Raw genomic sequence first — 91,794 nt, 5'->3', positions numbered from 1 at the left:
GAAGTTCGGCGGCCTCTACGCGTTCTCGAACAACACGGACTTCACGCTGAACCGTGCTTACAGCGCGGGCGCAAGCTACGACTTTGGCCCGTTCACATGGACGGGCCTTTTTTCGACCAGGTACCCCCGCACCGATGCAAAGCTGCTACCACGGGCCTGAATACTTGCGGAGCAAGTCACATGCGTGTTGAAGTTTTGGCGGTGGTGCAGACCAAGGACGCAGGCGAAGAGCAGCGTAGTCAGCACGCAGGCCGCTGTGGGCCGGACACCAACACGCGAGAAGGTGTCAGCCTCGCATAGCGCCAAGACTTTTAACTGTTAGTCCCCGGTTGCGAAAAGCGGGCGTGCGCTTTCCGCATGTTCTTTCGAAGCGTGTCGCGTGACGGACTTCTCTTTATAAGATTCGCGTCAATGGTCGCGACTGCATCAACTGCGTAAATAAGACAAGTGACCACCCTGACTAGCGCGTATTTCAACTGGTTGCTACCCTAAAGTTCAACCCCCGTTACCCTAGAGGCCGAAACTCGCCAGCGCGCCTCCGCTCAAGACTCCGGCGATAATCGTTACGCGCGCACATCGAATCGGCCCGCCATCGCCCCTCATTTGATGGGCTTTACCCTAAAAAATAGAAAATTGCTTCCCCCACAGGCATCTTAATTTTAAGCATTAACTTACCTAGACTGTAGTCACTGGTTACGAGCAGGGTTGTTCGTAGCAGCAAACCGAAACGTCGAGGTAAATCATCATGAAGACCCTTATTCAAGCAGTTGCTATCACGGTAGCGCTTGTCGCTCCTATCACGTCCTTTGCTCAGTCGAATGCGCCGAAAACCCGCGCTGAGGTGCGCGCCGAACTGGTCCAGCTCGAAAAGGCCGGATATAACCCGGGCGCCAGCAATGACTCAACCTATCCGGCTCAAATTCAGGCTGCCGAAGCGCGCGTAGCCGAACAGAACGGAAAGACCGCGGCGGCAGAAGTTCGCGTCGCTGACACCAGCGGTGTCGGCGGAACGGCCACGGGCTCGTCTGCATCTGGCGTCAGTTGCTCGACTTCGTCCTGTGACGGCATGAAGCCGATCTATTTCGGTCAATAAATTATTCAGCCCACTTGCTGCGAATTGCCCGCGTAAGGCAGAGCAACGCCTCTCGAACGTGCCGCCCGCTCCGGGCTAACCGGCGAGAAGCTGTTTTGATGACGCTACGGCAACCTCAAAGCTGCTCCCGAGACCAGCATCTTCGTCCTGGCCATCGTTGGTTTTGGAAATTTCCGGAGACCAAAATCTTACCTGAACGACTTAGTGTGACAGAGCCCTACATAAGGGGAGGGCCTCCCGTTTGCATTGCGCTGTGCTCCGGCTTACGCACGGTGCGCGTTTCTATATTCCTCCGCCAGGCGCAGGCAGAGTGCGCCGAGTGCCTGCAGGTGCCCAGCCTGTTCAGGACTGTCTATTCCGCGGACCCGAGAACATCATCCAACATCGGCGCGAGCAATCTCAGTCACGCGAAGGAACAGTAATCCAATAGCATTTTTGGTCTCCGCAAAAGGGCCGGTGTTCCGTTAGGCGAGTACAGAGAGTAGTTTGCCATCCTGACGTCTTTTCCGTGGCGGACCTTTGATGCGAACTTTTATGCCGCGCCCACGTCAGAAGCAAGGTCCGATCGAAACCGAAGTGCTCGCCATTCGAATGCTTGCACTGGCGTGCCTGTTCCACCTTCCCGTTGAACAGAGGACCCAGCACATCGAGCTCAAGCGATTGGTCGCGACTCCTGCTTAAGGTCGGCTGGTCCCACGCTACGTCGTCCATCGCCGGTCGGACGAACTACCGAAACGGCATGTGGTCGGGAATCCGTTCCAGCAGCGTTCGCCTGCCTCGAATCGAGTGCCGCACATGCAACAATCGCGCTCGAACGAGCTTCTCTGGCACGATCTCTGGTCGGTCGCTACTGGCAGCGTACTCTTAGATCCTTTCGTACGGCGCCGGCATAAGCACATATTGTTAGCTCTGAGTTTCACTCGGGGGGGAACACACGCCAGGTGCCGTCATCGTGCCGGAAGAAAAAAAGCGCAACCGGGCCTTCCGGTTGCCGTGCCTCGACACATACATATCGGCTCCGTCTGAGGCCTGTGCGACCGAATCGGGTTATCCGAATCGGCGTCGCCGAAGTTGGTGTCAGCCATTTTTCAACCAGCGAACGCAAGGATTTTTCTGCAGTGTTCATCGCTCGTTCCCGTTGGTTCGGCCGTGCCGTGTTGTATTCGTCACGACGCATTTTCAGTCATCAGGAGTGTGATTATTTTGCGAGATTGATACTGGTTACAATCCAAAGAAGTAACGGTGGCGACCCGTGCGACTTAGCCGGTGAATTTCTAACGCGGGACGCAGTGCCCTGACGGCGTCCCGTGAGTACTGGACGCCGGTGCACTCTGAAAGTCCGCTCGCTGAAAAAGCGAGCGGGGAGCCTGGAGAAGCAGCGGCTTGCTTCAAAAGTTTGACGCCGGTGGCAAACGCCCAAAACGCTGATACTTTCTACTTCTCCACGGCGTCGACGGCTACAACGGCCTGACGGGTCCGCCTGATCGAGGCTGAAGACGCAGCGCTGACATTGCTCTCGGCAATCTGCACCGCCTGCTTCGTAGCTTTTTTCGCAGCTTCATACGTGGTGTTGGCCGTCTCGCTGGTCGTCTTGACTATTGCCTTCCATGCCGCCACGGCGGCTTCGCTTCCTGCCGGTCCGTTCTTCGCGAGGCTATCGATGAACGCTTGCGCGTCGTGCTGTTGCTGCTTGAACTGAGCTTCAGCGGTTGTCGCGAATTCGGTCTGGACGCTGGACACGACTTCGTAGACATGGCGGCAGTACGACTGCACTTTCTTTGCGGCCGCTTGCCCCAGGTTTGCCTGCAGCGCCAACAACTCCTGCGGCTCTTTGGCCGAAAACGCCTTGGCCAGGATTTCCTGACTTTCGACAAGAGTCGATTTGACCGCTTGCACATTCAGATCGGCGAGCTTTTCGGTGCCATCGAGGGCTTTGCTCAGGAGACCAACCGTCGTTTCGAGACCAGTTTTCTGAGCGGCTATCAGTTGTTCAGGCACAAGACTGCTCATTGATAACTCCTTGGGGGTGAGGTGACGAAACTCCGAGCGACAGCCCACGAGAATCCCGCGCAATGGCCACGGTATGAGTTGGTGCGACGCAGCATAATCCATGCTAAGGATGCGTATGGGGATGTCAATCGTTTGTCTGATGCTAGCGATGCGTCGCGTGCGCTTGCGACGTTGAACGCCTTTCTAGCGTTGAGCTACAGGGGTTATGTAGGTAAAAACCCTACTGAAATGGTTCGAGTCCGGGTATCCGTCCGAACCGTTTTATTCGGATTTGTGCGGCGCCCACAAAAACAGTAGCTAGGCTGCCAAAGCCGTTTCGCCGCGATTGAACTTGATGCCCAATGACGCTGCCGTTGGTGCGCCAACGTGAGTCCGCCAGCCGGAAAACATCAGCTAAATTAGTTGCTGGAAGGCCGCAGGACGCGTTGCGAGTTGCTCGGACGTTGATGCAGATCCTGCGATGAACCATCCTGTGCCGCCATCGCAATTTCAAACGAGGTCAGCCAGTGCATGAAACGTTATCGACGCCTTTTGGGAGAGACCATTCAGGGACATTCGAGTGGACTCTCCCATTCACCCGGGCGGCCTCTGACGACTTCAATTCGCCTGCGCTTTCGCCACAGTTGCCGACTGCGAGAACGGAAGTAGGGGATTATCGTCGTGCAGCGATTCCCTACGAATTATTTTTCGTTTGACACCAATGCGCTGACGGAGGAATAGTGACATGACCAGAGTACACGCTATGTGTTATCGCATAGGTTGATGAGAGTGTTGGACCTGGCGTCACGAGCCGGTCATGTTGGACGCGTAGCTTCATCCGACGCCACGAATGAGACTGTGCTGAATTGCATAGAAATATAGTCTGAGAGACATCAATCAAGATGAGCCGACATACCGAGCATATCGATCACCTCGAATGTAGCGTCGGGGACAACCGACTCAAACGGGCCCTTGCCGCACGCCTAGATAGAGCATTTAAGCGCACCGGCGTCAGTTCAGACCAGGCGGCGAAGTGGTTAGGCATGCGTAAAAACGAAGTGCAGTATTGGCGACGCGGAATCACCGTTCCGCCGCTAAACGCTTGTACGCGTCTTGCCGCCGTTTTCAATCTTGACATTCACTGGCTTTGCACGGGCCAATCCCAGGTCGCCCAGACCGCCTTCTTGAGAATTGCGGCCTAAGGAGTCGGCACCCTCAGTGACTCCAGATACTTCTTGAGGCTCGCATCGCGGTCGGCATCGCGGCCGCGACGACGCGCCTATGGGCGATTCGACGACCATCTGCGAAGCGGGCTCCGCAAAGAACGGGTATTCATATGAGGGCGGTTAAACGTGAACAGTTATCAGACGAAACCTTGGGGGGGCGTCAAGCTACTTATGGCATTTTCAAGGCGTTGTCGGTCACATAGGAGGAGGGCTAATGGCGTACCGCCCGGAGATGTATCGACTTGCGCCCGTTCCCCACGGTCACGGTGAACTTACTCACGGAAAGTTAGCGCGCGTCAAATGACGGAAGCTGCGTGAATGCAAATCGACCCGCGCGCCAAGGAAGGTGTCGCTTTGAGCAGCCATCGCGTCTGACCAGTAACGATCCCTCCGATCTGTTGTCCTCCGTTGGTTGGCACCTAATAGACGAATGCGACGAAGAGGACTACTTGTGGAATTGCGTTGGCTATACCGAGGGAATGATATCTGCAACTAGGGGAACAGCGCGACGTTTTTTTTCACACAACGAATCGTTCTCACCATTAAAGAATGGTGCGAGACGACGACTCCGACCAATCAGCCAACAGAGATGGCTCGACATTCGCGAGTGGGACCCGCCACGGTGAAAATATTTTGTACCTTCACTGGCAAGAATTTGGTTCACTAACCGTTACGGAAATTGAGAGCAGAAGATGGAAAAGCGAATTGCGTATGTGACTGGCGGTATGGGTGGAATTGGAACGCTGATATGTCAGCGTCTCTATAAGGATGGGTTCGCGGTCGTGGCCGGATGCGGGCCCAACTCGCCGCGACGGGATAGGTGGTTGGCTGAGCAGGCCGAGCTTGGCTTTTCCTTTACCGCCTCGGAGGGCAATGTCGGGGACTGGGAGTCGACGGAGGCCGCTTTCGCGAAGGTGAAGAAGGAAGTGGGTGAGATTGACGTGCTGGTGAACAATGCCGGTATTACGCGGGACGGCGTCTTTCGCAAGATGTCGCGGGAGAACTGGAACGCTGTCATTGATACGAATTTGACGAGCCTGTTCAACGTGACCAAACAGGTCATCGAGGGGATGGTCGGCAAGGAGTGGGGCCGAATCATCAACATCTCGTCCGTGAACGGACAGAAAGGGCAGTTCGGTCAAACCAACTACTCGACTGCCAAGGCGGGTATTCACGGCTTCACGATGTCGCTTGCTCAGGAAGTGGCGACAAAGGGCATCACGGTGAATACGGTTTCACCCGGGTACGTCGGAACCGATATGGTTCGTGCCGTACGTCCCGAAGTATTGGATGCAATCGTCCAGAGCATTCCTGTGCGTCGGCTAGGCGAGGCGTCAGAGATTGCCTCGATTGTCTCGTGGCTTGCGAGTGACGAAGCGGGCTTCGCTACAGGTGCAGATTTTTCGCTGAACGGTGGTTTGCACATGGGCTAAGAATTGGCCCGGAGCGAGAAGGGCACGGCCGAAAGGTCACGGCTCTAGCGTCCACCGTAAGGCGCTAGAGCATTGGACCAAAATCCTGAAGAGCGCCACAGACTTCGCCAGAGCCGGGCCGAGCCGGTGTGCGATGCACTTGACGGATGGATCGTGGCGCAGCGCAAGCTGGTTTCGGAAGGTTCGGCGATTGCGACAGCACTGGTCTACAACCTTAAAACGGTGGAAGGCGCTCACGCGCTATCTCGAAGATGGGCACGTGCCCGTAGACAACAACGTCGAGAACCAGATACGTCCGTGGGCCATCGGCAGAGCCAACTGGCTGTTGGCCGGCCCGCTGCGAGCAGGCCAACGCGCCGCAGCCATTGTGAGCCTGTTACGGTCAGCGCAACTCCATGGGCATGAACCGCACGCCTACTTGAAGGACCTTCTCACGCGACTGCCGACGCACAGGGCCTGTGACATCGCGGCATAGCTAACACATCGCTGGCAACCAAAGGTGATCGCCGGCTAGCGGAGTCCCATCCGTGATCGCCAAAGCGACGTCGGTCGGAACGGACTTATTATCGGCCGGTGCCTTCTTGACCGCAGGACGCTTAACCGCTGTCTCAGTAACCTTCTTGGCGGCAGTCAGTCTGCTTGCGCAAGTGCAGCGGCGAGGATCATCTCGTCGCAATTGACTGGACGAAGTCGACCTCGCGAACTCGGCTTAAAGACCGCGTCCCCTCTATAGATGCGCTGGCCAGTCAATGCACAGTAGCCGCAGTTGCGGGCCGCTGCCCGGCTCCAAACCTGGTCGACGTAATGACACATCGTGGGATCGCACCACGATATCAGTACGCTCGCATTATTTTGCAGTTCGATCGACGTAATCTTGCTGCTGTAGGTCGCATCCGACATGGTCTTTTGAGGCGTGCTCGGCTTCCATGTCTGCTGGACTGCGCGTACGCCGCGTCTGCTGCCTGCACGCCAGGAACCGCCGCCGGCGATAAAGTCGTCACTGGAGAGACGCGACAAAAGCGAGACTACTTGGCTCCACGGGTTGAGCTGTTCCATGTCGGCATGCCTCTCAAATGAGAAACGCTAACGAATAGAGCGGAAGGGGTTGTCCACATCGCACTCTGCTAACCTCTTCACTGTTTCGTTGACGAAGAGGACATGGCTAAACCGATACTCGATGACGAAGCGCGGCCACTGGTCCACCTGTCAGTGCCACCGACCAAACCTCGTCGCCCCGCTACCCTATATGCAAACGGTTAGACGATCGCGCATTGCTGATCGGCGTGCCGTTCGCGCTGCAGTCTTGCATCCCCTGGAAGACAGTGCCCGAAGTAGATCGGTTGTGTCTCAGGTGTGGGCTGCAGGCGTTGAGTGCGCGACTTGCAAGAAGCCAGAGTCGGAGATCGGTTGCAGGAAGCGCTCAGGCTCAGAGCTACGTCCTGCGGCCCGCGTCGACTGGCTATGCGTCGTCGTTGACTTCTCCTCCATCTGTGCTGTGGGATCGGGCCAGAAAGAGGACCCAGTCCCGCCGGTCGTGCTCAACCGGATTCAAAACATTATCTCGTCAAAGGTGCAAAACGCATGCCGTTCGCCGTAATCCCGACCGGAGCCGACCGTTATGTCGTTACGCAACCGCTGTCCTACTCCGTACCGACGATTCGTCGCAAACGTGGGGAATCGCTGACAACGCTGGCAATCGTGCAGGTCGACCATGACTACGACCACGACAACCGCGATCGACCGCTGCGTGCCGCGGATGTCGCAATCTAGATTGCCTGTCAGGGTGAGCCGCACGGCAGCAGTGACATCGGGAAAACTTCATAAGTCGTTGAGCGCGCAATCGCCTGGCTGCATAACATCGGGCTCCTGCGCGTTCGATTTGAACGCTCCGCGTTTATCCACTATGCGTTCACGAAAGTCCTCCAACTGTATCATCTGCTGTAGGTAACTTTAACTTTCACAGTGCTCGCACCTTCACTTGGTCGCCGCAGAAGTTGACCTCAGCAGAAGCGGGCGACTCCCACGAAGGTCTTCTGGACCTAGGAACGCGTCGCAGATGTTTGACTGGTGGAGCATATTTACAATTAATTTAGTTATCCTTCAATAGATCGTGCGTGACATCTTGTTCAACACCTAGATGAGGACCTGAAGGTGCTGTTTGTGTGGCTGATCGCATTTAAACTATGTTGCGCTGAGATCTCCGGACTTCGATTTTTAGGAAGTACTGCGCTTACCCGCACTCTTCTATGCCTGCCTTCACTCCCACATATTCTTGCCGAGGAAGGTAAAGGTTCGGTCCCATGCCTTCTCCGCCCAGACGGGGTCGAATTGCGTACGGGATATGCGCTCATGTCCGACGGCCGTTTCATTGCAGAATCCGTGATGCGCGAGGTATCGATAGACGTGCACATCTACGCCGGCGCAGCGCGACTTCGCTTCCAGTTCATTCGCCGTCTCGATGGGAAAGAAGGCGTCCTGAATCGCCCAGTGGCCGATAACCGGTGCGTGAATTTCCGTTGCGTCAACGTACTCGAGCGGCGGGAAACTAGATGACACCCGCAGGCAGCATAGGATGGTGGCACAGGGCAAGCGGTGTCAGTGCGCCGCCCATGCAATAGCCCATCAAGGCTGTCCGGTGGCGAGCGGTTCACCCGTGAGGTAATGCTCCACGGTTTGCACACGGTGATCAAAACGGCGTGGAGCAATGGCGCTGAGGCAGATCGGGCATTGGGACTACCTGAAGGACACTTAAATTGTGTGCTAAGGGGCAGTAGTCCGCTGAGTCTCCAGGTTCTGATCGCAATAAGTTCACACGTCCGCGCTCAACCTGTCAGTATTCTGCGCGGCCAACTGCAGGCTGCTAGTATGACGATCGAGGCAATCGTTCTCGAAGATAGCGCCGGCGGCGAGCCACAAAGAGCAAGGCTGAAATCGAGAAACTCCTGCCTGCAACACTCGCTGAGACACCGGACATAACGTCTACGGCTCTTGCCGGGAAGCTGGGCGTGAATGTGAGAAGGTTGACCCAGTTGTTTCCGGAATTGGTGTTTGAGCTGCGTGAAAGGCGCCTTTGCCTGGTTCGACGGCGCAGACGGCTGCGGCTTCTAAGGATTGGGCGCAATCTGCGTGCGCTCAAAGCGCGATTTGAACACGACGGGCTCGTGTTCAATCGGAGCAATCTGTTCGAGCACGGCAAGACCATGTTATATAGAGGGGGGCAGAGGAGCGACTGTTTCTCTGGGTAAAGGAAAGAACGCCCGTTTGAAGTCGTTGCGTCTGTAACCGGCGGCAAAGCGATAGATGACCTTGTTCACAAAGTTAAGCGATAGATGACTTTTCCAGGAATAAAGCGATAGCTGATTTTATGCGTCAACTTATGCTTTATTTGTCATAGGTGTCGAATAAAGCAAAAGCTGATGAAAATTAAATTAGAAGTTGAACGGCGAGTGGGGCGTGGTCGAAACAAACGAAGTCGGTAGTTAAAGCGAAATATAGATATTTTTCGCAGCGTTAAATCGAAACATGAAATCGCTCGCGAAATTACGTAGGTTATTGATTTTTAATAGATTGTTGGGTGATAAAATCGGCTGATAAAGTGGAAGTTGAGCATTTTCTTGCAGTAACGCGTGCCTGTCAGACGTCGTGTGGATAGTTAAGAGTAATGTGACTTGTCGGACGGCCAGCCGGTGCCCGATGCTCGGCTTCGAAAAGGCGCTCCAGCAAGCAGATTTCGGGACCGGCGCCACAATTTGGCCGAAGTAGCGTCATGCGATCTTGTCAGGAAAGTGACGCCGCGCGGACGTTGCTCATCGACCGACTGTTACCGTCCAGAAGTGAGTGGCGCGTCGTCGGCCACAGCGGTCGTTGATCCCTCAAGGTGTCAGCGGCTGGTATGGGTTCGTCAGCTGACCATGGTCGACCGGCCCGGGCGAACGGTAGCTTTGACTGTCGCCGAGCGGCAGTGCTACCCCTTGCAGCCGTTCGGACTTGCCGGGAGCGGCCACTCGGCTTTGCCGAAGGCCGCAGATTGTTGCCCGATTTCGATAGCAGGACCTGTGCCGAACGTCGTTCAATTTTTCGGGATGTTTATTCTGTGCGATCGATGCCAAGGTCTATTAGAACCTTGTTGCGACCGGACACGTATAGCCTCTTGCCTTTGCGGGGGTAATCACAAACGTCTTGCTCCAATCTCTGACCGGCGACGATAAAGACCAGAGGGTTGTCGCCAGTGTTCGTCAGAGTGTGGGCGGCGCCTTCGCGGGCGAACCCCATGAAATCCCCCGATGCGACTTCATACACCTCGTCGTCAATGGTTGCTTCGCCGATCCCTGAAAGGATGTAGATACATTCTTCTTCATAGAGATGCCGATGATATTCGGTCGACTCGTGCCCGGGCATGAGCGTTACCAAATGAAAGCCGAATTGCGTGATCCCCGTGATGTCTCCAAGCGAATTTTTGAAGCGAATGGCCCTCTCATTTAACGAATGGACAGAACGTTGGGGCGCCATTGCGTCGATATCGGCAGACTTCAGCAACCCGCGTGGTTTTTTCGACATTGTTCTTATGTTCACTTCAAAAATGTTTATTGCGGATCACGTTGAACCTGCTGATTTGCGATACGGATCGGCTTGATTCGCCCGCGTTGGTCCACGCGGGCGACCGTCAAACCAGGAAACGGTTGACCTCTTTCTCCCGCCAGATGATGCCCGCGCCGGGCGCGTCTCCGAAATGCGCATCGCCGTCCTTGAAGTGCAGAACTGGCTCGACGATCGGGCCGGCGAGATCCATGCGTTCGAGCAAGTGGCACGTCGGGCTGACCGCCAGCAGATGCGCGCTGAATTCCTGAAAGATGTGACTGGACATCGGCAGGCCATGTTGCTCGGCCAGAGCGCTTGCCCGCAGCCATCCGCTCACGCCGCCGATCTTCATCAAGTCGGGCATGCACAGATCGCAGGCGCGTGCCGCGATCGCCTTGTTCATTTCCTCGGGACCGAACCAGTTTTCGCCTAGCTGAACGGGAATCTGCAATGCTTCGCGTATGGTCGAATGTCCCACGTAGTCGTGCTGCAGCGTCGGCTCCTCGATCCACGCGATGCCTTCCTGTTCGAGCGCCTTTCCGCGCCGCACCGCGTCGGGCACCGTCAGGCCCTGGTTGTAGTCGACCATGATCTGAACCGCGTCGCCGACTACCTCGCGTATGGACCGGACGACATTGAGGTCGTGCTCAAGCGTTTGATAGCCGATCTTTGTCTTGATCGCCTTGAAGCCGGACGCGACTGCGTCGCTCGCCCGCTTCAGGGCGAGCTCGACGCCGTCCATGCTGTGGCTGTCGTACGCGGCAAGCGGCCGTGCCGTGCCGCCAAGCAGCTCGACGAGCGGCAGCCCGTGCAATTTGGCCTGGGCGTCCCATACGGCCATGTCGATGCCCGCGGTCGCCATGCGGATGATGCCGGTATAGCCGATCAGACGGAATCGGGACTGCATCAGCTGGTCGATCGCGTATGGCGCGAGCGGCATGTCTTTGACGACCGCCGCGAGCTCCTCGACCATCTGCCGAACTGGCTTGAGCGCGAGCGGCGTGTAGGTGAATAGGTAGGATGTGCCGGTGACGTTCGCATTCGTCTGCAAGTCGATCAGCACGAGCGGCGACGTGGCCACCGTGCCGACTGCGGTCTTGACCGGATATTGCAGTGGAACGTTGACGGCCCGCGCGCGCAGGCCGGTGATGCGGATGTCAGTCATGGTGCCTCGAAAAGTTGAGTGAGCGGCGACGGCGCAGGCGCTTCGCCATCTGCGTTCGGCCTGTGCGGCCAGAGAAAGTCCGGTGACAGTTGGCCGATGTCGGGACACCCGATCTGCGCGAGCGTGGTGTCGATCTCACTCTTAAGCATCGACAGCACGGCTTCGACGCCGCGCTCGCCGTTGGCGGCGAGGCCATACAGCGTCGCGCGGCCGAGCAGCACCGCTTTCGCGCCCATCGCGATCGCCTTCACGACGTCGGCGCCGCGGCGAATGCCGCTGTCGATCAGCACGGGCGCCGCGATCCGCGACGCGGTCGCACCGAGCGCTTCGAACGGCGCGACCGCGCTATCGAGCTGGCGGCCGCCGTGGTTCGACAGGATGACGCCGTCCGCGCCCAGCGCGATGCAGCGCTCCGCGTCGTCGGCACGGCTGATGCCTTTTACGAGCAGCCGGTGCGGCCAAAGATTGCGCAGCCATTGCAATCCTTCCCACGAAAAGCTTGCGTCCATCTGCCTGCTCATCAGCGCGGCCTGAAGCTCGGTATCCTTAGCATCGATGCTCACGAAGTTCTCGAGCTGTGGCATCCCGTGCCGCACGAGGTCGAGCGACCAGCGAGGGTGCAGTAGGCCGTCTAGCAGTGTGCGCGGGCTGTACCGCATCGGCATTCCGAAGCCGTTGCGCAGGTCGCGCTCACGTTTGCCATTGACGCCGACGTCGGTGGTCAGAATCAGCGTCGTGTAGCCGGCGCTCAGCGCGCGCTTCACCAGCGATTCCGCAAGCTTGCGGTGGAGGACGTAGAGCTGGAACCAGATCTCGCCGGTCGCGGCCCTGCCGACGGCTTCGATCGACGTGGTCGATGCGGTAGACAGCGTGAACGGAATGCCGAACTTTCCGGCCGCGCGCGCGAGCGCCAGGTCGCCGTCCGGCCACAGGATGCCGTTGAGGCCGGTTGGCGCGATGACGAGTGGCGCCGACAGCGGTTTGCCGAACAGAGACATCCGGATATCGCGCCGGCTGACGTCGACGAGACGGCGAGGTTGAAACTTCACATCGTCGAAAACGCGGCGGTTGTGGTGCAGACCGATTTCGTCCTCCGCGCCGCCATCCAGATAGTCGAAGACGATTCGCGGAAGACGCTTTCGTGCAAGTGCGCGGAACTCCGCGACATTGACGGGGTGCTTCATCTCTGTCTCCTTGCGCATGCGCTCAAGCGCGCGTCTCGACTTCGATGAGGAACGGCTTGTTGCTGCCAAGTGCCTGCTCGAGCGCCGCCTTCAACGACGCGCCTGAATTCGCATGCAGCGCATCGACGCCATAGCCACGCGCGAGTGCGCAAAAGTCGAGACCCGGCACGTCGAGGCCCGGGACGTCTTCGACCTGCAGGACGCCAGCGAACCAGCGCAATGCGCCGTATGTGCCGTTCTTCATGATGATGAAGATCGCGGGAATTTCGTACTGCGCGGCGCTCCAGAGCGCCTGGATGCCGTAATTCGCCGACCCGTCGCCGATCACGCCGATGACCCGCCGTTCTGGCTTCGCGAGCTGGATGCCAACGGCCGCGGGCAGTGCAAACCCGAGTCCGCCGGCGGCGGCGAAGTAATAGCTGCCGGGCTCGGTCATGCGCAGCCGCTGCCACAGGAGGTTCGTCGTCGACGTCGATTCGTTCACGTAGATCGCGTCGCGCGGCGCGATGGCGTCGAGGATATCGAACACACGCTCGGGCGCGAGCGGGCCGGGCAATTCCGGCGCGGAATCGGGACGCGATAGTGTGTTGGGCATCGGCCGCGCGCTCGGCGCCACGGCTTCGCTCAATGCCTGCAGCGTGGCGGCGATGTCGGCGATGATGGCATCGCCCATCGGCGCGCGCGTCGCTTCGTTGATGTCGCACGTGATCGAAATCAGCCGGGCGCCCTTGGGCAGATAGTCGCCGGGCTCGTACTGGTGATAGCGGAACACGGGCGCGCCGACAACCAGAATCAGGTCATGGCCGTCGAGTAACCTGCTGATGCCGGCGATGCTCGCGGGGAGCAGTCCGCGGAAGCACGGATGGGTCGTTGGAAACGCGCAGCGCGGCGCCGACGGCGCCATCCACACCGGCATCGCAAGCTTCTCGGCGAGCGCAACGCCAAAGCTGTTCGCATTGGCGGCATCGACGTCGGGCCCGACGACGAGCACCGGGTTTTCGGCCTGCTGGAGCGCGTGCGCGAGCGACGCCAGCGTTTGAGCGGACGGCAGTCCGGCCAGTTCGACGCGGCGACGGGCGAGATGCTCGACGCCGCGTCCGGCTTCCTGCTGCCAGTCGTCGTACGGTACGGACAGATAGACGGGCCCGGCTGCGGGCGTCGCCGCCGTGTGAATCGCGCGGCTGAGCGCAAGCGGAACCTCATGTGCGCTGGCGGGCTCGCTGCTCCACTTGACGAGCGGGCGCGGGAGATTGGTCGCGTCGGTATTGGTCAGCAACGCTTCGACGCCGATCATCGAACGCACCTGCTGCCCGGCCGTGACGACGAGCGGCGTATGTGAGTTCCACGCGTTCGCGAGTGCGCCCATCGCGTTCCCGGTGCCGGCGGCGGAGTGCAGATTCACGAGTGTGGGTCGGCCGGTCGCCTGCGCGAAACCGTCGGCCATGCCGACAACAGTGCCCTCATGAAGGCCGAGGATGTACCGGAAATCGGCCGGAAAATTCTTCAGGAACGGCAGTTCGTTCGAACCTGGATTGCCGAAGAGGGTGGTCAAGCCTTGCTCGCGAAGAATGTCGTGGCATGCCTGGTGAACAGTCATCATTGCAAATCTCCTAGTCAACGTGCTCATCCTAGGAGTCGGTGAAAAATAAATCCAATCACCATTTTTTTGTTGTAAAAATAGATGTTGTCTATATTTTGATGCCGGCATGACGACCGACCTGAACCTGATCCGAACCTTCGTGGCCATCTACGAGACGCGTAGCGTGAGCGCCGCGGCGAAGCGGCTGAACATTACGCAGCCGTCCGTGAGTTACTCGCTGAACCGGTTGCGCGACCTGCTGCAAGATCCGCTGTTTACGCGTACGCGTGGTGGCATGGTGCCGACATTCAACGCGACGCAACTGTTCGATGCGTTCAAGCGCGCGCTCGACGACATACATGCGGCTATCGTGGCGACACGGCAGTTCGACCCGCGGCAATCGAGCCGCAGTTTCCGTCTCGCGTTATCGGACCTGGGCGAGCTGCAGTTCTTGCCTTCGCTCGTTCGCGAATTGCAGGCGAGTGCGCCGTCGGTCGGATTGGAGATCGTTCAACTCGACAGCGAGCGCATCGCCGGATGGCTGCAAACCGGCAGCGTCGATGCGGCAGTCGGAAACCTGCGGTCCGTCGGGGGGCAGACGCGCAAAAGGGCGCTGTTCACCGAAAGCTATTCATGCCTGCTCAGCGCGTCGCACCCGTCGATCTGCGACGCGCTGCCGCTAGACGACTACGTGTCGGCCAATCACGTGGTCGTTGCGCCGTTTACCGGTCACCACCTCGTCGAGGACGTACTGTCGGAGATGGGGCTGACGCGGCGGATTACGCTGCGCGTGCCGCACTTCACGAGCCTGGTGGCGGTGATCGAGTCGACCGATCTGCTGCTGACGCTGCCGACCCGCATCGCGCGCGCGTTCGCAAGCGACGGCAGGATGCGCGTCTTGCCACTACCGTTTCCGACGCCTACCTTCGAGGTCAATCTGTACTGGTATCCGCACATGGAAGACTCGGCCGCCCAGCAATGGTTTTGCGACACGGTCGCGCGTACATTGAGCCGTGTCTGAGCTAGTCCCTTTGCAACATCGACCCCAGAAGTCTCGCCAGAGCGGGTTCGGACAGCATCTTCTCGCCTGCGTCCGGCAGCGACGAAATCACCTTGGCGGATTGTTCGATATGCGAGCGCGCAGCCTCGCGTGCAGCAGCGGTGTCGTGGCTCGCAATGGCGTCGACCAGATGTTGACGATGTTTGGCCATGCGTTTCGTGATCTTTCGCCAGGTCTCGTATGAGTCGCCAGTGAGTTCTCTTGCGAAGCCGATCTGAACACTGGCGAGAAATCTGCAAAGCACGGCAAGCAGTACATTGCCCGACGCTTTGGCGAGCGTATCGATAAACAGTCGCAGACCTTCCGCCACCGCTTCGGAATCTGTTCCTTCGTTGATCTGACGGAGTGCCTCGCGCATCGCCTGAAGGTCCTCCTCGGTGGCTCGCCTGGCGGCGAGTTCCGCGGCATAGCCGTTCAGCGCACCCATCACGCCCAACACTTCCGCAATGCCGACGCGTTCGAGTTGCATCATCGAAAGAAGCGATACGCCGATGAGCTGGTCGGCGTCAGCCGTCACATACGCGCCGCTGCCATGCCGTACTTCGACCAGCTGCGCCGTCGTCAAGCCGCGAATGGCTTCCCGGATCGTCGGGCCGCTCACGCCATAACCTTCCGCGAGCTGCTTTTCGGTTGGCAGCTTCGTGCCGCGGGTGAGTTCGCCGTCGAGAATCCGGCTTCGCAAGTCTTCGAGAATCTGTTCGGCGGCATTGCCGCGGGCAAGTCGACGTGTTGGCTGCCAGGAGGGTTCAGTTGGTGTTTGCATGGGTGCTTTCCTTTTTTGCTGGACCTGCGTCTGGCAGTACTATACTCTACAAGTCACCTTGTGACTTTGTTAATGTTGGTGTGGACGAACAATGAGCGACCCTGTCACCCAGAACGAACTGCAATCCATCGAGCGGCTTTTCAGCGATTTCGCCTGGTTTGCCGACCGGTGCGACGCCGAAGCGCTGGCGAACCTGTTTGTGCCGGGCGGCGTGTTGTCCGTGGGCGGCCGCGAGTCGGCGGGCAGCGACAACATTGCTGCCGACTGCAGCAAACGCTTTGCCGTGTCCGATCGCAAAACCCGCCACATGTGGTCGAATCTGCGTGTGGAGATGCCGACCGCCGACACTGCGAGAACCACGGCTATCCAGTTGACATTCGAAACCTCCGGCGATGATACGCCGGCCCGCTTGCGCGTGAATGATGTTATCGACGAACTGCGCAAGGGCGCGTCCGGCGAATGGCGGTTTGTCAGCCGCCACATTCGTTGTGAAATGGCGCTGGAGTTGCAGCACCAATAGCCGGCCGACACGAGAAGCAGTCTGGCCGGCCGGGCCGCTTTATCCGACATCCGCCTTCAACCCCGCACGGGCGATACCCGCCACTGCGCAGACTTCATCTTTCTCCGGGTGATCGCCGCTGACTCCCACCGCGCCGATCACATGCCCGTCAGAATCGCGAATCAGCACACCCCCGGCAACCGGAACGATCCGCCCCGCGGAGATGTCCGTTAGCGCGGCGAAGAACACTGGAGCCGCTTCGGCGCGCTGCGCGAGAGCGCGGCTGCCGATCCCCATGCCGAGCGCGCCCCACGCTTTGGCCTGGGCGATTTGCGGTCGGAGGATGCCGCTGTTGTCTTCCCGTTTGAAAGCGACCAGATGACCTCCAGCATCGAGCACGGCAACGGACAGCGGCGCGCAAGCGGATTCGCGCGCCGTGGCGAGCGCAGCATCGACAATCGTGGTGGCGTGATTCAGCGACAGGGTTTCCATGAATCTTCTCCTTGTTGAAACATGTGGATCAGTGGGGGAATGCCTCGCGACCGGATGCGCGTTTGAGCGGTCCTCGCGTGACGGAGTGTGAGAGCGTGTCCTCATGAACGCCGTCGTGCGGCTGCAGGTTCCTCTTGCGCCGTTGTATCAGTTGTCCCAGCACCAGTACGGCCAGTGCGGCGCCCACCGAGGTTGCACCGGCGATCGCAAAGAGAATCGCCGGCGCGACACCGGCGCCGAGTAACACGCCGCCCATGACGGGTCCGGCAATCGCCCCGGTGCGGCCGATACCCATTGCCCAGCCGATGCCAGTAGCGCGCAGGCCGGTTTCATAGAACACCGCGCACAGGGCCACCGTACACATCTGCGCGCCGATGCTGAAAGCACCGGCGACAAAGCTCGTCAGATACAAAAGCCCAGGCGACCATCCGACGAGGCCGATTGCCGAGATGGCCATGGCCCCGGCAAGATAGGCGCAACCGATGACGCGCGTCGGCCCGAAGCGGTCGGCGAGACGACCGAGCATGATGCATCCGGCGACCGCGCCGAGATTGAGCATCGCGACGGCCAGCACGGCCTTACCGATGTCCAGCCCATTCGTGCGCGCGACAACCGGGATCCAGTTGATCAGGAAGTACGTCAACAGCAGGCTCAGGAAGAACGCGATCCATAGCAGGAACGTCGCGGTAGCGTTTCCTTGCGTGAAGAGGCTGGACACGGGTGAATGAGGCATTGCCGCGCGATAGTCCGATCCGCCGTTCCACCGCGACTCGGCATCCAGCCGCCGCAGAATCCGCGCGATGGCGGCATGGTCGTTTTGCAGCGCGAGGTAGCGCACCGATTCCGGCACCAGCAAGATGAACACAGGGAGAATGATCAGCGGCAGCATGCCGCCCGCGATGAACACGCTCTTCCACCCGAACGCCGGAATCAGCAGGGCCGAACCGCCGCCGCCCAGCACGGCACCGAGTGGAAAACCGCAGAACATTGCGCCTACCAGTGTGCTTCTGAGCCGCTTGGGTGCATATTCCGAGGTCAGTGAAATGAAACTCGGCAGCGCGCCGCCGAGGCCTATGCCTGTGATGAACCGCAATATCGAAAGCGCCGCGGTGGAATGAGCGAACGGAGTGAGCAGGGAGGCGACGGAAAAGACGAGCACGGCGCATGACAAGGTGACCTTACGTCCGAAGCGATCACCGGCCGCGCCGAATGCCAGCGCCCCGAGCAATCCACCGAGCAGTCCCGCGCCAAACACGGGACCGAACGCTGATGGCGCCGCGCCCCAGGCGGCCATGATTTCAGGCGCTACAAATGCGATCGCCTGGGTGTCGAATCCGTCCACCATCGCCACCAGTCCGCACAGTAGAAAAATGATGATCTGCAGACCCGTCACCCGCCCTTCGTCGATGATGGATTCGAGATCCAGTTTGCCTGTCGGTTGCATGTATTACTCCATAAACGGACGACGTTCGGTCGTGGACATCAGAAGCGGAAGTTCAGATTGGCGAATACTTTGTATCCCTTCGGAATCGTGGCGCGATTCGGCCCAGGATTGCCGCCCGACGCGCTGGCGCTCACGTCTTTGGTCGCCCAGAGATTCAGCACGACCGGCCCGAAGTCGTAGCCGACCAGGCCGCCCACCGCGAAAAGGTTGTAGCTGCTCACATTGATCGCGTTGTGATAGAACGCGCTCGACGTATCGTTGGTCACCTGGCCGACATACGACGTGACCGGACCGACCCGCCATTTCCCGAAGGCTTTCGTGGCGACGAAATCCGCGTGAAGAATATCGCCGGTGCGGTATTCGGTTTTCGTATTCGGCGTGTTCATCTCAAGCGAGAAATTGGCCGTCAGATTCCACCCGTCTTTCAGATATGAGAATGCGAGCAGGGGCTGTACGATCCACCAGGGCGCGCCCGGATCACCGAGCCCGTTGGGCCCGGAGATGGTGCCGTCCGGAACGGTGACGCCAATACCGGTCTTCACGAAGAGCCCGGTATTGCCCAGTGCCCAGCTCAATTGCACAGGCGCGATGAAAGTGTTGCGCACGCCACCGCTTTGCACGTTCAATGGAGCACCGGCGTCGGCCATTGTGAACGGCTGCACAATCAGGGCTTCGTAGCGGGCGCCGAAAAAGGTCCAGTCAGGCGTCCAGAGGACGCCCGTAACCGCTGACGCCACGCGGATCGGCGTCGCACCGCTGGGATCGCCAGGACCGTAACGGTGTGCCTGGGCTGTATAGACCTCGTTGAAGCTGTAGAAGCCGGGCGCGGGCGTGGCGGCGGTCATGCCCAGAACCACTCCGGGTGGCATCGACCAGCCAGGGTAGCCGGCTTCGTAGGCGTGCGCTGACTTGCCGCCCATCATGGCGGCCCCTGCGAGCGCAACGCACCAGGCATATTGACGTGATTGCATGAATGTCTCCTCCTTATCGGCCTGCTTCTTATCGAGCGGCTTCTTGTCTCGCGCCGACTTGCCGTGCGGCGGGCGCGATGTCGGTATCGCAGGCCCGACCCGGCGCCGGCATCGCGGCTGACGCGAGCCTCGTGCCCCTGAATGGCTGTGTTAGCGGATCTGCTCGCGCTGCGTGGCGTCGATCATGCAACCGCACAACAGACACGGTTCGTTCGAACGATTGCTCCACGCGTGATTGGTGCCGCGGATCACGACGGTGTCGCCTGGCTGCATCAGTACTTCGTCGACGTCCGTCACCAGGTAGATCTCACCCTTGATGCAGGTGAGGCAGTCGAGGGTGTCGGTGCGGTGCATGCTCGGGTGGCGAGCCAGGTCTTCCGCGCTCGGCTGATGTTTCTGCTGCACCTCGAGGTTCAGCTTCCTGAGTTGTTCGACGTGATGTGCCTTATCCGCGGTGTCGGGCGGAATCTCGAGCGCGCGAAACAGCAGGCCGCCAGGGAAAGGCTCACGTGTTGTCACCTCGTTTGCGCGGTCCCATTCAATGCTGTTGTCCACCGGGACCTCGCGCGCGCTCCACAGCGTTGCGCGATAGAAAATCCCCGGGTTGTGCTGGACATTGGTGGCTTCGTCCAGCAGCACGGCTGATTTGCCGTCCGCATTCGGACCTACGACATAACGCTTCCAGTTCCATTTGGTCATTCAGGTTCTCCTTGATCGGGTCTGTGCCGGGATCCAACCGGCGGTGCTGGTATCAGTCGGGAAAGGCGCTGACCGGCGCAGGCGGCCGTTTGAAAGCCGACCCTTCAATGCCGGCATTGAGCGAGGCGACGGTCTGCTCGCAGAAGCGCCGGAACCCAAGCGTGTCGAGGCCGAGGCAGAAAATTCGCACCCCGTCGTCGAGCGACTTGCGGCAGGCGGCGGGCGAAGGATCGAGAACCGGTCCGCCGATCACCGCGACACCATGCTTTTGCGCCGACCGCAGCACTGTCCGGTAGGCCTCCTGGACGCGCGGGCTTTTCATCATCAACGTGCCTTCGTTCATCGCGTAGGCAAGATCGCCCGCGCCGAAGACGATGATCTTCACTGCGTCGAGCGCGCAGATTTCGTCGATGTTCGCCACCGCCTCCGGATGCTCGATCATTGGAATAAGCGCGACCTCCGCGTTGTTCCAGGCGGTGTACTCGTCGAAGTTCCTGAACGCGTAACGGGCCGCGCGAGTTGCCGGGCAAATGCCGCGTTCGCCGATCGGAGGGAAAAAGGCGAACTTCGCGGCCTCCTTGACGTCTTCCGCCGAGCGAACCATCGGCAAAAAGATGCCCACGGCGCCTGCCTCGAGGGCACGACGAATGCCGGTTTCGTCGGAACGGTCCGGCACGCGCACGAAGGGCGCGAGGCCCGCGCGCTCGGCAATGCGCACGCTGTTTTCCAGCGCGCGCACGTCATTGCCCGAGTGCTCGCCGTCGATCATGACGAAGTCGAATCCGCTCAGGCCCATCACTTCGATAAGCGCCGGATCGCCCGTAAAACACTGCATGCCGAGCGGGATCTCATTGCGCTCCAGCATTTCCAACAGACGGTTTCGCATGAACATCGGATATCTCCTGCGTAATTTGAAGGTGCAAATGGTCCGAAGGTGTTTTCTATAAATACCAAGTCACCAGGTGACTATATCACTCCGGAACAGGACTTAAGCGACGGATGGGGTAAACGATGAATTGCGGAGGACGATGCGATTCCTGGTGTCGTCCGACCAGCGACGTGCGAGAAGCCAACACGGTCGTGCGATTTCTTTGCAAAAAAACCGACCTCACCCAGCGCTAGAATCTGCTCGATTAACGCGCTGGCTTCGCTCGGGCGGCCTTGCGGTTAGAGCGCCGTGGGGCGCGCACATTGTTTTTTGCGTCGGGAGGGGGCTTCGCTGGAGGGGTAGGTGAAATGTCGTTTCTAGCGGCATGCGTCGTCGGACGAAAAATATGCTGGACAACAAAATTAGTTCTTGACGTTCGGAATAAGTCGGCGCCCGATGGGTTCACTCCATTGAAGCTTGTGCCAACACGAAAAGGAGGGACACCCTTATGCCAGTCTCGATCCGTTTGTCTGTCCCAGTGGTACTGAGGGCAGCCGTCGCACTTGCCATGTCTGGAGTTGGAATACTCCCGTCGTTCGCCGCCGGACCGCAGGCCGCGAGCTCAGACGAGGCGCCGTTTCTTCAAGAGAATGACGCCGCGATGACGAAGATGATGGCCGACATGTCGATCAGGCCGACGGGCGATGTTGACCGGGATTTCGTCGCGATGATGGTGCCTCACCACCAGGGCGCCATTGAGATGGCACAGGCCGAATTGCGCTATGGACGCAACGAGCAATTACGCCGTATCGCGCAGGAAATCGTCGTCGAGCAGCAGCAGGAGATTGTTGCGATGCACCTCGCGCTTGGTCAGCCCCTGCCGCCGTCGACACCCGCACCAGACCAGCAAGAGCCTGCTTCCTCATCCGCGGGGGACGCACACGCGATGTCCCACCACGGCATGCAGATGAACATGCTGAACCACACGCAAAAGGAGCCGCAATGAAACACACGTCCCTTCTTACTTCGGCGCTGACCATGGCAGCACTGACCGCAGCCCAGTTCGCATGGGCTGGACAGGCCCCTGGTTTGTCGTCCGACCCGGATATTCCGGTCAGCCACCATGACCGCGTCTATGCCGCCGAGCAATTCTCGAACACCGTCTCCGTTATCGATCCGGCGGACAACAGGGTGGTCGGGGTGATTCGTCTGGGAGACCCGTCGCCAGGCAACTTCAGCCCGTTGTACAAAGGCCAGTTGCTCGTGCACGGCATGGGGTATTCGCCCGATCACCGCACCATTGCTGTGGTGTCCATCGGCTCGAACTCGGTGTCCTTCATCGATACGCAGACGAATGCGGTCAAGCACGTCACATACGTTGGCCGCTCGCCTCACGAAGCTTTCTTTACGCCTGACGGCAAGGAGGTTTGGGTGACTGTGCGCGGCGAAAACTATGTGGCCGTGCTTGACGGTACAACGTATGAAGAAAAAACCCGGATCACCGTGCCGGCCGGCCCGGGCATGCAGATTTTCTCGCCAGACGGGAAGTATGGCTACGTGTGTTCATCGTTCAACCCCGAAACGGAGGTCATCTCGGTTGCTGACCACAAGATTGTCGGCACGGTGAAGCAGGCAAGCCCATTCTGCCCGGACATCGCTGCGACCCCGGATGGCAAGCAGATATGGTTTACGCTCAAGGATGTGGGCAAGACCCAGGTGTTCGACGCGCGGCCGCCATTCGGGATTCTCAAGACGCTCGACACAGGTCCAATTACGAATCATGTGAACATCGTGCACAACGCCAACGGCACGTTCGCGTACGTGACCGTCGGAGGGCTGAACCAGGTCAAGGTGTTCCGAAACGATGACTTCTCGCAGGTTTCGACGATTTCTGTCGGCAACCTGCCGCATGGGCTATGGCCGTCCGGTGACGGCAGCCGTATCTACGTCGGCCTCGAAAATGCCGATGCGATGACCGCCATCGATACGCTGACGAACAGGGTAATCGCGACCGTGCCCATCGGCCAGGCGCCGCAGGCTGTCACCTATGTACCGAATGCGGTCCCGGAAGGAGACGGCACGCAAAATACGCAGCCGCTCGGTCTCGCCGGGCAGAGTACGCACCTGGTCCTGGTTCCCGTGGGCTCGGGCAAGTCGGTGGACGTCGCTAGCGCACCCACGACTGTCGCATTGTTCGACCAGGGTCTCGTGCAGGTCCTTCAGGCGGCCGTCACTGGCCTGCAGCCAAAGCAAGCGTATGTGCTGGGCCTCGCAGACAACTCTGACGGCACCGGCAACATAGAAGCGCTGGCGAACTTCATGACCAATCCAGCCGGCTCCGCAATTGTGAATGCGCTCGGCCAGATCCGCCAGTTGGTCACGCCCGGCGTGGGCACCGCGGGCGACAGGCACCGCTACCTCGTGATTGCGCCGCAAGTTTCAGGCAAGCCGGGAGCCCCGGTACAGGTCCAGGCGCTGCTCGCGTCGTAGGTCAATCTCGCTGCGTGCGTCACCGGCCCAGGCGGAGTTCGGTGACAGTTGAGTTTTGCCCCAGCGTGTCGGTTGCTGAATGGCAGCGCACTTCCGGGTTTGGCCAAACGACGACCGTATAGAACGGTCGCTGTGGCCATGTGTCACCTCCAGTTGTTTTAGGTACGAAGGTGACGAGCAGCAGGCATGCCAATGGGTCTCTGACTGCGATGCAATTGAGGTCCGGTTGATTTACGTGGTCTTCGTGGCTTCATCGGATCGACGGGTATCATTTCCTCTGGTGGCCCGAAACGACCCGCGGGTACCTAAGCCCCCGCAATCCGCCAAACAGGCCGCCGAATACCCGTCGCTTCGCCCAATTGATTTCCACGTCCCGCGCTACACTGTGTTTCCACAGACGAAACAGACTCGAATGTGACCGCCATTTCGTCGAAGTCGCGGGCAAAGCCGGGGCCGTCCGAGGCCGCAGCCCTTTCGGTTACCCCATTCTGACGGATGTCAATATGATTCCACTCGGTGCAGCATCCACGCTACTCAGCGGCGTGAGCAGCGTCATCCGTTCCGGGCTGTCGACGCTGACGGGCCAAAGCTCCGCAAGTGAATCAAGCCAGTCGAGTTTTGCGGCACACCTCAAGACCGCAACGTCACAAAGCAGTCTTGGAAAAAGCGAGCATCACCATCACCATCACGCATCTGGCGCACGCAGCGCGATAAACGCATTGACAAATTCTTCGCCATCGCCGTTACAAGGCACGCCTGGTGCCGGTATGAGACCGGGTGTCGCAACCGGCTCCGTCATCAATATCAGTGCCTAAACGGGCACCGAAGGCCGACTGGGTGACGCATTGCCAAAAAAGCGTTGTCCTTAAACGAGCCGCGCAAAAATCGTCGCCTCCTGGTAACTCGTTCAATGAATCGAGTCCCGGATGCTGATGAGACTATGCGAGTCCATCCAGTCGTACGATCCACTGCTGTGGGCCCACGCCCAGTTCCTTGCCGCTTCACGTTTTTTGCCGACCGCCTGTGCAACCTCTTCGGAGGACGAACTTTCGTCATACTTGTCGTTCGTGCGTTCAACGCGGCCGATGTTTCTTGAGTTGGATGAGTCGTAGTTCATTGCGATTCCTGATTGAGATTGCTGTCAACGCGCATCAATCCTGCTCCACCAGCTCGTCGTGCATCGACGCTGCGAGAAGCTCGGCGAAGCGCTCAAGCGCCGCGACTGAGCCGTGCACTGTGCGGTACTCCTGACGTCCAATCTTCGCGTCAAGAACCACCGTCATTCCCGATTTCCGAGCCAGGTCAAGGATGTTCATCTACTGCTCCACATCGTTGAATCATGTGATTCAGTTAGTACTCTGATGCGCGTGAACGGTTTTTCCACACAATCCATTCTAAGTACTATGCGCTGGACATCAACGCAGCCACGGTGAATTCACAGTTTTCAAAACGACAACAATAGAGACCGCAGCCGGATGCGGCGAGGTCCCATCCGCATTCCGAGCCGTTGGGTCGTGCGCGACCGAGAAAAAGATCTGCAGCAGGCGGTGACTGGCGATCAGAAGCGCCAATAAATCGGGTGGCGGTTCTACTCTTCTCCTGGAAGCGGCCGTTGAACCGGGGCTTGCTCGAACGGCCGGAGAGGGGTCGCTTTGCGACGGTGCCTCTGATGTGCCCTGCCGGCCTGCAGGGCAGGGTACCTGGCTGTAGCCAAGGAAGAATCTAATCTTCGGGGACAGCCTGGGTCCAACAGGGACACGTATCAGACGCAACCAGAAAATGCCTTGGCGTGATCCGGCACATAGCCGAGCGCGGCGCTGATCGCTTCGGCTTCCTTGCGCAAGGCTGTCGCAATCGGACCGTCAATCGAGGAGTCGAACCCACCCGTTGCCCCCAGCGCAGTAAGCGACGCGCAAAGGTGCCCGTTGGCATCGAAAAGCGGCGCGGCGACTGCGCTTATTCCCTTCAGATTCGTATCTTTGACCGTGGCGCAGCCCATTGCGCGAACCTCGCGTTGCAGCTGTCCTATCGGATCGGTTGGATCGAGTAGCGCGCGCAAGTCGGCGGGGGCGCGCGCGAGTTCTTCTTTCGCCAGTTTTCGAACTCGCGACTCATCGAGTAAGGCGAGAAAGAGTCGCCCTGTCGCGGACCAGAGTAACGACATGACCGAGCCCGCGCGCACATTCACCGTGACAGGTAACCCCGGCTCCTCAAAGCGAATGATCGTCGGTCCGTGATTGCCCATTACGGCAATGAAGCACGTCACTTCCAGGCTCTCGCGTAAGCGCACCAACGACGGTTCGGACAAGCGAATGGGGTCCGCCACGCGCATTGCTGCAAGACCGATGGAAATGCACTGGGGTCCCAGGCAGTACTGCTGCGTTGCCGCGTCCTGAGTAACGAAAGACTCTTCCATCAGGCTTGCCAGGTAGCGATGGACTTTCGCCGGATTCTCGTGCAGATGGGCGGCGAGAGCGGTCAGCGTCGCACGTCCCCCAAGGGCGGCCAGCTCCTTTAGTACGAGCATCCCGATGGACGCAGACTGCACGCGTTGCCGGCGGTCCCGCGCAGCGCGGTCACCCGCCTGCTTTTGAGAATTATTTTCCATTTCGTCATCTTAGCCGATCGGGAGCGGCAGCCGGTATGGCAAGGTTTACCCGGATCACGTGATTACGCATTGCGTATTATAGTTACGCAAATGACATCACATCTGGAGAAGAGCATGGCCGCAGTCGCACCTGATCTCGGTGTATCGAAGTGTCCTTTCCATGGCGCGGCGCCCGACGCCGCGCTTTCCCCCAGCGGTTGCCCGGTGAGCGCACGCGCCGCTGCGTTCGATCCGTTTGAGGACGGTTATCAGCAGGACCCGCCCGAATACGTGCGCTGGGCCCGTGAGCAGGAGCCGGTTTTCTACAGCCCAAAGCTCGGCTATTGGGTCGTCACGCGCTACGACGACATCAAGGCGATCTTTCGCGACAACATCACCTTCAGCCCGTCGATCGCGCTCGAGAAAATCACGCCGACCGGCCCCGAAGCGAACGCGGTGCTGGAGTCGTATGGCTACGCGATGAACCGCACGCTTGTGAACGAAGACGAGCCAGCGCACATGCCGCGCCGTCGTGCGTTGATGGATCCGTTCACACCGGAGGCGCTTAAGCACCATGAACCGATGGTGCGCGAGCTCGCGCGCGAGTACGTAGATCGGTTCATCAACGACGGCCGCGCCGACCTTGTCGACCAGATGCTGTGGGAAGTCCCGCTCACGGTTGCGCTGCATTTTCTTGGCGTGCCCGAAGAGGACATGGACACGTTGCGCGAATATTCGATCGCACATACGGTGAACACGTGGGGCCGCCCGAGGCCGGAGGAGCAGGTCGAGGTCGCGCATGCGGTCGGCAAGTTCTGGCAGTTCGCGGGCAAGGTGCTAGACAAGATGCGCGAAGACCCGTCCGGCCCGGGCTGGATGCAGTACGGCATCCGCAAGCAGAAGGAACTGCCCGACGTGGTGACGGATTCCTATCTGCACTCGATGATGATGGCGGGCATCGTCGCCGCGCATGAGACGACGGCCAACGCGACCGCCAATGCGATGAAACTGCTCTTGCAGCACCCGCAGGCATGGCGCGACATCTGCGAGGACCCGAGCCTCATTCCCAACGCGGTCGAGGAATGTCTGCGTCACAACGGATCGGTCGCCGCGTGGCGCCGGCTTGCGACGAAAGACGTCACCATCGGCGGCATCGACATCCCGGCGGGCTCGAAGCTGCTCATCGTGACTTCGTCGGCCAATCATGATGAGCACCAGTTCGCGGATGCCGACCTCTTCGATATCCGCCGCGAGAACGCCAGCGGTCAGCTCACCTTCGGTTATGGCTCGCATCAGTGTATGGGCAAGAACCTTGCGCGCATGGAGATGCAGGTCTTTCTCGACGAGTTCACACGCCGGCTGCCACACATGCGGCTTGCCGAACAGCGCTTCACGTACGTGCCGAACACGTCGTTTCGCGGGCCGGAGCATCTCTATGTGGAATGGGATCCTGCGCGGAATCCGGAGCGCCACGATCCATCCGTGCTGAAGCCGTGCGCAACGGTGCGGATCGGTGAGCCATCGTCGCATGCGGTGAGCCGGGCGGTGATCGTCGACAGCTTGTCGGCGTGCGCGGATCGTATCGTGCGTGTACGGCTCGTCTCCCCAGATGGCAAGCCATTGCCGCGCTGGGCGCCGGGTTCGCATATCGATGTCATCTGCGGCGACACCGGACTCTCGCGCCAGTATTCGCTTTGCGGCGATCCGCGGGATCGCAGTGCCTTCGAGATCGCGGTGCTGCGAGAGCCGGAGAGCCGCGGCGGATCGGCCTGGATCCATGCCAACGTCAAGGCAGGCGATGTACTGAAGATTCGCGGCCCGCGCAATCACTTCCATTTCGCTGCCGATGCGCGCAGGGCGATCTTCATCGCGGGTGGCATTGGCATCACGCCGATCAGCGCGATGGTGCGAGAAGCAAAGGATCGGGGTATCGACTACGCGATTCATTACAGCGGGCGGCGTCGCGCATCAATGGCGATGCTCGACGAGCTGGCCGCGTTGCACGGCGAACGCCTCCATGTGCACGTATTGGAAGAAGGCGCACTCAACGATTTCACGTCACTCTTCGCGCAACCGGACGAGCACACGCACATTTATGCATGCGGCCCGGCGGGGATGCTCGAAGCGGTGGAGGTGAGCTGCGCGCATTGGCCGGAAGACGCGCTGCGCGTAGAGCGTTTCGTATCGACGAAGACCACCCTCGACCCGTCGAAGGAACATGCGTTCGAGATCGAACTGAAAGACTCCGGCCTTGTGATTCCGGTCGCCGCGGACCAGACGGTGCTCGCGGCGCTGCAGCAGGCAAACATCGACGTACAGAGCGACTGCCGGGAAGGCCTGTGCGGGTCGTGTGAGGTACGGGTGCTGGCAGGCAAAGTGGACCATCGCGACATGGTGCTCACGCGCGCCGAGCGCGAAGCGCACAACCGCATGATGACCTGCTGTTCGCGCTCGTGCGGCGGTGAACGGCTCGTGCTCGAACTGTAAACACGCAGCCGGTTTAAGACCGCCGGCGCATACGGGCGAGTCCCACGATCTGGAAATCTCAGTTCCGGGGGAACGTTCACAACTATTGGTAAGGATGCCGTAATGTATAAACTGATGAAATGGGCCGATCAACTGCTTCCCGGCGCGAAGACGATTCCGGAGGTACCCGCGCAACACTCGATGGTTTATATCGCGTCGGGCTCGGCTCTCGTCAATGGCGTGGAACTAGCGGCGGGCAAGGCCTGCTATGCCGAGGAAATCCTGACCGTCGAAGCGGGCAACGTGGGTGCGGAATTGTGGCGATGGGGACTGGTTCACGACGACGGCGGCCTCGGGCTGTTGAGCGGTACGGGTGTGTTGTCCAGACTGCGAATGGCACGGCGCGTAAAAATGTTCGAGATGATGCCTACCTCGAAGTGGCTATTCCGACTCGATTGCATCGTCGGGTTCGAAGGAACAACCGGACTGCACTCCCATCCCGGTTCGGGAATTCGCTGCTTGATCGAAGGCGATCTTCGGACCGAATCGGAAAAAGGGGAGAACACAGTCAACACCAGACGAGGGGATGTCTGGTACGAGGAAGGTGCCTATCCGCTTGTTTCGACGGTGCGGGACGGGGCGAACACCACCTTTCTGCGCGGAATGATTCTTCCTCCGGAGTATTTGATCTACGGCGAGACGGCGACATGGATTGAGGGGGCCAAGGCCAAGTATGCCGAGTGGAAGCCGTTGGAGCAGCGGGTCGTCAGTCTGCGATAGGGGCATTGAAAATGAACACTATCCAACACGTCGGCTTCATCGGCCTCGGGCGTATGGGCCAGGCGATCGTGCCGCGGCTTCTGGGTGCCGGTTTCAGCGTCACGGTATGGAGCCGTACCGCCTCGCGGTGTGAGCCCGTCATTTCGGCGGGCGCCACGCTTGCGGAAACCCCCGAAGCGCTCGTACGCACCAGCGATCTCGTGTTCACCATGCTTCATGATGACGCAAGCGTGCTCGACCTCTATGCGCGCCTCGCACTGGTGGCAGACGGCCGTCGATTTCTCGAAATGAGCACGGTGCGGCCAAGCACGCACCGCCAGGTAGCGGGCATCGTCGCGCGACATGGGGGCGTTTATACCGACGCGCCTGTTATTGGAACCGTCGGGCCCGCTCGGGCCGGCCAGTTGGTCAGTATGCTTGGTGCGCCGGCGAGTGACGAGCCGTTACTGGGACCGGTTCTCAAGGCCTTCTCCCGCAAACAGTGGTGGCTGGGATCGGTAGGGTTGGGCGCGGCGATGAAGTTGTCGCTGAACCTGATTCTTTGTAGCTACTGGCAACTGCTTGGCGAGAGCCTGGCGTTGGCCGAGCGTAGTGGCCTGCCGCGCGAACTCATGCTCGAGGCAGTGATCGACAGCCCGGCCGCCCTTGCCATGTTGCCGGCCAAAAAAGAGGTCGTCCTGGGCGGGAATTCGACCGCAGCATTCGACGTGGCCGGCCTCTACAAGGACATGCACGCGATTGCTGCCGAAGCTGCAGCCCTTGACGTGCCGATTCCCGCGATGCAGGCGGCCATGGCTCAGGTCATGCAGGCAATAGGCCAAGGCTACGCCTCGCGAGATGTCGCGTCCTTGACGCCTTACTTCATCGAGGCGGTGAACGCCGCTGAGCAGCAGCCCAAATCTGAATCTTCGCGGAAGGCATCATGATCACTGACCACGAGCCCACATTTACGCACCTCGGCCATTCCACAGCCGAAGACTGGCGCGCCCTGATGGCGCATTACAACGATCACGTCTCCCGATTGCCCGATCGGATCATGGCGCACATGCGGTTGATGGCGGGCGACTTCGGCGGCTTTCCCGTGGACCGCCTTACCCACTCGCTGCAGACCGCTACGCTCGCCTATCGCGATGGGCGTGATGAAGAATACGTTGTCTGCGCTTTGCTGCACGACCTGGGTGACCTTCTGGGATCCTTCAATCACCCTGACTTTGCAGCGGTCGTTCTTCAGCCGTTCGTGTCCGAGGCGAACCATTGGATGGTCAAATACCACGGAATTTTCCAGGGATACTACTTCTTCCATCATTTGGGCCTGGACAAGAACATGCGCGACGAGCATCGTGACAGTCCGTACTTCAAGCAGACCGCCGAGTTTTGCGCGCTCTACGACGGTGCAGCCTTCAATCCCGATCTGGAGTGCATGCCGCTGGAGGCGTTCGAACCTATGCTGCGCCGGGTCTTCGCGAAGCCAAAAAACTCCGGCGTGTACGCAAGGATGCAGCCGAGCGGTCAGTGATCCGAAGTCGTGCGAGGCTTGAACGCGGGGGCGCCTTTCAGGCTGCGTGCACAGTCCATATAGGCACGGACTGCGCCGCTCGTCTCGTCGGCTCGACTGAGTCGGACGAGTTCTGCGAAATTGGAGACGCCGGAGAGGGGCCGCATGCTCAATCCGGGCATCGCCATCCTGGAGAGCACAGCGGGAATCATCGCGACTCCCAGTCCGGCAGCCACCATTGCGAACAGAGCGTTCGTGCTTGATGCGCTTTCGATGATGCGAACATCGTCACCCAGGATCGCGCGCACCAGCGCCACGGATCCCTCCCCATCTTTCTCGGTCACGGGGAGGATGATTTGCTCGGCTTGCAGGTCTCGCGCCGAGACACGCCGTTTCGAAGCGAGCGGATGGTCGTCCGCCATCGCGACGGCGAGTGGCCAGCGCCCCACGCGCTCTGCACGAAATCGCGAATCACTAGCCAGCAAGACGCTCGGACTATAGGTGACGTCCAATTCGCCGTTGAGCAATGCTTCGGCCAGTTGTTGCGGCGCGACTTCGTCCAGATGCACTTCCACTTCCGGGTAAAGCTGACGAAAGCGCCGCAAGTCGTCTATCAGTTCGCCGCCGTAGACGGCGGATCCAACAAAGCCGATTCGCACACTGCCGATTTCGCCCTTCAGCGAACGCTGGACGTCCGAACGCACCCGGTCGGCTTGCGCGAGCAGACGCCGCGCATCCGCAAGCAAAATGCTGCCGGCCTCGGTCAGTACCACGCGCCTGCTGGTGCGCTGGAAAAGCGGCCCGCCGAGTTCCTCCTCCAGCGAACGAATCTGCATGCTCAACGCAGGCTGCACGATGTGGAGGCGTTCTGCCGCGCGTCCGAAATGCTCTTCTTCTGCGACGGCAACGAAATAGCGTAGATGGCGAAGGTCCATGTTAACTCTCACGATCAGATTATCTGATCAATCTGTCAATTCAATCTATTTTACATCCATCTTCAAACAAGCGAACCTCTCGCTCGACAACTCAGTGAATTTCGATAAACGGGCCGAAACCAGGCCGCGCTTCGTTACGCTCGTCTTCTTGGGGTTCGTATCGCCTGAGACGGACGGCGTGTTGAATAAGTGAAAGACAATGGCAACTCCCAATACGACATCGCAGACCGATTTCGACAATGCCGAAATCGCCAGCGATTTTCTTCGCCTCGTTTCCCGAGCCAATGCCGTGCTGGCAAACTCGATCTCGCGGCGCGCGATGCAAGCGCTCAATGTCACGGCAGTGCAAGGGCGTTTGCTGTTTCTGGTCGATCGGTATGGGCTTTCGCATGCCGGCGAAATTGCGCGCGAATGTAATGTCGACCCAACCGCGATTACACGCCTGATCGAACGTCTCGTCAGAAACGGCGTCCTCACACGAGCACGTTGTGTGCTGGACCGGCGCATGATTCGACTCGTCCTGACGCCGCAAGGCCAAGCCGTAGCTGACCAGATGCCGGCGATATTCACGGATGTCTACAACGAAGTGCTGGCCGACTTCAGCCCGGATGAGCATGCCTTCTTCAAGGCGATGTTGCGTCGCCTTCTTGCTTCGTGAGGCATCGTCAGGGCCCGGTTGCGCGTTGAACCGCTTCTCGCAGCAGCTACATTCTTCTGTCATGCAATTTCCTGACCTCAATCTTCTCTTTGCCCTTGACGTGCTGCTCGAAGAGGGATCCGTCGTGGCCGCCGCGCGCCGCATGAACCTGAGCGCGCCGGCCATGAGTCGCACCCTGGCGCGCATTCGCGAGACAATCGGCGACCCCATTTTCGTCAAGGTCGGGCGCAAGATGGTCCCCACACCGCGCGCGCTGACGTTGCGAGAACAGGTCCATCAGTCGGTGCAGAGTGCACGCCGGCTGCTAGAGCCTGAGCATGAAGTCGATCTGCCGACTCTCAAACGAGATTTCAATCTGCACGCGAACGATGTCTTCATCAGCGCGTTCGGTCAGGCCCTGATGGAGCGGCTTTGTGCCGAGGCGCCGCACGTGCTGCTGCGCTTTTCTCCAGAGCAGGACAGGGAGGACACGGTGCTGGAGGACGGCAAGGTCGACCTGTACATCAGCGCTATGCGTCCGATGGGTACGGACGTTCACGTCCAGTCTCTATTCACGACGAAATTCGTGGGGATGGCGAGGGAAGCGCACCCCATCTTCGATCACGAGATCACGCCGGAACGCTTTGCACGATACGAACAGATCAGCGTATCGCGGCGTGGGCGCCCGAACGGCCCGATCGATGTGGCCTTGCAGCGGTTGGGCTTATCACGGCGAGTGTCCCTCGTGGCTCCGACGTTCCATTCCGGCGTTTTCATGCTCGGAAGTTCGGACTTGATCGTGACCGTACCCGAGCACGTTGCGTGGGCGGTACGGCGGATGAGTCTGCGAGCACGGTCGTTCGAGCTGCCGCTGGCGCTCGAGACGGTGGTCGTTGTCCAGGCGTGGCATCCGCGATTTCAGAGCGATAGTGCGCATCAGTGGCTTCGACGCATCATTCGCGAACTGTGCGCCGGTCACGTGAACGGCGCGTCCGGCGTTATGTTGCCTGCGCAATGAGTGCGTTTGGCGCACGGCAGTAGTGCAAAGATTTCAATTTTCGTATTGATCCGCCGTACCTAGACTTGCCGCATTGATATGTGGTCTGCAGAAGGGGAACGGTGAAGTCTATGCTCATGCCGATCGACGCCATTGTGGCGTCCATGCTGTGGCGGGTCGTAACGTGGCGGCGGACATGAACAATGTCGCGCTTGCGCTCCGGCAAACCGAGTCTCCTTCGAAAGCTCCCGCCAGTGCCGCTTCGCCTCCGGCGTTTAGTGCGCGAATTCTCGTCGGCATGGGCGGCATTCTCCTCGCAGTTGTGATCGCGCAGATCAACGACCACGTGACCGAAATCGCGATGGGCGATATCCGCGGCGCCATGGGGATCAGCCATGACGACGCCTCCTGGCTATCCACGCTTTATCAGGTTACCCAGGTGTCGGCAATGATGTTTGCTCCCTGGTGCGCGACGACATTCTCCCTCAGGCGCTTCACGATCGGTGTGGTGGCGGTGTTTGCCGTGCTGGGGCTCGTCTTTCCGTTTGCCTTCTCCACCAGCGCGCTTTACGTATTGCGCGTGCTGCAGGGCTTCGCCGGTGGTTGCCTTCCGCCCATGCTGATGACGGTCGCGCTACGTTTCCTGCCCCCGGGGATCAAGCTGTATGGGCTTGGCGCCTACGCGTTGACCGCTACGTTCGCCCCGAATCTCGGCACGCCGCTCGCCGCGTTGTGGACTGAATACGTTGACTGGCGATTCCTGTTCTGGGAGATAGCGCCGCTCGGCTTGCTTTCCATTCTGATGGTCGCCTGGGGGCTTCCGCAGGACCCTCTGCGTCTCGAGCGCTGCAGGCAGTTTGACTGGCGCGGGGTGTTACTCGGATTTCCTGCGCTCGGAATGCTCGTCGCCGCGTTGGGGCAGGGCACGCGACTGGGCTGGACGGACTCGCCCCTGATCTGCATGTTACTCATTGGTGCCGCGATCATGCTCGTGCTGTTTCTGGTGAACGAATGGTTCCATCCGTTGCCGTTCTTGAAGATCCAGTTGCTGGCGCGGATGAACCTGACCCACGCTCTGATCACACTCGGCGGTGTCCTGCTCATATTCGTCGCGGTTGCGAGCGTTCCCGCAGCCTATCTTGCCGAAGTGAAGGGTTATCGCCCCTTGCAGAACACACCCCTTTCATTGTGCGTGGCGTTGCCCCAACTGCTGGCGCTGCCTTTGGTCGCCGCCTTGTGCAACATTCGCGCGATTGACTGCCGCTGGATTCTGGCCACGGGCATCGGTCTGATCGTGTTGACGTGCGGGGTCGGCAGCTACCTCACGTCGGACTGGGTGCGTGACAACTTCTACGTATTGCAGATCATTCAGATCTTCGCGCAACCGATGGCGGTCATTCCGCTTCTCATGCTGGCCACCAACGGAATGGCGCCGGCCGATGGGCCGTTCGCCTCCGCGTGGTTCAACACGATCAAGGGGCTCGCTTCGGTTGTGGGCACAGGCGTGACCGAAGGATTTTTCGCCATGCGTGAACATTTTCATTCGAACGTGCTCGTTGACCAGCTAGGTAACCGGCCGCAGGCGCTGGCCATGGCAAACGACGGGTTTGCCCGGGCGACAGGATTACCTCACCACGCTTTTCTGCCGCTTCTCGACGAGCGGATACGGGAGCAGGCGATGGTCCTCGCTTCGGCCGATGTCCTTCGGCTGATGGCGCTCGTTGCCGTAGCGCTGATTGTGCTGATCCCGGTGATCGCCCCGCGTGTTTATCCGCCCCGTGCCGCCGCCAGCAACCCGACCCGATAACGTCTCGTTTTAGCCATGTCTGAATCCATTCAAAGAAGAAAGCTGTATATCGTTGCCGCCGCCGTCCTGATCTTGATTGTGGTGTCGGGAGTGGTCGCAAGATTTGTCCTTTCGTCGTCATCGCAGACGACCGATGATGCCTATGTGACCGCCGATTTCACCGTGGTTTCGCCGCGCGTGGCCGGCCAGGTCACGGTCCTCTCGGTCGATGACAATCAGGTTGTCCGCCAGGGCCAGTTGCTCGCCCAGATCGACGACCGGGACTACAAGGCGGCGGTCGCTTCCGCGGAGGCGAATGTCGCAATGGCGAAAGCAGCCATCGACAATGCGTCGGCGAGTCTGGTCCAGCAGCAGTCCGTCATCGAACAGGCGAATGCCGCGCTGACCGCGGCCCGCGCGAACTATACCTTTGCCCGGGCTGACTACAACCGCTACACGGACCTGGCGAGTCACGGCGCGGGAAGCGTCCAGAACGCGCAGCAGGCACAATCGCGCATCGATACCGCGCAGGCGGACGTTTCGCGCAACGAAGCCACAGTGAAGGCCGCTCGCCAGCAGATCGCGGTTCTACAGTCCGACCGGGAGCGAGCACAAGCGGCCCTCGAACACGCACTAGCGGGACTGGACACCGCCCGTCTGAACCTGCAGTGGACACGTATCGTGGCGCCGGTCGACGGCATGGTCGGCCAACGCTCGGTGCGTCTCGGGGCCTATGTCACAGCGGGAACGCCACTGCTTGCGGTGGTCCCGCTGCAGCAAGCCTTCGTTATCGCCAATTTCCAGGAAACACAGCTAACTTCGGTGCGTCGCGGAGAGGCGACCGATATTCACGTGGATTCCCTTCCAGGCGTTGTGCTGCACGGAACGGTGGACACCCTGGCGCCGGCCACCGGCGTAACTTTTGCCGCGATCGCACCCGACAACGCGACTGGCAACTTCACCAAGGTGGTCCAGCGCATTCCGGTGAAGATCGTATTGCGTCCCGGGCAGCCTGCATTGCGGAGACTTCGCGTGGGCATGTCGGTAGAGGCGACCATTCACGTGGGAGGCTTGCGTGTGGACGAAGGCGGGGAGGGCGTCGCACGATGAGCACGCTCAGGGCCCGAATCGCCGCGGGGGCGCTTTTGACGGCACTTGCCGGGTGCACCGTCGGTCCGGATTATCATGAGTCAAAGGCCGTGCTGCCAGCACAGTGGACCGACCACGCGACCCAGGCGCTCCCGGTCAATCGCAGCCGCACTGTACCGGACGATGTCGACGCGCGCTGGTGGACAGCGTTCTCGGACGCGCAGCTTTCCTCACTCGTCGAGCGCGTAGCGGGCGCGAACCTCGACGTCAAGGTCGCCACGCAAAGGCTCATGCAGGCGAGGGCGGCCCGTGGCATGACCGGTGCCGACGCACTGCCCGCGCTGCAGGGCTCGGCGTCGTATCAGCACGCGCGTTCGAGCCAGAATGGGCTTGTGGACATCTCCGGGTTGAACGGCAGGAGTGACTATAACGTCTGGCAGCCGGGAATCGACGCTTCATGGGAGCTTGATGTTTGGGGACGCGTGCGCCGCGAGATCGAATCGGCTGACGCGTCGGTACAGGCAAGTGCTGACCTCCGTCGTGGCGTTCTGCTGTCGGCGTTGGCCGAAACGGCGTCCGATTACATCCAGCTGCGGGGGGTGCAGGCACAACAGGCCATCATCCGCCAAAACCTCGAAATCGCACGCGAGAGCCTGGCGCTGACGCAGATTCGCATCGCGGACGGGGTGGCAACGCACCTCGAAGCCGCACAGGCTGCGGCGCAGGTCAGTGAAATTGAGGCACGCCTGCCGGTGCTGGAAAACCAGCGTGTCCATCTGGTCAACGTGCTGAGCTTCCTGCTTGGCGAACCGCCGCGAACGTTGGAGAGCGAACTTGATGCCATGCATCCCATTCCTCCTGTGCCGCCTCGCGTGCCCGTCGGACTCCCTTCACAGCTGGCAGAGCGTCGTCCGGATATCAGGGAGGCGGAAGCGCGCTTGCACGCGGCAACAGCCGATATCGGCGTGGCGGTCGGAGACTTCTACCCACGGATCACGCTCTCGGCGAACCTGAGCCTTCAGGCCATGCATTTCGATGGTCTCGACGAGTGGAGTTCGCGCATGTTCGGTGTGGGTCCGGCGCTGACCGTGCCGATTTTCGAGGGCGGCCGGCTGAAAGGACAACTCGAGCTGCGCAAGGCACAACAGCGCGAGGCAATGATCGAATACCAGCGTGCTGTGCTCAACGCCTGGCACGAGGTTGACAACGCGATGAGCGATTACGGCACACGCCAGGCCAGGCAGGAGAAGCTCGACACCGCCGTAGTACAGGATCAGGTGGCTCTTGAGAACGTTCGTCGGCAATACGTTGCGGGCGCCACGGACTTCCTGAACGTCCTCGCGGTCCAGCGGGATCTGTTAGATACCCAGCAGGCGAAAGTCGTCACCAACACAGAAGTTTCACTCGCGCTTGTTGGCCTTTTCAAGGCACTGGGTGGCGGGTGGGAGACCTCCTTCCCGGTGCCATCTTCGGTGAAGCGCGACAACCCCTCAGACTACTCGAAGGCAGCGGCTTACGCGCCTTGAGCATGACCGTCCTGGCGGCAGCGCCGCCTGAGGAAACGCCACGTTGACCTCTTCTGCGAACGTGCTGCTATTGCACGTTCGCAGAAACCGCTTTGGGATAAGTCGATTCCCACCCGCCGCCAACTGCCTTGTAAAGAGCGACCCGCGTCGTGGCGATGCAGGTGACGTTATCGCTCAGATCCTGTTCGATACGATCAAATTAACTGATCGATCTGTCAATTCAATCTATTTTACTTCCACCTGCGAACAGGCGATCCTGTCGCTGTAAAACGCATGACGGTGAAAGCGGGCTCGCCCTTCGGGCGACCCTTACAAATAGGCTAAACATGAACGTTCTTTGCAGCTTGCGCGATGGCGCGCCGCGATGCCGGTGGCGCGCTTTCCGGCGTGTCGTGCTTTGCGGTTGCACGGTTGCCGCGACGCTAATGACCGCGGGTTGCGCCGTGGGGCCGGACTACCGCAAGCCGACGATCGATATCCCCATAGGCTTCAAGGAGGGCGTCGATTGGCAACGGGCACAGGCTGATCCACAGGCAACGCTCTCGAGCACGTGGTGGCGCGAGTATCACGACGATACGCTGACGCATCTGGTGGAAGAGGCGTTCAAGGCCAATCAATCGATCGCGCAAGCGGAGGCGGCGTACCGGTTGGCGCAAGCCACCGTGGCCGCCAATACCGCGGGTCTCTTTCCGACGATCTCGGCCGGCATCTCGGGGTCGCGTGCGGGAGCGGGTTCTGGCGCAGGCGCGGCAAATGGCAGTGCTTTGAATTCCGGAGTGCACAACACCGTCACTGCGGACGTCACCGCGAGCTGGGAGCTCGATCTATGGGGGCAAATCCGCCGCGAGATCGAATCGAGCAAGGCGAGTGCGCAGGCTAGCGACGCGCAATTGGCCGGGCAGCGTCTGTCGATTGCCGCAAGTGTCGTGAACGATTACTTCGAACTTCGCCGGGCGGACGTCGATATCGACTTGCTCGAGCAACAACAGCGGATCGATGCCGGCATTCTGGATATGACGCGGGCGAGTTACGCACAAGGCGAGTCGTCGAACGACAGCGTGCTGGCCGCGCAGGACAACCTGGAAATCGTGATCGCCGATCTTCAGACGACGAAGATCTCGCGCGAGCAGTATGAGCACGCGATCGCGGTCCTGACCGGCGTGCCGCCGGGCAAGTTTTCGGTCGCGCCTGAACCTCACTATGCCTTCGTCGCCCCAGCCGTTCCGCTTTCATTGCCTTCGCAATTGCTCGAACGGCGCTATGACGTTGTGAGCGCCGAGCGCACGGCGGCATCGGCGAACGCGAAGATCGGCGTGGCCAAGGCGGCGTTCTTCCCGAACCTGACGCTGTCGGCACAAGGCGGATTCCAGCATAGCTCGCTCGCCAATCTCTTCTCTGTGCCAAACCGCTTCTGGACGCTCGGTCCCGAACTGGCGGGGACGATTTTCGACGGAGGCGCCCGGACGGCGGCCGTGAACGAAGCTCACGCGTCGTACGACGAAGCGGTGGCGGCGTATCGCCAGGCGGTGCTGTCCGCATTCGGGAGCGTCGAGGACAGCCTGTCCTCTTGGAACCATCTTGCACAACAGGAACATGCGTTCGCGGATATCTATCAGCGCAACAAGCGGCTGTTCGAGAGCGAGCAGGCGCAGGTGCAGTTCGGCACCGCAAGCCAACAAAGTCTCTTGACCCAGCAACTTACGTTGCTGCTGGCGCAACAGAACCTCGCGGACACGCAGGCGTCGCTGACGTTGAGCAGCGTGACGCTGATCAAAAACCTGGGCGGAGGATGGGGATGGGATGAAGCAAAGGAGGCTCCTGCTGACGTCGCCACTTCTTCCGGGAGCAGCCGCTGACAGCATGCCCGGCAAGCTTGCGCGCTGTTCCCGTTTCTCGATCTTGCTCACACGGTTTCGATAATGTCACTACTTCTACGCTCACGCCTATCCATTGTTTCCATCGGCCTTCTCTCGTTGTTCGGCTGCGGCAAAAACGATCCACCGCCGGCGCCGCCAGCGCCGCAGGTCGGCGTCATGGAAGCCGAACCCAGCAACGTACCGCTGAATCACAGCTTCGTCGGACGCTTGTCGGCCTATTACAGCGCTAATGTCACAGCGCGGGTTTCGGGCGTGCTGACGAAGCGCCTCTACACGGAGGGCAGTGAAGTCAAGGCAGGACAAACGCTGTTCCAGATTGATCCCACCTACTACCAGACGGTGCTCGACAACGATCTTGCCACGCTCGCCCAGGACCAGGCGACCTTCGTCAACGATCGCACCACGGCCGAGCGTTTTCACAAGCTGTTGCCGATCGGCTCCGTATCGCAACAAACGGTCGACGATGCCGACGCGGCTGAACGCAGTGCCGCTGCCAAGGTCAAGGCAGACGAAGCCGCCGTCGAAGGCGCGCGTGTGAATCTCGGCTATACGAAGGTGACTTCGCCCATTACCGGTATTGCCGGTCAGCAACAGGTGACTGGCGGCGCCGTTGTCGGGACCGGCACGACCGATGCGGGTTCCGGTGGGACATTGCTTGCCACGGTCGAGCAGGTCGATTCGCTCTATGTGAACTTCACGATCAGCGCCGCCGATCTGATCACGCTGAAGCAGGCCCAGAGCAAAGGTGATGTCGCGCTCGCCGCGCAAAACAAGACCACCGTCCAGGTCATGCTGCCCAATGGCACGCCATACGACCAGCTCGGCACGCTGGATTTCACTGATGTTTCCGTGAACTCGACTACCGGTGCGGTCAGCCTGCGCGCGCAGATACCCAACCCGCAGCATCAACTGCTGCCGGGAATGTACGTATCGCTCAATGTTGACCTTGGCCAGCGTAACGATGTGTACCTGGTGCCCCAGCAAGCCATACAGCGCGACACGGTCGGTTCCTACGCGATGGTGGTGGGCGCCGATGGCAAAGTGGTCCGCAAGGATGTCGATACCAGCGATAGCTACCGTAGCGACTGGATTGTGACCGGGGGGCTGGCGCCCGGCGATCGAGTGATCGTCGCAGGTGTGCAGGGCGTACGTGAGGGGATGCTCGCCAAAACTACACCCTGGCGAGGTACCGACCAAGACACGAGGTTGTCACACGCCGGCCCGGCGCCGTCACAGGTCGGTCATCGTGCCGACAGTAAATCGTAGGGGGATCTCATGTCACGTTTCTTTATCGATCGGCCTGTCTTTGCCTGGGTGATTCCCATTCTGATCTGTTTGTTCGGTGCGATCTCGCTGCAGCACCTCGGGGTTGATTCTTATCCGGACATTGCTCCACCCCAGGTGACCGTGACGGCGACCTATCCGGGCGCAAGTGCCTCGACGATGGAATCAACGGTTACGCAGGTGATCGAGCAGCAGCTGACCGGCATTGATAACCTGCTGTACTTCAGTTCGGCATCCAATGGCAACGGGACGGCCACCATCACGCTGACCTTTGCGCCTGGAACCAACGCGGACATTGCACAAGTGCAGGTACAGAACAAGGTGGCGCTCGCGCAACCGCTACTGCCGTCCGAGGTGACGCAGGAGGGCATCGTCGTGGCGAAGGCGAGTCCCGACATTCTGATGGCCGTCAGCTTGCAATCGAGCAACCCTGCCGTCGATACGGCGCGCTTGAGCGACATCATTGCCTCGCGGATACAGCCCGTCGTTGGCCGTATCAGCGGCGTGGGCAATACTTTCATGCTGGGCTCGGAATACGCTTTGCGGATCTGGCTCAATCCCGACAAGCTGCAAGGCTATGGTCTCTCGACGTCGCAAGTGATGAGCGCCGTCCAGGCTCAGAACGCCGAGTTCGCCACCGGTTCGGTCGGCGCGGATCCTGCGGTCAATGGCCAGGTCTTTACGGCAACGGTATCGGGCGACAGGCTGTTTTCCTCGCAGCAGCAGTTTCGCGACATCATCCTGCGGACGAATACTGATGGCAGCGTGGTTCGCCTGAGCGATGTCGCGCGCATCAGCTTCGGGGCGCAAAGCTACGGCACCTCCGCCTCATACAACGGCAAGGCTGCGGGCAGTCTCGCCGTCTACCTGCTGCCCGGCGCGAATGCGCTCGACGTGGCTAAGGCCGTCAAAGCCGAAATGGCGACACTGTCTCGCGATTTCCCTCCCGGCGTCACATGGACCGTGCCGTACGATACGACGCCGTTTATTACGGCCTCGATCACCGACGTCGTACATACGCTCGTCGAGTCGATCATTGTCGTGTTCTTCGTGATGCTGCTCTTCCTGCAGAATGTCCGGGCCACCATCATTCCGACGCTCGTCATTCCGGTCGCGTTGCTCGGCACGTTTATCGGCCTGGCGGCGATGCACTTCTCGCTGAATCAGCTCAACCTGTTCGGGATGGTTCTCGCCATCGGCATCGTGGTGGACGACGCGATCGTCGTGATCGAGAACGTCGAGCGCCTCATGCGTGAGGAAGGTCTCAGTCCGAGAGCGGCCGCGCGTAAGGCCATGGGCCAGATCTCGGGGGCGATCGTCGCGATTACGGTGGTGCTCGCTGCGGTGTTCGTACCGTCCGCGCTGCAGCCGGGCGCGACCGGCATGATCTATTCACAGTTCGCGTTGACCATCGCCGTATCGATGGTGTTCTCGGCGTTCCTCGCGTTGTCCTTCACGCCATCGCTGTGTGCTGCGTTCCTCAAGCCTTCGCATCATGCAAGCTCGAACGTCGTCTTTCAATGGTTCAACCGCGGGTTCGACCGGTTCGGCGCCTTATACGTGGGCAGCGTCGGCCGGATTGTCCGACGCACGCCGCGCTGGATGATTCTGTTCGTCACCCTTTCCGCATTAGCCGGCGTTCTTTACACGCGCCTGCCGACGGCGTTCGTCCCCGATGAGGACCAGGGCTTCATGCTGGCGGTTGTCAATCTGCCTTCTGGCGCGACGCTGTCGCGTACCCAGGAGGTCATGGACGAAATCGGCGGCAGGCTCAAGAAGAGCCCGATCGGCAAGGATATCGATGGCGTCCTGGCATTCCAGGGCTTCAGCTTCGTCGGCCAAAGCGAAAACGTCGGCATGGCGTACATCAAGCTCACCGATTGGAGCAAACGTTCGCAAAGCGCGATGCAGTTGATCCCGCAGGCCAACAAGATAGTGCACGGCATCGACGGCGCGAGGATCTTCATCGTCAATCTGCCCACCATACGTGGACTGAGCCAGTTTGCCGGCGTCGATATGTACCTGCAGGCGCGCAACGGCCAATCGAGGGCCGAGCTCACGCAGGCGGAGGGCAAGTTGCTGGCGGAGGCGGGCCAAAACCCGAAGCTTTTTGGCACTCGGCCCAACTCGCTCCCGGAGGCACCACAGCTTCAGCTGGCCGTGGACCGGGTTCAGGCGCAATCGATGGGGCTGTCGTTGCCTGATGTCTATAACAGCATTCAAATGGATCTGGCGCCCGTCTACGTGAATGAATTCACGTACGACGGACGTGTCAAGCGCGTTTTCCTCCAGGCTGATGCGCCGTTCCGGATGGGGCTCGACGCCCTGGGGCACATCTACACTCCGAGCGGCGTGACGGGCACGTCGTCTGGTTCCAGCGGCGGCGCTGCCGGCGTGAGCGGTGCGGGAACATCGCCGAGCGGTGCGTTGAGACCTGTCAATCCATCGGTGAGCAACAGCGCCATCAGTCCGTACAACATGGTGCCGCTCTCGAGTGTGGTGAAGGCAAAGTGGGATGTCGGCCCACAGGCGCTCTCGCGCTACAACGGCTATTCGGCAGTCGAGATCGTGGGCATGCCGGCGCCAGGATACTCCACCGGCGAGGCGATGCGGATCCTCGACAACATGGTCGGCAACTCGCTGCCGGCAGGCTTTGCCTCGGATTGGACCGGGCAGTCCTACCAGGAAATCCTGGCGGGGAATTCGGCGATGGCGTTGATGGCGTTGTCGATTGTGGTGGTGTTTCTTTGTCTGGCGGCGCTTTACGAAAGCTGGTCCATCCCCGTTGCGGTGCTGTTGACCGTGCCGCTGGGCCTTCTCGGAATGTCGGTGTTCTGCCATCTGTTCAAGGTGCCCAACGATATCTACTTCAAGATCGGCATGGTCACGGTGATCGGGCTTGCCGCAAAGAACGCGATTCTGATCATCGAGTTCGCCATCGACGGCCAGGCGCAGGGCATGACGCTTTTCGAGGCGGTCACGGATGCGGCGAAGCAGCGTTTCAGGCCCATTCTGATGACGTCGATGGCTTTCATCGTCGGCGTGGTGCCACTTGTCCTGTCCAGTGGCGCGGGTGCCGCGTCCCGTCATGAGATCGGCACGGGCGTGATCGGTGGCATGTTGTTTGCCACGTTCTTCGGTCTCCTGCTGATTCCGATGTTCTACGTGACGGTGCGGCGCCTGCTCGGCGACAAGCTCGATGAAGTGACGCGTAAGTTGCGTCATGTCGAGAGCGCCGATACGGTAGCCGATTCCTGATGACGGTCGGCAATGAAGCGCACCAGGAGAGAAGCGCTGGAAACGCGAGCGCAAATATTGAAGGCTGCAGAACAGGTCTTCGTCGAGCGTGGCGTGTCGCGCGCCTCTCTCGCTGAAATTGCAGGTATGGCAGGCGTCACCCGTGGCGCCGTCTACTGGCACTTCAAGGACAAGATGGCGTTGCTCGAAACCTTGTTCGAGGATGCTTCGCTGGCGGACGACCCGTTTGTCATGTCATGGTCCGAGGGGGAGCGCGATCCGCTCGGGCACCTGGAAAGAAAGCTGGCCGGGCTTCTGGCCACGGTGCTATCGGCCGGTCCCTCGCGGAGCCTTTACTCGATCATGCTGATGCACTGCGAGATGTCCACTGAAACCGAATGGATCTGGAGTCGCTTGCATGCCATCTGGCGCTGCGCCGAGCACCAGATGGCACGCGCCCTGAGGGCAGCCATCGCTCACAACCAGCTGAGTGCCGAGCTGGACCCATACCTCGCGGCAACGTTTATTCACTCGACCGTGACAGGGTTGATCATCAGAAGTCTGCGCGAACCGCCGCTGGCCGCAACTAAAGCCGTCGCGAGGCTGATTGCTTCGCAAATTCTGTCGGGGATTAAAGGCTCCGCAAGGTGACATCCGGGTAGCCGGCTAGTGCGGTGGCGCTGACCACATTATTTTCACCCGCAATGAAAGGCAGGGGTGCGGGAGCTTGCAGTGGGCGCAAGCCGGCCCCTCAGAACAGGAGTTGTACTCATGACCGATGTACAGACGAAGGAGGACATTCAGGCGCAAGCCACTCGCGCGCCTCGTTCCCGCAAGAACAAGATCGTGGTTGCGGCGATAGCGGGTGGCCTTCTGGCTGCCGGGGGCATCGCGTACTCCCTGCTGGGCGGCAACGACGTTTCGACTGACGATGCCTACACTGACGGGCGGGCGATCACCGTCGCACCCCACGTAGCTGGCTATGTCGCTGCGCTCAACGTGACCGATAATCAGTTCGTCCGTCAAGGACAGGTCCTCCTCCACGTTCAATGCACCGACTACATCGCGGCGCGCGCTCATGCGCAAGGCGATCTCGAATCGACTGAAGGGCAGCTGGCTTCAGCACAATCGGAGCTGGAGCTCGCGAAGATCAATTATCCTGCGCGGTTCGTTCAAGCGCAGGCAGCACTTGCCACGCGGCGCGCCAACCTTTTCAAGGCACAGTCGGAATTCCTTCGTCAGCACGAAATCCCCAATGAGGCCACAACATCGCATGACGTCGACTACGCTACCGCTGACCGGAACGCGGCTGAATCGCAAGTCGAAGAGGCCCTCGCACAGAAGCGCATCGCCGAACCGGTCGACCTGAACATTGCTGACACCGAGGCACACGTCAAACAGCTTCAAGGTGAAGTCAAGCGAGGTCAGGCCGATCTCGAACGGGCAAACCTCAATATCGACTGGTGTGACATCCGGGCGCCGCAAGACGGATGGGTGACCAAACGGGAAGTGGAGAAAGGGGACTACGTTCAGGTGGGACAGCAACTATTCTCCATTGTCAGTTCCGAGGTCTGGGTTACGGCGAACTTCAAGGAAAACGAACTTACGCACATGCGTCCCGGGCAGCACGTATCGATTGCCGTCGATGCATATCCGAATCTGAAGCTGAAAGGGCATCTCGATAGCATTCAGCTCGGTTCAGGCGGCAGGTTTACCGCTTTCCCAGCCGAAAACGCCACGGGCAATTTCGTCAAGATCGTTCAGCGGGTCCCCGTCAAGATTGTGATCGACTCGGGCATGGATCCAAACCGGCCCCTTCCTCTCAATCTCTCGGTCGTGCCGACGGTGGAGTTGCGATGAGCACGGTCGTACAAGCCCAGGCCGTGACCTGGAAGCCGCGGGCCAACCCATGGTTGATCGCGGTTGTCGTGACGATTGCCGCGTTCATGGAAATCCTCGATACGACGATCGTCAATGTCGCCTTGCCTCATATCGCGGGCAGTCTGTCGATTAGTTCCGACGACGCAACCTGGGCGCTTACGTCGTACCTGGTCGCCAACGGCATCGTGCTCACCATCTCAGGATGGTTAGGAACAGTGTTCGGAAGAAAGCGATACTTCCTCATTTGTATCGCGATGTTCACGGTTTGCTCGCTGCTATGCGGCCTTGCGCAGAGCTTGCCGCAACTGATTGTGTTCCGGCTGCTGCAAGGCTTTTTCGGGGGCGGCTTGCAACCGAATCAGCAAGCGATTTTGCTGGACTCGTTCGAGCCCGAAAAACGCGGGGCAGCCTTTGCGATTACGGCGATTGCAACCATTGTGGCTCCCGTGCTTGGTCCTGTCCTTGGCGGGTATATCACGGACCACGCCTCGTGGCGTTGGATCTTCTTCATCAACATTCCGGTAGGCGCATTCGCCTGCTTTGCAGTTGGCGCCCTCGTGGAAGACCCACCGTGGGCAATCAGGCAGCGGCGATCAGTCGATTACGTCGGTTTGTCGTTGATTGCGCTCGGCCTTGGCTGTCTGCAGATCATGATGGACCGCGGCGAAGACGAGGGATGGTTCGGGTCTCCACTCATCTTTCGATTGGCACTCCTTTCGGGTATTGGTATCTCAGGCGCCGTCATCTGGTTGTCGAGCGTAAAGAAACCCGTCGTCGATCTGCGCGTGTTCAAGGATCGAAACTTCGCAATCAGTTCGATCCTGATCATCGGCATGAGCGTCATCCTGTATGGGACGTCGGTGCTCATACCGCAATTTGCCCAACAGACGATCGGGTACACCGCAACCTGGGCCGGGCTTGTCCTCGCGCCCGGAGGCGTGGCGATCTTGCTGCTGATCCCCCCGGTCGGTCGCCTGATGAAGGTGGTTCAACTGCGCCATGTCATTGCGATCGGTTTTGGCGTCATGATGCTCGGGCTTTGTTATAGCAATACGCTGACACCTTCCATCGATTTCCGCACATTGGCGATCATGCGTTGTGTTCAGAGCGCTGCACTTGGATTCCTGTTCGTCCCAATCAGTATGATGTCTTATCACAGTATGCCGAAATCGTTGAGTGCGGACGCAGCGGCACTGTTCGTGATGCTGCGCAACGTGTTCGGTTCAATAGGTATTTCAGCCTGCACCGCGCTCGTCTCGGAACGCATGCAGGCTCGCCAGGCCCATCTATCGACATGGTTGACACCCTTCAATAAGTCATTCAACGAACTCGTCGCCCGGAACGAGGCGGCACTCCGCTCTCTTGGCTGGGCCGCAAACACCTTGCATGACGAAGCGGTCTCGCTTGTGTTCAACAACCTCAAGCTCCAGTCTGCCGTGCTGGCGTATGCCGACGTTTTTATCTATGGCGCTGCCCTTGCTGCCGCGATGATTCCGCTAGCGATGCTGCTGTCGCCCGTCAAAGATAGCGGCAAGAAGTCCATGCCGATGCATTGATGGCATGTTCTATTATCGAGAATCGACATCATGAATTTACGTAAAGTTCAAATAGTCGCGGCGGTCATGTTGCTCGCCGGATGCACAGTCGGCCCCGACTTTACGCGGCCGGAAGCTAAGCTTCCGACGAACTGGTGCTCTTCGGCGTGTGAGCCGACCAGGTGGGAACCGAGTCGCGTGACATCGGAGCCGGTCACTTCGGCCTGGTGGACCTCGTTCAACGATCCTGAATTGGTGAAACTGGAGGACGCTGTTGCTAACGCTAACCTCGATCTCAAGGCCGCATCGCTCAGGCTTGCCGAAAGCCGCGCGACGCGCACCGTCACGGCAGCGGACCGGTATCCATCCGTTGAGGGCAATGCTGGCGTAACCCGCGAGCGTACGAGTGCCAATGGCGTATTGAGTTCCGCGGGCACGCTGGCTCACGCGCCCAATGCGGCGACGGCCGCAAACGGGAGCGGCGTGGCGGTGACGCCCAATCGAAGTAGCGATGCGTCGCCCTTTAACGTCTTTCAGGCCGGTTTTGACTCGTCGTGGGAACTGGACCTCTGGGGCCGGGTGCGCCGCGAGGTCGAGGCTGCCGACGCCTCCGTCGATATTCAGGCAGATGCACGTCGCGACCTGTTGCTGTCGACCCTGGCCGAAGTTGCGCGCGACTACATCCGGCTACGCGGCATTCAATCCGACTATGCCATTACGTTCGAGAACCTGAACGCCGCCAAAGACATTGAAAGGGTCACACGCGAGCGGAATGCTCACGGACTCGCGACCGAGTTGGATATCGCTCAAGCAGGGTCCGAAGTATGGAGAGAGGCCGCTCTTGTCCCTCAACTGAAACAGCAGGAGGAAGAGACCATCAATCGCCTTGGCTTCCTGCTTGGCGAAGCCCCTGGTGCGCTGCGAGCTGAGCTTGAATCCAACAAGTCGGTGCCGCCAACGCCGCCGGTGGTCCCCACCGGCATCCCGTCCGAACTGGCGCGACGCCGGCCGGACATTCGAGAGGCGGAGGCAGCCCTGCACCAGGCAACGGCGAAGGTTGGTGTCGCACAGGCTGACTTCTATCCGACCATCACACTCTCCGGCAGCGCGAGCCTGCAGGCATTGCAATTCAGTCAACTGGGAGATTGGGCCTCCCATCAGTTTGCAATTGGTCCATCGATCAATTTGCCGATCTTCGAGGGAGGGCGATTGAAGGGTGCGCTGAACCTTCGCAAACTTCAGCAGCAGGAAGCGGCAGTCAATTATCAGAGTGTCGTGCTCTCGGCCTGGCACGAAGTTGATAATGCGTTAACCGCGTATTCGTCGCAGCAGCTCCGTCGCAACGAACTGGAAGCAGCCGTCAGGGACGATAAAAGGGTACTCCGGCTGGCTCAGGCCCAATACGTAGCCGGTACAGGCTCATTTCTTCGGGTGCTCGATGCGCAGCGGAGCCTCCTTGCGGGGCAACAGGATTTGAGTGACAACGTCACCGATATCTCCACGACGCTGGTCGCTCTATACAAGGCACTTGGCGGCGGGTGGGAATCGACATATCCCGAAGCGGTTTCTGTGGATATGACGCCGTCTGCTACCGAAACTGCAGCCGCAGTCTCCGGCGATCGGACAAGTGCTGTCCCCCCAAACGATCGCTAGCAGAACCAGTCGTAAGCGAGCATCTCGGTGAATCCGTGAGTGGCCGTTGTATCCTGCGAAAGCTGCCGTCGGGGCGGGGCGATTCGCAGGTCGGCTTTGGGGTCGAAAGTACCCAACCGGTAAATGTGTAAGCGGCCGTTCGCAGCAACTGATTGGCGAATGGCTGGTCAGTCGCCCATAACGGCCACCTCGACACCGGCGAGCGAACGTCGGCAATGGCCGAGCAGCCGACAAACGCTTCCGAGGGCTCTCGCACCTGCATTTTCCGCCAAACGCCCACTCAACGTGATAAGGAGCGGGCTATCCGAACAAGCAGAAGCTGATCCTCTCCGGATTTCACGAGGCTTCGCTTGCCCTTCGCAAAGCCTACAACTACGCGTTCCCGGACAAGAAGCACGTGCACATTCATTCGAGCTACGACGCCAGGCTGGCAGAACGTGTCGCTGGCTCTCACGCGTAGCGCGAAGAGCGACGTTGCCTGGGCGGAATGCGCCCCGCTCTTCGTGTATAAAGGAGGAAGCCTGTACTACGGGAGCCCGCCGTGCCCGAAACCCCGCCGTCAACCACGAACTCAACCGCTGAAGGTCCGAACCCGTCCTTGTCGCGAATCATCAAGCCGTGGGCCATCGGCGGCGCAATCGTGCTGTTGCTCGGCATTTTGCTGCTGATCTTCAACCCGTTCCACAAGAGCCCGGATGAACGGGCGCTGAGCGAACTGGGATTCATCAAAGGCACCTGCAACGACAGCGACGCGTCGACAGCCACGCCCGACTCGGAATGCTTGGCGTTGCGGGCGAAACCGACAATGACGGCATCTCAGGTCGCGGCCGCTTTGCCACATCTAAAGAATTCCGACCGCAAGATCGAACTGAATCTGGGAGGCACCCAGATCGATAACCTCGATTCGCTGAAGGGACTGGACGATCTGGAATCGCTTGACCTGACGGACACGCCCGTCTGGAACATCGACGCCCTGAAGGAAATGCACTCGCTGAAAAGGCTCGTGCTCCATCGCACCGAAGTCGAAAACATCGCCGCGCTAAAAGGGCTGCCCGGTCTGCAATCGCTGAACCTCTGGGATACCCGCGTCTCGAATCTCGACGCGCTCAAGAACCTGCGCGATCTGCGAGAACTCGACCTGCGGGATACACAGGTTCGCGATCTCAATCCGCTCGAAGATTTGCCTCATCTGGAAACGCTCAAACTCGGGGGCGCGAGGAACGTCCGGAATGTCGACGCGCTCAGCCAGCTCGCCTCCTTGCAGACGCTCGATCTCAACGAAACCCAGGTCGACAGCATCAGTGAGTTGAAAAAGCTCCGCGGTCTGCAAGCGCTCTATCTAGCGAACACGCCGCTGCGAGACATCGACGCACTAAAAGGAATGTCTTCGCTCAGGACGCTCGTGCTGGACGGCTCGAAGGTCGATGATATCGACGCGGCGCAGGGCATGCTCCAGCTGAACACGCTGGTGCTCGCTCGCACGCAAGTGACGAACATCGATGCATTGAAGGGGCTCACCCGTCTGCAAAGGCTCAATCTCGCCGACACCCGGGTCGAGAACGTCGAGGCGCTGACAGACCTGAAAAGCCTGCGAATGCTCAATCTCTTTCGCACCAGGGTTCGAAACATCGATCCACTGCGAGGTTCGACCGGTTTGCAGGAACTCTACCTTGCGAACACCCCTGTCGAAGACGTCGACGCGCTGAAAGGGCTCACTGGCCTGCGAGAGCTCGTTCTGTATGGCACCCAGGCCAGGAACGTCGACGATCTCAAAGCGGCGCTTCCAAAAACGCGAATCGTGTGGTGATCATTCGACATTATTTCAACAGGTGCGCCAGGTCAAACAGCAGCGTCCCAGATTTTGATAGTCCTTATCCGACGGCACGCGACAACTGACGTGCGCTTGCAGCGAGATTGAATCTCAAGCTCACGGCAGCGCAGTAGCTTCTAGGGAAACCGGTTTTGCGTGCGCGAGGCTGACCCGTTTCATACGGGTTCGCGGGTAGCGTATTGCGCGGCGATCGGCATCGAGGTATTGCGCTCCCGGGCAACGCATGAAGCGGATCATAGGAAGCAGGTGACGGCCAGTCATGGGAAGCGGTCTGTTATAAAACGATGCGCGCGCATGTGGGCGGGACGGCTATTGCCGAAAAGGGGGCGGCCGCGGATCCAGCAGGCGCCGTTTGTGGTCAGGGCTACGTTACCGCTGTTCACGCCCAAAAAGTCGCTCTGATCCTTGCGGCGATAACGCGGGTTATCTCGGCATTGATGAGTCATCAAATGCATTCCTAACAATGGCCTGTCAGGAGAGGGGGCGGTAGCGGTGGGTGGCTCCAAAGGCGCGAACCTGCGGGCCGTGATCGTTGGAAGCCCTCGGTCGAAACGAATGCGGCCGCTGCACGCACGGGACTGCAGAAGTTGTGCAACGGAAGCGAATTTGGTGTGGCCTATCGATGCGGCCGACTTCAAATGAAGGCCCGGATAGTCAGAGCTATCATACCGCTTCATTTGCGGATACAACGGCGTGCAGGGTGTACATCACCGCTCACGCAACTAAATTTGTGTCTAAATTTCAACTAATTTTGTCACTACCCGAGCACGTTGCCATCCGGTGCGCCGTTACATGGTCGCGCCGAATGAACAGGTCCTCGACCTTGCACATGGCGACCGTTCTGCGGGCCGTCACCGTTCATTGAGCTACAACTTTTGTTGAAACCGCGCGTCGAGTTACACCTTTAGTTGTCGACGTCGACGCGAGAGTTACAACATTAATTGAAATCGGATGCAACCTCTGTGCCTTGCTGGTCAGGGGTCTCCGGAGGATTTCGAGCCACGCGTCGATAGTTACAACATTAGTTGTGCGAGCGGATGCGTCGCCGGACTGGCGGCCAGCATGACGTCGCGGTACGCGACGGGCGATCTGGGCGCGAGGCCAGACGTGACCGGAGTTGCGGGCGCGCGGGCACGAGCAGCAGAATGTCGCTGAGCAGACCGAGGTGTGGTCGATGGTCGCGGCCGGCCGATCCTCGGGGAAGCCCAGCCCTCCGGCGCAGAACCTAGGCCGTTGACCTTTCGCGGTCAGCGTCCCTGACCTTGCATGTGCCATTTCATCAGGCGGTTCAACAGGCGCGCGCCGAGACGACAGGAGAAGACGGGCCGGCAACGGTGTGGACCGGGGGCGTGAAATCCGTCCAGTTGCGTGCCGATTGCGCGGAGGCGCGCCGATCGGGTAGGGTGTCGGCATCATCATTCACTCAACGAGGAAAAAACAATGAACAAGCAGGAACTGGTGGATGCAGTCGCCGCGAAGACCGGAGAAAGCAAGGCCGCGACGGGTGAGACGGTTGACGCGGTGATCGCGGCAATCACTGGCGAGGTGACGAAGGGAAAGACGGTGCAACTGATCGGCTTCGGCTCGTTTTCGACCGGTGCGCGTGCCGCGCGCGTCGGTCGCAACCCGGCCACCGGCGCCGAGATCCAGATCCCTGCGGCGAAGACCGTCAAGTTCACGGCGGGCAAGGCATTCAAGGATGCGGTGAATGGCGGCTGAGACCAGGCACAAGCCGTCGGCCGGGTTCCTCCCGGCCGTACTCAGTCGGCCACGTCGCCCCTACCGCTGGCGGGCGACAAGGAGGGGACGTGATTGCGCATAGAGCCTGGACCTGCGCAAGTCGGCCTGGTAGCATCGGTGGCGAGATGCCGCGATGTACCGCGGCCCCTGCGATTCGCTGCATGTCTCTATAGACAGCCGTATGGAAAAGAAACGATTGCGGATCAGGCGGGCAGCCTTGTGTCCACCCATCGGTGCGCTGTTGCGCTACCGGACGCGCATCGTGCGCGTTGTCGCGGAAGCGCGTGGACAGCGCGCGATGATCGAGTCTCTCGATACTGCGGGCAGATCCTTTGTCAGCACTGTGAAGTGGAACAGCCTGTGCGAGCTCGGCGCCCAGCTGTTCTAGTTCGGCACTTTCTCCGGTCGGTCGCGCTGGCAACCTCAGGCTGGTTTTGACAACCTGAACTTCCAGCTTCATTCCACGACCGATGCCGCCCTGACGCAAGTAACGCATCACGTCGGTGTGGATGCGGATTTATGCCTTTTCTATACTGGCGCGCATATCAGTCGAGGTAACAGTATGCGGCGTGTGATCGTCCGGCGATCGTCAGTTCACGGCAAGGGTGTGTTCGCAGCGAGGCCGCTTGCAGCCGGCGAGCGCGTTCTTGAGTACAAAGGCGAAATCACTTCGTGGCGAAATGCGGTGCGTCGTCACCAGCGTGAAGGCGTCGAAGGACATACGTTTCTTTTCGGAATGTCGGATGGCCGCGTGATCGACGACAGCCGCGGCGGCAACAGCGCGCGCTGGCTCAATCACGCGTGCGCGCCCAACTGCGAGACCATTGAAGACGATGGCCGCATTTTCATCCACACGCTCCGGTCGATCGGAACCGGTGAAGAACTGTTCACTGAATATCTGCTCGCCACTGACGATCCGCTGGATGAAGACGTCCGGGCGCAGTACGCATGCCGGTGCGCCACGGCGGACTGTCGTCACTCGATGCTGGCGGACGCTGCGTGAACAGGGTGGCGGAGGAGGTAGTGGGCAGCATCGCTATCCCGAAAGGCGGCGAGGGCTCGAAGCGGGGGAATGATGGATTTGTCCGGATCGGTGTGCACGTGGTTTTTCATCTCGATTGCTTCCTCCACCGCGATTTCGATGTCGAACCGCAGGTCGCACACCTCCATGCGACGAACGGCTCATTGGCGCCGAAGTGGCATCAGGTCGAGAGATTCGGACGAAGCAACGATGCGAACTTATCTGCGAGGGCCGGCTTTGAGCGGTGCGGCCAGATGGCACTCAGCTCGAAGAACGGGAGCGCGGCGCCATCGCGGACCTCGCACAGTTTGACGCCAGCAAACTGAATGGCCTGCACGGACTGCGGCAACAAGGACGCGCCGCAGCCGGCGGCGACGCAGGCTAGCACCGTGAGCGAGCGGTTTGCGTGCTGGACGACGTTCGCTTCGCATCCTGCCTTCCTGAAGGCGCTCAGGATCCCCGCTCGAATCACGGGAAGCTGATCGTGCGGAAACCAGACGAGCCCCAGGTCGGCGAGCTCGCGCAGACTCACCTTGCCGTCTTCCGAAACCGGATGTGCGAGCGGCATCACCGCGAGCATCCGCTCCCGGGCGATCAGCTTCTCGCGCATCTTGCCTCCCACAGCCACCGGCGTATGGAGCAGGCCCAGATCGATGCTCCCCTCCTCGAGTGCGGCGGCCTGCTCGGCGTTGCTCATTTCTTTCAACACCAGCTCGACGCCGGGCACCTGGGCCCGCAGCTCTGCCATCGACCTCGGCAACACGTCGAACAACGCCGTGGAAGCGAACCCAACCGTCAGCCTGCCGCCGAGCTTGGCACCAATGTCCCGGGCCCGCTTTTCTGCGGCGTCGATACGCGAAACGCCGAGGCGAATGTCGTCCACGATCGCCGCGCCAGCGGTGGTCAGCGCGGCGCCACGCCGCGTGCGCTCGAATAGTTTGACGCCGAGTTCGCGCTCCATGCGGGTAATCGCCTGGCTCAGGGCCGGCTGAGCAATGCCCAGCGCCTGAGCGGCGCCCGTCACGCTTCCCGCGTCCGCGACCGCCAGGAAGTACTTGAGGTTTCGCGCAGATTCCATATTGTCGCGTTATGAATAAAGATCGTTTCCATAGTACCCGCGATCATCCACGCATCCTAGACTCCCGGAAACGATCGACATATCAAGGCGAAATACGCCCGACAAGGAGACAGACTATGCGCTGGTACGAGGAAATCTCCCGAGCGGAGAAGCGAGCGCTGTGGAGTTGTTTCGCTGGCTGGGGACTGGACGGCATCGATACGCAGTTCTTTAGCCTCGTCATTCCGACGCTCCTGGCCACTTGGGGCATCGGCAAGGGCCAGGCCGGTTTGATCGGCGGCGCCACGCTGGTCGCGGGCGCGCTTGGGGGACTGTTGGCAGGCGCACTTTCCGACCGGATAGGGCGTGTCCGCACCCTGCAGATTACGGTCATCTGGTTCTCGCTCTTTACGTTTCTGAGCGCTTTTGCGCAGAACTTCGAACAGCTCCTCGTACTGAAAGCCCTGCAAGGTCTGGGTTTCGGCGGTGAATGGACGGCTGGCGCCGTGCTGCTGAGCGAGACTATCAATGCCAGGCATCGTGGAAAAGCCATGGGCATCGTGCAAAGCGCGTGGGGATTTGGCTGGGCGGGAGCCGTCATCCTTTATACGGTCGTCTTCTCATGGGTTTCTCCCGAATGGGCGTGGCGCGTACTGTTTGCTGCCGGAGTGCTGCCAGCGCTGCTCGTCATCTATCTGCGCCGCAACGTCGAGGAGCCGGCACGAGACCGGAGTCATGCAAATGGCATCGGCGACAAGCAGGGTTCCGTCCGCACCGCAGCGGGCATCTTTCATCCATCCATCATTCGCACGACAGTCGTCGGTGCCTTGATTGGACTAGGTGCCCATGGCGGCTACCACGCAATCACGACCTGGTTGCCGACCTACCTCAAGACTGAGCGCCATCTGTCCGTGCTTGATACCGGCGGCTACCTCGCGGTCGTCATCGTTGCGTTCATTCTCGGCTGCTTCCTGAGCGCCTGGCTTCAGGATCGGATAGGCCGTCGCCGCAACGTCATTCTGTTCGCGATCTGTTGCGCCGTGACCGTCAACATGTACGTCTTTTTGCCGATCGGCGACACGGCCATGCTCATCCTGAGCTTTCCGCTCGGATTCTTCGCCGCCGGGATTCCTGCAACGCTTGGCGCGCTCTTCAACGAGCTGTACCCCCAAGCGATCCGGGGGACGGGTGTCGGATTCTGCTACAACTTCGGGCGCATCGTTTCCGCAACTTTCCCTGTGCTGATTGGGCACATGAGCAACTCCATGCCACTCGGCGCGGCGCTCGGTATCGACGCGGGAATCGCGTATGGCTTGGTCGTGCTCGCCGCCTTGCTGCTGCCCGGGTCGACCAGAAAACGCACTACCGGACCTGCGGTCGTCGTCTCCGAAACGCCGGTGCCGTCGTCAAAGTAACGTGTATTCAACAGACGGAAAACCAGAACCCATGAGCACTCTCGACCTCAGTACGACCGATGCGGCAATACACGCTGCCGACGCAGGGGCAGGCGTGCGCGAGTGGCTTCGTGACCCAACGCCTCGTGTTACAGCTGTCGATTCCCATGCGCACGTGTTCGTGCGAGGGTTGCCACTCGCGCCGCAGCGGCGCCACGCACCGGACTACGATGCAGCGCTGGATACATACGTTAGGCATCTCGCCGGGAATGATGTGTCACACGCGGTTCTCGTGCAACCCAGTTTTCTCGGAACCGACAACTCGTTCTTTGCGGCGATATGTCGAAAGTATCCGCAACGATTTCGCGGCGTCGCAGTAGTCGCCCCAGCCGTGTCAGACGAAGAGCTGGAGTCACTTGCCGATGCTGGCGTAGTCGGCATGAGGCTGAACCTTCTGGGGCTGCCGCTTCCAGACCTTCGACGCGGCGATTGGCGGCGTCTTCTCGCGCGCGCCAATAGTCTGCGATGGCACGTCGAGGTGCACCGTGAGGCGAGAGATTTGCCCGTGGTCGTCAGCGAACTGCTCGCGCAGCGATGCACGGTGGTCGTCGATCACTTCGGCAGGCCCAATGCGGAAGCCGGGGTATCGGATCCTGGGTTCAGATATCTGCTCTCGATTGCCGATACCGGCAAGGTGTGGGTGAAGCTGTCGGCCGCTTATCGAAGCTCGCGGGGCGACGGCGGGCTTGACCTTGGAGAGGAGCTTACCCCCCTGCTGCTGGAGGCTTTCAGTGCCGAGCGCCTCGTCTGGGGCAGCGATTGGCCGCATACCGAGCATCAGGACTTAATTGACTATGCAGCGTCGATTCGCGCGCTAGCGACCTGGGTTCCGGAGGAGTCGACCCGACTGGCGATTCTCAGCCGGTCAGCCAGAGAGTTGTTTCGTTTCGGTTAACGCGGCATGCGCCGTCAACCGATTCACTACCGATTGAGGACGGCCCTATGAACTCCACTACCGCTTCTCGGCGATTGGCATTTCGCCAACAGATCGACGCGCGCACCGACGTCGCTGCCGTGCACGGTATCGACCACGCCATCGAGTGCGGTCATCGCTTCCTGGAGGCAGGAGCCGACATTCTGTTCATCGAGGCGATGGAAGCGATATCGGATGTCGAGCGATTGCCTGCTCTCTTCAAGGCGCCGGTGCTGATCAACATTGTCATCGGTGGGAAGACCCCGGTTCAGAGCCGCGAAAGACTGGAGCGGCTCGGGTACGGCCTGGTGCTCTATGCGAATGCTGCGCTGCAGGGCGCCGTGCACGGCATGCAGCAGGCGCTCGGCCAATTGCAACCGGAGGGCCAGCTCGACGAGGATCCGACGATTGTCGCTCTCTTCGGCGAGCGCCAGCGGCTCGTCAAGAAGCTAATGTACGACGAGCTCGATGCACGATACAAGGACGCCGATTGACCGCGACGAATACCCACTCCCAAAAAACGAACGACGTAGGAGACATCGATATGGCAAGGATTCCCGATCACGTTTTGCAACAAGGCCCGGCGATCGCCGGTTCAGAGGCAGAGGAGAAACGCACCGAGGCAGTGCGCCTGCGCTCATTGATCGGCGCGCTCATGGGCAACCTGATCGAGTGGTACGACTTTCTCGCTTACAGCGTATTCTCCATCTATTTCGCTTCGTCGTTCTTTCCGAGTGACAACGCCACAGTGCAGCTGATGAACACTGCCGCAATTGCTGCGGTGGGGTATGTTGCCCGACCTCTTGGAAGCTGGTTGATCGGATTCTATGCGGACCGCCTGGGTCGCAAGCTGGCTCTAACGTGGTCGGTTGCAGGGATGTGTTTCGGGTCGCTGATTGTCGCTGTAGCTCCGGGGTATCAAACCATCGGCGTATTTGCCCCTGCGCTGCTTATTGCAGCACGACTTCTCCAAGGTCTAAGCATGGGAGGTGAATACGGTACGAGCGCAACCTATCTGAGCGAGGTGGCGCCTGCCAATCGACGCGGGTTCTATCTCGGCTTTCTGCAGGTCAGCGTCGTCGCTGGACAGCTTCTCGCCCTAGGCCTTATGTTGCTCATGCAACGACTGCTTTTCACTGCGGATCAGATCGAGCGATGGGGGTGGCGCATTCCATTCGTCATCGGCGGTCTTCTCGCACTTTTCGCCATGTACATGAGGCGTCATGTCAGCGAAACACAGGCCTTCCGGGACGGCCGCCGGGGATCGTCACCGCCCGTGGTTCGTCAGCTGATTCAGCATTGGCGCAACATTCTGCTCGCGATCGGCATCACGGTAGGTGGGACGGTTGCCTTCTACACGTTCACCGTCTACATGCAGAAGTTCCTGGTCAACTCCGCCGGGTTGAGCAAGGAGAACTCGACGCTCATCACCACTGGCGCGCTGCTTTTGTACCTGCCGCTGCAACCGTTGTTCGGTCTGGTGTCGGACTTGATCGGGCGTCGACCCGTTCTGATCTTTTTCGGTTTGAGCTGCACGCTGTTCCCGGTTCCGCTTTTTGAGGCTCTCAGCCGCACGAAAAGCACGGTGATGATGTTCATGCTTTGTTTCGCGGGGCTGCTCATGTTGAGCGGTTTCACTTCCATCCACATGCTGGTGAAGACGGAACTTTTTCCGGCGCGGATCAGGGCACTTGCGGTTGGGCTCCCCTACGCGCTGACGACCGCGATCCTCGGTGGCACGACGGAACTTGTCGCGTTGCGGTTCAAGGCATCAGGCCACGAGTCGTATTTCTTCTGGTACGTCACAATCTGGGCCGCCATTTCCCTGCTCGTCTATCTACGGATGCCTGAAACCCATGTCAGGCGAGCGGGGGCGAGTCCGGCGCGCCGTGCTTCGTCGAACCAGGGCGATTCCTGAAGCTGCCGCGCAAAAAAATGGCTGGCGTGAGTGGGTCGAACGTTTTCACCGGGATGCGCCGCGTTCAAACGGCTGTGAAAGCATCCAGGTGCATGCCGCCCGACGTGTTCGCCGCTCGGCGACGTGATGACGGGCAGGGCAGCAACAGCAGTCACGTCGACATGCCGGACTTGCCATTTTTCTTCGGAACGATGCTGTTGCCCGAAGCGGAACGCTCCTTGCGTGCGGCGCCTCGTTGCGCTGTGCCGGCATGTCCACCACGCCCGGATTCCATCACGTCCTTGAGGTAGTGCTCTACCACGTGCTGGAACTCCAGCATCGCCGCGTGATGGTCAACCACGCTCTCATCGTGGCTCAGCGTGACGGCAGCTTTCATAAGGTGCTGGACGACGACGGCCCGGAACAAAGCTTCTTCCACGGAGAGTCGCGGCGCGAGGGCAGCCAGCACGGATGCGATTCCTTTGCGCAATCTTTCGCGCACTCCGGTGGCGCCGGGCAATACGACATCAAGAGCGTCGACCAGCCCCACGAAAGCGGGGTGCGTCGTGCGAAACGCCACGAATAACGTCGTCAGCCGGCCCGCAACGACCGATACGTCAAGAAAGGGCACCTTCTCGCTCAGCTGGCCGAACGCGGCCTCAAGCTCGTTCACGTACTGCTCGATTAGCGTAACTGCGACCTGCTCTTTCGTTGGAAAGAACTGGTAAAGCGAACCGATCGACGCCCCCGCGCGCGCGGCGATCGCTGTCATCGTCGTTGCTTCGTACCCTTTTTCGGCGAATTCCGCACTTGCGGCTTCCAGTAACGACGCCACCCGCGCATGTCCGCGGGCGCGGCGCGGCGCCTTCGCTTCGCCCGTATTCGGCGTTGACTTTTGTGAGGCCATTCTCATATACTGTTTGTGAGCACCCCCTCACAATACACCAGCGGCTCGCCGCTTTCAACGGAAGACCATCATGTTGCAAAAACTTGACCCCAAGACTACCGCTCTCGTTCTGATCGATCTTCAGGAGGGCATTCTCGGATTCGGGAAAGCGCCTCGCCCAGCCGCAGCCGTGCTGGCTACCTCGGCAACGCTCGCAAAGCGCTTCCGGGAAGTGGACGCGCCGGTCGTCCTGGTCCGGGTGGGCTGGAGCGCCGACTTCGGCGATGCACTGAAGCAGCCCGTCGATCAGCCCATCGTGCTTCCCCCCGGCGGACTGCCCTCGAACTGGTGGGACTTTCCCGCCGAACTGGCGGTGGAGGAGCGCGACATCAAGATCACGAAACGCCAATGGAGCGCTTTCTACGGTACCGAGCTCGACCTGCAATTGCGGCGTCGCGGCATCGAAACCATTGTGCTCGGCGGGATTTCGACGAACATCGGCGTCGAGTCGACGGCTCGCGCCGCGCACGAGCACGGGTACTCGCTGGTGCTCGTCGAGGACGCAATGAGCTGCGGCGCGCCCGAGCATCACCATGCGTCGCTGAATTTCGTCTTCCCGAGGCTCGGTCTCGTGCGGCAATCCGAGGACGTACTCGAGGCGCTCGCAGGCTGATGACGCGACGCCCGATGGACAAGCACAGCGTGGCCGGAGAGCAACTATGAGCAGCGAACGTCTCTCCATGGTTTCGTCGCTCTCGCGCCGCGTCGAAACCGTGATTGATGGTCGGGCGTTGGGTCGCGCCATGTTTGCGCTCGTCCCGCTGCTCGTGCTCGCACTCGTATCAGGCAGACCCGGGTGGCTCGCCGCTGCAATCGTGCCGGTCGCGATGCTCATCGCACTCGACCACTCGCAGCTTGCGCCGCTCGGCGTCTTCGCGCACGCTTTGGCGATAAGCGCGGGCTTCGTGATCCTGACGGCGTCGCTCGCGCACCCACTGCTCTTTGTCGTAGCCACAGTCCTGTTGGGCATGGGATCCGTGCTGGTGACCGCGGGCGGCAGTGCCTTGCGCTCGCTCGGCAACTTCACGTTTATTCCCTCGCTGTATCTTGCCTGCGAAAGTGGGGAAGGGGTCACGCGGCAGGCGCTTATCAACCGGAGCGTTGAGATTCTGCCGTTCCTGTTGATAGCGGCGTTGCCGATCCTGCTCGTTGCGTCAGTCGAGCACTTCCGCTCGCGTGAAGCTGGCCAGCCGACTCTTGCGCATTTCGCAAAGTGGACTCGCCTCTCCCCAAACAGCGAGCGCAACGCATATATCGAGTTGGTGATCACCGTCGCGCTCGCGGTCGCTTGTGCTGCCGTACTTGTCGAATGGCGACACGTCGACAATGGTCAGTGGATGATCTGGTCGGCCGCCAGCGTCGTTACCGGAAATGCGGCAAGCGCCCGGCAGAAGTTTCGCAACCGGCTGACCGGGGCCGTCATCGGCGTGTCCTTCGGCGTGGTCGTCGGATTGATGATCCCTCATGCGTTGTTTATGCGTGTGTTAGTTGTGTTCGCCGCAATGCTGACGCTCATTTGCATTCGTCCGTACACGCTCGCATTCGGGGTCCGGTGCGCCTGTGCGGCAATCGCGTTTGTGTTGGCGGGAAAACCGTGGATTTTTGGAGGCGAGCGCCTGCTGAACGTGGCAGTCGGTAGCGCCATTGGGCTGCTGTGTGCGCTCACGGCAGCCGCCATTGCGGCGCACATGAAAGACACGTGCCGCTCGACGTGTGACTCCCCATGATCCCGGCAAAACCGAGCGGGACTGCGCAGTCGCCTCTGATTAAGGGCGCACGAGGATATTCGCAGATTCGGTGTTTTGGATAATTGTACCGGCGAATTTCGCTGGCTGAGGAAGCGCGACATGTCGAGAGTGCTTACGATCGAAGACGATGAAATTACCGCTAGCGATATCGCAGTTGAGTTGCGGAAACGCGGTTTCAGCGTCGATTGGGTCAACAACGGACGCGAAGGAATTGCGCGGGCAATGAGCGATGAGTACGACATCATCACGCTCGACCGCATGCTGCCCGGCGTGGACGGCCTGACCATTGTGACTGCCATGCGCAGCGTGGGCGTGCACACACCTGTGCTGATGCTCAGCGCGCTAGGCGACGTTGATGAACGCATTCGCGGCTTGCGTGCGGGTGGCGATGATTACCTGACGAAACCGTTCGACCTGGCCGAAATGGCGGCTCGTCTGGAGGTGCTGCTGCGTCGGCAGCAGGCGCCGGCAGGTCAGACGGAGACGACGCTGCGCGTTGGTGCTCTCGAGCTCGACCTCATCGCCCGCAAGGTGAGGCGCGGCAACGAGGAAATTGCGCTGTTGCAGACCGAGTACCGCGTGCTGGAGTTCATGATGCGGCATGCGGGCAGAACGATCACGCGCACGATGTTGTTCGAGGCAGTATGGGGTTACCACTTCGATCCGGGTTCGAAGCTCATCGATGTTCATATCGGACGCTTGCGCAAAAAGATCGATCCGCTCGACGCGACACCGTTGATTCGGACTGTTCGTGGTGTCGGCTTCGTCCTGAGCGCGAATTGAGAGAGATCACTTCGCTAGCGCAAACCGTCGCGTTTGCGCGACACTGGCACTCGACGTCCGTGCGGCTGCTGCTTCTCCATGCGGCTATCTTTTCGCTGTCGGTCATGGTGTTGCTTGGACTGATCGGCTGGGCCGTCACGGGCAACATGGAGCGCGAGACGGACGCCATCATGTACTGGCAATTGGTCTACTTCGACTCCGTGGCGGACAGCGACTTAAGCGCGGTCGTACGCATGCGGGTCGAACGCGAGCGCATGCACACCAACTACTACGGCCTCTTTACGTCGGACCACCGTTATCTCGCAGGCGACGTGATGGCGCTACCGCCGCAGTTGCCGGGCGATGGCAGTTCGATGACCATTCGCCGGTCACTCAAGGTTGCCGGAGCGGAGCATCCCCCCGTCGTGCGCGTGAAGGTGGAGCGGCGCGCGGACGGCAGTATCCTCGTAGTCGCGCGGGACATTAGCCAGGAGTTGGAGATCCGCAATACGATCATCAACGCACTCATCGCCGGCGGATTGCTCTGTCTTGGCGCGGGACTGGCGGGGGCGCTCGGATTGAGCGTGCGTCAGATGCGCCGCGTTGCGCAGATCCGCCGTGTGACCCAACGCATTTCGCAAGGCGATCTTGCCGAGCGCCTGCCGATTGGCGGGCGCGACGAGGTGGACATGCTCGCACATCTCGTCAATCACATGCTAGGAGAAGTCGAGCGTTTGATGAACGAGGTTAAAAGAGCATGCGACGGTATCGCTCACGACTTGCGAACGCCGCTCACCCACGTTTGCACGCTGCTCGCACGCATCGAGGAACATGCAGGCCGCTTAGATGACGAACTGCTGGCAAAGCTTGTCATCCAGGCGCGGGGGGAGACGGACGCGCTGCTCGAGCGGTTTCGCGCCATGCTTCGCATTTCGGAGATCGGGTCCATGAAACGGCAGGGCGGATTCGGCGAAGTCCGGCTCGAAGAGCTTGTCCGGGAGGTGGGGGAACTGTACGAGCCGCTCGCGGACGATGGCTCGACGGCACTGTCAGTTGAGGTGACGCCGGTTGAGCCAATACGCGGTGACCGCGCGCTGCTTTTCGAGATGCTCACGAACGTGGTGAGCAATGCCGTCAAGTTCACCCCTCCGGGTGGCGCGATCCGCATCGCGCTCACGAGCGTGCCTGGCGGGGCGCGGATCGAGGTGGTCGACAACGGGCCCGGCATCCCCGAGGATGAGCGCCAGGCTGTGCTTCAGCCTTTTTACAGGGCAAAGAACGCCAGTCAGGTCGTCGGCTCGGGGCTGGGCCTGAGCATCGTTTCCGCAGTCCTTCGCGTCCACGACTTTTCAATGCGAACAACCGATGCGAAACCTGGTACACGAGTGACAATCGACTGTTGGCCGAAAGCGCTGGCGTGACGAGAAGACGTGGACATTTTCGGAATTTGCCCCCTTTATGCGCATATTGTTCATACCCTGTCGGCATCCCCATTCAGCGTGGCTCTTCAAGGCGCTTGAGGAGAGCGTGCATAGCCTGCAGCGTGCCGAGGATTTGCCAGACGGCATCCTGCTGGCGGCGCAGGAAGTGTTCGACGCCATCGTTGCCACGGCACTCGATCCTCAGAGTCACGGCGCACTGATCGCCGGACTGAGCGCCTTGGCGAGGGCAGCTGGCCCAGCGGCGGTCGTCACGATACTCCGTCAATCGGCGCCGGCCGAGCGTGTTCGCATTCTCCACGCCGGTGCGGCGGCCTGCTTCTGCCTGCCATTGTCGTTCATCGAGTTGCACGAGCGGCTGCATGCACTACATCGTTCAAGCGAAGCGCGACTCGTGCAGTCGCAGATCGCACAGCACAGACTGAAGCTGGATCTGGTCTCACATGCGCTCATTGCGGGCGAAGAGCGTCTCGCGGTGACTCGACGTGAATGTCTCGTTCTCGAGTGCTTGATTCGCCACCTCAATTCGCCCGTCCCGCGTGATCAGTTGATTCGTTATGCGTGGTCGGATACCGAGTATGTCGGCCCTTCGATCGTCAATCTTGCCGTTACTCGATTGCGCCAAAAGCTCGAACTTCGTCTGCCGTGGGTGCATATTGAAACCATGAAGCGTTATGGCTATCAGCTAACCATGAGCACGGAGCGCCAGTCGGCGGCATAGCCGCGTCAAACGGTTGATGCGTAGCCGGCGGGCACGTCTTAATACCGGGCAGCGCCGTTACCGCTCGACTTCTGAAATACCGGGCGCAGTAGTCAGCGGGGCCGCCACATCCACTGGATGCGTTGTTGCCGGATGTTGCGCATGCAGCGAGCAACGAGCAAGCCGAAACGGCGGACACCGCGCAGATAGCCGCCCGCTCAATCTTGATGACCCTCGCGCCCATCTCCGCGAGCCGAGCGGTGCACAGCGGCGCAGCCAGCACCTGTTCGATGGAAACAACCAGAAGCCCATCCAGCGGTCTCGGCGATGACGCGCCGTTCGCAAACCCATTCATTTCGATGCCTCCCTTTGAGGATTACCAAATCGCAATGACCTGGCAATCCCGATTGCGAGTGTTGAGGCGTCGTATGCGTGGCACCGGCATAAGCGGCACGTCCGGCATTTCCGGGGATGCGCCGCGACTGCTCAACTGCCAAAGTAGGGGACGCAGTAGGTCGGCGGGCCGACACATCCATCGGCCGGTTTTGTGCCAGGCGTTGCACACGCCGCGAGCAGCAAGCCCGTTGAAACTGCCGTCGCGACGTAAATCGCAATGCGTTTTAGCCAATTACGTTGCTTCATGGGATTTAGATACCTTATGGATGCGCATAGATGGTCGAGTTGAGGGTGGCTAGCTGGCCGTCACGCTCCGCTTTCACCAGTTCGTTATAGACCTGAGCACGCGTCTTTGATAAGGTTGCCTGGCTATGCGGGGCGACCCATTGGTCGGCATCGTTCGACGCGATTTGCGGGCTGCCATTCGTAGTCTGTGCAGGCGATGGTGTCTGCGCGAAGGCTGAAACGCAGGTCGAGCCGGCAACGAGGGCGAGAGCGAAAAATAGGTGTTTCATTTCAATTAACCTCACACGATAAAAAAGCAAAGATGTCGAAATAAGTATGACTGAATAAATTAGGATATCGGCTGCTTATAAGTATGCGCAAGCCAAGGTATCGGAACTGCTATAAAACGGTAAAAGAAAATTTAATGAATTGCCGCAGCGCGGATCGGCGAAATTTCCCCGGCAGTAGGACGCCGTATCCGTGCTCGCACACAACGAGCGTTTCTACGGGGACGTGTTCACAACGCGGCTCGGCACATTCCACCCGCCGCCCAGCGCCTCGATAAGGCCGACCGTTGCTCCCAAACGTCGAGTTTGAAGCGAGAGCGTGACGAGCTGCGTCTGCAGCTCGGTGGTCTGAGCGGTGACGACGTCGAGATAGCTGACGACGCCATCGCGGTACTGAGACATCGACAGATCCAACGTGCGCCTGGCCGCGTCGAGCGCTTCGTTTTCCCGCGTTGCCTCGTCGCCAAGATGGTGCTCGAGCGCGAGGTTGTCTTCCACTTGCTGGATGGCCTCGATCACGGTCGCCCGATAGCTCGCGCCATACTCCGCCCATTGCGCGCGCGCTTCGTCTGTTTTCGCGCGCCGCAGTCCGCCGTCAAAGAGCGGCATCATCAAGCTCGGCCCGAGCGTCCACATCGTCTCCGGCGCAGCGAACCACGGCGAGAGCGTGTCGCTTTGAAATCCGCCCGCGAGTCCGAGCGAGAGATCGGGGAAATAGGCAGCCCGTGCAACGCCGATTCGTGCATTCGCCGCCGCCACGCGACGTTCGGCCGCCGCGACGTCGGGTCGCCGCTCGAGCAGCGTCCCCGGCATGCCGGTAGGAACGGAAGGGATGTACGGCAACGCAGTGCTCGCGGCAATTGAGAATGTCGACGGCGACGTGCCTGTCAGCGCGGCAATGGCATGCTCCTCGAGCGCGCGTCGTGCCTTGACATCCTCGGCCTGCGCTTGTGCCGCGGCAAGCTGTGTCTGTGCGCGAGAAACGTCGAGGTCGGACGCGATACCGCCGGCGCGGCGGCTCTCGGTCAACTGCAACGCACGCTGATAAGTGTCTATCGTGTCGGCGAGCACCTGGGCTTGCTCGTCGAGGCCGCGCAGGCGGAAATACGCTTCAGCGAGGCTTGCCTGCAGGCTCAGGCGCAAGGAGGCGAGATCGTCAGCCGCGGCCTCGCTCTGCGCTTTGCCGGCCGCAACCGCATTGCGGACCTTGCCCCATAGGTCGACGTCGTAATCAAACACGAGTTGTGCGATGTTCGCGCCGTAATACGAAGGCTGCATGGCCCCGCGAAGCGGACGTCGATCCGATTGCCGATTGGTGGTCGCCTGCGCGTCGGCACCGAGCGTCGGATAGAGACCGGACTCCTCTTGTCGCACGTATGCCACCGCTTCGTCGTGGCGCGCGATCGCTGCCTGCACGTCGGGATTGGCGGTGGCCACGAGTGGTTCGAGGCGGTCGAGCTCGGGGTCGTGATAAATCTTCCACCACGCGTCGCGCTCGATGCGATCGGACGGCTGCGCAACCTGCCAACTGCCGGCTTCCTTGTAGGCCGCCGGAATCGTTGTCGACGGCGCATGGTAGGCGGGGGCGAACGAACAGCCGCCAAGCCAGGCAGCCGCGACGGCGGTCATGATCCTGCGCTTAACCATGAGCGGACTCGGTCTGATTGTGATCCGCCACCGCCGCCCGGTGCATGAGCGTCGGGCTTGGTGAGGCAACCCGAACCCGGTCACCGGCGCTGAGCGAGTCAGGGGGATTGGCGATGACGCGATCGGTGACACTCAGCCCTGAGTCGAGCTCGACTTGCGTGCCCAGGTCGGTCTTCACCGACACGGGCTTGAGCTCGGCACGGCCGTCCTGATCGACCACGGCCACTTGCAGACCTTGTTGGCGGAATATGAGTGCACTCGCCGGAACCAGCATCGAATGGGAATTCGCAGGGAGCGTGAACTTCACCTTGGTGTAATCGCCGGGAATCAGCAAGCCCGAGCTATTGTCGACCATCAATTGCACGAGCAGTGTCCCCGAGGACTGCGTGATCGAATCATCGGTGTTGTCGAGCGTCGCATTGAACGTCATGCCCGGGTGCTCGGGGACCGTCAAGGTCGCGCTCAGGCCGGGCTTGATGTCGGACGCGTAACTCTGCGGCACATTCACGTAGACGCGCAGACGATGCTCGTCGGACACCGCGAAGAGCTCCGGACGGTTGCCGCCGCCCGCGTCGATGAGATTGCCAATGTCGGTCGTGCGCGCCGTCACCACGCCGTCGAACGGCGCGATGATGCGCTTGAACGATTCAAGCGCCTCGAGACGCTTTACGTTCGCCTGGTTGGCGGCGACGGCCGCCTGCTTCGCTGAAAGGTCGCTCGTTTTCTCATCAGTGACCTGCTGCGAAACCGAGCCTTCCTGATTCATTTTTTGCCAGCGGGCCGCAGTCACGGCGGCCAGCTTCTCGTTGGCGATCGAACTTTGCAGGTCGGCTTTGGCCTGTTCCAGTTGCTGATCGAGATCAGGCGTATCGATCAGGCCCAGCAGTTGCCCCGCTTTGACATGCGTGCCGATATCGGTGTACCACGCATGCAGGTAGCCCGATACGCGCGCATAGATCGGCGCATTGACGAACGCCGCGAGATGTCCTGGCAGAACGAGCGGCTGTGTCGCAGCCGATTGCGACGGCGGTGCGGCGACGACAGTCGGCACCGCCTGCTCGGCGGACCATTGCGCGAGTTGCGTGTGTGCATGCAGGCGGCTGACGATGCCGCTTGCCGCGATGCCGGCCGCCACGAGAAGCGCGGCGAGGCCGACGAGTTTCAGATGCGGCAAGCGCTTGTTGTGGGCGATCTCGATTTCACTGGACACGAATAGCTCCTGATTCCGAAGGGGATGCCGAAGGCGTCGCCGCACCGCGGCTATGCACAAGGCTGAAGATGACAGGGACGAAGACGAGCGTCGCAAAGGTCGCGCAAATCAGGCCGCCGATCACGGCGCGGCCGAGCGGCGCGTTTTGCTGGCCGCCATCACCGAGGCCGAGCGCCATCGGTCCCATACCGATGATCATGGCGAGGGCCGTCATCAGCACGGGGCGGAAGCGCGTGAATCCGGCTTCGAGTGCAGCGACGAGCGCGTCGCCCGTTGCGGCGAGCCGCTCGCGCGCAAAGCTCACGACGAGAATGCTGTTGGCCGTGGCGACGCCCATGCAGAGGATCGCCCCCGTGAGCGCAGGGACAGACAACGGCGTATGGGTCGTGAAGAGCATCCACACGATGCCGGCAAGGGCCGCGGGCAGCGCGGATACGATCACGAGCGCGTCGCTCCAGGAGTGAAAGTTGACGACGATGAGCAGATAGATCAGGACGATGGCGCCGGCGAGCCCGAGCAACAGACCCGTGAACGCCGTGTTCATCGTCGGCACCTGGCCGCGCACGGTGACGATCGAGCCCTTCGGCAAATCCTTTGCGGTCGCATGGATGATCTTCCGGATGTCGCTTGCGACGGCGCCCAGGTCGCGCCCTTGCGGGGTCGCGAAGATGTCGAGGTCGGGTTCGATGTTGTAGTGCGAGACGACATTCGGCTCGATGCCGCGGTCGATCGTTGCAATGCCGCCGAGAAGCTGAGGCGCTCCATTCGGTCCCGTCACCTGCAGATTCTCGAGGTCGGAGAGCGAGGTCATCTGGTATTGCGGTGTCTGGGCGACGATCGCGTACGACACGCCGTTGCGATGATCGAGCCAGTACGTCGGCTGAACCTGGCTCGTACCCGAGAGCACCGCCACGACCGAGTTCGTAACGTCTTTCTCCGTGATGCCGACCTCGTCGGCGCGCGTGCGGTCGACGTTGATCGTAAAGGACGGTACGGTCGACGCTTGCTGGAGTCGTGCGTCGGCAAGGCCGGGCACGTAGCGCATCCGTCGCAGTAGCGCTTGCGCGTAGCGCACGTCGCCTTTCTGGTCGACGCCCGACACCTGAACGTCGATCGGCGCCGGCGCACCGAAGTTGAGAATCTGGCTCACGATGTCGGCCGGTAGGAACGCGAACGTCGTGCCTGGAAACGCGCGTGGCAGTGTCTCGCGCAATCTGCGCACGTACTCGGCTGTCGGTGCATGGCCTTCGTTCAGGGAGATCATGATGTCACCGTCCTGCGCGCCCGTCGTCCCGGTGTTGTCATAAGTCAGGTTGATGCCGCTTACGGGCAACCCGATGTTATCGACAATGCTTGCGAGTTGACGCGGCGGAATCGTCGCACGCACCGCATGTTCGACGCGGTCGAACAGGGCGGCCGTGTCCTCGACGCGGGTACCGAGCGGCGCGCGGACGTGAATCAGGATTTCGCCGGCGTCGATGTCAGGGAAGAAATTACGGCCGAGCCACGGCACGAGGAGGAGCGTCGCCGCGACGGCAACGAAGAACCCGGCGACAAGGCGCTTTGGATGCGCCAGCGCAAGGCCCAGTGCGATGTGATAGACAGAGCGCACCCGCTCGAACCGCGCCTCGAAGCCGCGCTGAAAACGTACGAGCGGATTGTGCGAATGGGCCGCACCCGGGTGGCCACCATGCGGAGCCATCTCAGCCGCAAGCTCGCTCGACGCGTGACCGCCCGATACGTGTGGACGCAACAGGTACTGTGCCATCATCGGCACGAAGGTCCGGGACAGAACGAAGGACGAGACCATCGCGAAGATGACCGATTCGGCCATCGGCACAAACAGAAACCGCGAAATTCCGCTCAGGGAGAACATCGGCACGAAGACGATGCAGATACAAAGCAGCGAAACCAAGGCCGGCGTGACGATTTGTGCCCCACCATCGAGGATCGCCGTTCGCACGTCTTTGCCTTGTTCGAGGTGCCAATTGATGTTCTCGATCGTCACTGTCGCATCGTCGACGAGAATCCCCACTGCCAGTGCCAGTCCGCCAAGCGTCATGACGTTGAGCGTCTCGCCGATCGCCGACAGTTCCGCGATTGCCGCCAGCACGGCGAGGGGAATGGACGAGGCAATGATGACCGTCGAGCGCCAGCTTCCGAGAAAGAGCAGGATCATCAGCGAGGTCAGCGCCGCCGCGATGATGCCTTCGCGCGCAACGCCGCTGATCGCCCCTTTCACGAAGGTCGACTGATCTCCCATGGTCACGATCCGTAAGTCTGGCGGGAGGGTCGCTTGGATGCGTGGCAGCTTTGCCTTCACGCCCGCGATGATGTCGAGCGTCGAAGCCGAGCCGTTCTTCATGACGTTGATCAGCACCGCGCGGTGACCGTCGAGACGGACGACGTTCGTCTGCGGCGGATTGCCGTCCCGCACATGGCCGACGTCGCGGATGTAGATCGTCGTTCCGTTGACCGACTTGATCGGCAACGAATTGAGTTCGTCTATGGACAAGGGGCTGTCGTTGAGCTTGATGTCGTATTCGAACGGACCGATCTTCTGCGTCCCGGCGGGAATGATCTGATTCTGCTGGGCGAGCGCGTTGGCAACGTCCTGCGCGGAGAGGCCTTTGGACTGCAGCGCCTGCGGGTCGAGGTCGATCTGCACCTCGCGCGTCTTGCCGCCGTAGGGAGTCGGAATCGCAACGCCGGGCACGCTCAAAAGCTGCGGCCGGATGAAGTTCGTCGCGTAGTCCGCCAGCTTTTGCTCGTCGAGCGTATCGCTCGTCAGAGCGAGTTGCAGCACGGCTACCGTGGAAGCGTTGTAGTTGAGAATCAGCGGCGGCGTTGTGCCCGGCGGCATCTGCTTCAACACGGTCTGCGAGAGCGAGGTGACCTGCGCCGTTGCGGTGCGGATATCGACAGTCGGTTGAAAGAAGATCTTGACGACCCCGTAACCGTCGAACGACTGCGACTCGATGTGTTCGACGTCGTTGACGGTTGTGCCTAGCTGCCGCTCGTAATAGGTAACGATGCGGCCGGCCATATCGTCGGGCGGTAGCCCGGTGTAGCTCCAGACGACGGCGATGACGGGGATCCGGATGTCGGGAAAAATATCCGTCGGTGTTTTCAGCGCCGAAAGCGGACCGGCGATCAGAATCAGTATCGCCAGCACGATGAAGGTGTAGGGCCGGACGAGCGCCAGCCGGACTAGCTTTAGCATTGGTAGAGGTTCTCTCTCATGCGGACGCCGGCGCAGTCGGGCGCCAGGCGCGGACTTCGTTGACGGTTACGCGACAGCGCGCAGGGAAACGGCGTTTTCGGGCGTTCGATAATGAGCGACCGTGTAGTCGATGAACGTGCGCACCTTGCGCGGGAGGTTGGAGGGACCCGAATAGAGCAGCGAAAAGTGGCGCGGCCCTCCATTGACCTCGAATTTCTGCAGCAGCCTCACCAACGCCCCGGACCGGATGTCCTCCCTGACGAGCGAGGCCGGCAGCAGCGCGATGCCCATGTGATTGAGTGCCGCTTCGCGCACGAGCAGGCTGTTCGTCGTGGTCATGCCGCTGCCCAGGCCGACGCGATATACGCCGCTGGCGACGGCGAACTCCCATGCGCGTGTCGCGCCGTCCGTGATCGCCAACAGACAGTGTCCAACGAGTGAAGGCGGATCTGTGGGGGTCCCCCGACGGCCGAGGTACGTCGGCGAAGCGACGACGATTTCCTCAACGACGGTAAGGTGTCGGCTGACGAGCGTCGAGCTCGCGGAATGCCGATCTTCGAAGAAGCAGACGTCGAATCCGCCTTCCACGAAGTAAATGCGCGTGTCGAACGTCGTGACGTCGAAGTCGACGCGAGGATGCACCGCCTGATAGCCCGCGAGCAGTTCGGCGAGCCCGGACGCAACGAAGCCCGTTGGCGCGGCGACGCGCAGCGTGCCCCTCACTTCGCGACTCGCCTGCAAAAGAGAGGATTCGAGCTCCTCGAGCTGCTCGATGAGAGAGCAGCAACCTTTAAAATAGCCTTTGCCGATTTCAGTCAATGACAGGCTGCGGGTGTTGCGGTTAAGCAGGCGCGTGTTCATGTGTGCCTCGAGCATGCTGACGCAACGGGTCACGGCGGCGGTGGACATGCCGCCCTGCCTCGCGGCCATCGTAAAGCTCCCGAGTTCGACAACCCGCGTAAAGACCCGCATCGCTTGTAGCTGGTTCATATGCGTATGCCATGAGTTGAAGGATGTCTCGCATACTCCGCTAACGCGGCCAAACGGACACCTTCGACTCGGTAAATCTTTTTTCAATCTGCGCTCTGCGTCCTATTCCCGCGAACGTCCGCCATCCAATCCAGGGTCAAATAATGACTGTGCTGGGACCTCGTGCTCAACGCTTGGACCGTACACCGCCGACATGTCGCCCATACGCAGCGCCCGCACCAGTTTGATCGCGTCGCGTCGATCAGTCTTCACCCGTTCTCCCGGCTTTTTGGGAAGCAATGAAGGTGCGCACACCATGCACTCGAACCCATTCTCGATCAGTTGTCGACATAGCCCGTAACCGCATGGACCGGCTTCATAGACCACCACCAGGGATTAAAAAATTCGTAACTTCGCCGTACCGTTGGCGTTACCCCCACCTCTTTAAGCTTCTTCTTACCGGAACACGCATGGCTCACCGCCACAGCGCCCGGATCGTCCAACCTCGATAGCAGAAGGAGTTGTCATGAAAGTCATCAAGATCGCCGCTTTGCTCGGCATGGTCGTCACCACCTCGGCCTTCGCCCAGTCCAACACCACGGCTGCCGATACGTCCGCTTCGGTCGCAGCGTCACAAACCGGCGCATGGGTGCCACCGCAAGGCGAAGCCAACGTGCCCAAGACGCGCGCGCAGGTCTATGCCGAACTCGTCCAGGCCGAGAAGGACGGCCAACTCGCCTACCTCAACAGCACGATTTACCGGAATCCGTGAGTGCGTCCCAAGGCGGTCCGAGTGACGGCGCAGGCACCTGGTCCCACCGGACACATGGCGCCTGCCCGGCATCGGCACATCGCGCGAAGCGGTACAGGCGTCCTCATGCCTGAGATCCGAATTCAGGCCGTGGGAGGAATATGAAGTCCGTCTACTACGGGATGTTCGCGTTCGCCTTGATTTCGACCGCATCCGTCCTCTATGCAAACGAGCTCAAAGACGCGTGCTATAGCCTCTCTTCGTGGCTCACGAAGAGCTGGGATCGCCAAGGTTTTGAAACGGCTGCACTATCCATTAGACGTGATCTTGCAGGGCGTGCGATGGTACGTGGCCTACTCCCTGAGTCTGCGCAATCTCGAGGAAATGATCGCTGAACGCGATCAATGCTGACCGGGAGACGCCCGTCAAAATCCGGCAAAACAAGTATCTGAACAACCTTGTTGAACAGGACCATCGTGCCATCAAACGCATCATCAAACCCATGATGGGCTTCAAGGACTTTTGTTGCGCCCGCATCATCCTGTCGGGCATCGAGGTGATGCATATGATCAGGAAGGCACAGATGAAAACGGCGAAGGGAATCTCTCCGTCGGCGCCAGAGCAGTTTTACTCATTGGTCATATAAGACATCCTAACAAGATCCCCTTGTTTTGCCGCTCTTTTCTTATTGCGACTCAACCCGACATCATCGCAAGCCGAATAACAGGGCGCTTGCTACAGAAACCATATCTTCCTAACCGACTATTTTGCACCAACGCCATATTGACCACATAAGAATTTCGTACCATTGAATATTGATTTGGAGTCCGTGTTGCCTCATTCGAGAGGGAATGTGTGCGCTGTCTCAGTGGTTGTGTGTTATCCCGAAACCAGCTTTTACTGAAGGAGAATCAGACTATGACGATGAACAGACGTAGTTTCTCGGCTGCCCTGATAGCCGGAGCCGCCGCCTCACTCGTTTCTACCCGCGGTATGGCGGCGACTCAACCGCCGACGAAAGCGCGGAACGTCGTCCTTTTGCACGGGTTGTTCGCCGATGGGTCGTCCTGGTCAGAAGTGATCCCGCGATTGCAAGCAGCGGGACTCAATACCACGTCTGTCCAGAACCCGCTGACGACGTTGCCTGACGCCGTTGCTTCGGCCCAACGCGTGCTGGCGCGCCAGGACGGCCCGACCGTATTGGTCGGGCATTCCTTCTCCGGGATGATCGTGACGGAGGCTGGTGTGCACCCGAACGTTTCTGCAGTTGTTTATGTGGCAGCTCGGGCGCCTGACGCGGGCGAGGATTACTCGGAGCTGGCCAGGAAATTTCCTGCGCCACCGGCGTCTGCGGGGATTGTTTTCGACGGCGATGAAGGTCGTTTGAGCGAGGCCGCGTTCCTTCGCGATTTCGCGGGCGATCTACCGGAGGCGAAGGCGAAGGTTCTCTATGCAGTGCAAGAGCCGTTTCACAAGGAGCTGCTAACCGGCAAGACCACGCAGGCTGCCTGGCGGTCAAAGCCGAGTTTTTACTCTGTTTCGACTGAAGACAGGACAATTAACCCCGACCTCGAACGTTTCATGGCGAAGCGCATGGGTGCTACGACCGTCGAGTTAAAAGCAAGCCATCTCTCGCTGATTTCTCATCCCGACGAAATCACCCAGCTAATCCTGGAAGCAGCGGGGCAGGTTAGTTAAAGAAGCCAGAAGGTTCTGGTTCGTCGCAGGATTGAATTGTCTCAAGCGTCACTTGCAGCGTGCAGGGGGTGACGTGCCATCGCGGGGCTGTTTCAATGGCGCGTCTTTATCAGGCAGTCTGCGGAGCGAAGCTCGCATCGATCGTCATGGTTGATCTGAAATCGGGCCTGTTCACCTGCGACATCGATGAACGTGCACTGACCCGCGCCCGCATGATGGACGGAACGCTGATCCTCGTGACCAATGTGCCGGAACTCACCCCGATCGACGTCGTGAAGCGCTACAAGTCTCTGGCTGATATCGAACGGGGCTTCCGCGTACTGAAGTCCGAAATCGAGATCGGCCCGGTGTTCCATCGCCTGCCCAACCGGATTCGTGCACACGCGATGATCTGCTTTCTGGCGCTCGTGCTGTATCGCGTGATGCGCATGCGTCTGAAGGCGCGCGACGAAGCCTGCTCGCCCAAGCGCGCGCTGGAAATCGAGCGTCGCATCCAGTTTCATCAGGTCGTCCTTCATCGGCGCCAAAGCGCAACCGGCCTGTCCACACTGACTCCTGAACAGAAAGAACTCTTCGAAGCCCTAAACCTGCCGATACCGACAATCCGTAGCTTGTAGTGGCAAATTTGCACCGTCGGGTTCAGCACAATCGATCACTTAGACGAAGATCTGTCGAACTCGGGGGGGCGATTGGGACGTCCGAGGAAGAACGAAGCGCAGGCGCTTACGAACGACATGGCCGCGAGGAATGCGGCCACGGCGTAGCCGCTATGAAAGGTCTGATAGAGCCACAGCGAGATCAGCGGGGCGGGGCCGCCGGCAATGATCGAAGCGCCCTGATAGCCGAGCGACGCGCCGGTATACCGGATGTGCGCCGGGAAGCATTCGGCAATGTAGGCCGCCTCGCTGCCGTAGATGGCGGCGTGGATGATCATCAGCACCACCATGGCGATGACAACGACCGCGTGTGCTCGCGTATCAAGCATGGCGAAATACGGAAACGCGAACAAGGTCATGCAGACGCAGGCGGAAAGGAAGGTCCGGCGCCTGCCGATGCGGTCGGAAACATAGCCGAAGAAAGGCAGAGCGAAGCATGCCACGATCGCGGCGATGAGGACCGCGTTGAGGACGAACTCGCGCCCAAGCCCCAACTCCTGCGACCCGTACAGGACGACGAAAGTCGTGAGCATATAGAACGCCGCCTGTTCGCCAGGGCGAATGAGCGCGCAGAGCAGAATGGCGCGCCACTGGGTACGAAAGGCTTCTGCGATAGGCGTCTCCCTCCGCCCGACGCGGCTGGCAACGGCGCGATTCGCTTCGAGGAATTCGCGCGTTTCGGGCACGCCGAAACGAATCACGAGTCCGATCACGAGCAATACGCCGCTGATCCAGAACGGAATTCGCCAGCCGAAGTCGAGCAGATGGTCGCCCGTGGCGCGTGCGCAGCCGCTCCAGACGAGAACCGACACCACGAGGCCGAGCGGCACGCCGATGTGGGGCAGGCTGGCCATGAAGCCGCGCCGCTCGCCGTGATGCGATTCCATGGTAAGCAGCACGGCGCCACCCCATTCGCCACCGACGCCGATCCCCTGCAGGAAGCGAAGTGCGACGAGGAGCCATGGCGCGAGCGCGCCAATCGCACCGTCGGCGGGCAGGCAGCCGACCAGGAACGTGGCGAGGCCCATCACGAGCAGCGTGGCGATCAGCGTCGACTTGCGGCCGACGCGGTCGCCCATGTGCCCGAATAGCGCGGCGCCCAGCGGGCGCGATAAGAACCCGACGAAGATCGTCGCAAACGAAGCGAGGAGTCCTGCCGATGATCCGTGCGCAAAGAACAGCTTCGGGAATACGAGTGCCGCTGCGGTGCCGTAGATGAAGAAGTCGTACCACTCGATCGTGGTGCCGATCACGCCCGCAAGCGCCGCGCGCCGCTCGATACGGCGCGCGGAGGTGCGCGTCTCAGCCTCTTCGCCCGACACCGCGCCGGGGACCGCCGCCCTCATGGTGGCTCTGCCTGTCATACCTGTCTCCTTGATGTTTTTGTGAAAGGTGAACTGCGAGGACCTACGTCAGAAAGTGGCGCTTGCCTGCATCGAGACGCGTTCCTCGGATAGCGCAGTCCAGAGTTCGAGGTGTTCGCCTTGGCGCACGCCGTTCAGTGTCAGGGCATTGCCGAGAATGGCGGGCTGAACGCCGCGATAATCGAACGTTGCCAGCGGCTTGCCGGCAATGCGCTGCGCAAGGCCAGCCAGTAGCGTCGCATTCAGTGGACCATGGATGACCAGGTCAGGGTAACCTTCCACCTCTCGACAGTAGTCCTGATCGTAGTGGATGCGGTGCCCGTTGAAGGTGAGCGCGGAATAGCGAAAGAGCGTCGTGGAAGTTGCGACGAAGGTCTCGCGATGCTCGCCCGGTGCGCGCCGGACTTCCTGGCGCGCCGGGCCGCCCGGCGACACTTCCTTGTAGACGATGTCGTGCTCTTCCGAAACGGCGACTTTTCCGCCGCGTGCGATCTCGTGCTGTACCGTGACGAAGACGAGTTCGCCCGAGCGACCCTGTTTGTGCTCGACCGCGAGGATCGTCGAGCGTTTTTCGACCGTGGCACCGAGGGGCAATGCGTCGAGAAAGCGGACGCGGCCGCCGGCCCACATCCGGTTCGGTAGCGGCACTGGGGGCAGAAAACCGCCGCGTTGCGGATGGCCGTCGCGGCCGAGGCGCCCGGGCGGCAGGCCCTCAAGGAAATAGAGCCAATGCCACAGCGGTGGCAGCGGTGCGCCTGTGACGAGGTCCTCGGCACCGCGACCGATCGTGGCGGCCATCAGGCGGGCGTGGCGGACATCGAGCACGTCTTCGTCCACGATGGTCTTGCCCACCCATTCGCGCAGCTTGGTAATGTCGGCCTGACTCATGCGCCTGCCTCCTCGGTTTCGGCCGCGAACTCCTCGCGAATGCGCGCGGTGTGTTCGCCAAGCTTCGGCGCGGGTTGGAAGCGCTGCGCGTCCCAGGGGGCGCGCACGGGCGGTGCGACCATCTGCAACTCCACGTCGTCGCCGGCCATCGGCCACGTGCGCAGCGCGGGGTGCGTGGTCATGTCGGCGACCTGGCGCAACTGGCCGTAGGCGATGTTGGCGTCGCCGAGCAGCGAGAGTGCTTCATCGAGCGCCTTCGTGCGGAACGCGTCGCCGATCAGCGCATCCAGCGCTTTGCGGTTTTGCACGCGCGCATTGTTGGTCGCAAATCGCACGTCGCTGGCGATCTCGCGATTGCCGAGGAACACCTCGCAGAAGTTGCCCCATTCACGGTCGTTCTGGATGCTGATCACGATGTCACGTCCCTCGCTCGTGCGATACGCCCCGTAGGGGGCGATCGACGGGTGCTTGAGGCCTTGCGGCGCCGGTGCGCCCTTGCCGTAGCGCTCGTGGACGTAGGGCACGGTCATCCAGTCGGCGGCACCGTCGAAGAGCGAGACCGAAACGCCCGAGCCTTGGCCTGTGCGATCGCGCAGCGTGAGCGCGGAGAGCACAGCAATCGTTGCGTTCATGCCGGCGCCGATGTCGCAGATCGAAACGCCGATACGGCCCGGCGCATCGGGCGCGCCGCTAACGCTCACGAGGCCGCTTTCGCATTGCACGAGAAAGTCGTAGGCCTTGAGCTTGCTCGTCTCGCTGCCCGTTCCGTAACCGGTGATGTCGCAGGTGATGAGCTGCGGATGCTGCTCGCGGAGGGTCGAGCTATCGAAGCCTGCTCGCGAGAGCGCGCCGGGTGCGAGGTTCTGCACGAAGATGTCGGCCTCGGCAATGAGGCGACGCAGGAGCGCGGCGTCGTCGGTCAGCTTGAAGTCGAGCACGACCGACTCCTTGCCGCGGTTGGTCCAGAGGAAATAGGAAGAGTTGCCGTTCGCGGCCGCGTCGTAGCCGCGGGCGAAATCTCCCTCGGGGCGCTCGATCTTGATGACGCGTGCGCCCATTTCGGCAAGACGGCACGTGCAAAGGGGGGCCGCGAGCGCTTGCTCGATGGCCACGACCGTGACCCCGGCAAGCGGCAGCGGGTGTTCAGTTGAAGTCTGGCGATTCATGGATCGTCTCCGCAATTTTTGACTGGTCGCAGTGAGTATTGCGGTTCGGTCCGAATAGATACATCGAGATAATTCAAACGAAGCGTTTGTCAAAACCGAATGCTGGCGGCAGAATCGTCTTTCCTGCGGAGGTGCTGATGCGCTATGAACTGACGGATCTGGAAGTTTTCCTGGCGGTTGCCGAGGAAGGGAGCGTGACGCGCGGCGCGGATCGCTGCCACCTCGCGCCTTCGTCGGTAAGCCTGAGAATCAAGGGCCTGGAAGACGTGGTTGGCGCACCCTTGCTGGTGCGGCTCGCGCGCGGCGTGATGCCGACGCCCGCCGGGCGTATCGTAATGGAGCACGCCCGGCGCTGCGTCGCGCAACTGGAGCAGATGAACGCGGATCTGTTGCCGTTTTCGAATGGTCTGGTGGGGCACGTGACGCTGTTCGCCAACAACAATGCGATCAGCTCTTATCTGCCCGACGATCTCGCGTGCTTTTTCTCGCGCTATCCGAACGTGCGGATTTCGCTGGAGGAGCGCCTGAGCCACGACATCGTGGCGGCCGTGGCTTCGGGCCGCGCCGACCTCGGCGTGGTGGCGCTGGAGGCCAACCATCCCGAGTTGGATTTTCATCGGTATCGCGAGGACGAACTCGTGGTGGTCACCGCGCGCGACAGCGATATCGCCGCGAGGGGAGAGATCGGCTTCGGGGAGTGCCTGGAGCGCCCGTTCATCAGCCTCCAGCCGGGTGCGGCACTTCACACGTTCCTGATGAATCACGCGAGCTCGCTGGGCGGGCGCCTGGACGTGCGCGTGCAGGTGTCGAGCTATGGGGCGATCGTGAAACTAGTTGCATCTGGTGCCGGAATTGGCATCGTCGCGCGCTCGGCCATCGAGAGCGACTCAGGCAGCAACGTCGTGGTGCTCAAGCTCGCGGAACCCTGGGCTCGCCGCGACCTGCGCGTATGCGTATTGCGCAACACACCAGTATTAAATCCGTTTCGGGACCGCTTGCGCGAAGTGCTGACGGACACGGGGGCGTTGCCGCCTGAGGGCGCGGCGCACCACAAGACTTAGCGCGAGACGACGCTCCAGCACTTGGAGATCACCAACGTGCAGCTCGTGTGGGACAACTCCGCGTGCACCGGTGCCCTCCAGGCGGCGCAGTGCCGGGCCGCTTGTAAGCTACGGTCAATTGAACAAAAAAGAAGAGTGGTTGAAGGGAGGGAAAGGCTATCTGCGTGTCACGTCGAGGCACGCGGCGCACAATGGACATGCGTTCGTAAAGCCAGGTATGCTTCTCGCAGGCGAGCCTCGTGGCCCGTCCATTCGAGTCCAGGCTCACTTCCCGGTGTGTTATCCCATGCATTTTGGCCTTGTCGACCTTCAAACCTTCGTTGCCGTCGCCGAAGCTGGCAGCCTTACGCACGGCGCAGCCCGCGTCAGCCTCTCGCTCGCGGCGGTCAGTGCGCGTATCCGGCAGATGGAGGAGGCGGTAGGTGTGCCGCTGCTGGAGCGTCGGCCTCACGGCATACGCGTCACGGAGGCGGGGCAGACCTTCCTGCGCCACGCGCGGGCCACCCTCGGCGCGCTACAACGCATGACGGACGACCTCGCACAGTTCTCCCAGGGGATGCGGGGGACCATCCGCATCCTCTCGAACACGAATGCACTTGTCGAGACGCTGCCTGGCCCGCTTAGCCGCTTTCTCTGCGACAACCCCAACATCAACATCGAAATCGAGCAGCGTCCGAGCGATGAGATCATCGCGGCCATTGCGGAAGGAGTGGCCGATATCGGCATCATCGCTTCGCCGCCCGAGGGCGTGGCGCTCACGACGTTTCCCTTTGCCACCGACCGCCTGTGCGCGGTTGTGCCCGCAGTCGACGAACGTTTCGCGCTGCAGCGGGAAATCGCCTTTGCCGATCTTATCGAAGCCGATTTCGTTGGTCACGAACGCGGCTCGTCGATTCAGGTGTTCCTCGAAAATCAGGCGAAGCGGCTGCATCGCACCTTGCGGCACCGCATCCAGCTTGGCAACTTCGCGTCGATTTGCCGCCTGGTCGAAAACGGCGTGGGCGTCGCGGTACTCCCTGAGTCGGCGGCGCGGCGGTTTCAACGCTCGATGCGGGTGCGTCTGCTGCGCATCACCGACGCGTGGGCCGTGCGCAAGATCCTGATCTGCGTAAGCGACCTCGAGCGGCTGCCTTCCTCCACCCGGCGGCTCGTCGAACATCTCGTGCGCCTTGGCGCCGCCACCGGCTGATAAAAAAGCACAAGTAGCGCCGGTTTCGGTTCGGGTTGAGTCTGGCTTCGCCAATCAGCGATTGTTCAGGAGCCGATGGGGACAGAGAATGAACCCCGTTGGCAATCGAACTTCTGGAGGTGAAGCAATGAATGCTCGCGACGTCGAGACGAAAACCCGGTCCTGGCTGTTCACTCCTGCGACGCGCCCCGAGCGTTTCGCCAAAGCCGGCCCGGCGGGGGCCGATGTGCTGATCGTGGATCTGGAGGACGCCGTACGTCCCGAAGAAAAGACCATCGCCCGCCGCCAGTTGGGCAACCTGCTCAGCCAGCCGTTCAGTTCTACCGCCGCGCTCGCGGTGCGCATCAATACGCCGAACTCGCGCAGCGGTCTGGATGACCTGGCCGCGCTGCTCGACGCGGCATTTCAACCGGCTTTCATCGTGATCCCCAAGGTGGAGGCCGCGCAAACGGTCCTGCAGGTCGAAGCGCTGCTGCGCGAAGTCGCGAGCGACGCACGCGTGGTACCGCTGGTGGAATCGCGCCAGGGCGTCGTGGTGTTGCCGGAGTTGCTTGCCACGGCCTCGCGTGTCGCGGCGGTCATGTTCGGCGCGGGGGACTATGCCGGGGACGTTGGCGTGCAGCCTGCGTCGTTCGCGCTTTCCGTCGCACGCGTGCAGATTTCGGCCGCCTGCGTGGCGAGCGGCATACGCGCCATCGACGCGCCATGCTTCGAGATCAACAATAGCGCCGCACTCGAGCACGAAATCGGGTTTGCCGCCGCGAACGGGTTCGACGGCAAGGCGGCCATCCATCCTTCCCACATCGGACCCATCAACGCGGCCATGACACCGGACGCCGCAAAGATCGACTGGGCGCACCGCGTGATCGAGGCCGCACGAGAAGGTGCGGCGGTGGTCGATGGCCGTATGGTCGACGAGGCGATCGCCCGTGAGGCACGGCGCGTTCTGTCGCGTGCCTAGGCGCTCTTTTTTCAATTTCAACCAGGAGAATGTCATGAGCGAATCCATCGCTGCCTACCGCAAGATCGCGGAGAACCGCTTTCGCGAGGTCTCCGGCCTTTACTACGAAGACTTCGAGATCGGAAACACCTATGAGCATCGCCCGGGCCGGACGATCACGGACGTCGACAACATCTGGACGACCCTGCTCACCATGAACACGCAGCAGGTGCACTTCGACCAGGCCTACGCGAGCCACACCGAGTGGAAGAAGATGCTGGTGGACAGCACCTTCACGCTCGCGCTGCTGACGGGCATGAGCGTTAGCACCGTGAGCGCCAAGGTGGTGGCCAATCTGGGCTGGAACAACGTGCGCGCGACGCACCCGGTCTTTGCCGGCGACACCCTTTACGCGGAATCGACGGTGCTGGACAAGCGCGAATCGAAAAGCCGTCCCACGCAAGGCGTCGTCACGGTCCTCACACGCGGGGTCAATCAGGACGGGAAGCTGGTGATGTCGTTCGAGCGCACGATGCTGATCTACCGGCGCGGCCATTCGCCGGAAGCGGAAGCCAACTACTAAGGAGCACGGCCATGAATGACGAATCTGTCTATTCCTCAAAACTTCGTACACCTGAAGAAGTGGTATCGTCGATCGCGAGCGGGTCGACTGTAGCGCTCGGCATGGCGATGTCCCAGCCGCCTTCGCTGCTGGCCGCGCTGACGGCGCGTGCGAGTGCGGGCGATGTCGACGCGCTGAAGGTCTATTACTTCCACGCCGAGTCGTTTTTGAGCAAGACGCTACTGCAATACGAGTTGATGGGGCGTATCCAGCCGCACTGCATGTTCCTCGGCGAACCCGAGCGCAAGCTGATCCGCCAGGGCGCCGAAGACGGCGACCGCAAGGTCGTATTCTTCGTGCCGAACACCTTCAGCCAGTCGCCGCGTCTTTTCAGCGACCATATTCCGGTCGATACGATGCTGGTGATGGTGTCGCCCATGGATAGCAACGGCTATTTCACGTTCGGTACCAACAACGATTACACGAGCGCCGTTGCGCGCTCCGCTCGCCGCCTTGTGGTCGAGGTCAATCCGAACATGCCGCGCGTGTTCGGCGATTCCTTGCTGCACATCTCCGAGGTCGACGCCATTGTCGAATCGGATCATCCGCTGCCGCAACTGCTGCCGAAGCCGGCGAGCGAGAAGGATCATGTAGTCGCGGATCTGATCTCAAACCTCATTCCCGACGGCGCCTGCCTGCAGATGGGTATTGGCGCGCTGCCCAATGCCGTGTGCGGCGCGCTGTATGGCCACCGCGACCTGGGCGTGCATACCGAACTGCTGACGCCTGGGCTCGTGGACCTGATCCGGCGCGGCGTGGTGACGAACCGCAACAAGGCCGTGAATCGCGGCAAGTCGGTCTTTACCTTCGCCATGGGCGATCAGGCGATGTATGACTTCATGAACGACAACCCCTCCATCGAGAGCTACCCGGTGGACTACGTGAACAATCCGGCGGTCATCTCGCAGAACCCGAAGATGATCTCGGTGAATTCGACTGTGGAGATGGACCTGACCGGCGCCTGCAATTCCGAGCATGTGAACGGGCATCAGTACAGCGCGACAGGCGGCCAGCTCGACTTCGTTCGCGGTGCCTACGGGTCGGCAGGCGGCAAGTCGATCATCGCGTTCCATTCCACGGCGAAGGGCGGCGCGCTTTCGAAGATCGTGCCGAAGCTCTCGGGGCCGGTGACCACGCCGCGCACGGACACGCACATCGTCGTGACCGAGTACGGCGTCGCGAATCTCAAGGGGTTGTCGTCGACGGAGCGGGCACGGGCGCTGATCGGGCTAGCGCACCCCGATTTCCGCGCGACGCTCGCGGACGAGGCCAAAGCCCTTCATCTGGTCTAATCACAGGAGCACGATCATGACACGACAAACCATTGCCGATTACCTCACGAACGCGCTTGCTGCCGCGGGTGTCAAGCGCATCTGGGGTGTGACGGGCGACAGCCTCAACGGACTATCGGACAGCTTGCGGAGGCTCGGCAAGATCGAGTGGGCCCATACGCGCCACGAAGAGTCGGCAGCCTTTGCCGCGGGCGCCGAGGCGGCGCTGACCGGGAAGCTCGCCGTGTGTGCGGGAAGCTGCGGACCGGGCAATCTGCACCTCATCAACGGGCTGTTCGATTGCCATCGCAACCACGTGCCCGTGCTGGCCATCGCCGCGCATATTCCTACCTCCGAAATCGGGCTTGGCTACTTTCAGGAGACGCATCCGCAGGAACTCTTTCGCGAATGCAGTCACTTCGTCGAACTGGTGACCAATCCGCAGCAGTTTCCGCGCGTGCTAGACCGTGCCATCCGCACGGCGCTGGAATCGCGCGGCGTGGCGGTCATCGTGCTCCCGGGCGACGTGGCGCTCGAAAGCGCGCCCGACGACAAGCCCGGCGTGCTCTCGTTGGACGCTTCGGTAACGATTCCCGAAGCGGGTCAGCTCGACAGGCTGGCGCAACTACTCAATCGCTCCGAGGCTGTCACGCTGCTGTGCGGCAGCGGCTGCGAGGGCGCGCACGACGAAGTGGTGGCGCTGGCCGACGCTCTCGGCGCGCCGATCGTTCACGCCTTGCGCGGCAAGGAACATGTGGAGTGGGACAATCCGTTCGATGTGGGCATGACCGGGTTGATCGGCTTCAGTTCCGGCTATCACGCGATGAAGGCGTGCGATACGCTCGTCATGCTTGGCACTGACTTTCCGTACCGGAACTTCTATCCCTCCGAAGCGAAGGTTGTCCAGATCGACCGCAACGGCGCCGCGCTCGGCCGCCGCGTGCCCCTCGAGCTGGGGCTCGTGGGTGACGTCAAGGCCACAGTGGCCGCGCTCCAGGGCCGCCTCGAGCGCAAGCCGGACCGGCGCTTCCTCGAAGCGGCGCGCAAGCACTATGCCGAAGCGCGGGTCGGTCTCGATGCATTCGCGAGGCCGTCGCCGCCGGGCAGCCCGATCCACCCGCAATATCTCACGAAGCTCGTAAGCGATCTGGCGGAAGAGGATGCGGTCTTTAGCGTCGACGTCGGCACGCCGACCCTGTGGGCCGCGCGCTATCTGCGCATGAACGGCAAGCGCAGGCTGCTGGGGTCCTTCAACCATGGTTCGATGGCGAATGCCTTGCCGCAGGCGCTGGGCGCCCAGGCGGCTGCACCGGATCGTCAGGTGGTAGCGCTTTGCGGCGATGGCGGCCTTTCGATGCTGATGGGCGATCTGCTCACGGCACGCCAGGAGGCGTTTCCGTTGACGGTCGTCGTGTTCAACAACAGCTCGCTTGGCTTCGTGTCGATGGAAATGAAGGCCGGCGGCTATCTCGACGACGATACGCAGCTCGCTTCGACCGACTACGCCGCGATCGCGCGTGGCGCGGGCATCGAGGCGATACGCGTGGAGGACTCGGAAGAGCTGGAAGGCGCACTCGCGCACGCGCTCTCGCGGCCATGGCCGGTGCTGGTGGACGTCGTAGTCGCCAGGCACGAAATTGCCTTGCCGCCCAAGATTGAGTGGGCCCATGCGAAGGGCTTCAGCCTGTATATGCTGCGGGCCGTGCTCAACGCGAAAGGCAATGAAGTCGTGGAGCTGGCCACAACCTGGCTGCGCTAATCGTCCCCTCGGTCCGGGAAATAGTCGCGGTGGCACCCTGCAGAGGGGGCTAGCCGGACAAGACCGTCTCCCGCGCTGCCTTTGTATATGGCGCTTCGCAACGAAGCTGCTGAGATTCGCTAATTTTTCTACTGGGTGCGCCAATTCCACTAACAGCGCCTGTGCCAGGAGATGTAAAGGCCGATGCCAACATTGGGGTGCTGGCCAGGATGAGACCCGTCTTCCAGCAGGAGAGCGATCAGGTCGCCAATCTGGCCATGACATCGCGCACCGAATGAGCAATGTGTAGACATCCAAAGTAAATTTAGAAGACGTACGCCCCGGCAACTGTTAGCGTCAAACCTAGGAGGGTGTCAGGTATGCCCTGATCGGAGATTGTCTCGAGTCGAATTGCTTGCTTAGGACGCGTCTTAGAGGCCAGCGCTCTTCGGCCAAAGATGTCTTGCAACGGTTAGTCGGACATATAATACTGCGAGTCCACGGAGACCTCGATGGCTATGGCTGCGGCGACTATGCTTGCTGAGCGCGGGTAGTGTCAGGCGCTGGCGCTGCTGCGTGCCAATTGCCCCATCCGCAGTAGCGCGCCCAAGAGGAGCCCTACTGCGAACCATAACGCCACATCGTGCAACAGTCTAGTTGCGAGCCCCCCGAACACAGCACCGGCGAAGAAGCTGAATCCTGCCGCTCCAAGCAGCGACGCGTCGTGAAGAGCCGATTTGTCGTATCTTGGGATCAGTCCTTCGAGCAATTTCTTCGCTGCGCGGCGAAGGTTTCCTGTTGTCATCACAGACGTGTACGTAAGATTCTCGATGTGCGTGAAGGACAAGGTCTGCAGCGTAGCGACGAATGTTATACCTGGGATCAGCCAAAGCTCTGAGCGTCCACACACACCGCTAGCCGCTACAGTCAGAAAAAAAATTTCAAGCAAAAGGCAGACAAGTGCGGGGCGCGGAAGCGAGTTCGCGACGGCGTCGAGGCGCAGCAGGTGAACCATGAATACCGCGAATACAAAGGCGACAAGCGGGGGAATGTGCAGCCGCGCCTGGGTCCAGTCACCAGCTGCTATGTGGATGCCGAGGAGTGCCACGTTTCCCGTCATCGTGTTCGCGAATACACCGCCGTGGCCAACGTACGTATACGCGTCGAGAAAGCCTCCGGACAGCGTCAAGAGTACGGCGACACCGCGGCTTCTACTTGCCGCATCGAGATCCATCGTGTTCGCTCCTGGGCAAGGTACTTCCGCGCATCTTACCAGCCAGAAATAGAGCAAAGGGAAGGCGGACGAGAGGGCTCGCAGTGAACATTGCCTTCGCGGCTTGCTTGAGCGTGAAACCGCGCTGAACGTATTGTCGACGATCGTGCGGATGGCGTCGAACGTCTCAAATTAACCGATTGTCGCCGCTGCCGGTCACCGTCCCCGTCACGGCGGGATTGCGTTCGCCCCGAGGATGCCCATTAAGATCCTCGCGTTACGCTGTCCTTGGTCTTCCCAATTGTTGTTAAAGATGATATCCGCTTTCGCGGCGAGGGCATTGTCAACTTGCCGAGAGTGAGACGGCAGGACGGCAGGTGTGACGACTGGTTGGTCACAAGGCAGTCGACGGATTTTGGGCGAGTTCGGTGAATTCGCGCCATGCAACGAACTGGGCTGCGAGTTGTTTGCGATAAAGTGAAGCGCGTAGCAGATGCCGCTTGAGCGCGAAATGTTGCCGGATCGGCCCGAAACACGAGAGAAATTTCTGTGTGCGTTTCGGGTCGCGAAAGCCACGCATGCGTCGCTCGCGTTCGCGTGTCGGTTGGTGGCTGTTCTCTGCACGGTTGTTCAGTCGCGCGGCCGCTTTGACAAACACGTGCTTCACGTTCGCAAGTTCCGGGATCTCCGCTTTTGCCGCCGGATAGCTGCGCAACTGATCGGTGATGATCTTGCGCGGTACCGGGCTCGAGCGCAACACGCGCCTGAAGAAACGTTTGGCGCGGCTTTGTCGCGCCGCTTTTGCAGCAGGATGTCGAGTTCGGCGCCATGCTCGTCGACTGCACGCCACAGCAGGTACGGTTCACCATGCAGCGTGACGAACATCTCGTCGAGGTGCCACGCGCTACCAGGCTTGCGTCGCGCTGCTTTCACCCGTTGAGGGGGAATGAACAAGGTAAGCGTTTATGCGCTGCAGGGCATAAATATCTACCTTGTTCATACCCCTTCTCCGCCTGGTTGTTCAATCCCTTATGCTGGCGGTGCTCAACGTTCATCCCCTCTTGAATTCTTGTACGCAAAGAACTATGTACACGGCTCGCGCTCCATGGAGGCCATCGTGCAAATGTCCCGCTTCATCGATGTCCAGACAGGAGTCGCCACCATGAATGCCCCGCAACCGCAAGCCGCACCCGACTTTGAAATGGGTGCCGGCCTCTCCGAAGAAGCCAACGCGCGATACCGCCACAACCATCGCCCTCGCGAGTTCGATAGCCCGGCGCAGGAGCGCGTGTACCGCAAGCAGCACCTCGCGGCCGCGTTCCGGCTGTTCTCGAAGTTCTGCTTCGACGAAGGCGCGGCGGGCATCTGATTTGATCGCCGATGGGAAGGTCGGATTGATTCAATACGATGACATTGATGCCGTCGACGCGGAAGGGGTGTGCCTAAAAGATGGTCACCGCATAGCAGGCTCATTGGTTGTTTTGGCTACCGGGTATAAAGGCATGGATCACGCAGTTGGCGCTATGTTCGGCGATCAGGTGGCACAGCGTGTCGGCCGCATGTGGGGGGTGACGAGAAAGCGGAGCTAAAGAATATGTGGAGTCCCACATCGCAGCCGGGGTTGTGGCTGACCGGTGGCGCTTTCTCCCAGTGTCGAATCTATTCGAAATATCTGGCGTTGCAGATAAAGGCTTTTGAATTGGGGCTGCTTCTCCAGCCGTCGCCGGTTTACGAAGCTGTTTCAGGCGCTGTGTAGCGTCATCGTCCGACTGGTACCGAAATCGTATCTCAGTGCGGCGGTCCCGTGCATCAGCCGCACCGGTCGCGGGGGCGGCTTGATGGGTTTGACGGCTGTCGCCTTTGAGGCGATATCTCGGACCTCGAAAAATCAGTTCGAATTCATTCCGTCAGGAGAGTTCGAGGAGGTGGAATAGTGAAGATTGTTGTGGCAGTGAAGCGTGTGATCGACGCCAACGTTAAGGTAGGCGTCACCGTAGATCCGAGCCGGGTGGAACTGGCCAATCTGAAGATGTCGATGAATCCGTTCGACGAAATCGCGGTTGAAGAAGTCGTTCGTCTGCGCGAAGCGGGTGTGGCAACTGAAGTGATCGCTGTGTCGGCCGGTGTGACGCAAGCGCAGGAAACGCTGCGCACGGCGCTCGCGATCGGTGCGGACCGCGCGATCCTGATCGAGTCAGGCGAAGACCTGCAGCCGTTGGCTGTCGCCGAGCCGCTCAAGGCGCTGGTCGACAAGGAACAGCCGCAACTGGTCATCCTCGGCAAGCAGGTGACGAATAAAGCGAAAGTTGACACATAAAATCAGCTATCGCTTTATTCGTCATTAGGAGGCACACCGAAACCCCGCATACACATACTGATAATGCGGTTGAAACCAGTTGCGAAAGGCCGGCCGCAACATGCATTGCGCGGTGCGCGCCGAACCGCCTTTGATCACATAATGCTGCCCGTCGAAAAAGTTGGCGGAGTAGCCCGGGTAAAACGGAAACGCTTCAAACCCCGGCAGTGCGTCGAACACGGTGGAGGTCCACTCCCAGCCATTGCCGAATTGGCCTTCCACGCCGAACGCGCTGACGTTATCAGGATACGCATCGACTGGCTGCGGGTCCCAGCTGCGAAAATCGAAATTGCCCGACATCGCGTGCGGTGCGCCGTGTGCCGCACGTTGCCACTGCGCTTCGCTGGGTAGCGTTTTGCCGGCCCAGCGCGCGTAGGCGCTGGCTTCGGCGTGACTCACATACACCGGCCAGTCGAGCGGCAGCGGTACTTCGTCGAACATCGTGCGCAGCATCCATGCGCTGTGCCGATCGCCTCCGGTTTGCTGCGACCAGCAGGCGGGATGCTCGATATATTCGGCTTCTTTCCAGGCCCAATCCTTGTCGGTCCACCACTTCGGTTCGCGATAGCCGCCTGCCTCGATAAACTCACGAAATGCGCCGTTCGTCACCATGTGGCGGTCTATTTCGAACGCCGGCACGTCGACGCGCATTTCGCCGAACTCGTTGTCCCAGCCGAAACGGCCACTCTCGCGCGACATGCCGAGCACAGTCGCGCCGGCCGGCACGTTGACCATCGAGGACAACCCGTCACGCGGTTCGGAACGCGTCAGCACTGCCTCGCGCAACGTGGTGACTTTCTGCGCAAGCGGCAACTGGTGCAGCATGTACGCGAGCGTTTCAGCATGCATCAGCCGATGCTCGATCGCGACGTTCAGCAACTGCTCGGCCGCCTCGGCATGTGCCCCCTCGCGGCCGAGATGCGCCGAGTCGCTCAGTGCATCGAGCTCGCGGTCGATCTGCTCGCGGGCGCGCAACGCGTAGCTGCGCACGGCGTCGAGCAATGGCCAGTCAGTGGGTTGATCGGTCGGAAAGCCGCCGTCGACAGGATCGATACCGAAAGCGAAGAGCTGGTCGAGGTGCGGATCGAACGCCGGCAGATCGCACAGGCGTTGATCGAAAAGATTACGATCGAAAGCTTCCAGATGGCCGAGGTAAAACACGATCCGGTGGCGCTCGCGGATCGGCCGTTCATACAGAAACTCGGGTTTGACGATGGCAAACAGGGCGTCGGTGACTTGACGCGCGTCGATCAGACGCTGGACGAGCGGGTGATGCGGGGCGGGGTCGCGATTCATTTCGCCAAGTCTCCTTGCGGGGGACGGACTAAAGACTGTACCCGCTCGCAGGAGCTATGCCAAGGCGAATGCGCGCTAAAAAGCAGATGGCGGGGGACGTGGCGGCGCGGGCCAGGTCCTGCGCGTAGGGCTTACACCTTCTGCAGGCCTTCCAGGTCGACGATCCGGATATGTTTGCCGTGTGCGTCGATCAGGCCGCGCTTTTGAAATCTTGACAGGGTGCGGCTCACAGTTTCGAGCGTCATCCCGAGGTAACTGCCCATGTCCTCGCGTGTCATGCGCAAGTTGAATTCCGCTGAAGAATAGCCGCGCTGCGCGTTGCGCTCCGATACGTCGAGCAGAAATGCCGCTACGCGTTCGTCCGCTGAAAGCGAGCCGAGCACCATCATCTGCCCAGCTTCGCGGACGATCTGCTCGCCCAGCAGTTTGTGCAGTCGGTCCTGCATTGAGCTGATTTCGCGGCACAGGGACTTGAGGGCCGGGTAGGGGACGATGCAAACGGTGCTGTCTTCCAGGGCGACGGCGCTGCATGCATGCATGTCTTCGCTGATGCCGTCGAGGCCGAGCGCTTCGCCGGCAAGGCGCAACCCGGTGACCTGTTCGCGGCCGTCACGGTGCGCCATGACGGTTTTCATGGAACCGGAACGCACGGCGTAGATATTGTCGAAGCGGTCGCCGCTGCGATACAGCGCTTCGCCGCGCTGCACCGAACGCGCGGTGCAAATGAGCGCTTCGAGTTTCGTCAGTTCGTCAGGCGACAGGCCTTGCGGCATGCAGAGCGCCCGCATCGAACAGCTCGAACAGCGAGCAGCGGTGCGCGCA

74 protein-coding genes and 11 pseudogenes are annotated in these 91,794 nt (G+C 60.6%); 51 read left to right on the top strand and 34 right to left on the bottom strand.

What is annotated here, in order from left to right:
- The first annotated feature begins 745 nt into the window (after positions 1-745).
- Positions 746-1,093, top strand: coding sequence for a DUF4148 domain-containing protein (locus P3T22_RS18175; RefSeq protein ID WP_429325703.1), 348 nt, complete (start codon positions 746-748; stop codon positions 1,091-1,093).
- Between the two features lie 1,434 nt (positions 1,094-2,527).
- Here the strand turns inward: P3T22_RS18175 and phaP are convergent.
- A complete protein-coding gene (gene phaP / locus P3T22_RS18170; protein WP_429325702.1) occupies positions 2,528-3,103 on the bottom strand; it encodes a TIGR01841 family phasin in 576 nt (191 codons plus the stop codon).
- A 1,897-nt stretch (positions 3,104-5,000) separates the two neighbouring features.
- On the opposite strand from phaP, the gene P3T22_RS18165 reads away from it, so the two are divergent.
- Both P3T22_RS18165 and P3T22_RS18160 read left to right on the top strand, forming a co-directional pair.
- Positions 5,001-5,741, top strand: a complete 741-nt coding sequence (locus tag P3T22_RS18165) for a 3-ketoacyl-ACP reductase (protein WP_429325701.1) — start codon at positions 5,001-5,003, stop codon at positions 5,739-5,741.
- 84 nt (positions 5,742-5,825) lie between these two features.
- Positions 5,826-6,216: pseudogene (locus tag P3T22_RS18160) on the top strand (IS66 family transposase); the annotation flags it as partial.
- A gap of 155 nt (positions 6,217-6,371) precedes the next feature.
- Here the strand turns inward: P3T22_RS18160 and P3T22_RS18155 are convergent.
- The gene (locus tag P3T22_RS18155; protein WP_429325700.1) at positions 6,372-6,797 is read right to left on the bottom strand and encodes a DUF3331 domain-containing protein; all 426 of its coding nucleotides are present in this window, start codon (positions 6,795-6,797) and stop codon (positions 6,372-6,374) included.
- A gap of 102 nt (positions 6,798-6,899) precedes the next feature.
- Between P3T22_RS18155 and P3T22_RS18150 the strand changes: the two are divergent.
- Positions 6,900-7,689, top strand: a pseudogene (locus P3T22_RS18150) (IS5/IS1182 family transposase).
- 308 nt (positions 7,690-7,997) lie between these two features.
- Here the strand turns inward: P3T22_RS18150 and P3T22_RS18145 are convergent.
- The 5 genes from P3T22_RS18145 to mdlC form a co-directional block, all read right to left on the bottom strand.
- A complete protein-coding gene (locus tag P3T22_RS18145; protein WP_429325699.1) occupies positions 7,998-8,297 on the bottom strand; it encodes a dienelactone hydrolase family protein in 300 nt (99 codons plus the stop codon).
- A gap of 1,530 nt (positions 8,298-9,827) precedes the next feature.
- Entirely contained in the window at positions 9,828-10,298 is a 471-nt protein-coding gene (locus tag P3T22_RS18140) for a cupin domain-containing protein (RefSeq protein ID WP_429325698.1), read from the bottom strand.
- A gap of 106 nt (positions 10,299-10,404) precedes the next feature.
- The gene (locus P3T22_RS18135; protein ID WP_429325697.1) at positions 10,405-11,484 is read right to left on the bottom strand and encodes an enolase C-terminal domain-like protein; all 1,080 of its coding nucleotides are present in this window, start codon (positions 11,482-11,484) and stop codon (positions 10,405-10,407) included.
- On the bottom strand, positions 11,481-12,668 hold the full coding sequence (locus P3T22_RS18130; RefSeq protein WP_429325696.1) for an alpha-hydroxy-acid oxidizing protein: 1,188 nt from the start codon (positions 12,666-12,668) through the stop codon (positions 11,481-11,483). The genes P3T22_RS18135 and P3T22_RS18130 overlap by 4 nt, the downstream gene beginning before the upstream one ends.
- A 22-nt stretch (positions 12,669-12,690) precedes the next feature.
- Positions 12,691-14,268: a benzoylformate decarboxylase gene (mdlC, locus tag P3T22_RS18125; RefSeq protein ID WP_429325695.1), complete on the bottom strand. Its 1,578-nt coding sequence runs from the start codon at positions 14,266-14,268 to the stop codon at positions 12,691-12,693.
- A 106-nt stretch (positions 14,269-14,374) separates the two neighbouring features.
- Here mdlC and P3T22_RS18120 point away from each other — a divergent pair, with 106 nt between their 5' ends.
- On the top strand, positions 14,375-15,268 hold the full coding sequence (locus P3T22_RS18120) for a LysR family transcriptional regulator (RefSeq protein WP_429325694.1): 894 nt from the start codon (positions 14,375-14,377) through the stop codon (positions 15,266-15,268).
- Position 15,269: 1 nt separating this feature from the next.
- On the opposite strand, the gene P3T22_RS18115 is transcribed toward P3T22_RS18120, so the two are convergent.
- Complete coding sequence (locus tag P3T22_RS18115) at positions 15,270-16,070, bottom strand: FadR/GntR family transcriptional regulator (protein ID WP_429325693.1); 801 nt, start codon at positions 16,068-16,070, stop codon at positions 15,270-15,272.
- A 91-nt stretch (positions 16,071-16,161) separates the two neighbouring features.
- On the opposite strand from P3T22_RS18115, the gene P3T22_RS18110 reads away from it, so the two are divergent.
- Positions 16,162-16,590, top strand: coding sequence for a nuclear transport factor 2 family protein (locus P3T22_RS18110; protein ID WP_429325692.1), 429 nt, complete (start codon positions 16,162-16,164; stop codon positions 16,588-16,590).
- A 39-nt stretch (positions 16,591-16,629) separates the two neighbouring features.
- Here the strand turns inward: P3T22_RS18110 and P3T22_RS18105 are convergent, their stop codons facing one another.
- From P3T22_RS18105 to P3T22_RS18085, 5 genes are all read right to left on the bottom strand, one after another.
- Positions 16,630-17,061 carry a GlcG/HbpS family heme-binding protein gene (locus tag P3T22_RS18105; RefSeq protein WP_429325691.1) on the bottom strand — a complete coding sequence of 144 codons (432 nt, stop codon included), beginning with the start codon at positions 17,059-17,061 and terminating at the stop codon, positions 16,630-16,632.
- A gap of 28 nt (positions 17,062-17,089) precedes the next feature.
- The gene (locus P3T22_RS18100) at positions 17,090-18,505 is read right to left on the bottom strand and encodes an MFS transporter (RefSeq protein ID WP_429325690.1); all 1,416 of its coding nucleotides are present in this window, start codon (positions 18,503-18,505) and stop codon (positions 17,090-17,092) included.
- Between the two features lie 38 nt (positions 18,506-18,543).
- Positions 18,544-19,476, bottom strand: a complete 933-nt coding sequence (locus P3T22_RS18095; RefSeq protein WP_429325689.1) for a SphA family protein — start codon at positions 19,474-19,476, stop codon at positions 18,544-18,546.
- A 150-nt stretch (positions 19,477-19,626) separates the two neighbouring features.
- Positions 19,627-20,175, bottom strand: coding sequence for a cupin domain-containing protein (locus tag P3T22_RS18090; RefSeq protein WP_429325688.1), 549 nt, complete (start codon positions 20,173-20,175; stop codon positions 19,627-19,629).
- A gap of 52 nt (positions 20,176-20,227) precedes the next feature.
- Positions 20,228-21,010 (bottom strand): HpcH/HpaI aldolase family protein, encoded by a 783-nt coding sequence (locus P3T22_RS18085; protein WP_429325713.1) that lies wholly within the window; start codon positions 21,008-21,010, stop codon positions 20,228-20,230.
- Positions 21,011-21,551: 541 nt separating this feature from the next.
- On the opposite strand from P3T22_RS18085, the gene P3T22_RS18080 reads away from it, so the two are divergent.
- The 3 genes from P3T22_RS18080 (at position 21,552) to P3T22_RS18070 (ending at position 24,348) form a co-directional block, all read left to right on the top strand.
- Positions 21,552-22,049: a DUF305 domain-containing protein gene (locus P3T22_RS18080; protein WP_429325687.1), complete on the top strand. Its 498-nt coding sequence runs from the start codon at positions 21,552-21,554 to the stop codon at positions 22,047-22,049.
- Positions 22,046-23,533 carry a YncE family protein gene (locus P3T22_RS18075; RefSeq protein WP_429325686.1) on the top strand — a complete coding sequence of 496 codons (1,488 nt, stop codon included), beginning with the start codon at positions 22,046-22,048 and terminating at the stop codon, positions 23,531-23,533. The genes P3T22_RS18080 and P3T22_RS18075 overlap by 4 nt, the downstream gene beginning before the upstream one ends.
- Before the next feature lie 503 nt (positions 23,534-24,036).
- A complete protein-coding gene (locus P3T22_RS18070) occupies positions 24,037-24,348 on the top strand; it encodes a hypothetical protein (protein ID WP_429325685.1) in 312 nt (103 codons plus the stop codon).
- A 92-nt stretch (positions 24,349-24,440) separates the two neighbouring features.
- Here P3T22_RS18070 and P3T22_RS18065 read toward each other — a convergent pair whose 3' ends face one another.
- From P3T22_RS18065 to P3T22_RS18055, 3 genes are all read right to left on the bottom strand, one after another.
- Entirely contained in the window at positions 24,441-24,650 is a 210-nt protein-coding gene (locus P3T22_RS18065) for a hypothetical protein (protein ID WP_429325684.1), read from the bottom strand.
- Positions 24,651-24,684: 34 nt separating this feature from the next.
- Entirely contained in the window at positions 24,685-24,849 is a 165-nt protein-coding gene (locus P3T22_RS18060) for a hypothetical protein (protein WP_429325683.1), read from the bottom strand.
- Positions 24,850-25,295: 446 nt separating this feature from the next.
- Complete coding sequence (locus P3T22_RS18055; protein ID WP_429325682.1) at positions 25,296-26,141, bottom strand: IclR family transcriptional regulator; 846 nt, start codon at positions 26,139-26,141, stop codon at positions 25,296-25,298.
- Between the two features lie 90 nt (positions 26,142-26,231).
- Between P3T22_RS18055 and P3T22_RS18050 the strand changes: the two genes are divergently transcribed.
- The 4 genes from P3T22_RS18050 to P3T22_RS18035 all read left to right on the top strand — a co-directional run bounded on the left by P3T22_RS18050 (position 26,232) and on the right by P3T22_RS18035 (position 30,882).
- Entirely contained in the window at positions 26,232-28,607 is a 2,376-nt protein-coding gene (locus tag P3T22_RS18050) for a cytochrome P450/oxidoreductase (protein WP_429325681.1), read from the top strand.
- Between the two features lie 114 nt (positions 28,608-28,721).
- On the top strand, positions 28,722-29,366 hold the full coding sequence (locus P3T22_RS18045; protein WP_429325680.1) for a hypothetical protein: 645 nt from the start codon (positions 28,722-28,724) through the stop codon (positions 29,364-29,366).
- A gap of 11 nt (positions 29,367-29,377) precedes the next feature.
- Complete coding sequence (locus tag P3T22_RS18040) at positions 29,378-30,292, top strand: NAD(P)-dependent oxidoreductase (protein WP_429325712.1); 915 nt, start codon at positions 29,378-29,380, stop codon at positions 30,290-30,292.
- Positions 30,289-30,882, top strand: a complete 594-nt coding sequence (locus P3T22_RS18035; protein WP_429325679.1) for an HD domain-containing protein — start codon at positions 30,289-30,291, stop codon at positions 30,880-30,882. Before P3T22_RS18040 ends, P3T22_RS18035 begins: the two co-directional genes overlap by 4 nt.
- Here P3T22_RS18035 and P3T22_RS18030 read toward each other — a convergent pair.
- Positions 30,876-31,796 (bottom strand): LysR substrate-binding domain-containing protein, encoded by a 921-nt coding sequence (locus tag P3T22_RS18030; protein WP_429325678.1) that lies wholly within the window; start codon positions 31,794-31,796, stop codon positions 30,876-30,878. The genes P3T22_RS18035 and P3T22_RS18030 overlap by 7 nt on opposite strands.
- 199 nt (positions 31,797-31,995) lie before the next feature.
- On the opposite strand from P3T22_RS18030, the gene P3T22_RS18025 reads away from it, so the two are divergent.
- The 17 genes and pseudogenes from P3T22_RS18025 (at position 31,996) to P3T22_RS17945 (ending at position 53,872) form a co-directional block, all read left to right on the top strand.
- On the top strand, positions 31,996-32,454 hold the full coding sequence (locus P3T22_RS18025) for a MarR family winged helix-turn-helix transcriptional regulator (RefSeq protein WP_429325677.1): 459 nt from the start codon (positions 31,996-31,998) through the stop codon (positions 32,452-32,454).
- 61 nt (positions 32,455-32,515) lie between these two features.
- Positions 32,516-33,451 (top strand): LysR family transcriptional regulator, encoded by a 936-nt coding sequence (locus tag P3T22_RS18020; protein ID WP_429325711.1) that lies wholly within the window; start codon positions 32,516-32,518, stop codon positions 33,449-33,451.
- A gap of 277 nt (positions 33,452-33,728) precedes the next feature.
- Positions 33,729-35,237 carry an MFS transporter gene (locus P3T22_RS18015; protein WP_429325676.1) on the top strand — a complete coding sequence of 503 codons (1,509 nt, stop codon included), beginning with the start codon at positions 33,729-33,731 and terminating at the stop codon, positions 35,235-35,237.
- Between the two features lie 15 nt (positions 35,238-35,252).
- Positions 35,253-36,326, top strand: a complete 1,074-nt coding sequence (locus P3T22_RS18010; RefSeq protein ID WP_429325675.1) for an efflux RND transporter periplasmic adaptor subunit — start codon at positions 35,253-35,255, stop codon at positions 36,324-36,326.
- Complete coding sequence (locus P3T22_RS18005; RefSeq protein ID WP_429325674.1) at positions 36,323-37,831, top strand: efflux transporter outer membrane subunit; 1,509 nt, start codon at positions 36,323-36,325, stop codon at positions 37,829-37,831. Before P3T22_RS18010 ends, P3T22_RS18005 begins: the two co-directional genes overlap by 4 nt.
- Positions 37,832-38,256: 425 nt before the next feature.
- Entirely contained in the window at positions 38,257-39,687 is a 1,431-nt protein-coding gene (locus P3T22_RS18000) for an efflux transporter outer membrane subunit (protein ID WP_429325673.1), read from the top strand.
- A 117-nt stretch (positions 39,688-39,804) separates the two neighbouring features.
- Positions 39,805-40,974 (top strand): efflux RND transporter periplasmic adaptor subunit, encoded by a 1,170-nt coding sequence (locus tag P3T22_RS17995; protein WP_429325672.1) that lies wholly within the window; start codon positions 39,805-39,807, stop codon positions 40,972-40,974.
- Positions 40,975-40,983: 9 nt separating this feature from the next.
- A complete protein-coding gene (locus tag P3T22_RS17990) occupies positions 40,984-44,250 on the top strand; it encodes an efflux RND transporter permease subunit (RefSeq protein ID WP_429325671.1) in 3,267 nt (1,088 codons plus the stop codon).
- Positions 44,251-44,262: 12 nt separating this feature from the next.
- A complete protein-coding gene (locus tag P3T22_RS17985) occupies positions 44,263-44,880 on the top strand; it encodes a TetR family transcriptional regulator (RefSeq protein ID WP_429325670.1) in 618 nt (205 codons plus the stop codon).
- 120 nt (positions 44,881-45,000) lie between these two features.
- Complete coding sequence (locus P3T22_RS17980; protein ID WP_429325669.1) at positions 45,001-46,089, top strand: HlyD family secretion protein; 1,089 nt, start codon at positions 45,001-45,003, stop codon at positions 46,087-46,089.
- Positions 46,086-47,666, top strand: a complete 1,581-nt coding sequence (locus tag P3T22_RS17975) for a DHA2 family efflux MFS transporter permease subunit (RefSeq protein WP_429325668.1) — start codon at positions 46,086-46,088, stop codon at positions 47,664-47,666. The genes P3T22_RS17980 and P3T22_RS17975 overlap by 4 nt, the downstream gene beginning before the upstream one ends.
- 30 nt (positions 47,667-47,696) lie before the next feature.
- On the top strand, positions 47,697-49,298 hold the full coding sequence (locus tag P3T22_RS17970) for an efflux transporter outer membrane subunit (RefSeq protein WP_429325667.1): 1,602 nt from the start codon (positions 47,697-47,699) through the stop codon (positions 49,296-49,298).
- Between the two features lie 295 nt (positions 49,299-49,593).
- Positions 49,594-49,758 (top strand): annotated as a pseudogene (locus P3T22_RS17965) (NAD(P)/FAD-dependent oxidoreductase); the annotation flags it as partial.
- Positions 49,759-49,839: 81 nt separating this feature from the next.
- On the top strand, positions 49,840-51,105 hold the full coding sequence (locus P3T22_RS17960; protein WP_429325666.1) for a leucine-rich repeat domain-containing protein: 1,266 nt from the start codon (positions 49,840-49,842) through the stop codon (positions 51,103-51,105).
- Between the two features lie 1,392 nt (positions 51,106-52,497).
- Positions 52,498-52,848: an HU family DNA-binding protein gene (locus tag P3T22_RS17955; protein ID WP_429325665.1), complete on the top strand. Its 351-nt coding sequence runs from the start codon at positions 52,498-52,500 to the stop codon at positions 52,846-52,848.
- A 202-nt stretch (positions 52,849-53,050) separates the two neighbouring features.
- Positions 53,051-53,257, top strand: coding sequence for a hypothetical protein (locus tag P3T22_RS17950; protein WP_429325664.1), 207 nt, complete (start codon positions 53,051-53,053; stop codon positions 53,255-53,257).
- A gap of 174 nt (positions 53,258-53,431) precedes the next feature.
- Positions 53,432-53,872, top strand: a complete 441-nt coding sequence (locus tag P3T22_RS17945) for an SET domain-containing protein (protein WP_429325663.1) — start codon at positions 53,432-53,434, stop codon at positions 53,870-53,872.
- Here the strand turns inward: P3T22_RS17945 and P3T22_RS17940 are convergent.
- Both P3T22_RS17940 and P3T22_RS17935 read right to left on the bottom strand, forming a co-directional pair.
- Complete coding sequence (locus tag P3T22_RS17940) at positions 53,845-54,039, bottom strand: hypothetical protein (RefSeq protein WP_429325662.1); 195 nt, start codon at positions 54,037-54,039, stop codon at positions 53,845-53,847. The two genes, P3T22_RS17945 and P3T22_RS17940, sit on opposite strands and share 28 nt — an antisense overlap.
- A gap of 32 nt (positions 54,040-54,071) precedes the next feature.
- The gene (locus P3T22_RS17935; protein ID WP_429325661.1) at positions 54,072-54,968 is read right to left on the bottom strand and encodes a LysR family transcriptional regulator; all 897 of its coding nucleotides are present in this window, start codon (positions 54,966-54,968) and stop codon (positions 54,072-54,074) included.
- 116 nt (positions 54,969-55,084) lie between these two features.
- Between P3T22_RS17935 and P3T22_RS17930 the strand changes: the two genes are divergently transcribed.
- From P3T22_RS17930 to P3T22_RS17915, 4 genes and pseudogenes are all read left to right on the top strand, one after another.
- The gene (locus tag P3T22_RS17930) at positions 55,085-56,362 is read left to right on the top strand and encodes an MFS transporter (protein ID WP_429325710.1); all 1,278 of its coding nucleotides are present in this window, start codon (positions 55,085-55,087) and stop codon (positions 56,360-56,362) included.
- A gap of 31 nt (positions 56,363-56,393) precedes the next feature.
- On the top strand, positions 56,394-57,296 hold the full coding sequence (locus P3T22_RS17925) for an amidohydrolase family protein (RefSeq protein WP_429325660.1): 903 nt from the start codon (positions 56,394-56,396) through the stop codon (positions 57,294-57,296).
- Between the two features lie 89 nt (positions 57,297-57,385).
- Positions 57,386-57,808, top strand: a pseudogene (locus tag P3T22_RS17920) (isocitrate lyase/phosphoenolpyruvate mutase family protein); the annotation flags it as partial.
- A 50-nt stretch (positions 57,809-57,858) separates the two neighbouring features.
- Positions 57,859-59,232, top strand: coding sequence for an MFS transporter (locus P3T22_RS17915; protein ID WP_429325659.1), 1,374 nt, complete (start codon positions 57,859-57,861; stop codon positions 59,230-59,232).
- Between the two features lie 151 nt (positions 59,233-59,383).
- On the opposite strand, the gene P3T22_RS17910 is transcribed toward P3T22_RS17915, so the two are convergent.
- The gene (locus tag P3T22_RS17910; RefSeq protein ID WP_429325658.1) at positions 59,384-60,118 is read right to left on the bottom strand and encodes a TetR/AcrR family transcriptional regulator; all 735 of its coding nucleotides are present in this window, start codon (positions 60,116-60,118) and stop codon (positions 59,384-59,386) included.
- A 70-nt stretch (positions 60,119-60,188) separates the two neighbouring features.
- On the opposite strand from P3T22_RS17910, the gene P3T22_RS17905 reads away from it, so the two are divergent.
- From P3T22_RS17905 to P3T22_RS17885, 5 genes are all read left to right on the top strand, one after another.
- Entirely contained in the window at positions 60,189-60,770 is a 582-nt protein-coding gene (locus P3T22_RS17905; RefSeq protein ID WP_429325657.1) for a hydrolase, read from the top strand.
- Between the two features lie 46 nt (positions 60,771-60,816).
- Positions 60,817-61,884 (top strand): FUSC family protein, encoded by a 1,068-nt coding sequence (locus P3T22_RS17900; RefSeq protein WP_429325656.1) that lies wholly within the window; start codon positions 60,817-60,819, stop codon positions 61,882-61,884.
- 120 nt (positions 61,885-62,004) lie between these two features.
- Positions 62,005-62,688 (top strand): response regulator transcription factor, encoded by a 684-nt coding sequence (locus P3T22_RS17895; RefSeq protein ID WP_429325655.1) that lies wholly within the window; start codon positions 62,005-62,007, stop codon positions 62,686-62,688.
- Positions 62,689-62,756: 68 nt separating this feature from the next.
- On the top strand, positions 62,757-64,088 hold the full coding sequence (locus P3T22_RS17890) for a sensor histidine kinase (RefSeq protein ID WP_429325709.1): 1,332 nt from the start codon (positions 62,757-62,759) through the stop codon (positions 64,086-64,088).
- Between the two features lie 106 nt (positions 64,089-64,194).
- Positions 64,195-64,827 carry a winged helix-turn-helix transcriptional regulator gene (locus P3T22_RS17885; protein WP_429325654.1) on the top strand — a complete coding sequence of 211 codons (633 nt, stop codon included), beginning with the start codon at positions 64,195-64,197 and terminating at the stop codon, positions 64,825-64,827.
- A 193-nt stretch (positions 64,828-65,020) separates the two neighbouring features.
- On the opposite strand, the pseudogene P3T22_RS17880 reads toward P3T22_RS17885, so the two are convergent.
- From P3T22_RS17880 to P3T22_RS17850, 7 genes and pseudogenes are all read right to left on the bottom strand, one after another.
- Positions 65,021-65,161, bottom strand: a pseudogene (locus tag P3T22_RS17880) (CoA transferase); the annotation flags it as partial.
- A 301-nt stretch (positions 65,162-65,462) separates the two neighbouring features.
- Positions 65,463-65,717 (bottom strand): DUF4148 domain-containing protein, encoded by a 255-nt coding sequence (locus P3T22_RS17875; protein ID WP_429325653.1) that lies wholly within the window; start codon positions 65,715-65,717, stop codon positions 65,463-65,465.
- A gap of 213 nt (positions 65,718-65,930) precedes the next feature.
- On the bottom strand, positions 65,931-67,361 hold the full coding sequence (locus P3T22_RS17870; RefSeq protein ID WP_429325652.1) for an efflux transporter outer membrane subunit: 1,431 nt from the start codon (positions 67,359-67,361) through the stop codon (positions 65,931-65,933).
- On the bottom strand, positions 67,354-68,571 hold the full coding sequence (locus tag P3T22_RS17865; RefSeq protein ID WP_429325651.1) for an efflux RND transporter periplasmic adaptor subunit: 1,218 nt from the start codon (positions 68,569-68,571) through the stop codon (positions 67,354-67,356). The genes P3T22_RS17870 and P3T22_RS17865 overlap by 8 nt, the downstream gene beginning before the upstream one ends.
- Positions 68,561-71,794, bottom strand: a complete 3,234-nt coding sequence (locus P3T22_RS17860; RefSeq protein ID WP_429325650.1) for an efflux RND transporter permease subunit — start codon at positions 71,792-71,794, stop codon at positions 68,561-68,563. The genes P3T22_RS17865 and P3T22_RS17860 overlap by 11 nt, the downstream gene beginning before the upstream one ends.
- 66 nt (positions 71,795-71,860) lie before the next feature.
- Complete coding sequence (locus tag P3T22_RS17855; RefSeq protein ID WP_429325708.1) at positions 71,861-72,766, bottom strand: LysR family transcriptional regulator; 906 nt, start codon at positions 72,764-72,766, stop codon at positions 71,861-71,863.
- Positions 72,767-72,943: 177 nt separating this feature from the next.
- A pseudogene (locus tag P3T22_RS17850) lies at positions 72,944-73,150 on the bottom strand (IS110 family transposase); the annotation flags it as partial.
- A gap of 139 nt (positions 73,151-73,289) precedes the next feature.
- Between P3T22_RS17850 and P3T22_RS17845 the strand changes: the two are divergent.
- From P3T22_RS17845 to P3T22_RS17830, 4 genes and pseudogenes are all read left to right on the top strand, one after another.
- On the top strand, positions 73,290-73,535 hold the full coding sequence (locus P3T22_RS17845; protein WP_429325649.1) for a DUF4148 domain-containing protein: 246 nt from the start codon (positions 73,290-73,292) through the stop codon (positions 73,533-73,535).
- A 201-nt stretch (positions 73,536-73,736) separates the two neighbouring features.
- Positions 73,737-74,160: pseudogene (locus P3T22_RS17840) on the top strand (DDE-type integrase/transposase/recombinase).
- A 272-nt stretch (positions 74,161-74,432) separates the two neighbouring features.
- Positions 74,433-75,212, top strand: a complete 780-nt coding sequence (locus tag P3T22_RS17835) for an alpha/beta fold hydrolase (RefSeq protein WP_429325648.1) — start codon at positions 74,433-74,435, stop codon at positions 75,210-75,212.
- A 98-nt stretch (positions 75,213-75,310) separates the two neighbouring features.
- Positions 75,311-75,829, top strand: a pseudogene (locus tag P3T22_RS17830) (IS1634 family transposase); the annotation flags it as partial.
- A gap of 35 nt (positions 75,830-75,864) precedes the next feature.
- Here P3T22_RS17830 and P3T22_RS17825 read toward each other — a convergent pair.
- Genes P3T22_RS17825 through P3T22_RS17815 form a run of 3 tightly spaced genes read right to left on the bottom strand, consistent with a single transcriptional unit; the run spans position 75,865 to position 79,286 of the window.
- Positions 75,865-77,232 carry an MFS transporter gene (locus P3T22_RS17825; protein WP_429325647.1) on the bottom strand — a complete coding sequence of 456 codons (1,368 nt, stop codon included), beginning with the start codon at positions 77,230-77,232 and terminating at the stop codon, positions 75,865-75,867.
- A 48-nt stretch (positions 77,233-77,280) separates the two neighbouring features.
- Positions 77,281-78,120, bottom strand: coding sequence for an FAS1-like dehydratase domain-containing protein (locus P3T22_RS17820; protein ID WP_429325646.1), 840 nt, complete (start codon positions 78,118-78,120; stop codon positions 77,281-77,283).
- Complete coding sequence (locus P3T22_RS17815) at positions 78,117-79,286, bottom strand: CaiB/BaiF CoA transferase family protein (protein ID WP_429325645.1); 1,170 nt, start codon at positions 79,284-79,286, stop codon at positions 78,117-78,119. The genes P3T22_RS17820 and P3T22_RS17815 overlap by 4 nt, the downstream gene beginning before the upstream one ends.
- Positions 79,287-79,423: 137 nt before the next feature.
- Here P3T22_RS17815 and P3T22_RS17810 point away from each other — a divergent pair, with 137 nt between their 5' ends.
- The 6 genes from P3T22_RS17810 (at position 79,424) to poxB (ending at position 86,128) form a co-directional block, all read left to right on the top strand.
- On the top strand, positions 79,424-80,347 hold the full coding sequence (locus P3T22_RS17810; RefSeq protein WP_429325644.1) for a LysR family transcriptional regulator: 924 nt from the start codon (positions 79,424-79,426) through the stop codon (positions 80,345-80,347).
- A 286-nt stretch (positions 80,348-80,633) separates the two neighbouring features.
- Complete coding sequence (locus P3T22_RS17805) at positions 80,634-81,536, top strand: LysR family transcriptional regulator (protein WP_429325643.1); 903 nt, start codon at positions 80,634-80,636, stop codon at positions 81,534-81,536.
- Positions 81,537-81,663: 127 nt separating this feature from the next.
- A complete protein-coding gene (locus tag P3T22_RS17800) occupies positions 81,664-82,497 on the top strand; it encodes an aldolase/citrate lyase family protein (RefSeq protein ID WP_429325642.1) in 834 nt (277 codons plus the stop codon).
- A 34-nt stretch (positions 82,498-82,531) separates the two neighbouring features.
- Positions 82,532-83,059: a (R)-specific enoyl-CoA hydratase RipB/Ich gene (gene ripB / locus P3T22_RS17795; protein WP_429325641.1), complete on the top strand. Its 528-nt coding sequence runs from the start codon at positions 82,532-82,534 to the stop codon at positions 83,057-83,059.
- Positions 83,060-83,070: 11 nt separating this feature from the next.
- Complete coding sequence (locus tag P3T22_RS17790) at positions 83,071-84,390, top strand: acetyl-CoA hydrolase/transferase family protein (protein WP_429325640.1); 1,320 nt, start codon at positions 83,071-83,073, stop codon at positions 84,388-84,390.
- A 16-nt stretch (positions 84,391-84,406) separates the two neighbouring features.
- Positions 84,407-86,128 (top strand): ubiquinone-dependent pyruvate dehydrogenase, encoded by a 1,722-nt coding sequence (gene poxB, locus P3T22_RS17785; RefSeq protein ID WP_429325639.1) that lies wholly within the window; start codon positions 84,407-84,409, stop codon positions 86,126-86,128.
- A 535-nt stretch (positions 86,129-86,663) separates the two neighbouring features.
- Here the strand turns inward: poxB and P3T22_RS17780 are convergent.
- Positions 86,664-87,341, bottom strand: coding sequence for a YoaK family protein (locus P3T22_RS17780; protein ID WP_429325638.1), 678 nt, complete (start codon positions 87,339-87,341; stop codon positions 86,664-86,666).
- A gap of 373 nt (positions 87,342-87,714) precedes the next feature.
- Positions 87,715-88,256 (bottom strand): annotated as a pseudogene (locus P3T22_RS17775) (IS6 family transposase); the annotation flags it as partial.
- Positions 88,257-88,482: 226 nt separating this feature from the next.
- Between P3T22_RS17775 and P3T22_RS17770 the strand changes: the two are divergent.
- A pseudogene (locus P3T22_RS17770) lies at positions 88,483-88,683 on the top strand (class II aldolase/adducin family protein); the annotation flags it as partial.
- Positions 88,684-89,253: 570 nt separating this feature from the next.
- Positions 89,254-89,607 (top strand): annotated as a pseudogene (locus P3T22_RS17765) (electron transfer flavoprotein subunit beta/FixA family protein); the annotation flags it as partial.
- Positions 89,608-89,661: 54 nt separating this feature from the next.
- Here P3T22_RS17765 and P3T22_RS17760 read toward each other — a convergent pair.
- Both P3T22_RS17760 and P3T22_RS17755 read right to left on the bottom strand, forming a co-directional pair.
- Positions 89,662-90,972, bottom strand: a complete 1,311-nt coding sequence (locus P3T22_RS17760) for an SUMF1/EgtB/PvdO family nonheme iron enzyme (protein WP_429325637.1) — start codon at positions 90,970-90,972, stop codon at positions 89,662-89,664.
- 131 nt (positions 90,973-91,103) lie between these two features.
- Positions 91,104-91,760 (bottom strand): helix-turn-helix domain-containing protein, encoded by a 657-nt coding sequence (locus tag P3T22_RS17755; protein WP_063498607.1) that lies wholly within the window; start codon positions 91,758-91,760, stop codon positions 91,104-91,106.
- Between the last annotated feature and the right edge of the window lie 34 nt (positions 91,761-91,794).

This window comes from Paraburkholderia sp. GAS348, assembly GCF_050434205.1.
GTDB lineage: Bacteria > Pseudomonadota > Gammaproteobacteria > Burkholderiales > Burkholderiaceae > Paraburkholderia.
The sequence above is the reverse complement of the archived record's forward strand: the minus strand, read 5'-3'. Positions and strand labels throughout refer to the sequence as shown.

Coding starts and splice junctions, on each gene's coding strand:
- P3T22_RS18100 (WP_429325690.1), bottom strand. CDS start 18,505: ATGCAACCGACAGGCAAACTGGATCTCGAATCCATCATCGACGAAGGG.
- P3T22_RS17940 (WP_429325662.1), bottom strand. CDS start 54,039: ATGGAGGTGTGCGACCTGCGGTTCGACATCGAAATCGCGGTGGAGGAA.
- P3T22_RS17870 (WP_429325652.1), bottom strand. CDS start 67,361: ATGGTTAAGCGCAGGATCATGACCGCCGTCGCGGCTGCCTGGCTTGGC.
- P3T22_RS18095 (WP_429325689.1), bottom strand. CDS start 19,476: ATGCAATCACGTCAATATGCCTGGTGCGTTGCGCTCGCAGGGGCCGCC.
- P3T22_RS17895 (WP_429325655.1), top strand. CDS start 62,005: ATGTCGAGAGTGCTTACGATCGAAGACGATGAAATTACCGCTAGCGAT.
- P3T22_RS18015 (WP_429325676.1), top strand. CDS start 33,729: ATGGGCGGCATTCTCCTCGCAGTTGTGATCGCGCAGATCAACGACCAC.
- P3T22_RS17790 (WP_429325640.1), top strand. CDS start 83,071: ATGAATGACGAATCTGTCTATTCCTCAAAACTTCGTACACCTGAAGAA.
- P3T22_RS18090 (WP_429325688.1), bottom strand. CDS start 20,175: ATGACCAAATGGAACTGGAAGCGTTATGTCGTAGGTCCGAATGCGGAC.
- P3T22_RS18070 (WP_429325685.1), top strand. CDS start 24,037: ATGATTCCACTCGGTGCAGCATCCACGCTACTCAGCGGCGTGAGCAGC.
- P3T22_RS17755 (WP_063498607.1), bottom strand. CDS start 91,760: ATGCGGGCGCTCTGCATGCCGCAAGGCCTGTCGCCTGACGAACTGACG.
- P3T22_RS17980 (WP_429325669.1), top strand. CDS start 45,001: ATGACCGATGTACAGACGAAGGAGGACATTCAGGCGCAAGCCACTCGC.
- P3T22_RS18110 (WP_429325692.1), top strand. CDS start 16,162: ATGAGCGACCCTGTCACCCAGAACGAACTGCAATCCATCGAGCGGCTT.
- P3T22_RS18135 (WP_429325697.1), bottom strand. CDS start 11,484: ATGACTGACATCCGCATCACCGGCCTGCGCGCGCGGGCCGTCAACGTT.
- P3T22_RS17910 (WP_429325658.1), bottom strand. CDS start 60,118: ATGGCCTCACAAAAGTCAACGCCGAATACGGGCGAAGCGAAGGCGCCG.
- P3T22_RS18165 (WP_429325701.1), top strand. CDS start 5,001: ATGGAAAAGCGAATTGCGTATGTGACTGGCGGTATGGGTGGAATTGGA.
- phaP (WP_429325702.1), bottom strand. CDS start 3,103: ATGAGCAGTCTTGTGCCTGAACAACTGATAGCCGCTCAGAAAACTGGT.
- P3T22_RS18000 (WP_429325673.1), top strand. CDS start 38,257: ATGACCGCGGGTTGCGCCGTGGGGCCGGACTACCGCAAGCCGACGATC.
- P3T22_RS18075 (WP_429325686.1), top strand. CDS start 22,046: ATGAAACACACGTCCCTTCTTACTTCGGCGCTGACCATGGCAGCACTG.
- P3T22_RS17905 (WP_429325657.1), top strand. CDS start 60,189: ATGTTGCAAAAACTTGACCCCAAGACTACCGCTCTCGTTCTGATCGAT.
- P3T22_RS17945 (WP_429325663.1), top strand. CDS start 53,432: ATGCGGCGTGTGATCGTCCGGCGATCGTCAGTTCACGGCAAGGGTGTG.
- P3T22_RS18080 (WP_429325687.1), top strand. CDS start 21,552: ATGCCAGTCTCGATCCGTTTGTCTGTCCCAGTGGTACTGAGGGCAGCC.
- mdlC (WP_429325695.1), bottom strand. CDS start 14,268: ATGATGACTGTTCACCAGGCATGCCACGACATTCTTCGCGAGCAAGGC.
- P3T22_RS17985 (WP_429325670.1), top strand. CDS start 44,263: ATGAAGCGCACCAGGAGAGAAGCGCTGGAAACGCGAGCGCAAATATTG.
- P3T22_RS17875 (WP_429325653.1), bottom strand. CDS start 65,717: ATGAAACACCTATTTTTCGCTCTCGCCCTCGTTGCCGGCTCGACCTGC.
- P3T22_RS17855 (WP_429325708.1), bottom strand. CDS start 72,766: ATGCGGGTCTTTACGCGGGTTGTCGAACTCGGGAGCTTTACGATGGCC.
- P3T22_RS18035 (WP_429325679.1), top strand. CDS start 30,289: ATGATCACTGACCACGAGCCCACATTTACGCACCTCGGCCATTCCACA.
- P3T22_RS17925 (WP_429325660.1), top strand. CDS start 56,394: ATGAGCACTCTCGACCTCAGTACGACCGATGCGGCAATACACGCTGCC.
- P3T22_RS18055 (WP_429325682.1), bottom strand. CDS start 26,141: ATGGAAAATAATTCTCAAAAGCAGGCGGGTGACCGCGCTGCGCGGGAC.
- P3T22_RS18020 (WP_429325711.1), top strand. CDS start 32,516: ATGCAATTTCCTGACCTCAATCTTCTCTTTGCCCTTGACGTGCTGCTC.
- P3T22_RS17780 (WP_429325638.1), bottom strand. CDS start 87,341: ATGGATCTCGATGCGGCAAGTAGAAGCCGCGGTGTCGCCGTACTCTTG.
- P3T22_RS17835 (WP_429325648.1), top strand. CDS start 74,433: ATGACGATGAACAGACGTAGTTTCTCGGCTGCCCTGATAGCCGGAGCC.
- P3T22_RS18140 (WP_429325698.1), bottom strand. CDS start 10,298: ATGTCGAAAAAACCACGCGGGTTGCTGAAGTCTGCCGATATCGACGCA.
- P3T22_RS17975 (WP_429325668.1), top strand. CDS start 46,086: ATGAGCACGGTCGTACAAGCCCAGGCCGTGACCTGGAAGCCGCGGGCC.
- P3T22_RS18120 (WP_429325694.1), top strand. CDS start 14,375: ATGACGACCGACCTGAACCTGATCCGAACCTTCGTGGCCATCTACGAG.
- P3T22_RS18025 (WP_429325677.1), top strand. CDS start 31,996: ATGGCAACTCCCAATACGACATCGCAGACCGATTTCGACAATGCCGAA.
- P3T22_RS18005 (WP_429325674.1), top strand. CDS start 36,323: ATGAGCACGCTCAGGGCCCGAATCGCCGCGGGGGCGCTTTTGACGGCA.
- P3T22_RS18045 (WP_429325680.1), top strand. CDS start 28,722: ATGAAATGGGCCGATCAACTGCTTCCCGGCGCGAAGACGATTCCGGAG.
- P3T22_RS18175 (WP_429325703.1), top strand. CDS start 746: ATGAAGACCCTTATTCAAGCAGTTGCTATCACGGTAGCGCTTGTCGCT.
- P3T22_RS17950 (WP_429325664.1), top strand. CDS start 53,051: ATGGAAAAGAAACGATTGCGGATCAGGCGGGCAGCCTTGTGTCCACCC.
- P3T22_RS17810 (WP_429325644.1), top strand. CDS start 79,424: ATGCGCTATGAACTGACGGATCTGGAAGTTTTCCTGGCGGTTGCCGAG.
- P3T22_RS17935 (WP_429325661.1), bottom strand. CDS start 54,968: ATGGAATCTGCGCGAAACCTCAAGTACTTCCTGGCGGTCGCGGACGCG.
- P3T22_RS18130 (WP_429325696.1), bottom strand. CDS start 12,668: ATGAAGCACCCCGTCAATGTCGCGGAGTTCCGCGCACTTGCACGAAAG.
- P3T22_RS17900 (WP_429325656.1), top strand. CDS start 60,817: ATGAGCAGCGAACGTCTCTCCATGGTTTCGTCGCTCTCGCGCCGCGTC.
- P3T22_RS18060 (WP_429325683.1), bottom strand. CDS start 24,849: ATGAACATCCTTGACCTGGCTCGGAAATCGGGAATGACGGTGGTTCTT.
- P3T22_RS18065 (WP_429325684.1), bottom strand. CDS start 24,650: ATGAACTACGACTCATCCAACTCAAGAAACATCGGCCGCGTTGAACGC.
- P3T22_RS17800 (WP_429325642.1), top strand. CDS start 81,664: ATGAATGCTCGCGACGTCGAGACGAAAACCCGGTCCTGGCTGTTCACT.
- P3T22_RS18085 (WP_429325713.1), bottom strand. CDS start 21,010: ATGCAGTGTTTTACGGGCGATCCGGCGCTTATCGAAGTGATGGGCCTG.
- P3T22_RS17760 (WP_429325637.1), bottom strand. CDS start 90,972: ATGAATCGCGACCCCGCCCCGCATCACCCGCTCGTCCAGCGTCTGATC.
- P3T22_RS17820 (WP_429325646.1), bottom strand. CDS start 78,120: ATGAGTCAGGCCGACATTACCAAGCTGCGCGAATGGGTGGGCAAGACC.
- poxB (WP_429325639.1), top strand. CDS start 84,407: ATGACACGACAAACCATTGCCGATTACCTCACGAACGCGCTTGCTGCC.
- P3T22_RS18030 (WP_429325678.1), bottom strand. CDS start 31,796: ATGGACCTTCGCCATCTACGCTATTTCGTTGCCGTCGCAGAAGAAGAG.
- P3T22_RS17860 (WP_429325650.1), bottom strand. CDS start 71,794: ATGCTAAAGCTAGTCCGGCTGGCGCTCGTCCGGCCCTACACCTTCATC.
- P3T22_RS17990 (WP_429325671.1), top strand. CDS start 40,984: ATGTCACGTTTCTTTATCGATCGGCCTGTCTTTGCCTGGGTGATTCCC.
- P3T22_RS17805 (WP_429325643.1), top strand. CDS start 80,634: ATGCATTTTGGCCTTGTCGACCTTCAAACCTTCGTTGCCGTCGCCGAA.
- P3T22_RS18050 (WP_429325681.1), top strand. CDS start 26,232: ATGACATCACATCTGGAGAAGAGCATGGCCGCAGTCGCACCTGATCTC.
- P3T22_RS18010 (WP_429325675.1), top strand. CDS start 35,253: ATGTCTGAATCCATTCAAAGAAGAAAGCTGTATATCGTTGCCGCCGCC.
- P3T22_RS18155 (WP_429325700.1), bottom strand. CDS start 6,797: ATGGAACAGCTCAACCCGTGGAGCCAAGTAGTCTCGCTTTTGTCGCGT.
- P3T22_RS17930 (WP_429325710.1), top strand. CDS start 55,085: ATGCGCTGGTACGAGGAAATCTCCCGAGCGGAGAAGCGAGCGCTGTGG.
- P3T22_RS17845 (WP_429325649.1), top strand. CDS start 73,290: ATGAAAGTCATCAAGATCGCCGCTTTGCTCGGCATGGTCGTCACCACC.
- P3T22_RS18115 (WP_429325693.1), bottom strand. CDS start 16,070: ATGCAAACACCAACTGAACCCTCCTGGCAGCCAACACGTCGACTTGCC.
- P3T22_RS17915 (WP_429325659.1), top strand. CDS start 57,859: ATGGCAAGGATTCCCGATCACGTTTTGCAACAAGGCCCGGCGATCGCC.
- P3T22_RS17970 (WP_429325667.1), top strand. CDS start 47,697: ATGAATTTACGTAAAGTTCAAATAGTCGCGGCGGTCATGTTGCTCGCC.
- P3T22_RS18040 (WP_429325712.1), top strand. CDS start 29,378: ATGAACACTATCCAACACGTCGGCTTCATCGGCCTCGGGCGTATGGGC.
- P3T22_RS18105 (WP_429325691.1), bottom strand. CDS start 17,061: ATGGAAACCCTGTCGCTGAATCACGCCACCACGATTGTCGATGCTGCG.
- P3T22_RS17815 (WP_429325645.1), bottom strand. CDS start 79,286: ATGAATCGCCAGACTTCAACTGAACACCCGCTGCCGCTTGCCGGGGTC.
- P3T22_RS17825 (WP_429325647.1), bottom strand. CDS start 77,232: ATGACAGGCAGAGCCACCATGAGGGCGGCGGTCCCCGGCGCGGTGTCG.
- ripB (WP_429325641.1), top strand. CDS start 82,532: ATGAGCGAATCCATCGCTGCCTACCGCAAGATCGCGGAGAACCGCTTT.